At 67.4% G+C, this 110420-nt stretch carries 110 protein-coding genes, 3 tRNA genes, 1 pseudogene and 2 riboswitches (1 of these 116 running past the window's edge); of the genes and pseudogenes, 35 read left to right on the top strand and 79 right to left on the bottom strand.

Annotated features, from left to right (window positions below; translation table 11 throughout):
- Positions 1-1128 carry the 3' portion of a heparan-alpha-glucosaminide N-acetyltransferase domain-containing protein gene (locus AB4Y79_RS12295; RefSeq protein WP_441862051.1) on the top strand. 123 nt of this gene lie to the left of the window's left edge, so the window shows 1128 of its 1251 coding nt (coding positions 124-1251); its start codon lies off the left edge, out of view; it ends in the stop codon at positions 1126-1128.
- On the opposite strand, the gene AB4Y79_RS12290 is transcribed toward AB4Y79_RS12295, so the two are convergent.
- From AB4Y79_RS12290 to AB4Y79_RS12255, 8 genes are all read right to left on the bottom strand, one after another.
- The gene (locus AB4Y79_RS12290) at positions 1109-2056 is read right to left on the bottom strand and encodes a TM2 domain-containing protein (protein ID WP_441862049.1); all 948 of its coding nucleotides are present in this window, start codon (positions 2054-2056) and stop codon (positions 1109-1111) included. The genes AB4Y79_RS12295 and AB4Y79_RS12290 overlap by 20 nt on opposite strands.
- 211 nt (positions 2057-2267) lie before the next feature.
- Positions 2268-2741, bottom strand: a complete 474-nt coding sequence (locus AB4Y79_RS12285) for a hypothetical protein (protein WP_441862047.1) — start codon at positions 2739-2741, stop codon at positions 2268-2270.
- Positions 2742-2743: 2 nt separating this feature from the next.
- A complete protein-coding gene (dapB, locus tag AB4Y79_RS12280; protein ID WP_441862045.1) occupies positions 2744-3514 on the bottom strand; it encodes a 4-hydroxy-tetrahydrodipicolinate reductase in 771 nt (256 codons plus the stop codon).
- A 120-nt stretch (positions 3515-3634) separates the two neighbouring features.
- Positions 3635-4111 (bottom strand): molybdenum cofactor biosynthesis protein MoaE, encoded by a 477-nt coding sequence (locus tag AB4Y79_RS12275; RefSeq protein WP_308931442.1) that lies wholly within the window; start codon positions 4109-4111, stop codon positions 3635-3637.
- Positions 4101-4631 (bottom strand): MogA/MoaB family molybdenum cofactor biosynthesis protein, encoded by a 531-nt coding sequence (locus AB4Y79_RS12270; protein WP_441862042.1) that lies wholly within the window; start codon positions 4629-4631, stop codon positions 4101-4103. Before AB4Y79_RS12270 ends, AB4Y79_RS12275 begins: the two co-directional genes overlap by 11 nt.
- Positions 4628-5119: a cyclic pyranopterin monophosphate synthase MoaC gene (gene moaC, locus AB4Y79_RS12265; RefSeq protein ID WP_441862040.1), complete on the bottom strand. Its 492-nt coding sequence runs from the start codon at positions 5117-5119 to the stop codon at positions 4628-4630. The genes AB4Y79_RS12270 and moaC overlap by 4 nt, the downstream gene beginning before the upstream one ends.
- Positions 5107-6372, bottom strand: coding sequence for a molybdopterin molybdotransferase MoeA (locus tag AB4Y79_RS12260; protein WP_441862038.1), 1266 nt, complete (start codon positions 6370-6372; stop codon positions 5107-5109). Before AB4Y79_RS12260 ends, moaC begins: the two co-directional genes overlap by 13 nt.
- Positions 6373-6395: 23 nt before the next feature.
- A complete protein-coding gene (locus tag AB4Y79_RS12255) occupies positions 6396-7874 on the bottom strand; it encodes a molybdopterin-dependent oxidoreductase (RefSeq protein WP_441862175.1) in 1479 nt (492 codons plus the stop codon).
- A gap of 269 nt (positions 7875-8143) precedes the next feature.
- On the opposite strand from AB4Y79_RS12255, the gene moaA reads away from it, so the two are divergent.
- The 4 genes and pseudogenes from moaA to AB4Y79_RS12235 all read left to right on the top strand — a co-directional run.
- Entirely contained in the window at positions 8144-9271 is a 1128-nt protein-coding gene (gene moaA, locus AB4Y79_RS12250; RefSeq protein ID WP_441862036.1) for a GTP 3',8-cyclase MoaA, read from the top strand.
- Positions 9272-9275: 4 nt separating this feature from the next.
- Positions 9276-9542, top strand: coding sequence for a MoaD/ThiS family protein (locus tag AB4Y79_RS12245; protein WP_441862034.1), 267 nt, complete (start codon positions 9276-9278; stop codon positions 9540-9542).
- Between the two features lie 134 nt (positions 9543-9676).
- A complete protein-coding gene (locus AB4Y79_RS12240; protein ID WP_441862032.1) occupies positions 9677-10549 on the top strand; it encodes a hypothetical protein in 873 nt (290 codons plus the stop codon).
- Positions 10550-10800: 251 nt separating this feature from the next.
- Positions 10801-11664, top strand: a pseudogene (locus AB4Y79_RS12235) (HNH endonuclease signature motif containing protein); the annotation flags it as partial.
- An 81-nt stretch (positions 11665-11745) separates the two neighbouring features.
- Here AB4Y79_RS12235 and AB4Y79_RS12230 read toward each other — a convergent pair.
- Positions 11746-12609, bottom strand: a complete 864-nt coding sequence (locus AB4Y79_RS12230) for a helix-turn-helix transcriptional regulator (RefSeq protein ID WP_441862029.1) — start codon at positions 12607-12609, stop codon at positions 11746-11748.
- A 412-nt stretch (positions 12610-13021) separates the two neighbouring features.
- Here AB4Y79_RS12230 and AB4Y79_RS12225 point away from each other — a divergent pair, with 412 nt between their 5' ends.
- Positions 13022-13303, top strand: a complete 282-nt coding sequence (locus tag AB4Y79_RS12225) for a hypothetical protein (RefSeq protein ID WP_441862026.1) — start codon at positions 13022-13024, stop codon at positions 13301-13303.
- An 8-nt stretch (positions 13304-13311) separates the two neighbouring features.
- Here the strand turns inward: AB4Y79_RS12225 and AB4Y79_RS12220 are convergent, their stop codons facing one another.
- From AB4Y79_RS12220 to truB, 10 genes are all read right to left on the bottom strand, one after another.
- Positions 13312-13821, bottom strand: coding sequence for a DUF1579 family protein (locus tag AB4Y79_RS12220; protein ID WP_441862023.1), 510 nt, complete (start codon positions 13819-13821; stop codon positions 13312-13314).
- A 114-nt stretch (positions 13822-13935) separates the two neighbouring features.
- The gene (locus tag AB4Y79_RS12215) at positions 13936-15279 is read right to left on the bottom strand and encodes a M16 family metallopeptidase (protein WP_441862021.1); all 1344 of its coding nucleotides are present in this window, start codon (positions 15277-15279) and stop codon (positions 13936-13938) included.
- A 109-nt stretch (positions 15280-15388) separates the two neighbouring features.
- Positions 15389-17647 (bottom strand): polyribonucleotide nucleotidyltransferase, encoded by a 2259-nt coding sequence (locus AB4Y79_RS12210; protein WP_441862172.1) that lies wholly within the window; start codon positions 17645-17647, stop codon positions 15389-15391.
- A gap of 244 nt (positions 17648-17891) precedes the next feature.
- On the bottom strand, positions 17892-18161 hold the full coding sequence (gene rpsO / locus AB4Y79_RS12205; protein ID WP_163164502.1) for a 30S ribosomal protein S15: 270 nt from the start codon (positions 18159-18161) through the stop codon (positions 17892-17894).
- 211 nt (positions 18162-18372) lie between these two features.
- A complete protein-coding gene (locus tag AB4Y79_RS12200) occupies positions 18373-19632 on the bottom strand; it encodes a kynureninase (protein WP_441862018.1) in 1260 nt (419 codons plus the stop codon).
- Positions 19629-20483: a tryptophan 2,3-dioxygenase gene (kynA, locus tag AB4Y79_RS12195; protein WP_441862016.1), complete on the bottom strand. Its 855-nt coding sequence runs from the start codon at positions 20481-20483 to the stop codon at positions 19629-19631. The genes AB4Y79_RS12200 and kynA overlap by 4 nt, the downstream gene beginning before the upstream one ends.
- Before the next feature lie 36 nt (positions 20484-20519).
- Positions 20520-21503, bottom strand: a complete 984-nt coding sequence (locus tag AB4Y79_RS12190) for a bifunctional riboflavin kinase/FAD synthetase (RefSeq protein ID WP_441862013.1) — start codon at positions 21501-21503, stop codon at positions 20520-20522.
- 79 nt (positions 21504-21582) lie between these two features.
- Entirely contained in the window at positions 21583-22032 is a 450-nt protein-coding gene (locus AB4Y79_RS12185; RefSeq protein ID WP_441862011.1) for a hypothetical protein, read from the bottom strand.
- An 18-nt stretch (positions 22033-22050) separates the two neighbouring features.
- Positions 22051-22404, bottom strand: a complete 354-nt coding sequence (locus tag AB4Y79_RS12180) for a hypothetical protein (protein WP_441862008.1) — start codon at positions 22402-22404, stop codon at positions 22051-22053.
- A 2-nt stretch (positions 22405-22406) separates the two neighbouring features.
- The gene (gene truB / locus AB4Y79_RS12175; protein WP_441862006.1) at positions 22407-23330 is read right to left on the bottom strand and encodes a tRNA pseudouridine(55) synthase TruB; all 924 of its coding nucleotides are present in this window, start codon (positions 23328-23330) and stop codon (positions 22407-22409) included.
- A gap of 76 nt (positions 23331-23406) precedes the next feature.
- On the opposite strand from truB, the gene AB4Y79_RS12170 reads away from it, so the two are divergent.
- Entirely contained in the window at positions 23407-24564 is a 1158-nt protein-coding gene (locus tag AB4Y79_RS12170) for a pyridoxal phosphate-dependent aminotransferase (RefSeq protein WP_441862003.1), read from the top strand.
- A 28-nt stretch (positions 24565-24592) separates the two neighbouring features.
- Here AB4Y79_RS12170 and trxA read toward each other — a convergent pair whose 3' ends face one another.
- Complete coding sequence (gene trxA / locus AB4Y79_RS12165; protein WP_441862000.1) at positions 24593-25030, bottom strand: thioredoxin; 438 nt, start codon at positions 25028-25030, stop codon at positions 24593-24595.
- 2 nt (positions 25031-25032) lie between these two features.
- On the bottom strand, positions 25033-25518 hold the full coding sequence (locus AB4Y79_RS12160) for a nucleoside deaminase (protein ID WP_441861997.1): 486 nt from the start codon (positions 25516-25518) through the stop codon (positions 25033-25035).
- 175 nt (positions 25519-25693) lie between these two features.
- On the opposite strand from AB4Y79_RS12160, the gene AB4Y79_RS12155 reads away from it, so the two are divergent.
- Positions 25694-26821: a ScyD/ScyE family protein gene (locus AB4Y79_RS12155; RefSeq protein ID WP_441861995.1), complete on the top strand. Its 1128-nt coding sequence runs from the start codon at positions 25694-25696 to the stop codon at positions 26819-26821.
- A 65-nt stretch (positions 26822-26886) separates the two neighbouring features.
- On the opposite strand, the gene rbfA is transcribed toward AB4Y79_RS12155, so the two are convergent.
- The 5 genes from rbfA to rimP all read right to left on the bottom strand — a co-directional run bounded on the left by rbfA (position 26887) and on the right by rimP (position 32852).
- Positions 26887-27396, bottom strand: a complete 510-nt coding sequence (gene rbfA / locus AB4Y79_RS12150) for a 30S ribosome-binding factor RbfA (protein ID WP_308931463.1) — start codon at positions 27394-27396, stop codon at positions 26887-26889.
- Positions 27397-27688: 292 nt separating this feature from the next.
- Positions 27689-30577: a translation initiation factor IF-2 gene (gene infB, locus AB4Y79_RS12145; protein ID WP_441861993.1), complete on the bottom strand. Its 2889-nt coding sequence runs from the start codon at positions 30575-30577 to the stop codon at positions 27689-27691.
- A 152-nt stretch (positions 30578-30729) separates the two neighbouring features.
- The gene (locus AB4Y79_RS12140) at positions 30730-31077 is read right to left on the bottom strand and encodes a YlxR family protein (protein WP_441861990.1); all 348 of its coding nucleotides are present in this window, start codon (positions 31075-31077) and stop codon (positions 30730-30732) included.
- A gap of 180 nt (positions 31078-31257) precedes the next feature.
- On the bottom strand, positions 31258-32238 hold the full coding sequence (gene nusA / locus AB4Y79_RS12135) for a transcription termination factor NusA (protein ID WP_308931466.1): 981 nt from the start codon (positions 32236-32238) through the stop codon (positions 31258-31260).
- The gene (rimP, locus tag AB4Y79_RS12130) at positions 32238-32852 is read right to left on the bottom strand and encodes a ribosome maturation factor RimP (protein WP_441861986.1); all 615 of its coding nucleotides are present in this window, start codon (positions 32850-32852) and stop codon (positions 32238-32240) included. Before rimP ends, nusA begins: the two co-directional genes overlap by 1 nt.
- A gap of 107 nt (positions 32853-32959) precedes the next feature.
- Here rimP and AB4Y79_RS12125 point away from each other — a divergent pair, with 107 nt between their 5' ends.
- The 3 genes from AB4Y79_RS12125 to AB4Y79_RS12115 all read left to right on the top strand — a co-directional run bounded on the left by AB4Y79_RS12125 (position 32960) and on the right by AB4Y79_RS12115 (position 36001).
- Positions 32960-34096 (top strand): DUF4439 domain-containing protein, encoded by a 1137-nt coding sequence (locus AB4Y79_RS12125; protein WP_441861983.1) that lies wholly within the window; start codon positions 32960-32962, stop codon positions 34094-34096.
- A gap of 101 nt (positions 34097-34197) precedes the next feature.
- Positions 34198-34965, top strand: coding sequence for a VIT1/CCC1 transporter family protein (locus tag AB4Y79_RS12120; protein ID WP_441861981.1), 768 nt, complete (start codon positions 34198-34200; stop codon positions 34963-34965).
- Positions 34958-36001 (top strand): aminoglycoside phosphotransferase family protein, encoded by a 1044-nt coding sequence (locus AB4Y79_RS12115; protein ID WP_441861978.1) that lies wholly within the window; start codon positions 34958-34960, stop codon positions 35999-36001. Before AB4Y79_RS12120 ends, AB4Y79_RS12115 begins: the two co-directional genes overlap by 8 nt.
- A 39-nt stretch (positions 36002-36040) precedes the next feature.
- Here AB4Y79_RS12115 and AB4Y79_RS12110 read toward each other — a convergent pair whose 3' ends face one another.
- The 3 genes from AB4Y79_RS12110 to AB4Y79_RS12100 are packed head-to-tail and all read right to left on the bottom strand — an operon-like array spanning position 36041 to position 40090.
- On the bottom strand, positions 36041-37432 hold the full coding sequence (locus AB4Y79_RS12110; protein WP_441861975.1) for a pyridoxal phosphate-dependent decarboxylase family protein: 1392 nt from the start codon (positions 37430-37432) through the stop codon (positions 36041-36043).
- 55 nt (positions 37433-37487) lie between these two features.
- On the bottom strand, positions 37488-38282 hold the full coding sequence (locus tag AB4Y79_RS12105) for a sulfite exporter TauE/SafE family protein (protein WP_441861972.1): 795 nt from the start codon (positions 38280-38282) through the stop codon (positions 37488-37490).
- Positions 38279-40090, bottom strand: a complete 1812-nt coding sequence (locus AB4Y79_RS12100) for a proline--tRNA ligase (protein ID WP_441861969.1) — start codon at positions 40088-40090, stop codon at positions 38279-38281. Before AB4Y79_RS12100 ends, AB4Y79_RS12105 begins: the two co-directional genes overlap by 4 nt.
- Positions 40091-40527: 437 nt before the next feature.
- Here AB4Y79_RS12100 and AB4Y79_RS12095 point away from each other — a divergent pair, with 437 nt between their 5' ends.
- Genes AB4Y79_RS12095 through AB4Y79_RS12085 form a run of 3 tightly spaced genes read left to right on the top strand, consistent with a single transcriptional unit; the run spans position 40528 to position 42730 of the window.
- Complete coding sequence (locus tag AB4Y79_RS12095) at positions 40528-41343, top strand: ABC transporter ATP-binding protein (RefSeq protein WP_441861966.1); 816 nt, start codon at positions 40528-40530, stop codon at positions 41341-41343.
- Positions 41343-42098, top strand: coding sequence for an ABC transporter permease (locus AB4Y79_RS12090; protein WP_441861963.1), 756 nt, complete (start codon positions 41343-41345; stop codon positions 42096-42098). Before AB4Y79_RS12095 ends, AB4Y79_RS12090 begins: the two co-directional genes overlap by 1 nt.
- Positions 42095-42730, top strand: a complete 636-nt coding sequence (locus AB4Y79_RS12085; RefSeq protein WP_441861960.1) for a TetR/AcrR family transcriptional regulator — start codon at positions 42095-42097, stop codon at positions 42728-42730. The genes AB4Y79_RS12090 and AB4Y79_RS12085 overlap by 4 nt, the downstream gene beginning before the upstream one ends.
- On the opposite strand, the gene AB4Y79_RS12080 is transcribed toward AB4Y79_RS12085, so the two are convergent.
- From AB4Y79_RS12080 to dxr, 8 genes are all read right to left on the bottom strand, one after another.
- A complete protein-coding gene (locus tag AB4Y79_RS12080) occupies positions 42723-43481 on the bottom strand; it encodes a hypothetical protein (protein ID WP_441861957.1) in 759 nt (252 codons plus the stop codon). The two genes, AB4Y79_RS12085 and AB4Y79_RS12080, sit on opposite strands and share 8 nt — an antisense overlap.
- A gap of 38 nt (positions 43482-43519) precedes the next feature.
- Positions 43520-44410, bottom strand: a complete 891-nt coding sequence (locus tag AB4Y79_RS12075; RefSeq protein ID WP_441862169.1) for a GNAT family N-acetyltransferase — start codon at positions 44408-44410, stop codon at positions 43520-43522.
- Positions 44373-45539: a flavodoxin-dependent (E)-4-hydroxy-3-methylbut-2-enyl-diphosphate synthase gene (gene ispG / locus AB4Y79_RS12070; protein WP_441861954.1), complete on the bottom strand. Its 1167-nt coding sequence runs from the start codon at positions 45537-45539 to the stop codon at positions 44373-44375. Before ispG ends, AB4Y79_RS12075 begins: the two co-directional genes overlap by 38 nt.
- A 34-nt stretch (positions 45540-45573) precedes the next feature.
- Entirely contained in the window at positions 45574-45867 is a 294-nt protein-coding gene (locus AB4Y79_RS12065; RefSeq protein ID WP_441861951.1) for a YciI family protein, read from the bottom strand.
- 70 nt (positions 45868-45937) lie between these two features.
- Positions 45938-46513: a hypothetical protein gene (locus AB4Y79_RS12060; protein WP_441861948.1), complete on the bottom strand. Its 576-nt coding sequence runs from the start codon at positions 46511-46513 to the stop codon at positions 45938-45940.
- Positions 46510-47244 carry a MarR family transcriptional regulator gene (locus AB4Y79_RS12055; RefSeq protein ID WP_441861945.1) on the bottom strand — a complete coding sequence of 245 codons (735 nt, stop codon included), beginning with the start codon at positions 47242-47244 and terminating at the stop codon, positions 46510-46512. Before AB4Y79_RS12055 ends, AB4Y79_RS12060 begins: the two co-directional genes overlap by 4 nt.
- 80 nt (positions 47245-47324) lie before the next feature.
- Positions 47325-48653, bottom strand: coding sequence for a M50 family metallopeptidase (locus AB4Y79_RS12050; protein WP_441861942.1), 1329 nt, complete (start codon positions 48651-48653; stop codon positions 47325-47327).
- Positions 48654-48670: 17 nt separating this feature from the next.
- A complete protein-coding gene (gene dxr / locus AB4Y79_RS12045) occupies positions 48671-49855 on the bottom strand; it encodes a 1-deoxy-D-xylulose-5-phosphate reductoisomerase (RefSeq protein WP_441861940.1) in 1185 nt (394 codons plus the stop codon).
- A 73-nt stretch (positions 49856-49928) separates the two neighbouring features.
- On the opposite strand from dxr, the gene AB4Y79_RS12040 reads away from it, so the two are divergent.
- The gene (locus tag AB4Y79_RS12040) at positions 49929-51395 is read left to right on the top strand and encodes a lipase maturation factor family protein (RefSeq protein WP_441861937.1); all 1467 of its coding nucleotides are present in this window, start codon (positions 49929-49931) and stop codon (positions 51393-51395) included.
- Here the strand turns inward: AB4Y79_RS12040 and AB4Y79_RS12035 are convergent.
- The 7 genes from AB4Y79_RS12035 to AB4Y79_RS12005 are packed head-to-tail and all read right to left on the bottom strand — an operon-like array spanning position 51392 to position 59356.
- Positions 51392-52231: an HpcH/HpaI aldolase/citrate lyase family protein gene (locus tag AB4Y79_RS12035; protein WP_441861934.1), complete on the bottom strand. Its 840-nt coding sequence runs from the start codon at positions 52229-52231 to the stop codon at positions 51392-51394. The genes AB4Y79_RS12040 and AB4Y79_RS12035 overlap by 4 nt on opposite strands.
- Entirely contained in the window at positions 52228-52800 is a 573-nt protein-coding gene (locus AB4Y79_RS12030) for a MaoC family dehydratase (RefSeq protein ID WP_441861931.1), read from the bottom strand. Before AB4Y79_RS12030 ends, AB4Y79_RS12035 begins: the two co-directional genes overlap by 4 nt.
- The gene (locus AB4Y79_RS12025; RefSeq protein WP_441861929.1) at positions 52797-53570 is read right to left on the bottom strand and encodes a CoA transferase subunit B; all 774 of its coding nucleotides are present in this window, start codon (positions 53568-53570) and stop codon (positions 52797-52799) included. The genes AB4Y79_RS12030 and AB4Y79_RS12025 overlap by 4 nt, the downstream gene beginning before the upstream one ends.
- Positions 53571-53572: 2 nt before the next feature.
- Complete coding sequence (locus AB4Y79_RS12020) at positions 53573-54364, bottom strand: CoA transferase subunit A (RefSeq protein WP_441861927.1); 792 nt, start codon at positions 54362-54364, stop codon at positions 53573-53575.
- A 48-nt stretch (positions 54365-54412) separates the two neighbouring features.
- The gene (locus AB4Y79_RS12015; protein ID WP_441861925.1) at positions 54413-55576 is read right to left on the bottom strand and encodes an acyl-CoA dehydrogenase family protein; all 1164 of its coding nucleotides are present in this window, start codon (positions 55574-55576) and stop codon (positions 54413-54415) included.
- A 2-nt stretch (positions 55577-55578) separates the two neighbouring features.
- A complete protein-coding gene (locus AB4Y79_RS12010; protein ID WP_441861922.1) occupies positions 55579-57741 on the bottom strand; it encodes an acetyl/propionyl/methylcrotonyl-CoA carboxylase subunit alpha in 2163 nt (720 codons plus the stop codon).
- 7 nt (positions 57742-57748) lie between these two features.
- Positions 57749-59356, bottom strand: a complete 1608-nt coding sequence (locus AB4Y79_RS12005) for a carboxyl transferase domain-containing protein (RefSeq protein ID WP_441861920.1) — start codon at positions 59354-59356, stop codon at positions 57749-57751.
- A gap of 189 nt (positions 59357-59545) precedes the next feature.
- Between AB4Y79_RS12005 and AB4Y79_RS12000 the strand changes: the two genes are divergently transcribed.
- Positions 59546-60178 (top strand): SACE_7040 family transcriptional regulator, encoded by a 633-nt coding sequence (locus tag AB4Y79_RS12000; protein WP_441862166.1) that lies wholly within the window; start codon positions 59546-59548, stop codon positions 60176-60178.
- On the opposite strand, the gene AB4Y79_RS11995 is transcribed toward AB4Y79_RS12000, so the two are convergent.
- From AB4Y79_RS11995 to pdhA, 3 genes are read right to left on the bottom strand one after another with little or no spacing between them, the layout of a single operon-like run.
- Positions 60175-61557, bottom strand: coding sequence for a dihydrolipoamide acetyltransferase family protein (locus AB4Y79_RS11995; protein ID WP_441862164.1), 1383 nt, complete (start codon positions 61555-61557; stop codon positions 60175-60177). The two genes, AB4Y79_RS12000 and AB4Y79_RS11995, sit on opposite strands and share 4 nt — an antisense overlap.
- 8 nt (positions 61558-61565) lie before the next feature.
- On the bottom strand, positions 61566-62576 hold the full coding sequence (locus AB4Y79_RS11990) for an alpha-ketoacid dehydrogenase subunit beta (protein ID WP_441861918.1): 1011 nt from the start codon (positions 62574-62576) through the stop codon (positions 61566-61568).
- Positions 62576-63745, bottom strand: coding sequence for a pyruvate dehydrogenase (acetyl-transferring) E1 component subunit alpha (gene pdhA / locus AB4Y79_RS11985; RefSeq protein ID WP_441861915.1), 1170 nt, complete (start codon positions 63743-63745; stop codon positions 62576-62578). Before pdhA ends, AB4Y79_RS11990 begins: the two co-directional genes overlap by 1 nt.
- 193 nt (positions 63746-63938) lie before the next feature.
- Here pdhA and AB4Y79_RS11980 point away from each other — a divergent pair, with 193 nt between their 5' ends.
- The 4 genes from AB4Y79_RS11980 (at position 63939) to AB4Y79_RS11965 (ending at position 66274) form a co-directional block, all read left to right on the top strand.
- The gene (locus AB4Y79_RS11980) at positions 63939-64412 is read left to right on the top strand and encodes an Lrp/AsnC family transcriptional regulator (protein WP_441861913.1); all 474 of its coding nucleotides are present in this window, start codon (positions 63939-63941) and stop codon (positions 64410-64412) included.
- A gap of 123 nt (positions 64413-64535) precedes the next feature.
- A complete protein-coding gene (locus AB4Y79_RS11975) occupies positions 64536-65081 on the top strand; it encodes a hypothetical protein (protein ID WP_441861911.1) in 546 nt (181 codons plus the stop codon).
- Between the two features lie 159 nt (positions 65082-65240).
- The gene (locus AB4Y79_RS11970; RefSeq protein WP_441861908.1) at positions 65241-65645 is read left to right on the top strand and encodes a DUF4383 domain-containing protein; all 405 of its coding nucleotides are present in this window, start codon (positions 65241-65243) and stop codon (positions 65643-65645) included.
- Between the two features lie 2 nt (positions 65646-65647).
- Positions 65648-66274, top strand: coding sequence for a hypothetical protein (locus tag AB4Y79_RS11965; RefSeq protein ID WP_441861905.1), 627 nt, complete (start codon positions 65648-65650; stop codon positions 66272-66274).
- Positions 66275-66389: 115 nt separating this feature from the next.
- Here AB4Y79_RS11965 and AB4Y79_RS11960 read toward each other — a convergent pair whose 3' ends face one another.
- Positions 66390-68006, bottom strand: a complete 1617-nt coding sequence (locus AB4Y79_RS11960; protein ID WP_441861902.1) for a solute symporter family protein — start codon at positions 68004-68006, stop codon at positions 66390-66392.
- On the bottom strand, positions 68003-68383 hold the full coding sequence (locus AB4Y79_RS11955) for a DUF485 domain-containing protein (protein ID WP_441861899.1): 381 nt from the start codon (positions 68381-68383) through the stop codon (positions 68003-68005). Before AB4Y79_RS11955 ends, AB4Y79_RS11960 begins: the two co-directional genes overlap by 4 nt.
- A gap of 205 nt (positions 68384-68588) precedes the next feature.
- On the opposite strand from AB4Y79_RS11955, the gene AB4Y79_RS11950 reads away from it, so the two are divergent.
- Genes AB4Y79_RS11950 through AB4Y79_RS11930 form a run of 5 tightly spaced genes read left to right on the top strand, consistent with a single transcriptional unit; the run spans position 68589 to position 73104 of the window.
- Positions 68589-69770, top strand: coding sequence for a sensor histidine kinase (locus tag AB4Y79_RS11950; RefSeq protein ID WP_441862162.1), 1182 nt, complete (start codon positions 68589-68591; stop codon positions 69768-69770).
- Positions 69771-69803: 33 nt separating this feature from the next.
- On the top strand, positions 69804-70520 hold the full coding sequence (locus AB4Y79_RS11945; RefSeq protein WP_441861897.1) for a LytR/AlgR family response regulator transcription factor: 717 nt from the start codon (positions 69804-69806) through the stop codon (positions 70518-70520).
- Positions 70517-70888, top strand: a complete 372-nt coding sequence (locus AB4Y79_RS11940; protein WP_441861895.1) for a hypothetical protein — start codon at positions 70517-70519, stop codon at positions 70886-70888. The genes AB4Y79_RS11945 and AB4Y79_RS11940 overlap by 4 nt, the downstream gene beginning before the upstream one ends.
- 34 nt (positions 70889-70922) lie before the next feature.
- Positions 70923-72395, top strand: a complete 1473-nt coding sequence (locus tag AB4Y79_RS11935; RefSeq protein WP_441861892.1) for a sodium/solute symporter — start codon at positions 70923-70925, stop codon at positions 72393-72395.
- 19 nt (positions 72396-72414) lie between these two features.
- The gene (locus AB4Y79_RS11930; protein WP_441861890.1) at positions 72415-73104 is read left to right on the top strand and encodes a hypothetical protein; all 690 of its coding nucleotides are present in this window, start codon (positions 72415-72417) and stop codon (positions 73102-73104) included.
- Positions 73105-73125: 21 nt separating this feature from the next.
- On the opposite strand, the gene AB4Y79_RS11925 is transcribed toward AB4Y79_RS11930, so the two are convergent.
- The 6 genes from AB4Y79_RS11925 to rpsB all read right to left on the bottom strand — a co-directional run bounded on the left by AB4Y79_RS11925 (position 73126) and on the right by rpsB (position 78212).
- The gene (locus AB4Y79_RS11925) at positions 73126-73710 is read right to left on the bottom strand and encodes a DivIVA domain-containing protein (protein WP_441861887.1); all 585 of its coding nucleotides are present in this window, start codon (positions 73708-73710) and stop codon (positions 73126-73128) included.
- A 145-nt stretch (positions 73711-73855) separates the two neighbouring features.
- Positions 73856-74776 carry a phosphatidate cytidylyltransferase gene (locus tag AB4Y79_RS11920; protein WP_441861885.1) on the bottom strand — a complete coding sequence of 307 codons (921 nt, stop codon included), beginning with the start codon at positions 74774-74776 and terminating at the stop codon, positions 73856-73858.
- Positions 74776-75333 (bottom strand): ribosome recycling factor, encoded by a 558-nt coding sequence (gene frr, locus AB4Y79_RS11915; protein WP_308931505.1) that lies wholly within the window; start codon positions 75331-75333, stop codon positions 74776-74778. The genes AB4Y79_RS11920 and frr overlap by 1 nt, the downstream gene beginning before the upstream one ends.
- 126 nt (positions 75334-75459) lie before the next feature.
- Positions 75460-76197, bottom strand: a complete 738-nt coding sequence (gene pyrH / locus AB4Y79_RS11910) for a UMP kinase (RefSeq protein ID WP_441861882.1) — start codon at positions 76195-76197, stop codon at positions 75460-75462.
- Between the two features lie 145 nt (positions 76198-76342).
- The gene (gene tsf, locus AB4Y79_RS11905) at positions 76343-77179 is read right to left on the bottom strand and encodes a translation elongation factor Ts (protein WP_018763429.1); all 837 of its coding nucleotides are present in this window, start codon (positions 77177-77179) and stop codon (positions 76343-76345) included.
- A gap of 127 nt (positions 77180-77306) precedes the next feature.
- Entirely contained in the window at positions 77307-78212 is a 906-nt protein-coding gene (rpsB, locus tag AB4Y79_RS11900) for a 30S ribosomal protein S2 (protein WP_308931507.1), read from the bottom strand.
- 449 nt (positions 78213-78661) lie between these two features.
- Here rpsB and AB4Y79_RS11895 point away from each other — a divergent pair, with 449 nt between their 5' ends.
- Positions 78662-79249, top strand: a complete 588-nt coding sequence (locus AB4Y79_RS11895) for a murein hydrolase activator EnvC family protein (RefSeq protein ID WP_441861878.1) — start codon at positions 78662-78664, stop codon at positions 79247-79249.
- Between the two features lie 11 nt (positions 79250-79260).
- Here the strand turns inward: AB4Y79_RS11895 and AB4Y79_RS11890 are convergent, their stop codons facing one another.
- The 6 genes from AB4Y79_RS11890 to AB4Y79_RS11865 form a co-directional block, all read right to left on the bottom strand.
- Positions 79261-80451, bottom strand: a complete 1191-nt coding sequence (locus AB4Y79_RS11890; RefSeq protein WP_441861875.1) for an acyl-CoA dehydrogenase family protein — start codon at positions 80449-80451, stop codon at positions 79261-79263.
- Positions 80452-80594: 143 nt separating this feature from the next.
- A tRNA-Ile gene (locus tag AB4Y79_RS11885) sits at positions 80595-80668 on the bottom strand.
- 75 nt (positions 80669-80743) lie between these two features.
- Complete coding sequence (locus tag AB4Y79_RS11880; RefSeq protein WP_441861872.1) at positions 80744-81940, bottom strand: glycosyltransferase; 1197 nt, start codon at positions 81938-81940, stop codon at positions 80744-80746.
- Between the two features lie 113 nt (positions 81941-82053).
- Positions 82054-82962 carry a DMT family transporter gene (locus AB4Y79_RS11875; RefSeq protein WP_441861870.1) on the bottom strand — a complete coding sequence of 303 codons (909 nt, stop codon included), beginning with the start codon at positions 82960-82962 and terminating at the stop codon, positions 82054-82056.
- On the bottom strand, positions 82962-83585 hold the full coding sequence (locus tag AB4Y79_RS11870; RefSeq protein WP_441861867.1) for a CDP-alcohol phosphatidyltransferase family protein: 624 nt from the start codon (positions 83583-83585) through the stop codon (positions 82962-82964). The genes AB4Y79_RS11875 and AB4Y79_RS11870 overlap by 1 nt, the downstream gene beginning before the upstream one ends.
- Positions 83586-83648: 63 nt before the next feature.
- On the bottom strand, positions 83649-84506 hold the full coding sequence (locus tag AB4Y79_RS11865) for a phage holin family protein (RefSeq protein WP_441861865.1): 858 nt from the start codon (positions 84504-84506) through the stop codon (positions 83649-83651).
- A gap of 180 nt (positions 84507-84686) precedes the next feature.
- On the opposite strand from AB4Y79_RS11865, the gene AB4Y79_RS11860 reads away from it, so the two are divergent.
- The 3 genes from AB4Y79_RS11860 (at position 84687) to AB4Y79_RS11850 (ending at position 86583) form a co-directional block, all read left to right on the top strand.
- Complete coding sequence (locus tag AB4Y79_RS11860) at positions 84687-85910, top strand: multidrug effflux MFS transporter (protein WP_441861863.1); 1224 nt, start codon at positions 84687-84689, stop codon at positions 85908-85910.
- Between the two features lie 23 nt (positions 85911-85933).
- Entirely contained in the window at positions 85934-86113 is a 180-nt protein-coding gene (locus tag AB4Y79_RS11855) for a glycine zipper 2TM domain-containing protein (protein ID WP_308931515.1), read from the top strand.
- A 62-nt stretch (positions 86114-86175) separates the two neighbouring features.
- Positions 86176-86583, top strand: a complete 408-nt coding sequence (locus AB4Y79_RS11850) for a hypothetical protein (RefSeq protein ID WP_441861861.1) — start codon at positions 86176-86178, stop codon at positions 86581-86583.
- Between the two features lie 84 nt (positions 86584-86667).
- Here the strand turns inward: AB4Y79_RS11850 and AB4Y79_RS11845 are convergent.
- The 11 genes from AB4Y79_RS11845 to AB4Y79_RS11795 all read right to left on the bottom strand — a co-directional run bounded on the left by AB4Y79_RS11845 (position 86668) and on the right by AB4Y79_RS11795 (position 96691).
- Positions 86668-86740: transfer RNA gene (locus AB4Y79_RS11845), tRNA-Asn, on the bottom strand.
- Positions 86741-86862: 122 nt separating this feature from the next.
- Positions 86863-86935 (bottom strand) — tRNA-Asn (locus AB4Y79_RS11840).
- Between the two features lie 85 nt (positions 86936-87020).
- Positions 87021-88955: a DNA primase gene (gene dnaG / locus AB4Y79_RS11835; RefSeq protein WP_441861858.1), complete on the bottom strand. Its 1935-nt coding sequence runs from the start codon at positions 88953-88955 to the stop codon at positions 87021-87023.
- A gap of 29 nt (positions 88956-88984) precedes the next feature.
- A complete protein-coding gene (locus AB4Y79_RS11830) occupies positions 88985-89245 on the bottom strand; it encodes a ferredoxin (RefSeq protein ID WP_441861855.1) in 261 nt (86 codons plus the stop codon).
- Positions 89242-90498, bottom strand: coding sequence for an NADH-ubiquinone oxidoreductase-F iron-sulfur binding region domain-containing protein (locus tag AB4Y79_RS11825; RefSeq protein WP_441861852.1), 1257 nt, complete (start codon positions 90496-90498; stop codon positions 89242-89244). The genes AB4Y79_RS11830 and AB4Y79_RS11825 overlap by 4 nt, the downstream gene beginning before the upstream one ends.
- Positions 90495-91052: a ferric reductase-like transmembrane domain-containing protein gene (locus AB4Y79_RS11820; RefSeq protein WP_441861850.1), complete on the bottom strand. Its 558-nt coding sequence runs from the start codon at positions 91050-91052 to the stop codon at positions 90495-90497. Before AB4Y79_RS11820 ends, AB4Y79_RS11825 begins: the two co-directional genes overlap by 4 nt.
- Positions 91045-92181, bottom strand: coding sequence for an FAD:protein FMN transferase (locus tag AB4Y79_RS11815; protein ID WP_441861848.1), 1137 nt, complete (start codon positions 92179-92181; stop codon positions 91045-91047). Before AB4Y79_RS11815 ends, AB4Y79_RS11820 begins: the two co-directional genes overlap by 8 nt.
- A gap of 1 nt (position 92182) precedes the next feature.
- Entirely contained in the window at positions 92183-92497 is a 315-nt protein-coding gene (locus AB4Y79_RS11810; RefSeq protein ID WP_441861846.1) for a hypothetical protein, read from the bottom strand.
- Positions 92498-92637: 140 nt separating this feature from the next.
- Entirely contained in the window at positions 92638-93978 is a 1341-nt protein-coding gene (locus AB4Y79_RS11805) for a deoxyguanosinetriphosphate triphosphohydrolase (protein ID WP_441861844.1), read from the bottom strand.
- Complete coding sequence (gene dusB, locus AB4Y79_RS11800) at positions 93962-95140, bottom strand: tRNA dihydrouridine synthase DusB (protein ID WP_441861842.1); 1179 nt, start codon at positions 95138-95140, stop codon at positions 93962-93964. The genes AB4Y79_RS11805 and dusB overlap by 17 nt, the downstream gene beginning before the upstream one ends.
- A 111-nt stretch (positions 95141-95251) precedes the next feature.
- On the bottom strand, positions 95252-96691 hold the full coding sequence (locus AB4Y79_RS11795; protein WP_441861839.1) for a YibE/F family protein: 1440 nt from the start codon (positions 96689-96691) through the stop codon (positions 95252-95254).
- Positions 96692-96830: 139 nt separating this feature from the next.
- On the opposite strand from AB4Y79_RS11795, the gene AB4Y79_RS11790 reads away from it, so the two are divergent.
- Positions 96831-97613: an alpha/beta hydrolase gene (locus tag AB4Y79_RS11790; RefSeq protein WP_441861837.1), complete on the top strand. Its 783-nt coding sequence runs from the start codon at positions 96831-96833 to the stop codon at positions 97611-97613.
- An 11-nt stretch (positions 97614-97624) separates the two neighbouring features.
- Entirely contained in the window at positions 97625-98470 is an 846-nt protein-coding gene (locus AB4Y79_RS11785; protein ID WP_441861835.1) for a lysophospholipid acyltransferase family protein, read from the top strand.
- A gap of 56 nt (positions 98471-98526) precedes the next feature.
- On the opposite strand, the gene AB4Y79_RS11780 is transcribed toward AB4Y79_RS11785, so the two are convergent.
- The 3 genes from AB4Y79_RS11780 to AB4Y79_RS11770 form a co-directional block, all read right to left on the bottom strand.
- Positions 98527-99558, bottom strand: coding sequence for a GNAT family N-acetyltransferase (locus AB4Y79_RS11780; protein WP_441861833.1), 1032 nt, complete (start codon positions 99556-99558; stop codon positions 98527-98529).
- Positions 99559-99560: 2 nt separating this feature from the next.
- The gene (locus tag AB4Y79_RS11775) at positions 99561-100946 is read right to left on the bottom strand and encodes a glycine--tRNA ligase (protein ID WP_441861831.1); all 1386 of its coding nucleotides are present in this window, start codon (positions 100944-100946) and stop codon (positions 99561-99563) included.
- Positions 100947-101073: 127 nt separating this feature from the next.
- Positions 101074-102069 carry a DMT family transporter gene (locus tag AB4Y79_RS11770; protein WP_441861828.1) on the bottom strand — a complete coding sequence of 332 codons (996 nt, stop codon included), beginning with the start codon at positions 102067-102069 and terminating at the stop codon, positions 101074-101076.
- Between the two features lie 32 nt (positions 102070-102101).
- Between AB4Y79_RS11770 and AB4Y79_RS11765 the strand changes: the two genes are divergently transcribed.
- Positions 102102-102335, top strand: coding sequence for an RNA-binding S4 domain-containing protein (locus tag AB4Y79_RS11765; RefSeq protein ID WP_441861826.1), 234 nt, complete (start codon positions 102102-102104; stop codon positions 102333-102335).
- Between the two features lie 30 nt (positions 102336-102365).
- On the opposite strand, the gene AB4Y79_RS11760 is transcribed toward AB4Y79_RS11765, so the two are convergent.
- Complete coding sequence (locus tag AB4Y79_RS11760; protein ID WP_441861823.1) at positions 102366-103016, bottom strand: alpha/beta hydrolase; 651 nt, start codon at positions 103014-103016, stop codon at positions 102366-102368.
- 77 nt (positions 103017-103093) lie between these two features.
- Between AB4Y79_RS11760 and AB4Y79_RS11755 the strand changes: the two genes are divergently transcribed.
- The gene (locus AB4Y79_RS11755) at positions 103094-103963 is read left to right on the top strand and encodes an SGNH/GDSL hydrolase family protein (RefSeq protein ID WP_441861821.1); all 870 of its coding nucleotides are present in this window, start codon (positions 103094-103096) and stop codon (positions 103961-103963) included.
- Positions 103964-104012: 49 nt separating this feature from the next.
- Positions 104013-104570 (top strand): hypothetical protein, encoded by a 558-nt coding sequence (locus AB4Y79_RS11750; RefSeq protein WP_441861819.1) that lies wholly within the window; start codon positions 104013-104015, stop codon positions 104568-104570.
- A gap of 20 nt (positions 104571-104590) precedes the next feature.
- Here AB4Y79_RS11750 and AB4Y79_RS11745 read toward each other — a convergent pair whose 3' ends face one another.
- The 3 genes from AB4Y79_RS11745 to AB4Y79_RS11735 form a co-directional block, all read right to left on the bottom strand.
- Entirely contained in the window at positions 104591-105736 is a 1146-nt protein-coding gene (locus AB4Y79_RS11745; protein ID WP_441861816.1) for an alcohol dehydrogenase catalytic domain-containing protein, read from the bottom strand.
- A 122-nt stretch (positions 105737-105858) separates the two neighbouring features.
- Positions 105859-106974 (bottom strand): homoserine O-acetyltransferase MetX, encoded by a 1116-nt coding sequence (gene metX / locus AB4Y79_RS11740; RefSeq protein WP_441861815.1) that lies wholly within the window; start codon positions 106972-106974, stop codon positions 105859-105861.
- Between the two features lie 12 nt (positions 106975-106986).
- Positions 106987-107102, bottom strand: a riboswitch (SAM riboswitch).
- 99 nt (positions 107103-107201) lie between these two features.
- Positions 107202-108527, bottom strand: coding sequence for a bifunctional o-acetylhomoserine/o-acetylserine sulfhydrylase (locus AB4Y79_RS11735; RefSeq protein ID WP_441861812.1), 1326 nt, complete (start codon positions 108525-108527; stop codon positions 107202-107204).
- Between the two features lie 43 nt (positions 108528-108570).
- Positions 108571-108685, bottom strand: a riboswitch (SAM riboswitch).
- A 274-nt stretch (positions 108686-108959) separates the two neighbouring features.
- On the opposite strand from AB4Y79_RS11735, the gene AB4Y79_RS11730 reads away from it, so the two are divergent.
- Positions 108960-110054 (top strand): S8 family peptidase, encoded by a 1095-nt coding sequence (locus AB4Y79_RS11730; RefSeq protein ID WP_441861810.1) that lies wholly within the window; start codon positions 108960-108962, stop codon positions 110052-110054.
- Positions 110055-110420 lie beyond the last annotated feature (366 nt).

The following is a 110420-nucleotide window of genomic DNA, read 5'->3' as shown; positions in this document are numbered from 1 at the left end:
CTGCCAACTTTTGAATCGAACGCCAACCTCACCCCTACCTGGATCGGCCTCACGTTCTCCGGACGGGCCGCCGCCCTCTTCGCGGTGCTGGCGGGTGTGGGACTTGCCCTGTCCACCGGGAAGCACCAGCCTTTTGCCGGCCCCGAACTCGCCAAGGCCCGCCGCGGCGTGGCCCTGCGCGCCGTGGTGATTGCCGCCGTCGGACTTACCCTGGGTGGCCTGGAAGTGAACGTGGCCATCATCCTGGTCCATTACGCGGTGCTGTTCGTGTGCGTGCTGCCGTTCCTGGGCCTCGGTGTTAAGCGCCTGTGCGCCTGGGCGGCGGCGTGGATCCTGGCGTCCCCGGTGCTGGCATACCTGCTCCGCCCTTGGCTCCTTGCCGCGGAGCCGCCCCTGAGGCTGGGCCACAACCCGCGGTGGGAGGACCTGGGCACGCCGGCCCGGCTGCTGGGCGACGTCTTCCTGACCGGCTACTACCCGGTGGTGCAGTGGCTGTCCTACCTGCTGGTGGGGCTGGCCATCGGCCGCCTGGTCCTTACCAAAGCAGTGGTTCCTGCCCTGCTGCTGGTGGGTGGAACGGTGGTGGCCGTCGCCGCTAAGACCATCGGGGTTGCTGCGATGGCGGACTGGGGCGGCCTGGCTGCCCTGGAGAAAGTGCTCAACTCCCCCGGGTACCCGCTGGGCAGCGTGCTGCAGGTAAACCTTGCGGGCCTCCCCCAGGAGGGCTCGTGGTGGTGGCTGGCGTCGGCGGCGCCCCACTCGGGAACCCCTCTTGACCTGCTGCACACCTCGGCGGTGGCAGCAGCAGTTATCGGCGCATGCCTCCTGTTGGAGCGGCTCGCCGAATGGGTGGACCTGGACCTGCTGCTGCCACTGCGCGGAGCGGGAGCGATGACGCTGACCCTGTATACGGTCCACGTCTGGGTGCTCTCGAACTTCTACCTGAAGCCCCTGCCGGCCGGCTGGACCGAGGACGGAATGTACTTCGCCCATGCCGCTGCTGCCATCGCCGTTGGCGTCGTGTTTGCGCGGCTGGCTTGGCGCGGTCCGCTGGAATGGCTGGGCCACGCCGCGGGCCAGCTGGGTCGCGGCGCGCTCCCGTGGCCTGCTACTGGGGGGTCACGGTGAAGCTGGACGCCTGGTCACCATAGTCATCGTTGACCACCACCTTGACCGGGCCCTGTTTGACGTCGAAGGCGATGACCCCCTGGCGTGAATCGCCGGCGCCGACTTCTTCGGTCTGCAGGCCCCCTACTTCCTTGTCCAGGTAGACCAGCTCGCCCTCCTTGCCGTCCGCGTCATAGACGCTGAAGTTCGATGGCGTGGCAAAGCTGGTGCCGGTAACAGTTTCCCAGGAGACCTGTATCGCAAGGAAGCCGCCGTTCTTTGGCTCCAGGTAGGACATGCCGGGGATCTCGGCGGTGTAGATGGAATCCAGCACACCCACCCTGACGGTGTTGCCTTCGGACATGGTGACCACGAAGGAATTCGCGCCCGGGGAGGTGCCCGTGGACGTGCCAGATGACGGCGCAGGCGCGGCCTGGGAGGCTGACGGGAGTGGCGCCTGGGCCGGGACGTTGAAGCCGTCAACTGCAGCAGCAACCATCGCGATGGAGGCAATGGTCACCACGATCCCCGTAATGACGCCGACAAGCCATACGACGGCGGTGATGATCCAGGCCTTCTTCCTGTTCTCCGGGTAGCCAGCCAGCGGGCGGCCATGGATGTCCCTGGTGTTCCCAGTCAATGTCATGACCAGGTCCACGATGGCCCAGATACCCAGGCCGCCGGCTGTCAGCAACTTGGCCACCCCGGAACCGATCTTGCCAAGGTAGAAGCGGTCGGCGCCGAAGGTGCCCAGGAGCAGGGACAGGATCCAGGTGGCCACGAAGGACTTGCGCGGTTCGTCGGAGTAGGGAACCTCGGGGTAGGCACCCGGTTGGTAGTCCCCGTGCGGGCCTGTTGGGTACGGTCCTCCAAATGGGGACGGCGCCGGCGGAACCGGGGGCGCTGACGGTCCACTGTGGGGCGGCTGGGGGTACTGGGGCTGACTCATTGATCGTCCTTCGTGCGGGATGGGTGCGGGCAAGCGGGGTTCAAGGGACGATCGTGGCGGAGAAACCGCCAACCCCATCTCCGCCCCCCAAGCCGGAAATTATTGCCAAACGAACATACCGCGGGCGGCATGGAACTGCGATGGGCAGAAATGCCCATCGCAGGAGGTCAGCGGCGCCCCGGCCGTTGGACCGGCCGCTGCCAGGACGCCGCTAGGATGCCGCGGTGAACAACCGGACGGCGTCGCGCATGGAGGCCCTGGCCCGCTTGCGGTCCCCGGCGGCGTCGTAGGCGCAGCTCAACCGGAACCAGGAACGCCAGTCCTCGGGAGCGGACTCGGCTTCGGCACGGTATTTTTCGAACTCGGCATCTGCCGCTGCCCGGACGATCCTGCCGCCGGGCGTGCGCGGCAGTTCATCCACCGGCAGGCCGCCTTCGGCTTCCAGGACCTTGGCCATCTGCTCGGTGCGGGCACCGAACATGAGCTCGCGGACCAGCGCCCATGCACCCACGACGGGCAGCACCAGGTAGGCGGCACCGATGGCCTTCGCCGTCAGGTTGCTGTCCGCCAGAAGCAGGAGGGAGCGCTGGAAGGACACCACCAGGTAGAAAACCAGCAGCAGCGTCACCGCTCCCACCCAGATCTTGGTGCGGTTTTTCCGGAAGCCGGCAACAAGCCCGTTCATGGTCAGAGCCCCAGGTCCAGGTAACCGTCCAGGCCGACGGTCAGGCCGGGATGCGCGGCGACCTTCCGGACACCCAGGAGGACTCCGGGCATGAACGAGGCCCGGTCGAAGGAGTCGTGGCGGATGGTCAGCTGCTCTCCGGGACCACCCAGCAGGACTTCCTGATGCGCCACCAGGCCGCGGAGCCGGACACTGTGGACCCGCACGCCCTCCACCTCACAGCCGCGGGCGCCGGCACGTTCGCTGGTGGTGGCGTCCGGGCTGGGCGGCACCTGCGCGGCGTTGCGCGAGGCGGCGATGAGCTGCGCGGTCCGGACGGCGGTGCCGGACGGGGCGTCCACCTTGTCCGGGTGGTGCAGCTCGATGATTTCCACGGACTCGAAATACTGGGCGGCCTTCGCCGCGAAAGCTGAGGCCAGCACCGACCCCAGGGCAAAGTTCGGGGCGATGAGCACGCCGGTGTCCGGGTGCCCGGCCAGAAGGGCTTCGAGCGCGGACAGGCGGCCCGCGTCCCAGCCGGTGGTTCCCACCACGGCGTGCATGCCGTGCTCGACGGCGAAGCGGACGTTCGCTTCGGTGCTTTCGGGAACTGTGAGGTCCACCACGTACCGGGCGCCGGAGGAGGTCAACTGCTCCAGCGAGTCACCCCGCCCCAGGGCTGCGACGAGCTTCATGTCGGGCGCTGCGTCAATGGCCTTTACGGCCTCGGCGCCCATGCGTCCATTGGCGCCCAGGACGGCTACCAGCTTGGGAGCGGAGTGTTGTTCGGTCATGCCCTCAAGCCTACCGGCGGGACCGGTTGCTACAGGAACCGGCCCGGTGCGTTACCTCGCAGCCGAGCGCGGCCTCGGCACGCCTGCGCAGTCCGCCCTGGTTCTCGGACGCCGCGGGCATCAGCCGTCCGCGCCAACCCATTCGACGGTGCCGTCGGAAAAGAACTGTTCCTTCCAGATGGGAACCTGTTCCTTGATCCGGTCCACGAGTTCGGAGCAGACGGCGAAGGCCTGGCCACGGTGTGCCGCGGATACCGCGCACACCAGGGCGGGATCGCCGATTTCCAGCATGCCGATCCGGTGCGCCGCCCAGATCCGGACAGGCTGCCGGACGGCGTCGCCGCCCGTGTCCGCCGAAGCGTCCTGTTCGGCAACCAGGCGGGCAACGACGTCGGCCATCACCTGGTGTGCCGTGGGGTGCGCACTGTAGCTGAGCCGCTCAACTGACTTGCCGGCGTCGTGGTTGCGCACCACGCCGCTGAAACTGACCACGGCGCCCGCGGTGTCGCTTTCCACCGCGGCAATCGCCTGATCAACGGAAATGGGGTCCGCGCTCAGGACTGCCCGGACCACCTCGAATGCTGCGTCAGTGCCCATGTCCGCCTTCCAGCTGGTCGCAGAGATGCCCGATCACCGGGTCCAGGACGGTCAGTCCGTCCATGACCCCCTTCGGTGAACCGGGCAGGTTCACAATAAAGGTTTTCCCCGCCGCGCCGGCGTGGCCCCTGCTCAGGGCGGCCAGCGGTGTCTTGGCCGCACCGGCCCGCCTGATGGCCTCCATGATGCCCGGGATCTCCCGGTCCAGCAGGGGCAGGGTGACGTCCGGTGTGCGGTCGTCCGGACTCAAGCCGGTCCCGCCGCTGGTGATGACGACGGCGGGGTGCTGGGTCAGGAGTGCCCTGATGGCGGCACCGACGGGCTCGCCGTCCGGGACCACCATGGCCGGGAACACGTCGAAGCCGTGCTCGGTGAGCCAGTCAGTGATCACCGGGCCTGCCTCGTCGTCATAGATCCCGGCGGCGGCGCGGGTGGAGGCGATCACCACCCCGGCCTTCCGTCCCTGCACGTCGCCGTGCCGGTGCGGCTCGGGTGCTCCGAGCGTGTTGGGGGTGGTCACAGCGCCCAGTCTCCGCTCTTGCCGCCGCTCTTGGCCAGCACCTTGATGTCCGTCAGGACAGCGTGCTTGTCCACGGCCTTGATCATGTCGTACACGCTCAGGGCAGCTACGGATGCGGCCGTGAGTGCTTCCATTTCCACTCCGGTGACGCCGCGGGTCTTCACGGTGGAAGTGATGGTGACGGCATCGGGTCCAAGGTCAAAATCAATCGTGACCTTGGACAGCGGCAACGGATGGCAGAGCGGGATGAGGTCGGGGGTCTTCTTGGCGGCCATGATGCCGGCCACCCGGGCAACGGCCAGGGCGTCTCCCTTGGGGAGCCCGCCGGTGCCCAGGAGTTCCATCACCCCTGTGGTGGTCCGGACCGTGGCAGTGGCCGTGGCTTCCCTGGTTGTCTCGGCTTTGGCGGAGACGTCCACCATCTGGGCGCTGCCGTCCTGGCGCAGGTGCGTCAGTGCGGGGGTCTGTTCTGCGTTCACAGCATCCATACTTCCACCTCGGCGCCGGCGGCGAGCTCCGTTACGCCGGCGGGAACGTGGACCAGGACGTTCGAGCCCGCAAGCGCATGCATCAGGTGGGAGCTCTCGCCGCCCTCCAGGCGGACGGTGCCGCCGGGCTGCAGGCTGCCGCGCCGGACCTGGTGCTTGGGCCCGGGGGACGTGAGCGCGTGGGCAAGTCGTGCCCGCAGCGGCAGCCTGGCCGCCGGTGCGCCCAGGAGCCCGGACAGCGCCGGGCGGAGGAACATCTCGAAGGACACCAGGCAGCTGACCGGATTGCCGGGGAACCCAAGGAAGGGGACGTCGTCGAACGTTCCCAGGCCTTGGGGGCCGCCGGGCTGCATGGCCACGTGCAGGAAATCGACGGGCTGTCCGGCCATGGCCTGCCGCACCACTTCGTAAGCGCCTTTGCTGACCCCGCCGGTGGTGACGATGAGGTCGGCACCCCGGCCTTGGGCGCGCAGCAGCGTCCGCAGTTCTTCCGGATTGTCGGTGGAAATGCCGGCCCGCCGGACGGTGAGGCCCGCCTGCTTCATGGCGGCTTCGAGGAGGGTCCCGTTGGAATCGTAGATCTTGCCGGGCGGGAGCGGCCGGCCGGGTTCCACCACTTCGTCCCCGGTGGTGACCAGCAGGACAGTGGGGGCCCTGTAGACCGGCACCTCCGCCATGCCCAGCGCGGCGAGCAGCCCCAGTTGCGCCGGTCCCAGGCAAGTCCCGGCGGCCAAGGCCCGCTCCCCCGCGGCGATGTCACTGCCGGCGTACCGCACGTATGTTCCAGGCCCGGTGGCGGGCAGCGTCACGGTGCCGCCCTGGCCGGGCTGCAGGAAGTGGTCCGGCACGGCCCGTTCGATGGGGACGACGGCGTCAGCCCCCGCCGGGATCACCGCACCTGTCATGATGGGCGCCGCAGTCCCGGGCTTGAGCGCCGGCGGGGTGGATCCGGCGGGTACCGGGGTCACGACTCCGAGGTCGGCGCCGTCGCCCGGAATGTCACTGGAACGGACGGCGTAACCGTCCATTTGGGAATTGGCGAACGGAGGAAGGCTGACCGGTGCGGCCACATCTGCCGCCAGCCCCCGGCCCAGTGCCTGGCCGAGCGGCAGCATTTCGGTGCGTCCTGCCGTGCGGAGCCCCTGCAGGAGTGCTGCGACGGCGGCGGCATGGTCAGCGACGGAGCGTGCGGGTTCCCGTCCGTGCCGGGCGTGGACGTCCGGAGGGTGGCCGTGCGGGGGGTGGCTGGTCATGGGTACGCCTTCGGTCGCGGACTTCAGGATTTCACGTCCACTCTAACCGTGTGGAATCCGGTGGCCCCGTCCGGCGCCGGTGGCCGCTCGGTTTCCTCCTGGGGTCGGCCCGTGAGGTCGGTGGCGCGGACCTGGACCTCATACTGCCCGGGGGTGAGGTCCGCGGCCAGTTTCCACTGGTACCAGGTGTCCGCGGACAGGCCCGATGCGAGCTCGGCTTCCCGCCAGGGTCCCCGGTTGACCCTCAGTTCCACCTTTTGGATTCCGGTGTGCTGGGCCCAGGCGACGCCCGCGAAGACCACGGACCCTGCGCTGACCGGGCGTCCGCTGCGGGGCACATCGATGCGGGAGGACGTCTTGATGGGGCCGCGCTCGGACCAGCCCCGCGGGGTCCAGTACCCAGCGTCATCGGCGAACCTGGTGATCTTCAGTTCGGTGATCCACTTGGTGGCGGACACGTAGCCGTAGAGGCCCGGGACGATCATCCGGACGGGAAAGCCGTGCTCCAGCGGCAGCGGCTCTCCATTCATGCCGACTGCGAGCAGCGCGTCCCTGGTGTCGGTGAGGACCTCCAGGGGTGTCCCGGCCGTCCAACCGTCGGAGCTCCTGGAGAGCACCATGTCCGCTCCGGGGTGGGGCCCGGCCTGTGCGAGCAATTCGCGGACCGGCCAGCCCAGCCAGCGGGCGTTCCCGATCAGGTCGCCGCCCACGCCGTTGGAGACGCAGGCGATGGTGATGTGGCGTTCGGTCAGCGGTTTTGCCAGAAGGTCCGCGTAGGAGAGCTGGACCTCCCGGTCAACCATGCCGGTGACTTTGAGGACCCAGTTGTCCGGGTTGACCGCCGGGACGGACAGCGCGGTGTCGATCCGATAGAACTCGCGGTTTGGCGTGACCAGGGGCGTCATTCCCGCCACGCCGAGGTCCGCGGCGGCCGGAACCGGCGGCGCGGGTGACGCCGGGACGGGCAAGGCGATGCGTGCCCTGGCGTCGCTGACGGCGCTTGTCGCCCCGCGCCAGGCGCCGGCCAGCACGCCGACCACGGCAGACACCGCCGCGGTGCCGGCAAGGGCCTGGAGGAAGCTTCGCCGGGAGCCGCCGGACGCAGCCGTTCCAGGGCCGCCTGCGTCCCACTCCTGCAGCTTGCCGGCGAGGAAGCGCAGGAGGACCACCGCCACCACCGCAGCAACGACCGGCAACGCAACGGCTACCGGGGTCATTTGGGCCCGTGTGAGGATGGCGGCGGCTCCGACGGCTCCGAAGACCACCACCACGGCCACACCCCTGAAACGGCGGCGGAATTCCAGCACCCCTGCCACTGCGGCCAGGATGGCAATGACCAGGGCCATGCCCGCCAGGAGCGCAGCTTTGTCTGCCGTACCGAAGACGGAGACCGCCCAGTCCTTGACACCCGGCGGGACGGCGTCGATGACGGCACCGCCAACAGCCGTCAGTGGCGAGAGGGAAGGGCTGAGAAACCCTGCGAGCAACTCCCCCACGGCCACGCCGCCGCCAACGGCGGCCACCCCTGCGGCGGCCGCCCAACCGCCTTTGGCGCGCGGGGCAGCCTGTAGCCGGACGGGACGTTCCTGCAGCTCCCCAAGGCGCGCGGCGTCGTCGTCCGCGGCCTTCTGGTTCCGGGAACTCTTCACACCTCCAGCATAGGTTTGCCACCGCCCGCCGGCACCGGGCCGCACGACTTGTCTGGACCTTTAGTTGCACCTGGGCCCGTCACGGGTGTGATGCGCGGCTCAACGTGGCGTAGCCTGAATTCATGAGTGTCCAGCTAGGCATGCCGCAGCCGCGGGAGGAAGCAGCATCGGCGCTGCCGGGCGTCCCCGCACCCCGCCCCGCTGACGCACCGGCCGGGCTGGTGGACCGATATGGCCGCCGCGCCACGGACATGAGGCTGTCCCTGACGGACAAGTGCAACCTCCGCTGCACGTACTGCATGCCGGCGGAGGGCCTTGAGTGGCTCGCCAAGCAGGCCGTCATGTCGGGCGCGGAGATCGTCCGCATCGTCCGCGTCGGCGTGGAGCAGCTGGGCGTGCGGGAACTGCGGCTGACGGGCGGCGAGCCCCTTGTCCGGCACGACCTCGTTGAGATCATCTCGGCGCTGCGGACCAACCATCCGGACCTGCCGATCTCGATGACCACCAACGGCGTAGGCCTTGCCAAGAAGGCGGCGGCGCTCAAGGCAGCCGGGCTGACCCGCATCAACGTCTCGCTGGATTCCCTGCACGAGGAAACCTTTGCCAAACTGACCCGGCGGCCGTTCCTGGACCAGGTCCTGGCCGGAGTGGACGCCGCCTGGGACGCAGGCCTGGGCCCGGTGAAACTGAACGCTGTCCTCATGCGCGGCATCAACGATCTGGAGTCGCCGCAGCTGCTGGCTTGGGCCCTGGAGCGGGGATACGAACTGCGGTTTATCGAGCAGATGCCGCTCGACGCCGACCATGGCTGGACCCGCCGCAACATGATTACCGCAGCCGAGATCCGCCAGCTGCTGTCCAGGGATTTTGTCCTCAGCCCGGATTCACGGGCCCGTGACGGTGCCCCGGCAGAACGCTTTGACGTACGACGACGGGCGGCCGGTTCGTTGGAGGCGGACGGTCCGGTGCTGGGAACAGTGGGGATCATCGCCTCCGTCACCGAGCCGTTCTGCGCGGATTGCAGGCGCACCCGCATCACTGCCGAGGGCAAAATCATGAGCTGCCTGTTCTCGCGCGAGGAGTTCGATTTGCTCGGGTTGCTGCGTTCAGGCGCGACTGATGATGAACTGGCGCAGCGGTGGCAGGATGCCATGTGGCTCAAGCCAAAGGCCCACGGCATGGACCACGTGGGACTGGACGCTCCGGACTTCGTCCAGCCGGACCGCAGCATGAGCGCCATCGGGGGCTGACAGAATGCTTGTACGTTACTTCGCTGCCGCACGCGCTGCCGCCGGCTTTGAGGAAGAGAAGTTCGACCTGCCCGCGGGCTCCACCATGGCGGACCTGCTGCAGGCGGTGCTGGCGGTGCCCCGCGCGGAGCCGCCCGCGGGGACCCCGCCGCTTCCGCGGATCCTGTCCCGCAGCAGCTTCCTGCTCAACGAGGTGGCCGTGCGGGACCATGCCACCGTTCTCGGCCCCGATGACGTGATTGACGTGCTGCCCCCGTTCGCCGGCGGGTAGGGCCGGCCCCCCATTTTCGGCCGGCACCGGCGAGCTCTTACGTTGCCGCCAAGCCACCGCCCCTGGGTGCCTTTCTTGCTTGCCGTGGGTGCCCGGCTACCTAAAATGTCAGTGCGTGGTTGGATGATGTTTTTATGGGAATTGGTGCGGATTTGGCGGTGGTGATGGAGGGTGTTCGCGCCTCTGTTGCTGCGCTGGATGTGCTGGTTCTGGAGGATGCTGCGCTTGAGGGTGCGGCGCTGGATCCTGCGGGGGCTGCGGCTAATTTGGTGACCGTTGCTGGGGCGGGTTTTGGGCGCGACGCTGGGGCTGCTGGTGTTAGTTTTGAAGCCGGCGCCGGTGTTGATGTGTTGGCGCGGCGGTATGGGTTGTGCCTGGAACGGTTGGATGTCGTGGCGCGGTTGGAGGCGCAGCTTGCGGCGGTGAAGGCCCGGGACGTGGCGGAGTGTGTCGGGTTGCAGCTGGCCATGACCCCGCCCGAGGCCCCGGTGGATGAGCGCACGTTCGCGGAGATGTCAGTGGTGGAGGAGATTGCCGGGGTCCTGACCATCAGTTCCGGGGCGGCGGGGGCCTTGGTGGGGCAGGCACGGCGGGTGTGTTCGCTGCCGCCTTTGTTTGAGGCCCTGGCCGCAGGTGCAGTGTCTTGGCAGCACGCGAAGGTCATTACTGATGAGGCCGAGGGCCTCACGCCCTCGGGTGTTGCCGGGCTGGTGGCGCATTTCTTCGACCCCGACGCACCCAACCCCGCCCGGGGCGCCGCACCCGGTGAGCTCGTGCCGTCCAGGTTCCGGGCCAAGGTCCGCAGCTGGCGGGAACGCCACCACCCCGAAACCCTGGAGAAACGGCATGCGAAGGGGGTGGCGGACCGGCGGGTGGACTACGCCCGGACCGGGACGGCATGGGCTGGATCTTGCTCCACCTGCCCGGGGACACCGCCTGTGCCATCTGGAACCGGAGTACCGCCACCGCCCGCGGCCTCCAAAGCCCTACGGAAGAGCGGACCCTGACCCAGCTCCGCGCCGACGTCGCCGCGTCCCTGCTCCTCGGCGCCGGGCTCAGCATTGCGGCTGCTGGGAGCACCAGCATCGCCAGCCCGGCCCTCGGCGCCGGGAGCGCCGCGGACGCGAGCACCGAACACGCCAGCGCGGCTACAACTGTGGCCGGCCGCGACACGGCTCCGGTGCATGCCACCGGTATAGCCAGCACCGAGGGTACTGGGACCGACGGTGCGGGGACCGCTGCCGGGCTTGGCAAGGTTCCCGTTCCGCGGGCGGATGTCATGGTCATGGTGCCGGTGTTTTCCCTGCTTGGCCTCACCGATGAGCCCGCCGTGCTGGACGGGTCCGGGCCTATCCCGGCGTCGATGGCGCGGAGGCTGGTCGCGGGCGGGGCGGAATCGTTCTACCGGGTCCTGGTCGACCCCCGCGACGGGGCACCCCTGGACATCGGCCGAACCCGCTACCGGCTGCCCGAGACCATCAAGAAATGGATCCGGATGCGCGACGGTAAATGCACCTTCCCCGGCTGCACCAACCGCACCACTGACAACGACACCGACCACCTCACCGCCTGGGAACACGGCGGCACCACCGGGGCCAGCAACCTCGGCCAGCTCTGCCCCAAGCATCACCGGCTCAAACACGCCCGCCCCTGGATACCAACCCCCGGAACAACGAATGAGCCACCCGGCTGGACCTCACCCACCGGCCGCCACTACAAACCCGAACAACCAGACCGTGAACCAACCCACTGGCCACCAGCAACCCTGCCGGTGAAAGTTGACGCGCTGCTAAATGAGAGGGGCGCCCCGCCGAGCACCTCAACTTCACCGGAGGTGACGACCACGCCGAACACTTCAACACTGCCGGACCCGGAACAGCCAATGGAGGATCCGGCACGGCAACTGCCGGACGCGGAATGGCAGCTGGAGGAACTGCAGTTCCTCCAGCTCATCGCCGGGATGCCCGCCTGGCCCGACCCGCCACCCGAGGAACCACCCGGCGATGAAATGCTTTATCCGGATGAGCTCCCGCTGACGGATTCCCTGTGGGACGACTTCCGCGCTGCACCGTTCCTCGTGCCGCCGGACGCAGCGAAGGACTGGGATCTCCTTCCGTCATAGGCGATTTCGAGGGAGGCGGACAATGCCGGCCATTCTTCTCAAGCGGGCGTTTGCAAGTCGTCGGGCCCGAGGTGCTATGCCCTAAATCCCGTTCCCAAGAGCCATGGCCAGGAGTGAAGCACGGCTGTGGACTCCGCAGGTTTGGAAGACATGTTTGAACTGGTCCTGAACGGTGTACTGACTCACACCCTGGGCCTCAGCCATAGTTTCCGTATCCGCCCCCGTTGAAGCCAATCGCAACAGCTCACCTTGCCGGGGTGTCAGGCCAAAGGCCCGGACGAACATATCCAGCCGGGAAGAAGCGGAACAGCCCTGGATCGTCACCGCCAGCGGCAGACCTGCCGAATCAGGCGCTCCTGACGCCATTCGGGTGGCCCGCAGGGTGGCCCAACGTCCCGCACCAATGTGCACCCTGCCCTCCGCTTCGTGGCTATCCACGCCCGCCTCCCTGGCAAGAAGCTGGGCTGCAACATTCAACACCTCAGCAGGCACGTGATGGTGCGGGGACGGTCCTGGCTGCAGCAACCGCAGCCATTCGTCGACCGACTCAGTCTGTCCTGCTATGCACAGGTCGTCGTTCAATGTCAGGACTGCCTGCGCCGGCAACGGAGGCTCGCCGTTATGGACGGAGCCGTTGCCGGAAGAAGCAGTCCCGGGCGCCACGTACGCCCGGAACTCTCTGGCCGCGGCCCTTCGCAGGCCTGCAGCTACTACTTCTGCAAGCGCAGCCAAGTGGGAAGCCTCCTGGTCGGTGAATGCGCGCGAATCGCCCGTCCGCCACAGATCGAGCCAGGCCCAGCACCCGTACTTGTCGGAAAAGACCGTGGAAAGTACGTCCCGAACGCCATAGCGTTGCATCACACCGTTCCACACCGGGCTGCGGGCCAAGTCCCCTTCTGTTGCCTGCAGCAGGGTTACGGCCGGAGAAGGCGAGCCCATCAGCACCGTCCATCGCGCAGGCTTGGAGAGGTACTTGAGGCGGACGAGCCGGGGTAGCTCCTGCGGGCAGGGAATCCTGGCCTGCGGGGCCATTGCCACCGTAGAACGGGGATCACAGAGAGGCCAAACATAAGCATCAAAGGGCACCGTCCGGGCCACCTCTGCCAGCACTGCCCTGCGGAGGGCCTGGTGGTCCAGTCGGGAGTCGACAACAAGATGCCGAATACGCTCTTGGCTCCGACTCTCAGCCCGGCCCCTGGTCATGTCCCCAGTATGCTCCCGTCTGCTTCGCAGCCGGCACACCGCTGCCCACCCAGATTTCTGGGATACCGCCTGCTCACCGGACCATCTAGCTTTGGCAACATATCCAGCCACCACTCGGAGCCGCGAGTGGCGGGGAGAGTAAGGAGAGACAGGAATGTACACCCTGCAGATCGAACACAGCATTACCGATTTCAGCACTTGGAGGTCGGCCTTTGACCGCGACCCGGTAGACAGAATCGCGTCCGGGGTACTGGCGCACAGAATAGGCCGCCCGGTCGGCGACCCTCACTACATTGTGGTTGAGTTGGACTTTGCCGATTTGGACAAGGCGGAGCAATTGCTGGCCAACCTGCGGGAACATGTCTGGCAGTCCCCCGCCAACGCCCCGGCTCTTGCCGGAGCACCAAAGACCCGCATCATCGAAGCGACATCCTGAACGCTCAATCAGTCACGGCAAAAGACCGAGCGCATGAACGGCTTGTAGGCAGAACCTCTTCCGTCCGCTCCTGCTTCCGCGGCGTCGCCGGCGTCGTCCTTGGCCAGGGATTTGAGCTCTGTGACGTGAGTCAGGACGTCGCCTTCCACCCGGATGGAGTGACGTGTCCAGCCTCCCGCGCCACGGCGTTCAACACGGAGGACGGGATCGCGCCAGGTACAGCGTGCCGCGGTACCCGGCGGAACCCCCGAACTGTCGATGTAGTACCAGAGCACATCGTTATGGACGGGGTCGACCGTGAAGATGCCGTGGCCTTCGAAGTGGCTGCCGTCGGGTTCAACGTGCCGGTAGCTCTGGACCACCCCTTGGCCCCCGGCCACTTGGCTGTACGTCACTTCGGCATCCAGGCTGCGTTCCGGGCCCCAGGGACCTGCAGCCACAAGCGTGCTGCCACGCCAGTGGCCCAGCAGCGCCGACAACGCCGCATGTCCGCGCTGGAGTCCTGGACCCTGCACCATCGCGCCGCCTCCTGCCCAAGGACAAGATGCTCATGGCCACCTGCCATTGGCATCCTGTAACTCAGGATGGACCTTGCCGCGCCACGACACCAGTACCGCGTCCCAGCCAGCTGGTTACAACCCGAACGTCTCGTCTTCATCGAACGGGCCCACAACGGTGACAGTGCGCGGCGCTGCGGCGAGTTCGGCGGCCAATTCCTGGACCTGCTCTGCGGTGACGGCTTTGATCTGGCGCAGGGTTTCGTCGATGTCCTGGTATTCGCCGGAGACCAGTTCGGCACGGCCCAACCGGGACATCCGGGACCCGGTGTCCTCCAGTGCCAGGACGATCCCGCCCCCGAGCTGCCCTACGGCCTTACGGAGTTCGTCCTCCGAAATGCCGTGCTCCGCGAGTTTGTCCAGCTCCACGGCCAGCAGTTCCAGCACCTGCCGGACCTTCGATGGCGTACAGCCCGCATACATCCCGAAGTAGCCGGCGTCGGCGTAGGACGATGCGAAGGAGTAAGTGGAGTAGACCAGGCCGCGCTTCTCGCGGATCTCCTGGAACAGCCGGGAGGACATGCCGCCGCCCAGGACGGCGTTCAGGACACTCATCACGTAGCGGCGTTCGTCAGTGGCAACGATGGTGGGGCACCCCATGATGATGTTGGCCTGTTCCACCGCGCGCTTGACCACATGCAGGCCTGCCGTTCCGGTGATCAGGGCGCGGTCCGTGGGACGCCGGCTGACCGGGGCCGCATCCGGTTCAAGCGACCAACCGGCAGACTCAAGGGCGTCCACCACAAGTCCGCAGACAACCGCGTGGTCCAGCCCGCCAGCGGCCGTGATCACCAGTTCCTCGGGCTTGTAGTACCTCCGGTAGTGGTCCCACACCGAGTCGCGGGCCACGGCCTTGATCGCCGCGGGGGTACCGCCGATCGGCCGGCCCAGCGGGTGGCTGCCCAGCACAGCGGCAACAAAGTGTTCGTGCGCAACATCGGTGGGGTCATCGCTGTCCATGGCGATTTCCTCGAGGATGACGTCGCGTTCCTGCTCCATCTCATCCGGGTCCAGGACTGCGCCGGTGATCATGTCCGCGATGACGTCGATCGCCATGGGCAGGTCCGAATCCAGGACACGGGCAAAGTAGCAGGTGCTTTCCTTGGCCGTGGCGGCGTTCGATTCGCCGCCCACCTCGTCAAACGCCGAAGCGATCTCCAGGGCGGTGCGCCGCCTGGTGCCCTTGAACAGCAGGTGCTCAAGGAAGTGCGTGGAGCCGTGCTGGCCGGGCGCCTCGTCACGGGACCCGACGCCTACCCAGAACCCGATCGTGGCCGACCGTTGGCCCGGCATCGCTTCGGTCAGTACCCGCACTCCCCCCGGCAGCACGGAACGGCGGACCTCGGACCCGCCGTCGGAGCCATGGACCAGGGTGTCGCCGGCGTGGTTCTGCTCAAGCGGCAGGGGTACAACAGTCATTGAAGCCTTTCAGGACGGGCAGCCGGATCTGGCTGCCATCGTAACAGCGGCGGGACCGGTGGATCATCCACCGGTCCCGCCGATTCATGCGTGTGCCCAGCGAGGGCTGTTAGACGTCAGCGCCTTCAGCGGGCTCCGAAGCGTGGGCGCGCTCGGTGTCGGCCGGAGCCTCTTCCTCGGCGACCACCGGGGCGAGCGAGAGCTTGCCGCGGTCATCGATCTTGGTGATTTCCACCTGGACCTTCTGGCCCACGGAGACGACATCTTCCACGTTGTCAACGCGCTTGCCGTTGGCCAGCTTGCGGAGCTCGGAGATGTGCAGGAGGCCGTCCTTGCCCGGGGTCAGCGATACGAAGGCACCGAAGGTGGTGGTCTTGACGACCGTACCCAGGTAACGCTCGCCGATTTCCGGGACCTGCGGGTTGGCGATGGCGTTGATGGCGGAGCGTGCTGCGTCTGCAGACGGGCCGTTGGTGGCGCCAATGTAGACGGTGCCGTCGTCCTCGATGGAGATGTCGGCGCCGGTGTCTTCCTGGATCTGGTTGATCATCTTGCCCTTGGGGCCGATGACCTCGCCGATCTTGTCCACGGGGATCTTGACGGCGATGACGCGCGGTGCGAACTCGGAGAGCTCGTCCGGGGTGTCAATGGCCGAGTTGATGACCTCGAGGATGTGCAGGCGTGCTTCGCGGGCCTGCTTCAGCGCTGCCGCCAGCACCGAGGCGGGGATGCCGTCGAGCTTGGTGTCCAGCTGGATCGCCGTGACGAACTCGGAAGTACCGGCAACCTTGAAGTCCATGTCACCAAAGGCGTCTTCGGCACCGAGGATGTCAGTGAGGGCTGCGTAGCGGGTCTGGCCGTCCACCTGGTCGGAGACCAGGCCCATGGCGATACCGGCAACTGCCGCCTTCAGCGGCACACCGGCGTTCAGCAGGGACAGGGTTGAGGCGCAAACGGAACCCATCGACGTCGAACCGTTGGAGCTGAGAGCCTCGGACACCTGGCGGATGGCGTACGGGAACTCCTCGCGGGACGGCAGCACCGGAACAATGGCGCGCTCTGCAAGGGCACCATGGCCGATTTCGCGGCGCTTGGGCGAACCCACACGGCCGGTCTCGCCGGTGGAGTACGGCGGGAAGTTGTAGTTGTGCATGTAGCGCTTGCGCGTCACCGGCGACAACGAATCGATCTGCTGCTCCATCTTGAGCATGTTCAGCGTGGTGACACCCATGATCTGGGTCTCGCCGCGCTCGAAGATGGCGGAACCGTGAACGCGGGGCAGGACCTCGACCTCGGCGGTGAGCTGGCGGATATCCGTCAGGCCGCGGCCATCGATGCGGACCTGGTCCTTGAGGATGCGCTGGCGCACCACGTGCTTGGTGACCGAGCGGAACGCTGCGGACAGTTCCTTTTCGCGGCCTTCGAACTGGCCGGACAGCCCAGCGATGACCTCGTCCTTGAGTGCGTCGGAAGCGTTGTCGCGTTCCTGCTTGTCGGCGATCTGGAAGACGGCGGCAAGCTTGTCGGCTGCAGCGGATTCGACGGCGGCGTACGCGTCATCCTCGTAGTCCAGGAAGACCGGGAACTCGACGGTGGGCTTCGCAGCGCGGGCGGCGAGATCGGCCTGGGCGTCGCAGAGAGCCTTGATGAACGGCTTGGCGGCCTCGAGGCCCTCGGCTACAACCTCTTCGGTGGGGGCGGTGGCGCCCTGTTCCTTGATGAGGTTCCAGGAGTTGTCGGTGGCTTCGGCTTCAACCATCATGATGGCGACGTCGTCACCGGCAACGCGGCCGGCGACCACCATGTTGAAGACCGAGTTCTCCAGCTGGGAGTGCTTGGGGAACGCGACCCACTGGGAGCCGTTTTCGTCGTTCACCAGGGCCACGCGGACGCCGCCGATGGGGCCGGAGAACGGGAGGCCGGACAGCTGGGTGGACATCGAGGAGGCGTTGATGGCCACGACGTCGTAAAGCTCGTCAGGGTTGATCGCCAGGACGGTCACCACGATCTGGACCTCGTTGCGCAGGCCCTTGATGAAGGCGGGGCGCAGCGGGCGGTCCATCAGGCGGCAGGCCAGGATGGCTTCGGTGGAGGGGCGGCCTTCGCGGCGGAAGAACGAACCCGGGATGCGGCCGGCAGCGTACATGCGCTCTTCGACGTCGACCGTGAGCGGGAAGAAGTCGAAGCCTTCGCGTGGGTGCTTGCCTGCGGTGGTGGCGGACAGCAGCGCGGTGTCATCGTCGATGTACACCATGGCTGCGCCGGCGGCCTGCTTGGCGAGGCGGCCGGTTTCGAAGCGGATTACACGCTTGCCGAAGCGGCCATTGTCAATGACAGCCTCTGAGAACTGGATTTCGGGACCCTCCAAGAGAGTCACCTCCGTTTCTGTTTCACGGAAGTCCAGCCGCATCAACCCAGCCCAGCATCTGTCTACTGGCCCTTGCACCCGGTCATCGATCGAGACCCACGGGCCGCCGGCTTCAGTCGACGAAGCCGTTCCCGGGGATCACTACCGAGGACCGCGAATGCGTGATGCGGTTGATCCTCCTGTTTAGTTTTTCATTTGAAGAAGGCGGCCCGTTCCGGAGGGAAGGGGCCGCCCCAAAGCCAGACTAGCGGCGCAGGCCGAGGCGCTCGATGAGCGAACGGTAGCGGGCGATGTCAGTCTTCTTGAGGTAGCTCAGCATGCGCTTGCGACGACCAACCATGGCCAGCAGACCGCGCTGGGTGTGGTAGTCGTGCTTGTGCTCCTTCATGTGCTCAGTCAGATCCTTGATCCGCTGGGTCAGGACCGCAACCTGGACCTCGGGTGAACCGGTGTCGCCTTCGGCGGTTGCGTATTCCTTGATGATGGACTGCTTTACAGCGGCTTCAAGTGCCACAATAACTCCTTGGGAATGTGCCGTGAGGGCCCAGGTCAGAAGTTCACTGCCGGGTCTGCCGTGCACGTCCTGCTCCGGAAACCGGGGAAAGCGTCAACGACAGGACCCAGCCGCCACGGACTGCAGCCGGATCCATCGTCCAGTTTACCGGCCCGGGCCTAACCTTGTCGAAACAGTGCCGGCGGAGCCGCCGCCCCGTCCGGTCCCGGCGTCAGCCCTGCAGCCGGTCCCTGATCGCCGCCATGCCGTGGAGCACTTCGGCGAAGCTGGTACTCAGCGGCGACAGGCCCACCCGGATGCCATGCGGTGAGCGGAAGTCCGGGATGACATCACCATCCCAGAGACCTTCCACTGTGGCTTTGCTGAAGGCCGGATGGTCCACGGTGATGTGGCCGCCCCGCTCCCCCGAATCCCTGGGCGAGGCCAGTTCGGCACCCAGCGGGGCCAGCCAGGCGTCGAAAACGTCGATGGCGAAGGCCGTCAGGGCCACGGACTTTTCCCGAATCGCGGCCATCGAGGCTTCCTCGATGAGGTCAAGGGTGCCCTGCATGGCGATCATGCCGAAGATGGCGGGGGTGCCGCTAAGGAAGCCGCGGATGCCTGCGGCCGGTGCATAGCCGGCGGCCATCTCGAAGGCGTCCTTGCGGCCCATCCAGCCCCAGATGGGCTGGTTGAGCGCCGGCAGGTGCCGGGCATTGACGTACGCGAAGGCGGGTGAGCCGGGCCCGCCGTTGAGGTACTTGTAGGTGCACCCGGCGGCGAAGTCGACGTCCGCGGCGTCCAGGCCGATCTCCACCGACCCGGCGGAATGGCAAAGATCCCACACCACCAGCGCGCCGGCGTCGTGCACTGCCGCGGTGATCCCCGGCAGGTCCGCCAGGTGGCCTGAGCGGTAGGCGATCTGGCTGAGGAGGACGACGGCGGTGCGCGGCCCGGTGGCTTGGCGCACCTGGTCAAGGGTCACGCCGGCGGCCGGGTCGGGATCGATCCAGCGGAGGGTCAAGCCTTCTTCGAGGGCGATGCCTTCCACCAGGTACCGGTCCGTGGGAAAGTTCCCGGTATCCAGCACGAGCTCGTCGCGGTCCGGGTCCTGCACGGCCGCGAGGGCGGCGCGGAGCAGCTTGTAGAGCACCACAGTGGTGGAATCGGCGATGATCGTTTGTCCGGGAGCGGCTCCCAGGACAGCGCGGCCCAGCTGGTCCCCAATGGCCTCCGGCATGGTCAGCCATTGTTCGTCCCAGCCGCGGATGAGCCGCCCGCCCCACTCGTTCCGGACGAAGGCGGCGACGTCGTCGGCGGTCCTCTTCAGGGGCCTGCCCAGGGAGTTGCCGTCAAGGTAGGACAGCGGGGTGTCCGTTCCGATGAAGTGGTCCCGGTAGTGCGCCAGCGGGTCCTGGCGGTCCAGTTCCCGGGCCCGCTCGCGGAGCGCTTGCAGGGGAACGCCGGTGGGGGTTTCCTGGTGGGTGCTCATTGTCCGATCTCCGTCCTGACAGCGAATAGTTCCGGGAAGAACGTCAGCTCCAGGGCCTTCTGCAGGAAGGTGACCCCACTGGAGCCGCCGGTGCCTGTCTTCATGCCGATGGTCCGCTGGACGGTGCGCAGGTGCCTGAAGCGCCAGAGCTGGAAGTTGTCCTCCAGGTCCACCAGTTCCTCGCATGCCTCGTAGGCCGCCCAGTTCTCTGCGGCGTTTTCGTAGATGTGCTTGAAGAGCGGCACCAGGTCCGGGGTGAACTCGTGGGCCCGGGTTACGTCCCGGTCCAGGACGGCGGCGGGCACGTCGAATCCGTGTCGGGAGAGGTAAGCCAGGAATTCGTCGTAGATGCTGGGGGCGGCGAGCAATTCCGCCAGCATGGCGTGTGCCTCGGGATCGGATTCGAAGACCGGAAGCATCTTGCGGTTCTTGTTTCCCAGCACGAACTCGACGGCCCGGTACTGGGCGGACTGGAAGCCCGACGAGTTGCCCAGGAAGCCGCGGAACTGTGAATACTCGGTGGGTGTCAGGGTGGCCAGCACGGACCATTGTTCGGTGAGGGTCTTCTGGATGTGCTTGACCCGGGCAATGCCCTTCAGTGCCGACCCAAGGTCGTCTGTCCGGAGCCAGGCGGCAGCGCTTCGCAGCTCGTGCAGGACCAGCTTCAGCCACAGCTCCGTGGTCTGGTGCTGGATGATGAACAGCAGCTCATCGTGGTGTTCGGGCTCGCTGACAGGTTTCTGGGCACTGAGCAGCGTGGGCAGCTGCAGGTAGGAGGCGTAGCTCATCCGCGAACTGAAGTCACGGACGATCCCTTCGTCGAGCTTGCGGGTGTTCTTTTGGACGGACACGCACTGCCTTTCGTTGTTGTGGCCCGGGCAGTGCTGTCAGCGGCCGCCCAGGAGCTGATGGGCCTCGGCCACATCGAGCCGCATCTGGTCCACCAGTGCCTCAGGGCCACGATAGGCCACCATGCCCCGCAGCCGTTCGACGAATTCCACGATTACTGTCTGGCCATACAGATCGAAGTCCTCCACGGCTTCCTTGGGCCTGTCGATGACGTGCGCCTCGACTTGCCGGCTGACGCCGTCGAACGTGGGATTGGAACCCACCGAGATCGCCGCCGGCCACCGCGTTCCGGCCTGGTCAACCAGCCAGCCTGCGTAGATGCCGTCGGCCGGGATCAGTCCAGTGGCATTGGGAGCGAGGTTTGCGGTGGGGAAGCCGAGCGCCCTGCCGCGGGCGGCACCGTGGACCACTTCGCCGCGCATCCGGTGGGGCCGGCCCAGCACGGCGGCGGCGGTGGCGACGTCGCCCTCCTGCAAGGCCTCACGCACCCAGGTGGACGAGCAGCGCCGGTCGGTGGCGTCATCCTCATGCAGCGGGTAGCCCTCGGAGCCGAATTCGCTGATCACCTGGACGTCGAAGCCGAACTTTTCGCCCAGCGCCTTCATGGTCTCCAGGTCTCCGGAGTTGCCCCGGCCGAAGCGGGCGTCGTGGCCGATCACCACGTGGCTGGCGTGCAGGCAGTCCACCAGATACTGCTCCACGAACTCCTCCGCGGTCAGGCTGGCAAGGTCCAGTGAGTATTTGACCACCAGGACGGCGTCAAGGCCGAGCTCGCCCAGGGCCTCCAGCTTGTCCTCCAGGCCCATGATCAGCTCCGGCGCGGTTTCGGGGCGGTGGATCAGCGCCGGGTGGGGATCGAAGGTGACGGCCACAGCCTTGGCGTGCGCGAGGCGGGCCGAGCGGATCAGCTGGGACAGCACCTGCTGGTGGCCGCGGTGAACGCCATCGAAGTTGCCGAAAGTGACAACGGATGGGCCGAAGTCCGCCGGGACATCGGACGGATCGTTCCAGATGTAGACCATCACCCTCGCCTTAAGCTGCCTGCAAAAATCGGTGTTCCGGAGCCATGCCGGCGGCGGAACTCTTCAAGGTTACCCGGATTCACTGCGCCGCTTTGGCCTGCGACGGGCGGCGGCGGTACAGCCACACCAGACCAAGGATGGGCAGCAGCAGGGGGATGAAGCCGTAGCCCCGTCCAAACAGGGACCAGACGGTCTCATGCGGGAACTGCACGGAGTCCAGGACACTCAAGGTCCCCACCACCAGGACACCGGCCAGTTCCACGAGTACCGCCGCGACGGAGACCTTGAACCAGGTGGTGCCTGCCTTGGCCAGGGAAACCGTGGCCACCACGTACACCAGCGCGGCGAAGGCCGAGAGCAGGTATGCCAGCGGGGCCTCAGAGAATTTGGTGAGGATCTGGTAGCCGGCGCGTGCGGTGGCGGAGATGGCGAAAACCCCGTACACCGCGATCAGCAACCTGCCGGGCCCGGTGTTGCGGGTGTTGCGGGCGGGTGCGTTGGCGGCCGGGCCGGCCTGCTGGTCTTTCATTTTGATGCTTCTTCCACTTCAGTACCAGATCTGGTTCATTCGTGCGGCCATCACCAATGCGGTGACGCCGACGGCGGCCAGGACAAAGTTGCTCCATCGGGTCCGTTCCAGGATGGACCAGTAAACCGCTGCCGGGGGCAGGAGCATGGCGGTGGCCATGTAGCCCCAGAATTCCCAGGCTTCACCCGCGATGTGTTCGCCGGCGATGACCCGCACGATTGAACCCACCAGGTAGACCACGAGGGCCACTTCAACGACGGCAACGGAAAGGATGGTGACGTCGTTCGGCGCCTTCTTGAGGATTCCCGCGCCCAGGCAGGCCACCGTGGACACCAGGCCGACGACCAGGATGATCCAAAAATATGCGTCCACGCTTACGCCTCCGCGGCGGTGCCGTTACCGGGCGCAAAGACCAGCACCGGTTTAGCGTAGCTGCCGGCGTCGGCGAGCAAAGCCACCAGGGAGCCGTCGGGGGCGAAGGCAGCGGCCGGGTGCTCCGCCGTGGCGGTGCCGGGACTGCCGGGGGCCGCCCCGGCAGCGATGCGCCGGCCGAAGGAAATCTCCGTGGTTTCCTCAGGGCTCAGTTCACGGTTGGGCATGAGGGCCCGGGCGGCCTGCGACATTTCCAGGATGTTGAGTTCTTCGGCGAGTTCTTCGAGGGTGCGCGCCTGGTCAAGGGTGTAGGGGCCCACCTGGGTCCTGCGGAGGGCGGTGAGGTGCCCGCCGACGCCGAGGGCATTGCCGAGGTCCCGGGCGAGGGCCCGGATGTACGTGCCGGAGGAGCATTCAACGGTGACATCGAGGTCAATCACATCCGCCTCCGGATCCCGCCGGACAGCATGGACCTCAAACCGGTGGATGGTGACGGGCCGCGCCGCGAGCTTGACGTCCTCGCCGGAGCGCACCCGTGCGTAGGCGCGTTCGCCGTTGACCTTGATCGCGCTGACGCTGCTGGGCACCTGCTCGATCCCGCCGGTGAGGGCTGCGACGCCGTCGTAAATTGCCTGCTCACCCACGCCGGACGTGCCGGACGTGGCGGTGACCTCGCCCTCGGCGTCGTCCGTTACGGTCGACTGGCCCAAGCGGATGGTGGCCGTGTAGGTCTTGGAGGTGCCCACGATGTAGGTCAGGAGCCGGGTGGCTTTGTTGATGCCAAGGACCAGCACGCCGGTGGCCATGGGATCCAGGGTTCCTGCGTGCCCCACTTTCCGGGTACCTGCGAGGCGCCGCATCCGGCCAACCACATCATGGCTGGTCCATCCCTGCGGCTTGTCCACTATCACCAGTCCAGAAAGCACGCCTCCCAGTATATCGGCGCAGGTTGGGGCCGCCGCACGCCAAGCGGCAGCCGGCCGGGAGGCTAGGATGGCTGGCATGCCCGAGCTTGCCGCCCATGTCCGCGACGTGCCTGTCAACCAGATCCGCGAGATCACCGAGGCCGCCTGGCGCACCCCGGGCGCCCTGGTGCTAAGCATCGGAGAGCCAGGCTTTCCGCTCCCCCGCCACGTCCTGGACGCCGGCATTGCCTGCTTGGACAGGGACGAGACCAACTACACGCCGAACGCCGGGATCCCGGCCCTGCGTGAGGCGTTCGCTGCCAGGTTCCGCCAGGAGCAGGGCGTGGACGTCGGAGCGGACCGGGTCTACGTGGTGGCCGGCGCGCAGCAGGGCCTGCACTTCGCCATGAGCCTGCTGCTCTCCCCCGGCGACGAGATCCTGATCCCCAACCCGGGCTACCCCACCTTCGCCATGACCAGCCGGTTGCTCAATGCCGTGCCCGTGGAGTACCCGCTGCACCCGGACCATGACTTCCAGCCCCGGGTGGCCGACGTCGAGGCCCTCATCACCAGCCGCACCCGGGTGCTGGTGCTGAACTCCCCTTCCAACCCGCTGGGCGCCGTGCTGGGCGAAGACCTGGTGCGGGACCTGATGGACCTGGCCCGCCGGCACGACCTCTGGGTCATCTCCGACGAGTGCTACGAGGCTTTCACGTACGATGTGCCGCACGTGAGCCCGGCACGGTTCGACGACGGCGCCCCGGGAGGGGCGCGCGTGTTCACCTCCCTGACACTGTCCAAGACGTACGGCCTCACGGGGCTGAGGATTGGCGCACTCATCTGCCCGCCGGGCCTCAAACAGAAAATGGACAACGTCATGGAGTCGATCGTTTCCTGCGTGGCTTCAGCCCCGCAGTACGCGGCGCTCGCAGCCCTGAGCGGGCCGCAGGACTACGTCCGGCACGCCCACCAGCACTACCGGGAGAACCGGGACGCCGCCTCGGCGGTCCTGGCAGCCAAGGGGATCCGCTTCCTCCCAGCGCAGGGTGCGTTCTACCTGTGGGCTGACATGTCCCATGTGACCGGCGGCGATGTGCGTGCCTGGGTGCACGGTTTCCTGGCGGACTCAGGGGTGGCGCTGGCTCCGGGGACGGCCTTCGGCTCCATTGGTGAAGGCTGGGTGCGGATCGCGTTGTGCGGCCGGAAACAGGAGCTCGTTGACGGGGCGTCGCGGCTTCCCTCCGCCTTGCGGTAGCTGCGGACGCAGGACCTGGCGGCGGAGATCAGTTGCCGGCGCCGGCGAGTGCCCGGTCCAGCCAGGAACGCAGGGCGTCCGCCGGCGCCGCTCCGGCCTGGCGCGCTGCGACCTTGCCGTCAACGATCACCATCAGCGTGGGAATGGCCTGGATGTCGAAACGCCGCGACAAGCCGGGCGACGTGTCCACATCCACCTTGACCAGTTTGATCTTTCCGGGCCGTTCCCGGGCCAGCTTGTCCAGGACCGGGCTGACCATCCGGCAGGGGCCGCACCATGCGGCCCAGAAGTCCACCAGCACCGGAACGGCCGATTGCTCGGCGACGGCGGCGAAATCTCCGTCACCCGCGGACACGATCCACGGAAGGTCCGCTTTGCAGTTGCCGCAGCGCGGATGCCCGGATGCCCGGGCGGGCACCCGGTTGGTCTTTCTGCAGGCGGGGCAGGCGATGAGCGCAGGTTCCATGGCTAGTAGTCCTTCCTGCCGGCAAAGGCGCCCCACGCCTGGAAGGGGAGGTCCGACGTCGGGACCTCCCCCCGGGTGACCGGCATCAGGTCCGGCCTGGCGCCGTTGAAGTACTCGTAGAAGAGGGCATCATCGAAGCCTGCAGCCGCAGCCCCGTGCCGGTCCGCGGCAAAGTACACGTGGCCGATCCTGGCCCATAAAGCTGAGGCCAAGCACATGGGGCACGGCTCGCAGCTTGCGTAGAGTACCGCTCCGGTGAGGTCGAAGTTGGCCGTTGCTGAGGCCGCTGCGCGGATGGCCACCACCTCCGCGTGGGCAGTGGGATCGTTGTCCCGGGTGACGCGGTTGACACCGGCGTGGACGTGCCCGTCAGCGGTGACCACCACAGCTGCGAACGGCCCGCCGCCACGTGCGACGTTCTGCGTGGCCAGGTCCACTGCCTGCTCGAGGTACGTGGAGGGGCCGTTTTCGTGGTCTGCAGAGGTCATAGCACGATCCTAGCCACCGGGGCCCTGCAGGGGGATGAAAAGGGGGCAAAGAAGGGGAGATTCCCCCAGCGACTACCCGCTGGTAGGAGCCTACGCTTGCGCGCGGGGGAAACAATTTGCCTCTGCCGAGGCTTTCCTATCCAGCCCGTCAAGGGCCTCGCACCCGGAGAACCCAATGAAGAAACGACTCGCATTCTTAGCCTGTATCGCGGCCACCGCCGCTGCCGTGGCGTCCGCTGCCCCCGCCTCCGCATCCTCCCGCACACCTGACTACGATGTCCTTGCGGATGGACTCGTCTCACCGCTGCACGTCTCGGCGGGGACCGGTAAATCGGTCCTGGTGTCCCAGGACTTTGCCGGGAAACTCACCCGCATCAACCGGGACGGATCCGCCGGGGACCTGGCCACGCAGACGCCCAAGGGTTGGGAGGTGGCCGGCTCCGACACCCGCGGCAGCACCACCTATTACCTGGAAAGTGTGGGCGCCGGCGAGGGAGACCCCGCTGCACTGCACGGATACCTCAAGTCCATCGACTCCAGGGGCGACGTGGACACCATCGCCAACTTTGCCGACTACGAGCGGCGCCATAACCCGGACGGGTCCCAGCACTACGGGTTTGGCAAAGACGTCAGCGATCAGTGCCTTGCGGGTTGGCCTGCTTTCCCGCCGGCCAGCTACAAGGGCCTTGTGGACTCCCACCCTTACGCCCTGGCGGTGAAGGATGACACTGCCTATGTGGCCGACGCCGGCATGAACGCCGTCCTCAAGGTCAACCTGAAGAATGGTGACATCGATACGGTCGCTGTCCTGCCGCCACGTCCGGCCACCATTCCAGCGGGCTTCAAGGTCCCGGTGGACATGCAGGGGAACACCATGACGGTTCCGGACTGCGTGGTGGGGCATAAGTACGCGTTCGAGCCCGTACCTACCGACGTGGGGATCGGCCCGGACGGGATGCTGTACGTGACGTCCCTGCCCGGCGGACCGGAAGGTCCCGAACTGGGTGCCCGCGGTGCGGTTTTCAAAATCAACCCGTGGAACGGTGACACCGACCTCTGGGCTGATCACATTCTCAGTCCCACGGGCCTGGCAGTGGCCGGCAATGGTGACGTGTTTGTCGCCTCGTTGTTCGGCGGCGAGATCCTGAAGTTCACGTGTGAGGGCAGCCGTTCCCGGTTCCTGGCGGTGAACATGCCGGCCGATGTCGACATCAGCGGCCATACGCTTTACGCCACGGCGGACGCGCTCGGGGATCCCTCGCAGCCGCCGTCCGGAAAGGTCATCAAGGCCGATCTGCACTAGGGGATGCAGCACTGCTGGGTTAAAACAGCAGGGCCCGGGATCAACTCCCGGGCCCTGTGTGCGTTCTACTTGTTGCTGTCCTCTTCGACGTCGCCGTCGTCGCTGAGGTCGGTGTCCTCTTCGTCGAAGTCGTCTTCGTCGATATCGACGTCGTCGGACGCGTCTGACTTGTAGGGGTCGGCGTCGCCGGCGTGCCGGGCGTTGGCAGCAAGTGCTGCCACCTCGGCGTCACGCTTGCGGGCCTCCCGCAGCAGTTCCTCGAGGTTGGAGGCGTTCACCGGAATCTGGTCGGCCACGAACTCAAGGGTGGGGGTCAGGCGGACGGTGATGTTCCGGCCAACTTCCTGCCGAAGGACACCCTTGGCTTTTTCGAGCCCCTTGGCGGCATCAGCCTGGACAGTCTCGTCGCCAAAGACGGTGTAGTAAACGGTGGCGTGCTGCAGATCATTGGTCACCCGGGCATCGGTAACAGTAATGCCCTCAAGCCGGGGATCCTTGGCCTTCCGGCCCAGAGCCTCAGCAACAACAACCTTAATCCGCTGCGCCAACTTAGCAGCACGTGCCGGATCAGCCATGAACAACTCCTATAAGAAGAAAAAATTGGGGACGTACGACGGCGGCAGTGGGCCTGCGCCGAACGCTTCAGTTAAGTGCCGCGCACTAAAGGCGGGCCAACGACGACGCCGTCGAAATTTTCCGGCGGCGCTTTGGAGCCGTGAAGGGGGCCCGGGAGTGGCATCGGGCCTGCCGGAGACGGGTGGCTGGCGATCGTAGATCGTCAGCCACCCGTCGTAGGGGCGGGGCCCCCTTCACGGCGGAAAAGCGCGGGGCCGCCGGAACAATTCCGACGACCCCACAACAGACAGCCTAGACGCGCGGCTTCTCGCGCATCTCGAAGGTCTCGATGATGTCGCCTTCGGTGATGTCGTTGTACGAGCCAAGACCGATACCACACTCGAAGTCCGTGCGGACCTCGGTTGCATCGTCCTTGAAGCGCTTGAGCGTCTCAACGGTGAGGTTGTCACCGATGATCTTGCCGTCGCGGGAGACGCGTGCCTTGGCGTTGCGCCGGATAACACCGGAGCGGACGATCGAGCCGGCGATGTTTCCGAACTTGGAGGAGCGGAACACTTCGCGGACCTCGGCGGTGCCAAGCTGGACTTCCTCGTACTCCGGCTTGAGCATGCCCTTGAGGGCTGCTTCGATGTCATCGATTGCTGCGTAGATGACGGAGTAGAAGCGCATGTCCACGCCTTCGCGGTCTGCCAGTTCGGCAACACGCTCGGCGGGCTTGACGTTGAAGCCGATGATGACGGCGGAGTCGACCGTTGCCAGGTTGACGTCGTTCTGGGTGATGGCACCCACACCGCGGTGGATGACGCGCAGCTGCACGCCTTCGCCGACGTCGATCTTGAGCAATGCGTCTTCGAGGGCTTCCACGGCACCGGACACGTCACCCTTGAGGATGAGGTTGAGGGTGTCGATCTTGCCTTCGGCGACGGCCTGGTCGAAGTCTTCCAGGCTGATGCGCTTGCGGCGCTTGGCCAGGGCGGCGTTGCGGTCGGCAGCTTCACGCTTCTCGGCGATCTGGCGGGCGGTGCGCTCGTCAGCGGTCACGAAGAAGGTGTCGCCTGCGCGCGGGACGTTTGACAGACCCAGCACCTGCACGGGGCGGGACGGGCCTGCCTCGGTCAGGGCGCTGCCGTCGTCGTCGAACATCGCACGGACGCGGCCATGGGCCGTGCCTGCCACGATGGTGTCGCCGACGCGCAGGGTGCCGGACTGGACCAGGACGGTGGCAACCGCACCGCGGCCCTTGTCCAGGTTGGCTTCGATTGCGATACCGCGGGCGTCCTTGTTCGGGTTGGCGCGCATGTCCAGGGCGGCGTCCGCGGTGAGCAGGACCGCCTCAAGCAGCTCGTCGATGTGGAGGTTCTGGCGGGCAGAAACTTCCACGAACATGGTGTCGCCACCGTATTCTTCGGGAACCAGGCCGTACTCGGTCAGCTGGCCGCGGACCTTTTCCGGGTTGGCGCCTTCCTTGTCGATCTTGTTCACTGCCACGACGATCGGCACGTTGGCCGCCTGGGCGTGGTTGAGGGCTTCAACGGTCTGCGGCATCACGCCGTCGTCCGCTGCGACCACCAGGATGGCGATGTCGGTGACCTTCGCACCACGGGCACGCATGGCGGTGAACGCCTCGTGGCCCGGGGTGTCGATGAAGGTGATCTTCCGGTCTTCGCCTTCGTGGTTGTGCGCGACCTGGTAGGCACCGATGTGCTGGGTGATGCCGCCGTGTTCGCCCGCCATGACGTCGGACTTGCGGATGGCATCCAGCAGCCGGGTCTTACCGTGGTCAACGTGACCCATGACGGTGACAACCGGAGGACGTGCCTCGAGTTCCTCGTCGCCTTCGGCTTCCAGCTCGGCGTCGAAGTCGATGTCGAACGTGGAGAGCAGCTCGCGCTCCTCGTCCTCCGGGGAGACGACCTGGAGCTTGTAACCAAGCTCCTCGCCCAGCAGCGCAAAGGTCTCTTCATCCAGCGACTGCGTGGCGGTAGCCATTTCGCCGAGGTGGAAGAGGACGGTCACCAGTGCCGCGGGGTTCGCCTCGATCTTGTCGGCGAAGTCAGTGATGGATGAGCCGCGGCGCAGGCGGATGACGGTGTTGCCGTCGCCGCGGGGTACGCTCACGCCACCCAGCGACGGGGCACTCATCTGCTCGAGTTCCTGGCGCTTGGCACGCTTCGACTTGCGCTGCTTGCCTCGGCCTGCACCGCCCTTGCCGAAGGCACCCTGGGTGCCACCGCGACCGCGGCCACCCTTGCCGAAGCCACCGCCGGCCGGGGCGCCGCCACCTGCGCCGGGACCACCGGTGCCTGGAGCGCCACCCGGACGGCCCGGACCGCGGCCGCCGCCACCCGGACGGCCTGCACCAGCGGGCGCGGGACGTTCGGTGCGGTTGGGCATCATTCCGGGAGTAGGACGGGGACCGCCGGGACGGGGTGCGCCCGGACGGGGTCCGCCTGCGCCGGCTGCGGGACGGGGCCCACCGGCACCGGCTGCGGGACGCGGCCCACCGGGACGGGGACCACCAGCGCCGGCTGCGGGACGGGGACCACCGGGGCGGTCGCCGTCGCGGCCGCCGCCGGGACGGGGCATGCCCTGGGACGTGGCGAACGGGTTGTTGCCCGGACGCGGAGGGCGCTCACCGTCTCCGCCACGGCCACGGGGCATGCCCTGTGAGGTGGCGAAGGGGTTGTTGCCCGGACGGGGACCACCGGGACGGGGACCGGACCCACCCGGCGTGGAACCGCCCGGACGGGCGGAAGGAGCCGGGGTCTCTGCCTTGGGGGCAGGGCGTGCGCCGGGCTTGGCACCCGAGGACGGAGCCGCGGGAGCGGCAGGCGCCGGAGTTGCAGCTGCGGGAGCCGCCGGGGCAGCCTGGGCAGGTGCAGCCGGTGCTTGTGCCGCAGGGGCCGGAGCCTTGGGCGCAGCCGGGCCCGGAGCCGGTGCTGAAGGACGTGATCCTGCTGCGGGCGCGGCGGCCTTGGGGGCGGCAGCGGGCGTCGCGGCCGGGGCCGCTGACTTGGCGGCGGCGTCGGGGAAGGCGTTGCGCAGTTTCCGCACAACGGGGGCCTCAATGGTGGATGAGGCGGAGCGAACGAATTCGCCCAGTTCCTGCAGTTTTGTCACTGCATCTTTGGAAGTTATACCGAGCTCTTTGGCGAGCTCATGTACGCGAACCTTGGCCACATTTCTCCTGTCTCGGTCCGCACCGAGCCAGGCACGAACCGTCTACTTCTTACTGCGGGCCTCCGCCGCGAACGCAGCTGAAAGGCCCATTGCAGAGCGCAACAAAGTTGTCATCGTTACGCACTCATCGCTGGGAACTCATCGGGTTTCCATCAGTTTTCTGACCCGCTTTCAGGTTGGACGGTTGGTGTTGCAGCCGCCGCGGCGACGTCAACGTTCGGACCTGACATGATCCGGTGTTCAACTGCGGCGGTACCGGTTGCGCCCGGAAGGGCACGTCCGAATGCTCGCCGTTTGATCGCCAGAGCCAGGCACGATTGGCTGGGGTGCAGCCAAGCACCCCGGCCAGCCATCCGGCGTCGTTCATCCACCAGGACAGCGGATGATCCGCTGCCTTCGGCGACGAGCCGGAGCAACTGCGACCGCAAGCCCTTCTTCCGGCATCCGATGCAGGTACGTTCGGGGTGACTTCCGGTGGAAAGCACTTCTGCCACGGTCATCGTCCTGACGTTCATTCTGCTGGCCCTGGCGTAACCACCTCCGGGGTTCCGGAAAATTGGCATACACAGGGCACACGGCTGCCGGCCGTTAGGCGCGGTCTTATCTATTCTAGCCCCTTTGGGCCGTTCTGCCCGAAACCGGGCGGCTGCCCGGGTACGGCAACCACCCGGTCCTGAACCTCATTTGTCGCGGGGCGCCGCGGCGTCCGAGACGATGTCGATGCGCCAGCCGGTCAGCTTCGCCGCCAGCCGGGCGTTCTGGCCTTCCTTGCCGATGGCCAGGGACAGCTGGTAGTCGGGAACCACCACCCGGGCGGACCGGGTAGCCTCATCGGTGATAGTGACCGAATTCACACGCGACGGCGAGAGGGCGCTGGCGATGAAGGTCGCCGGGTTCTCACTGAAATCGACGATGTCGATCTTTTCGTCGTTGAGTTCGGTCATGACCGCCCGGACCCGCGAGCCCATTTCCCCGATGCAGGCGCCCTTGGCGTTGATCCCGGGAGTGTTCGCCTTCACGGCGATCTTGGTGCGGTGTCCGGCTTCGCGTGCCAGCGCAACGATTTCCACGGAGTGATCGGCGATTTCGGGCACTTCGAGTTCGAAGAGCTTCCGGACGAGGCCCGGGTGCGAGCGGGACAGCGTAACCGAGGGCCCCTTGTTGCCGCGGTGGACATCAATGACCAGGGCGCGCAGGCGGTTGCCGTGGATGTACTTTTCCCCGGGAACCTGCTCGGGCGGCGGGAGCAGCGCCTCCAGCGATCCGAGGTTGACCTGGATCATGTGCGGGTTGTTGCCCTGCTGGATGGTGCCGGACACCAGTTCGCCTTCGCGGCCCTTGAATTCACCCAGGACGTTGTCATCCTCGACGTCGCGGAGCCGCTGCAGGATGATCTGGCGCGCGGTGCTGGCAGCGATGCGGCCAAACCCTTCGGGGGTGTGCTCGAATTCGCCGATTGGAGCGCCGTCGTCGTCAATCTCGACAGCCCAGATGGTCACATGGCCGCTCTTGCGGTCCAGCTCGGCACGCGCTTTCTCGAAGGCGCCGGGCGACTTGTGGTAGGCCACCAGGAGCGCCTGCTCGATGGTGGGGATCAGGAGGTCCAGCGGGATTTCACGCTCACGCTCCAAAAGTCTCAGTGCGCTCATGTCAATATCCATCAGGCCTCCTCGGAAGGTCCATTGTGTTCAGGTTCCAGACCATCCTCGGGGAGGTGGCTGAATTCGATCTCGACTTTTCCATTGCGGATCCTGTCGAAAGGAAGCTTTACGGCGTCGCCCTGCCGGGGCTTCATGCCCTTCTTGACGGCGACCTCGGGCACGAGGGTCACTCCGCCGTCGTCCACCGACTGGATGCGCCCGGTGACGTTCTCACCCTGGAGCACGTTGACCTTGACCATCCGGCCCCGGGCGCGGTGCCAGTGACGGGGTTCGGTCAGCGGACGCCCGACGCCGGGCGAGGACACCTCAAGGTCATACGGGCGGGTATCTGCGTTGGGGTCGCTGTCCAGGACATCGGAGAGCACCTTGGAGATATCGGCAATGACGTCCAGGCTGACGCCGCCCGTTTCCTCCTGCGGCAGGTCCACCACGACGTTGACCACCCGGTGCGAACCGGCGATGTTGATGACCACGTCCTCAAGGTAGAGCCGGTTGGCCTGGATGGCGGGCTCCAGGAGAGCCCGGAGCCGGGCGGCTTCGGGGTTGTGGGCCGGTGCGGATCCGCTTCCCGTACCCGTGTGGTCTGGTGAAGCCGTGGCTTCTGCATTGCTCACGATGCCGGCCGCCCTCCCTATAGATGATGTGGTGTTTACTAGCGTAGCTATTTTACCGGCCCAGCGGTGCACCGGGGTGCCGCCGCAGCGTGACACCATGGTCTGTTGTGAAAGACCGCCGCCACGACAGCCGCCCGCGCCTGCGCCCGCTCCGCTATGCCGTCTTCGCACTGGCGGCACTGGTTGTCCTGAGCCTCGGTTTCGCCCTGATTCCCGCGGAAAAACCCGCCCCGGCCCAGCCATCCTTTTCGGAGCGGGCCAGGGCGGCGGCCTTCAGTGACGCTATGGACCTGCGGGCTGCGGGACAGGGCCTGGCTGCCAACGGTGCAGTGGATTCCACCACGGTGGACGGTGTTGTGACGTTGCTGACCATCCAGGCCAAGGCACTCCAGTCCCCCGCCCCCGCACCTGCTGCGCAGGGGTCAGCTTCCCCGTCGCCGGCACCGACGACGCCTGCCAGGGGCGCAGCAGAGCTGGTCCAGGCGCTCGCTGCCAGCGGCGCTGCCCGCGTCAAGGACGCAGAAGCGGCCGACGGCGGCATGGCACGGCTTCTCGCCGGCACCGGCACCGCACAACTGCTCGCCGCCGGGAGGCTCGCTGCGGCCGCCGGAGTGCCCTTGCCGCCTGGCACGGCTGCAGGACCGGGCGGGGACGTGTCCGGGGCTGGCTCCAGCGTGTCCCCTTGCGTGGCGCCGTCGGCCGTGGCGGCCGCGCCGGAGGCCACCCAGCAGGGTCCCGGGACTGGTGCTCCTGCAAACACCCGCCAGGCACTGGCCGCGGTTACTGCCGCCGCATTGGCCGCGGTTACTGCCGCCGAGCAGCAGGCCGTCTACGCCTACCAGGCGGCCCTCCCCCGCCTCGCTGCGGCGGAGGCGGCCCCGGCGTCGGAATTCCTGGGTCAGCACAAGGGCCTCACCGCGTCCGCGGAAGCGCGCCTTCGGGTTGCCTGCGGCGCGTCCGTGCCGCAACAGCCGGGGTACATCCTTGACAGCGGCTTCCTGGCCGCACCGGCGGCGGGGTTGGGCCGGATCGAAGCGTCAACCCTTGCGCCCTACGGCGATGTGGTGGCGTTATCCCAGGGCCAGGACCGGGCATGGGCGCTGTCAGCACTGCAGTCCGCGGCCGCCCGGGCTGCGCGGTGGGGCGCGGACCCTGGACCTGTTCCAGGCCTGATCCTGGACGTGGGCCAACTGCCGGCACTTCGTGCCGGCGACGCTGCCACGGCGTCGCCCGCAGCGTCCTGAACGCCAACCGCGCCACCCCCCTCCGAATTCCAGGGCACGCGCCCGCAATGAAGCATGGTGGAAGGGTGGCACCGGAGCATCCGGGGTGGTTTGCTGAAGGCATGAACGCGGACGAACCTGCCGATTCCCGGGGAATCAATCCGGAAACCCCGGAACTGCACCGCCATCTTAAAACTGAACCCCACGGCAACGATATTGCCCACCGGCTGAACTGGCTGCGTGCCGGCGTGCTGGGGGCCAACGATGGCATCGTCTCCGTGGCGGCGATCGTGGTGGGCGTGGCCGGGGCCACCGCAGAATCGGGCCCCATCCTCACGGCGGGCGTCGCCGGAGTGGTGGGCGGCGCGGTGTCGATGGCGTTAGGCGAATACGTTTCCGTCAGCAGCCAAAGCGACAGCCAGCGGGCCCTCATCGAGAAGGAACGCCGGGAACTGGCGGAAGAACCGGACGCGGAACTGGCGGAGTTGACCGCCATCTACCAGGCCAAGGGCCTGGCCCCGGAAACAGCGGCCAAGGTGGCCGAGGAACTCACGGCGCATGATGTCCTGGCCGCGCACTTGTCCGCCGAACTGAACATCGACGAAACGGACATCGTCAGTCCCTGGCACGCGGCGTTCGCTTCGGCGCTCGCCTTTACGATCGGCGCTGTCCTGCCCATGCTGGCGATCCTCCTGCCGCCGCCGGAGATCCGTATCCCGCTGACCTTCGTGTCGGTTTTGGTGGCCTTGGCGTTGACGGGGGCCCTGGGTGCCTGGATTGGTGGCGGCTCAAGAACCAAGGCGGCCGTCAGGGTAGTGCTGGGCGGTGCACTGGCACTGGCGGCAACCTTCCTGATTGGCAACCTGCTCGGCGCCTCGGGGGTTGTCTGATCCGGTGGTCAAGGCAGCGGCAGTACCCATCCCTCCGGACCTTGCGGCCCGCTACGCACGCACCAGTGCAGGCCGGGCCTGGATTGCCGGCTTGCCGCGTTTGCTGCAGGAACGCCTGGAGCAGTGGCGGCTCGACGTTGACCTGGCACCAGGCAGTCTCCCCTGGAACGGGCACGGCGGTGTGGTGGTCCCGGTGCTGCAGGACGACGGGTCCCCGGCGGCCCTCAAGATCGCCTTCCCCCACGACGAGGCCCAGGTGGAGCGCCATGCGCTGGCCTTGTGGGGCGGCCAGGGGGCCGTGGCCCTGCTGGCCTCGGATGCCGGCTCATGCGCCATGCTCCTGGAACGCCTCGACGCGGGCAGGTCGTTGGCTGCCCTGTCAATGGACGACGCCGTCCCGGTGTGGGGCGGCCTGGTCCGGCAGTTGGGACTTTCCCCGGATCCACGCGCCGAGTGGCAGGAGTTCGGCCACATCGCTGCGCGGGCCGAGCAGTGGAGCGACGACTTTCCCGCGGACTGGGAGCAGTTGGGCCGGCCTTTTCCCCGCTGGCTGCTGGAGGCAGCCCTTGAGGTGTGCCAGACCCGCGGCGCAGTGGGCCGCCGGTTCGCCCGGGACCTGCTGGTCCACACGGACCTGCATTTCCTCAATGTCCTCGCCCGTCCGGGGACCGCGGCGCCGGACGGGCGACACCCGCTGGACGGTTACGCGGCCATCGATCCGCAGCCAATGATCGGCGAGCCCGAGTTCGCCGTCGCCCCCTTGCTGTGGAACCGCCTGACGGACCTGCCGGCGAACGACGCCGGTGGCGGCCTGCTGCGGCGCTGCCACGACTTCAGCAGGGCCGCCGGCCTCGACCCTGACGTTGCCCGGCAATGGGGTATCGCCAGGGAAGTGGAGAACGCATTGTGGTATGCCGCGCATGGGCACCACGGTGACCTGGCCCGGTCGCTGTGGGTGGCCAGCACCCTGGCCGGCAGCACGCTGGACAGCCTGCCGCATCCCCATGACCTGCCGGAGCCCGGCCAGGGTGGATAGGAGCGGGCAGCCGGGCCGGCGCGTCAGACCCGCGAACGGTCAGGAATTCCGCACGGCGGCCAGGGCTGAGCGGACAGCTTCCACGGCGGTGGCAACGTCGGCTCCGGCGGTATGCCAGTTGCTCACGGAGACCCGGAGGATCTCGCGGTCCTGCCAGTGCGAACCGGACATCCATACTTTTCCGTCCTCGATGATGCGGGCGGTCACCGCACGGGTGGTGTCGTCGTCGCCGAATGCGATGCACACCTGGGTGTAGCCGACGTCGTTGAGGACCTCCACGCCATCCAGCGCAGCCAGGCCTCCGGCAATCGCGGCGGCGGCAGCCGCGAGCCCGGCCACCTGGGCTGCCACCCCGTCACGGCCCAGGCTTTTCAGCGCCGCCCAGACCGGGACTCCGCGTGCGCGCCGCGACAGTTCGGGAACTTTCTCGAACGGGTCCCCCGGCCCTTCGGCATCGTGCACGAGATAGCTGGCGTGCAGGCCCATGGCGGACCGGAGCGCCGCGGCGTCCCGGACGATCGCAATGCCGCAGTCATAGGGCACGTTCAGGGTCTTGTGGGCGTCGGTGCCCCACGAGTCTGCTTCTTCGAAGCCTGCAGTGAGGTGCCGCAGTTCCGGCGCGGCGGCCGCCCACAATCCGAACGCGCCGTCCACGTGTACCCAGGCCCCGTGCCTGCGTGCGACGGCGATGGCCTCGGCGAAGGGGTCAAAGGCGCCGGAGTGCAGGTTGCCCGCTTGCAGGCACACCAGGGCGGGTCCGGTGCCGGCGGCGAGGGCGGCATCCAGCGCGGCGGGAACCACACGGCCCTGCCCGTCGGCGTCGACCGCCGTCGGCTGTCCCAGCCCGAGGTACCGCAGGCCAAGGTCCACGGTGTCGTGCCGCTCCCTGCCCACGAAGCAACGGATCCGGGGCGCACCGGACAGGCCGTCCCGGTCCAGATCCCAGCCCGCGTCGGAAAGCAACCGCCAGCGCGCGGCAGCCATTCCGGTGAAGTTTGCCATGGTGGCGCCGGTGACGAACCCGACGTCGGCGGCGGCCGGCAACCCCAGCAAGTCCAGCAGCCAGGCGCCGGCGGCTTCCTCAATGGCAGCCGTTGCCGGGGTGGCGTACCGCAGGCCTGCATTCTGGTCCCAAGCGCTGACCAGCCAGTCCGAGGCAAGGGCAGCGGGAAGGGTACCGCCGATCACCCAGCCGAAGAACCGGCCGGCGGGCATGGCCATGAGCCCGGGTTCGGCCGCGGTGGCAAGCAGGTCGATGACCTCTGCGGCAGGCATGCCCGCTGCCGGCAGCGGGCCGCCAAACGCTGCCGCGAGCTCGGACGCGTGCAGGCTGGGTCCCACCGGGCGGTCGGGAAGGCTGGCCAGCCAGGCCTGCGAATGCCTCGCCGCCGCCGCCAGTGCCGGTGCATACTCGTCGTCGCCGGGTGCCATACCTGCATGCTACGCCCGGCGGGTCCAGGCGACGAGGGCCCGTTCCGGGGAGGGATCAGCCGAAGTTGTCCTGCCAGACGTCGTAGCCCAGCTTGACGATCAGCGCGCCAACAACCACCAGGAAGACCACGCGGACGAACTTGCTTCCCTGGTTCACGGCGGTGCGGGCGCCCAGGTAGCCGCCGGCCATGTTGGCTGCCCCGAGCAGCAGGCCAATGCCCCACAGGATGGACCCGTGCGGCAGGAAGAACAACAGCGCACCGGCGTTGGTTGCCATGTTCACGATCTTGGCTTTGGCGCTGGCTTCGAGGAAGGCGTAGCCCATGGCGGACACCAGGGCGATCACCAGGAAGGATCCTGTCCCGGGGCCGATGAGTCCGTCGTAGAAGCCGATCACGGCACCGATGAGGCAGGCGACGACGTAGTGCTTGTGGCCATCGTGCCGCAGCGCCGTCAGCTCACCCACGTTGGGCTTCAGCGCGGTGAAGAGCGCGACGGCGACCAGCGCCACCACGATGATCGGCTTGAAGACCCCGGCGGGCAGGGAGGCGGCCAGGGTGGCGCCGCCGAAACTGCCTGCCAGGGCTATGACGGCCATGGGGACGGCCGTCCGGAGGTCCGGCCCCACCCGCCGGTAGTACGTGGCGGCACTGGTGGCGGTTCCGAAAATGGAGCCCATCTTGTTGGTAGCCAGGGCCTGGACGGGCGCGATGCCGGGAACCAGGAGCAGCGCGGGAAGCTGGATGAGGCCTCCCCCGCCAACTACCGCGTCGACCCAGCCGGCTGCGAACCCAGCCACCACGATCAGGATGATGGTGGTGAGCTGGATCGATTCGAAGCCGGATATCACTGGTTGCGGACGGCGTTGACCACGTAGTCGACGGCCTTGTCCACTGCAACGTTCTCGGCTTCGCCGCTGCGGCGGTCCTTGATCTCTACCACGCCGTCCACCAGGCCCCGGCCCACGGCCAGGATGGTGGGTACGCCCACGAGCTCGGCGTCGCCGAACTTCACGCCAGGCGAGACCTTGGGGCGGTCGTCGTAGATGACGGACAGGCCGGCCTCTTCGAGTTCTGCAGAGAGCTTTTCGGCGGCCTGGAAGATGTCCTCGCCGCGGCCCACGGCCACGACGTGGACGTCGGCCGGAGCCACCGTGCGGGGCCAGACCAGGCCGCGGTCATCGTGGTTGGCTTCGGCCAGCGCGGCAACGGCGCGGGTCACGCCGACGCCGTAGGAGCCCATGGTGACCACCACCTGCTTGCCGTTCTGGTCAAGGACCTTGAGGTCCAGAGCTTCGGCGTACTTGCGGCCGAGCTGGAAGATGTGTCCCATCTCGATGCCGCGGGCAGTTTCCAGGGGGCCGGAACCGTCAGGTGAGGGGTCGCCGGCGCGGACTTCGGTGCACTCGATGACGCCGTCCCAGGTGAAATCGCGGCCGGCCACCAGGCCGAAGACGTGCTTGCCTGCCTGGTTGGCGCCGGTGATCCACGCCGTTCCGCTGACCACCCGCGGGTCCACCAGGTAGAGCATCTTCGTTGTGCTCCCGGCGCCAAGGAACGGCTGGTCCCGGGTAAGGCCGGGGCCCAGGTAGCCCTTGACGATCAGCGGCTGTTTCTTGAGGTCTTCCTCACCGGCCTGCTCGAGGCCGATTTCGCCGGCGATCGGCAGGAACGCGCCGATGTTGGCTTCCACGCGCTTGAGGTCCACGGCGCGGTCGCCGGGAACTCCGATGACCACCAGCTGCCGCTCACCGGTGGGCAGGGTGACGGCGAGGACCACGTTCTTGAGCGTGTCCGCGGCGGTCCAGGCACCGCCGTCGGCCTCTGACCGCGGGGCGATCTGGTTCGAAGCGGCAACCAGGGTCTCGATGGTGGGCGTATCCGGGGTGTCCAGGACCTTGGCGGCCGGGGCGTTGCTGAAGTCGATCTCGTCGGGGACCACGGTTGTGACGGCCTCAACGTTGGCTGCATAGCCGCCGGCGGAGCGGACAAAAGTGTCCTCGCCGATCTCTGTCGGGAACAGGAATTCCTCGCTCTTGGAGCCGCCCATGGCCCCGGCGGTGGCTGCCACCGGAACGACCTCCAGCCCCAGGCGTTCAAAGATCTTCAGGTAGGCGCCGCGGTGGGCCGCGTAGCTGGCATCCAGGCCGGCGTCGTCGACGTCGAAGGAGTAGGAGTCCTTCATGATGAACTCGCGGCCGCGCAGGAGGCCTGCCCGCGGGCGTGCCTCGTCACGGTACTTGTTCTGGATCTGGTACAGGCTCAGCGGCAGGTCCTTATAGGAGGAGTACAGGTCCTTGACCAGGAGCGTGAACATTTCCTCGTGCGTGGGGGCCAGCAGGTAGTCGGCGCCCTTGCGGTCCTGGAGCCGGAACAGGCCCTCACCGTATTCGGTCCACCGGTTGGTGGCCTCGTACGGCTCGCGCGGGAGCAGGGCCGGGAAGTGCACTTCCTGGGCGCCGATGGCAGCCATTTCCTGGCGGATGATCTCCTCGACCTTACGCAGGACGCTCAGCCCCAGCGGAAGCCACGTGTAGATTCCGGGAGCCGCGCGGCGGATGTAGCCGGCGCGGACCAGCAGTTTGTGGCTGGCAACCTCGGCGTCGACGGGGTCTTCGCGCAACGTGCGCAGGAAAAGCTGGGAGAGTCGTAGGACCACGGGTGGAATCCGTTTCTGGGGAGGTGCTGGGTCAGCAGTGCCGGACAATTCGTCTGGATACTAATCTACCGGCACTCAACCTGCGGTACGGACTGGCCGGGCGCGGCGGCCGGCCCGGGCATCCCGCCACGCCGGAAACAGTAGGGCCACGCCCGGAAAATACAAAGCCCCTGGCCCCCCAGTGAGGCTGGTCATCGCATCCGGGCGTGGCCCAACGCCGTTATCGCCTTAGTACTGGTGAGGACTGGTGAGACCGCCCACCCCACTTCCAGCGCAGCTAGATTGAACCTATGTGATGGTGCACACGTTTGACAAGTGTTTTTGCATCGCGGGATCCCCTTGTCCCTTGTTCCGCCCAGGCCTACATTTAATTCACCAGGTGATGAATTCCCCGGGCTGATCCGTCCGGCCAGGCCTGAGGCAGCGACGGAGGCGGCATGTCCCACTCGGCAGCACCCTTGGCACCGGCCCGCGGCCAGGACGCCGCGGCCATCGTGGCCTCAGCTCTGACCGTGAAACTGGCCCGGCGTCCCGTGTTGCTTGGAGTGGACTTCAGCATTCCCGCCGGACGCATCACCGGCCTGCTGGGACCCTCCGGAAGCGGCAAGACCACCCTGATGCGCACCATCGTGGGTGTTCAGCGCATCGCCGGCGGGACGGTCGAGGTCCTGGGTATGCCCGCTGGAAGTTCAGCGCTGCGGCGGCAGGTTGGTTACGTCACCCAGTCCCCCAGTGTCTACCCGGACCTGACCGTCGAGGCGAACGTCCGCTACTTCGGTGCCATGCACCGGAAACGGAAAGCCGACGTGGCCGAGGCGATTGCGGCCGTCGGCCTCGAAGCGCTGGCACGCCGCAAAACCGCCGACCTGTCCGGCGGCCAGGTCAACCGCGTTTCCCTGGCCTGCGCCCTGGTGGCGCACCCCCGCCTGTTGGTGTTGGACGAGCCCACGGTCGGCCTGGATCCTGTCCTCCGGGCCGATCTTTGGGAACGGTTCAGGGCCATGGCACGGGCCGGAACGACGCTCCTGGTCTCCAGCCACGTCATGGAGGAGGCCAGCCGCTGCGACACGCTGCTGCTGTTGCGGGAGGGCCGGCTCCTCGCACAGCTGACGCCCGGCGAGCTCAGCAGGAGGGGGCACAGCAGCAACCTGGAACAGGCCTTCCTGGCCATCATCCGGGACGCCGACCACGCCGGGACAGGGCTTGACCCTGCAGCCGTGGAAGCCGCCGGGCCGGACGGGAGGGTGCTCTGATGGACGCCCTGATGATGCTTGCCACCACCCGCCGGGTGCTCAGCCAGCTCCGCCACGACCACCGCAGCATCGCCATGATCCTGGTGGTGCCGGCCCTGCTGCTCACGGCGGTGTACTTCCTCTACGAGAACGAGACGCTGCCGCCAGGTGCTCCCCGGACGTTCGACCGCGTGGGACTGATGATGCTGGCCATCTTTCCGTTCGTGGTGATGTTCCTGGTCACCTCCATCACCATGCTGCGGGAACGGACGTCCGGGACGCTGGAACGGCTGCTCACCACGCCGGTACACAAGGCCGACCTGCTGTTCGGGTACGGCGTGGCTTTCTCCCTGATGGCAGCCCTGCAGTCGCTGGTGGCCACGGCGGTGGCCTATTGGATTTTTGGCCTGGACATCGCCGGTGCTCCGGGCTTCGTGGTGTTGATCGCGGTGATCAACGCCGTCCTGGGCGTAGCGCTGGGCTTGTTCTGTTCGGCATTCGCCAGGACCGAATTCCAGGCAGTCCAGTTCATGCCGGTAGTAGTGGTGCCACAGATCCTGCTGTGCGGCCTTTTCGTTGCCCGCGATCGGATGAATGACGTCCTGGAGGCAATCTCCAACGTGCTTCCCCTGACCTATTCCGTGGACGCCCTCCAGGAGGTTGCCGCCCATGCGGAGGCCACCGACCGGTTGTGGCAGGACGCCGCGGCCATGGCCGCCATCGCCCTCGGTGTCCTGGTGCTCGCCGCGTTGACGCTCCGCCGGCGGACGGCGTGACCCTCCCCGGACCGGACACTCCTGCAGCCCGCCCGGTGGGGTCCGCCGGCCGCCGCGGACGCCGTGGCGGTGCCACCGGGTCCCGGGACCACATCCTCGAGGCCGCCCGGAGGCTCTTCGCCGAGCACGGCTTCGACGGGACCAGCCTGCGCCAGGTGGCCCGCGCCGCGGGAGTGGATCCGGCTATGATCCACCACTTCTTCAACGGCAAGGACGAACTGTTCGCCCTTAGCGTGGAACTGCCTGCCGATCCGGAGCAGGTGCTGGCCGGCATGGCGGAATCAAACCCTGACCAGCGGGGGGAATTGATCGTCCGCACGGTGCTCCGGCTCTGGGAAAGCCCTGCCCAGGCCGGCCTCCTGGCCTTCCTGCGCGGAACCATCGGGTCCACAGCCAAAACGTCGCTGCTGCGGGAGGCAGTGGCACGCCGGGTGATCAGCAGGATCACGGTGTCGGTTCCCGGGCCGTCCGAGGAGGTGGCGCTGCGCGGAAACCTCGTGGCAACCCAGATCGTGGGTTTGATGATGGTCCGCTACGTGGTGCGGCTGGAACCGCTGGCGTCAGCGCCGCCGGAGGACGTTGTGCGGCTGGTCGCGCCGACCGTGCAGCGCTACCTGACCGGCCCTATTTGACCAGGGCGGCAGCCGCGTCGAGGAGCGCACCCGCCCGCTTGACGGCGTCGGCCTCGCTCGCGCCGCCGGACGCGACCGAGGTGAGCACCACGCCCTGGTGGACCACCTGGGCCGTGACCGTGGACTGCGTGCGGCCGTCCGGCAGCGAGCTGTCCGTACGGTACGCGACCGCGCCGGGAACCGAACTGACTCCCGGCACTGCTTTCACTGTGACCGCAATCTCCATTCCCGAGGCAGTCATGGTCATGGACGAGCACTTCGCCAGCTGCTCCGATGAGTCCGCGACCTTGGCGAGGAAGCTCTGGTCCAGGCCCGCTATCAGGGACAGTGCCGTGGCTGCCCCGGTGCCGGTATCGGTGCTCATGCCGATCGCCATGGCGGCGCCGTCAACGGACGGCACGGTGCTGGCGGCAGCGAGTTCCTTGCACTCAGCAGGCTTGACATCAATGGAGGCGAGCATGGTTTTGGTTTGTTCCAGCGTGGTGGCGATGTCGCCTGTGGGCAGGACGGTCAGCCGCCGGTCCGCCGCATCCCTGACCTGTGCCACGATGGCGGCCAGCTGTTCGGCTGTATAGGCCTTGGCCGTGGGTGTGGGCGTTGCCGTGGGGGTCGGGGGCGCCGTCGTTTGGGACGCCGCGGGCGCTGCCGTGGAGGAATCTGCTGCCTGCGGGGATGCCGGTCCGCCGCATCCGGATACCGCAATGGCCAGAAGGGCAGAAGCCCCGAATATTCCCAGCACGGACTTCTTCATTTTTCCCCCAATTTTCAGTTCACCTCCGGCGGACGCCGCTAGAAAAGAACTGTAGCGAACGTACCCACCTGCCGGAAGCCGACACGTTCGTAGGTGGACCTGGCCTTGGTGTTGAAACCGTTGACGTACAGGCTTGTCACCGGCGCGATCTTCTGCGCTTTTTCCACCACTGCCGACATGTAGCCGGAGCTCAGGCCCCGGCCGCGGTACCGGGGATTCATCCACACACCCTGGACCTGGGTGACATCCGCGGTCACGGCCCCGAGCTCGGCCTTGAAAACCACTTCGTGGGCCTCGTTGAGGTGGACCAGGGAGTGGCCCTGCCGGATGAGGCCTTCCACCCTGCGGCTGTAGAACTCCCTGCCGCCCAGGTAGGGCGAGTACCCCACCTCTTCCTCGAACATGGCGGCACAGGCGGGAAGGATGCGGTCAAAGTCGGCGAGGTTGCCCTGGGCCAGGCCGGGGTGGGGTTGGACGCGGGGCGGATCCTGGATGACCATCAGCGGCTGGTCTGCCCGGACTTCATGGGCACGGTGCCCCCGCTGGGCGAGTTCTGTATTGAGGGCAAGGACGGCCTCGGCCGGGCCAAAGGCGGACGCATACCGGCGGCCGGAGCTGTTCGCCGCCTCTGCCACGAGGGGCGCCAGTGCGGGGTCCAGCTGGACCGGGACCAGGTTGGCCCCGGCCCAGCAGGCGCCGGTCAGGACGCCGTTGTCGAAGACGCCAATAACGCCGGCTCCGCCGGCGGTGGGGGCCGCGGTGCCCGTGGCGCGCAAATGCGCCAGGATGAACACGTTGGTCACGGGATCCTGCTGCGCCAGAAGGCTCAGCGAGGCGGTGTCCTGGCCGTCAAGCGTACGGACGGAAATACCCGCAGGGTCTGGAACGTCCCTACGAGACGCTAACCACGGGGCTACCCTTGACAGCATCTTCGCCATCGGCCTCCCCCATCTCTTCCGCGATACGCATGGCCTCTTCGATCAGTGTCTCAACAATTGCGCTCTCAGGGACAGTCTTGATGACCTCGCCCTTCACAAAGATCTGGCCCTTGCCGTTTCCGGAGGCAACGCCGAGATCGGCCTCGCGGGCCTCGCCCGGACCGTTCACGACGCAGCCCATGACGGCGACACGCAGCGGGATCTCCATTCCTTCCAACCCTGCGGTGACCTGTTCGGCCAGGGTGTAGACGTCCACCTGTGCCCGGCCGCAGGAGGGGCAGGAGACGATTTCCAGCTTGCGGGGGCGAAGGTTCAGGGACTGGAGGATCTGGTTGCCTACCTTGATCTCCTCCACCGGCGGGGCAGAGAGGGACACGCGGATGGTGTCACCGATCCCGCGGGACAGGAGCGCCCCGAACGCGGTGGCGGACTTGATGGTGCCCTGGAATGCGGGGCCGGCCTCGGTGACGCCGAGGTGCAGCGGCCAGTCGCCCTTTTCGGCGAGCATTTCGTAGGCGGCCACCATGACCACGGGGTCGTTGTGCTTGACCGAGATCTTGAAGTCGTGGAAGCCGTGCTCCTCGAAGAGGGACGCTTCCCAGACAGCGGACTCGACCAGGGCTTCGGGCGTGGCCTTGCCGTACTTCTTGAGGATGCCCGGTTCCAGGGAGCCGGCGTTGACGCCGATGCGGATCGAGGTGCCGTGGTCCTTCGCCGCGGCCGCGATTTCCTTGATCTGGTCATCGAACTTCCGGATGTTGCCGGGGTTCACGCGCACTGCCGCGCACCCGGCTTCAATGGCCGCGAACACGTACTTGGGCTGGAAGTGGATGTCCGCGATCACCGGGATCTGGGACTTGCGGGCGATGATGGGCAGCGCCTCGGCATCGTCGGCAGACGGACACGCGACGCGCACGATGTCGCAGCCGGACGCGGTCAGTTCAGCGATCTGCTGGAGGGTGGCATTGATGTCCGTGGTGGGCGTGGTGGTCATGGACTGCACGCTGATGGGGAAATCGGATCCTACGCCTACCGAGCCGACTTTGATCTGGCGCGTCTTGCGTCGGGGCGCAAGGACGGGCGGCGGTGCTGACGGCATTCCCAGGCTGACCGAGGTCACGTGGACTCCTTGAGTTGAAAGGGTAGGGAGGCGGCTACGCGGCGAGCCCGGCGAGCATGCCGGTGACCGGTGACCATTCGGTGATACGGGTTCCGGCGACGACGCCGGCTGCGGCAAACGGGTCCTGCTTGAGGATCGCGTTCAGGGCTGCTTCGTCTGCCGCCGTGAAGATCAAGAGGGCGCCGGCGCCGTCGCCGTAGGGGCCGCTGGCCACGATGACGCCGTCCTCTGCCAGGCCGCCGGCCCATTCCCGGTGGGCGGGCCGGACCTCGTTGCGGGTTTCGGTGGAGTTGGCGGCGTAAACGTACTCAACGGCAAAAACTGTCATACGGCTACCCTATCGCCATGGCTGCCTTCGCACCCATCCGGACCGTCCCGGCACGGAGCCCGGTGCGCGTTTACTGCAGGAAGAGGACCCTGACGGCGGCGGCGGTCCCGGCCGCCCAAAGCATGGAGGTGAGGGTTCCGATGATGAAGCGTTCCGCGGCCACCGGGGTCTCTTTGAGTTCGGCGAACCTGCCAAGGCCCTTGATGGCGACGATGTAGGCGATCGCGACCGGCTGGCCGGCCAGGATGGCAAGGCACACCCCCAGCCGTTCCAGCACGCCAATGATGGCGCCGCCGCGCAGGATGCGCTGGCTGGGTGCTGAGGCTTCGGCGGCAGTCCCGTCCGGCGACGGCGGGCCGGTATGCGCCGTCAACTCACCGTCAACTGCCTGGCCTCCCGCCGTTCCCGCCGCTCCACGGAGCGCGTCCGCGTCCGGGGCGGCGTCCTGGCCGCCGGGAGACGGGGATGGCTCGTCCACGGTGACGTCTGCGGACGGGTCCTGGGCAGCGGGACGGGCTTCCCCTGCCGTTCTGGCGGCGTCGGCTTTGTCATCAATGGTCCTGGCAAGCTTGAACACCAGGGCCGTGACCGGCCATCCCGCGAAGCCTGCCACCACCAGGGCAACGGCCACCCAGAGTGCGGTCACTTGTCTCCTCCATTGCCGGTGACTGTTTCTTCGGCCGGGACCACCTGTGCCTGGGCGACATCAAGCAGCATGGACGCAGCCGGCCGTGCTGCCCATTCTTCCTGCCACCCGGAGCGAAGCACGGTGCGGCTCACGGACTGCTCCGAAATTCCGAGTTTCCTGGCCACCTGTTTCTGGCTGCCGTGCCGGGCCGGACCGTGCCGCTCTGCCCCGTCCGCGCCGGCATCAAGGTCCCGCAGTGCATCAACCACCCGCCACTGGGCGTCCGTCCGCTCCTGGACCAGGCGGCCCAGCAGCCTCAGCACTGCTTCCGCGTTGGCGCATGTCCGCTCCCCTTCCCCGGCAGGGACACTCCCGCCTGCCTCCCCTGCCATGATGCCGGCCACCACTGACAACGGCACTTGGGAACCGGCGGCCTTGGCACGTTCAACGGCCTTGCGGGCGGCAACAAACGCGGATCCGGCACCTTCCCGCGGGCTGGCGCCTGCCGGCAGGGACACGGTTCCGACGCCGATGCCGACGTACCAGCGCCCTTCGCGCAGCGCGTACAGGGCGATGTCCACCACGGCATCAGCGTCCCGAACCACCCCCTGGACTTCGTCGCCGACCGAGCGCTCGAAGACCGGCCCGTCCGTCGCGGCAGATGCGAGGCGCGCGAGTTGTGCAATGAACTCCGGGACCCGGTCCAGGTCTCCGGTGCTGCCGCGCTGGTCGATGGTCATCACGAACATAGCTCAACCATAGATGGTTGATTCACGATAATCAATCAAATCTGACTGATTTATTGAAGTCAGCCTAACGCGGCTGATTATCAGAAGAGGTTGACGGGTTTGACGATGTCTGCGTAGATCAACAGGGCGCTCATGCCCATCAACAAAGCCGCCACCACGTAGGTCACGGGCAGCAGTTTGGCGATGTCGAAGGCTCCCGGGTCCGGCCGTCCGCGCAGCCTGGCGACGGTGCGGCGTGCGCCTTCGTACAGCGCTCCGGCCACGTGGCCGCCGTCAAGGGGCAGCAGCGGGATGAGGTTGAACACCGCCAGGGCGAAGTTCAGGCCCGCCAGCAGGCCGACAAGGGTGGCAAGGCGGGACTGCAGCGGAACAGCTTCCATGGCGGCCACCTCGCCGGCCACCCTGCCCACGCCCACCACGCTGATGGGGCCGTTGGGGTCCCGCGGTTCTTCGCTGAACGCAGCCTTGGCCACGCCCACCACACGGGCGGGGAGGTTGAACACGACGCCGGCCACCTGCCGGATGTTCTCTCCGGCCATGGGCAGGACGGACGACGCCGGCTGGGGCACCAGCGCCGTTTGCGCGCCGATGCCAAGGAATCCGACGTCCTGGTACTGGAGGGTGCCGGCAGCATCGGTGGCCTGGCGTCCGTCGGCGCCGATCACCGGCCTGGACGACAGGACCGGCGTGACGGTGGTGGACACGGCAGTGCCGTCCCGCTGCACCGTGATGGCCACTTCCCTGCCGGCCGAGGCGCGGATCCACTCCGTCAGCTGGTCCCAGCTGGTGACGGCCTTGCCGTCGAAGGAGGTGATGGTGTCATTGGGTTTCAGCCCCGCCGCGGCGGCGGGGGTCAGCTGGCAGTCGGCAGAGTCCGGGTCGACGGTTTGCCCCGCGGCCACCTGGCATTTGGAGACGTCGGAGATGGTGGTGGTAGCGGTGGCAACACCAAATCCCATCAGCAGAACGGCCGTCAGCAGCACCCCGAGGATCATGTTCATGGCCGGCCCGCCCAGCATCACGATCACTTTCTTCCAGACCGGCAGCCGGTAGAAGACCCGGTCGTGATCGGCGGGGCCTACCTCTTCGTGGGCCATGGACCGGGCTTCCGTCGCCAGCGTCTGGAACATGCCGGTACTGGAGGGCCGGACCGAGCCGTCCTCCTTGTTGGGCGGGTACATGCCGATCATCGAGACGTAGCCGCCCAGCGGAACGGCTTTCACGCCGTATTCGGTTTCGCCCTTGCGGCGTGACCAGAGCGTGGGCCCGAAGCCGATCATGTACTTGGTGACACGCACTTTGAAGAGCTTGGCCGGCACCAGGTGGCCCACCTCGTGGAGGGCAATGGACACGGCGATGCCGACGGCCACGAAGACGACGCCGAGGATGAAAAGTAGGACAGGGGTCATGGAGGTACTGCTGCTTCCTAGAGACTGCTGACTGCTAAACGTTCGTGGGCGCGGGCGCGTGCCCAGCTTTCAGCATCCAGCACCGACTCCACCGTCAGCCCGGAGGAACCTGAATGTTCGCTGAGCACCCTGTCCACGGTATCGACGATGTCGGTGAACCGGATCCGGCCCGCGTGGAACGCCGTGACGGCCTCTTCATTGGCCGCGTTGAAGACTGCAGGGAAGGTACTGCCCTGCTTGGCGGCGTCCTTGGCGAGGTCCACGGCCGGGAAGGCACCCACATCCAGGGGTTCAAAAGTCCAGGTGGCGGCCTGGGTCCAGTCGCAGGCGGGCGCTGCCTTGGGCACCCGGGCGGGCCAGCCAAGGCCAAGGGCAATGGGAAGCCGCATATCCGGCGGGGATGCCTGGGCGATGGTGGATCCGTCAACGAACTGGACCATCGAGTGGACGATGGATTGCGGGTGCACCACCACCTCGATCCGGTCCAGCGGAATATCGAACAACAGGTGGGCCTCGATGACTTCCAGGCCCTTGTTGACCAGCGTGGCCGAGTTGGTGGTGACCATGACGCCCATGTCCCACGTGGGGTGCGCCAGAGCCTGCCGGGGCGTGACGGAGTGCAGTTGCTCCCGGCTCTTGCCGCGGAACGGACCCCCGGAGGCGGTCAGGATGAGCCGGTCCACCTCCGCTGCCGTACCCGAGCGCAGGCACTGGGCGATCGCCGAGTGCTCCGAGTCCACGGGCACGATCTGGCCGTCCCTGGCCGCCGCCTTGACCAGGCTGCCGCCAACGATCAGTGATTCCTTGTTGGCCAGGGCCAGGATGGCCCCGGAGCGGAGTGCCGCCAGCGTTGGCGCCAGGCCAATGGACCCGGTGATACCGTTCAGCACCACATCCGCCTCCACGGCGGCAATCCGGGCTGAGGCGTCAGGTCCGGCCACGATCTCCGGGCGGTACCCGGGGCGGCCCGCGACGGCGGCGGCTTCCCGGATCAGCGATTCCAGCCGGCCGGGGTCCCCGGTGGCGATGCCCACCGCGGCGGCGCCGGTGTGGACCGCCTGGCGGGCCAGCAGTTCAAGGTTGCCGCCGCCGGCACTGAGTGCCACCACTTCGAACAGGTGCGGGGCGCCGTCGACGACGTCGATCGCCTGGGTGCCGATGGAACCGGTGGATCCGAGGAGGACGATTCTGCGTGGCTGCATCCGTTAAGTATCCCGCACGCCGCCTGCCCTGCTGCGCCTTGACCGCCGGACGGCCGGGCGTAACGTGGAATCCGTGGAGTGGCTCACCTGGTTCGATGCGCCGGAGTATGAATTTGCCCGGCAGGTGCTGCAACGGGGCGTCGCAGCGTTGTATTTCGTTGCGTTCCTGTCCACGCTGAACCAGTTTCCGGCGTTGCTCGGTGAGCGCGGCCTCCTTCCGGTGCCGGATTTCCTGGCAGCCTTTTCCCGGTTGTCCCGGCCCACCCTGTTCCGTTGGCGGTACTCGGACCGGCTGCTGCGGAGTGTTTGTGCCGTGGGCCTGGCGGTGTCGGCGTTGCTCGTGGCGGGGCTCCCGCAGGCCGGGCCGCCCTGGGTTCCGTTGCTGGCGTTCCTTGCCCTGTGGCTTTTGTACATGTCCATCGTGAACGTGGGGCAGACGTTCTACGGGTTCGGCTGGGAGATGCTGCTGCTGGAGGCCGGTTTCACCGTGGCCTTCCTGGGGTCGGACCAGACGGAACCGCCGCGCACCATCCTCATCCTGGTGGTGTGGCTGGTGTTCCGGTTGGAATTCGGGGCCGGGATGATCAAGATCCGCGGGGGCCGGGAGTGGCGGGACCTGACGGCGCTGTACTACCACCATGAGACGCAGCCCATGCCGGGGCCCCTCAGCCGGCAGGCGCACCTGTTGCCGAAGCCGCTGCACCGGATCGAGGTGGTGGGCAACCACATCGCCCAGCTGGTGGTGCCGTTCCTGCTGTTCGCGCCGCAGCCGGTGGCGGGAGTGGCGGCGGCCGTCGTCGTCGCCACCCAACTGTGGCTGGTGGCGAGCGGCAACTTTGCGTGGCTGAACTGGATGGCGATCGTGCTGGCGTTTGCCGCGGTCAGCGATCCCGTGGCCCATGCCGTGATACCGGCCGTCCCGGCGGACTGGCACGCGGGTGCCGCACGGGACACTCCCCTGTGGTGGCTGGCCATAACGCTGGCGGCGTCCCTCCTGCTGCTGGTCCTGAGCTACTGGCCGCTGCGGAACCTCTTCTCCCGCCGGCAGCTGATGAATGCCAGCTTCAACCGGTGGCAGCTGGTCAATGCCTATGGCGCATTCGGCACGGTGACCAGGCAGCGCATCGAGATCGTGGTGGAAGGCACCCTGGACGGGAACCCCGGGGACGCCTCGGACTGGCGCGAGTACGGTTTCAAGGGCAAACCCGGCGATGTCCGGCGGATTCCGCGGCAGTGGGCCCCGTACCATCTGCGCCTGGACTGGCTCATGTGGTTCCTGCCGCTGCGGAGCGTGCACGAGGAATGGTTCTACGCCTTCCTGGGCAAGCTGCTCTCGGCGGACCGGCAGGTGCTGCGGCTGCTGCGGCATGACCCGTTCGACGGCGCCGCACCGCGGCTGGTGCGCGTGCGCAGTTTCCATTACCGCTTCGCCAGCCGGAAAGAGTTCCGGGAGACCGGGAACCGCTGGGTGCGGACCCTGCTCTACGAGCCCATCCCGCCAACGTCCCTGCGCCGGCCGTCGGGGCGGAAGGGCACCTAGGCGTCCCTGCCGGCACGGCGCAGGATGCCTTGGGCGTGCTTGAGGATTGGCCCGTCAATCATCTTTCCGTGGTGCTGGAAGACCCCGCTGCCGGCCGCCGTGGCGGCGTCCAGCAGCTCATGCGCCGCGGCCACCTCCTCCTCGGAGGGCGCGTAGGCCTTGCGGACGACGGCGGCCTGGCCGGGATGGATGCACGCCTTGGAGCCGAACCCGGAGGCCACGGCGTCGGCGGTTTCGTCCGCCAGCCCGTCGAGGTCGGGGATGTTGGTGTAGACGGCGTCGATGGCTTCCTTGCCGAATGCCCTGGCGGCCAGCAACACCGAGGAGCGGGCGTGCAGCGCCACCGCCCGGTAGCCGCCGTCGTCCTTCCTGCTGGAGGTGCCGCCCAACGTGGCCAGGAGGTCCTCGGCCCCCCACATCAGGGCCACCACGTTGGGGGCGGCGGCGATGGCGGGGGCGTTCAGCACGCCCAGGGCTGTTTCGCACAGCGCGATGACCTGGTAGCCTTCCAGCGCCTTGAGCTGTTCAGCCGATTCCGCTTTGGCCAGCATGACCGTGCGGTATGGCGTGTGCGCCAGGCAGTGCAGGTCCTTTGCGAAGTCCTCCGTGGTGACCGGGTTGACCCTGACGATGGTCCGGCTGGGGTCCAGTTCGGGGTCGTCGCCGGCTGCACCCACCTGGGCAAGGATTGCACCGCGCGCCCGCTGCTTGTCCGGCGGCGCCACGGCGTCTTCAAGGTCCAGGATCACGGCGTCGGCCCGCGACGCAGCTTTGAGGTAACGCTCCGGGCGGTCAGCGGGGCAAAAGAGCAGGGAGGGGCCCATCGAAAATGTCATACGGGCATTCTCCCCTGCGCGCCGGGCTGGTCCTGGTGCGCGTCCCGGGTCCACATCAGGCAGCTCCTCGTGGCTCGTGCCACCACGGCTCCGTCCTGGTTGCGTCCGGTGTGCTCCATGGTAACGATGCCCTGCCCCGGCCGTGAGGCCGAAAGCCGCTTGCCGGTGATCACCGTCTCGGTGTAGAGCGTGTCCCCATGGTAGAGCGGGTGCGGAAAGGTGACGTCGGTCAGGCCCAGCTGCGCAATGATGGTCCCTTGGGTCAACTGGGTGACGGACTGGCCCACCATGGTGGCGAGGGTGAACATGGAGTTCATCAGCCGCTGGCCAAAGGGCTGCCCCGCGCTCCAGGCCGCATCCAGGTGCAGCGCCTGCGTGTTCATGGTGAGGGTGGTGAAGAGGACGTTGTCCGTTTCCGTCACGGTGCGTCCGGGCCGGTGGGCATACAGCACGCCTTCCTCCAGCTCGTCGAAGTAGAGCCCGCGCTGCTCGATGACGCGCCGGCCGCCGTCGCCACCTCCTGCCGTTGAGCCTGCCGGGACCGTGTCCGGGGGGTTGTTGCCGGTCATACGGTGAGTTCCTGGTCTTCCTCGTACAGCTCCGCGCCGGTGGCGGCCACCACGTCCTCGACGGAGACGTTGGGGGCCAGTTCGCGCAGGACCAGCCGGGACGGCCCGCCGTCCCGGACGACGTCGATCACGGCGAGGTCGGTAATGATCCGGTCCACGCATCCCTTGCCGGTCAACGGGAGCGAGCACTCCCGGACGATCTTGGGATTGCCGTTGCGGTCCACGTGCTCCATCATCACAATCACCCGTTTGGCGCCGAACACCAGGTCCATGGCGCCGCCCATTCCCTTGACCATCTTTCCCGGGACCATCCAGTTGGCGAGGTCTCCGTTGGCGGCGACCTCCATCGCGCCCAGGACAGCGAGGTCCACATGGCCGCCGCGGATCATGCCAAAGGATGTTGCCGAGTCGAAGAACGCCGCTCCCCGGTTGACTGTCACGGTCTCCTTGCCGGCGTTGATCAGGTCCGGATCCACCGCATCCTCAGCAGGGTAGGGGCCAACACCCAATATTCCGTTCTCCGAGTGCAGCACCACTTCCACCCCGGCCGGGATGTAGTTGGGAATCAGGGTGGGCATCCCGATACCCAGGTTGACGTACTGGCCGTTGCGGAGCTCGCGCGCCACCCGGGCGGCCAGTTCGTTCCGCGTCCAGCCTTTGCTTCCTGCAGCGGCGGCCGCGTCGCCGCGCCCGGGCTGGTGCTCCCCGGCACGCCGGTATTCCGGCCGGACGGCTTCCGGGCGGGGCGCCTCAGTGCTGTTGGGATCCATGGTCATGCTCCTGCCTGCTGGCCGCTGCCAGGTGTTCGTCCGCCCGCCAGGGCCACCGTCCGCTTTTCGATGCGCTTTTCCCCACCGGCCGCCAGGACCACCCGCTGGACGAAAATCCCGGGGGTGTGGATGTGTTCGGGGTCCAGTTCGCCAGGTTCGACGAGTTCCTCCACCTCGGCGATGGTGATGCGTCCGGCCATGGCGCATAACGGGTTGAAGTTCATGGCCGTGGCGTGGAACACCAGGTTGCCGTGCCGGTCGCCCTTCCAGGCGTGCACCAGCCCGAAATCGGGGGTGAGGGATTCTTCCAGGACGTAGTCCACTCCGCCAAAGGAACGCACTTCCTTGGCGGCGGAGGCGATGGCGATGCCGCCGTTGGCGTCGTACTTTTGCGGCAGGCCGCCGTCGGACACCTGCGTCCCCACGCCCGCCTTGGTGTAGAACGCGGGGATGCCGGCGCCGCCGGCGCGCAGCTTCTCGGCCAGGGTGCCCTGCGGGGTCAGCACCACCTCGAGTTCACCGGCAAGGTACTGGCGGGCGAACTCCTTGTTTTCACCCACGTAGGAGCTGATGGTGCGGCGGATGCGGCCGTCGCGGAGCAAGATGCCCAAGCCCCAGTCGTCCACGCCGCAGTTATTGCTGACCGTTTCCAGGCCTGAGGTGCCGGCGCGGTGCAGGGCGTCGATCAGGGCCACCGGGATTCCGCAGAGCCCGAACCCGCCCACCGCCAGGGAAGCCCCGTCCGGGATGTCGGCCACGGCGGCGTCGGCACTGGCTACAACCTTGTCAATCATCGGTGATCCTCTCAGGCCGGCTGCGTCCGGTGCTGCTGGCGCAGGCGCTTACAGTCCCAGTTCGCGGGCGATCAGCATCAGCTGGACTTCCGTGGTGCCCTCCCCCACTTCCAGGATCTTGGAGTCGCGGTAGTGGCGCGCCACGGTGAACTCGTTGATGAAGCCATAGCCGCCGAATACCTGGGTGGCATCCCGCGCGTTGTCCATGGCCGCCTCGCCTGCGACCATCTTAGCGATGGCCGCCTGGGTCTTGAACGGCTTACCGGCAAGCATCCTGGCAGCCGCATCGTAGTAGGCCAGGCGGGCAGTATGGGCTCGGGCTTCCATCCTTGCGATCTTGAAGGAGATGGCCTGGTACTTGCCGATTTCGCTCCCGAACGCCCTGCGTTCCTGGGCGTACTTGACCGACAGGTCCACGCAGCCCTGGGCGGCACCGGTAGCAAGCGCGGCGATGGCGATCCGGCCTTCGTCCAGGATGGACAGGAAATTCGCGTAGCCGCGCCCCTCCTGGCCCAACAGGTTCGCCTCCGGGACGCGGACGTCCTTGAGGGTCAGCGGGTGGGTGTCCGAGGCGTTCCAGCCCACCTTGTTGTACGGCTTTTCGGCCTTGAAGCCCGGCGTGTCGGTGGGCACCAGGATGGTGGAGATTTCCTTCCGGACGCTGCCGTCCGCGGCTTCCTTCCGGCCGGTGACGGCGGTGACGGTGACCAGCCGGGTGATGGCCGTTCCGGAGTTGGTGATGAACTCCTTGTTGCCGTTAATCACCCAGTTGCCCTCCTCGCGGCGGGCGGTGGTCTTGGTGCCGCCGGCGTCGGAGCCTGCCTCGGGTTCGGTGAGGCCGAAGCCTGCGAGCGCCTGGCCTGATGCCAGGAGCGGCAGCCATTCCTGCTTCTGCGCGTCGGTTCCGAAGCGGTACACCGGCATGGCGCCCAGGGAAACGCCGGCCTCCAGTGTGATGGCCACCGACTGGTCCACGCGGCCGAGCTGTTCCAGGGCCAGGGCGAGCGCGAAGTAGTCCCCGCCCATCCCGCCGAATTCCTCCGGGAACGGGAGGCCGAACAGGCCCATTTCGGCCATCTGCTTCACCACTTCATAGGGGAAGCTGTGTTCTTCATCGTGTTTGGCGGAGACCGGGGCCACCACGTTGTCCGCGAAGTCGCGGACTGTGTCGCTGAGGTCCTGGTATTCCTCGCTGAGTTCGAATCCGGTCATGGTCAGGCTCCTTCGCCTTGGATGGTGGCTGTGTCTGTGTCTGCGGACGCTGGCTCTGCGTCCGCAGGGTGGGGGTGGATGGTGGCCAGGACCTGGTCGGCCTTCACAAGGTCACCGGTGCGGGCACTGAGGTGCACGGTCCCGGCCAGCGGGGCAACGAGGTGGTGTTCCATCTTCATGGCTTCCACTGACACCAGGACCTCCCCGGCCTTTACGGTGTCCCCGTCGCGGACCGGGACTGCCACCACGGTTCCGGGCATTGGTGAACGCACCTCGGGGTCGGCCGAGCCTTCTTCGCGCTCCATGGCGGCCAGCACCCGGTCCAGCCTCGCCTCGCGGGTGAGGACCTCAAGCCGGCAGGACCAGCCATCACTGCCCAGGAAGATCCGGGTGGGATGGCCGGGGGCCACGCCCACGGCGTAGCTCCGGGTTTCATCACCGAGCCTGATGACGGCGCGCCGCGGGTCCTGGAGGGACAGGCCGGCACTGTGCTGCGGGCCCCCGTCAACGGCTGCCGTGACGGGGGCGCCCCCTGCGGGGCTGCCGGTTACCGCCACGGTTGCCACGCCGTCGTCGGCCGTTCCGAGGCTGATCCGGCGCGGCGCCGGGGTTCCAAGCCGCCAGCCGCTCCTGCTGTCCCACGGCCCGCCCGCCGGTCCGGGGCTGTCCCGGTCCTCGACTGTGGCGGTGTACAGCGCAGCGGCCACCAGGTCCGCGTCCCCGACCTTCCGGAATTCCATGCCTGGCAGCTTGCGTTCGATCAGGCCGGTGTCCAGGTGCCCCGCCTGGACGTCGGGGTCGTTCAGGAGGAGCCGGAGGTACTCCACGTTCGTGTCGATTCCCAGTGCGGTGTAGCCGGCCAGGGCACCGTCCAGGGTTTCCAGCGCGGCCGCACGGTCCGCGCCCCAGGCAATCACCTTGGAAATCATGGGGTCATAGTGGGCCGGGAGCTCCAGCCCCTCCAGCAGGGAGGAATCCACCCGGATCCGGCCTTCGGTTGGTGACGGGAGTTCATCCAGCACCAGCACGGTTCCGGTGGACGGGAGGAAGTTCTTCTCCGGAACCTCGGCGTAGACGCGCGCCTCCACCGCATGGCCGGAGAGTTCGACGTCGGCCTGCCGGAGCGTCAGCTCGGCACCGGCGGCGATCCGTACCTGCCATTCCACCAGGTCGGTGCCGGTGACCATCTCCGTCACCGGGTGCTCCACCTGCAGCCTGGTGTTCATCTCCATGAAGAAAAACTCGTCCGGTGCGTCGTCGGACACCAGGAATTCCACCGTTCCTGCACCCTGGTAGTTCACGCTGCGGGCGGCGTTGCAGGCGGCTTCCCCGATCCGTGCGCGGATGGCCGCCCCGTCCGGAAGGCCTTCCAGCAGGGGCGACGGTGCTTCCTCAATGACTTTCTGGTGCCGCCGCTGCAGCGAGCATTCGCGCTCGCCGAGGTGGATGACGTTGCCGTGGCCGTCGGCCAGCACCTGCACTTCGATGTGCCGCGGCGTGGTCACCAGGCGTTCCAGGAACAGGGTGTCGTCACCGAACGCGGCCGCGGCTACGCGCCTCGCCGTTGCCAGGGCAGCGGGCAGGTCCTCCGGCCTTTCCACGGCCTGCATCCCCTTGCCGCCACCGCCGGCGGAGGGCTTGATCAGGATCGGAAAGCCGACCCCGCCGGCGGCCTCCACCAGTTCACTGTCCGTCATGCCGGGCCTGGCAATGCCGGGCACCACGGGCACCCCGTAGCCGGCCACATGGTTCTTGGCCCGGATCTTGTCCCCCATGACGTTCAGTGCCTCCACGCCGGGGCCGATGAAGGTGATGCCGGCTTTTTCCAGGGCGCGGGCAAAGTCCACGTTCTCACTGAGGAAGCCGTACCCCGGGTGGACTGCCTCGGCGCCGGACTGCCGGCACGCATCGATGATCGCGTCGGCGCTCAGGTAGCTTTCGACGGCGGGTGCCGGGCCGATGCGCACGGCCGCGTCAGCTTCGCGGACGTGGCGGGCACCGGCGTCGGCATCGCTGTAGACGGCCACCGACCGGATTCCCAGGTGGCGCAGGGTGCGAATGATGCGGCAGGCGATTTCACCGCGGTTGGCCACCAGGACGGTGCCAAACAGGCGCGGGGTGGAGGTGCCGCCGGGGGCTGGTTCTGATCGGGTTTGCATGGTCATTGCCGGCTCACATCCGGAAGAGGCCGAAGGAGGTCTCCGGCAAGGGGGTGCGGGAGACGACGTCGAGCGCCAGTCCCAGGACGGTGCGGGTGTCTGCGGGGTCGATCACGGCGTCATCCCAGAGCCGGGCCGTGGAATAGTAAGGGCTGCCCTGGTCCTCGTACTGGCGGCGGATGGGTGCCTTGAAAGCCTCTTCGTCGTCAGCCGGCCATTGTTCCCCGGCTGCCTCGTACTGGTCGCGCTTCACGGTGGCCAGGACGCTGGCGGCCTGGTTACCGCCCATGACCGAGATCCGCGCGGCGGGCCACATCCAGAGGAACCGCGGCGAGTAGGCGCGGCCGCACATCGAATAGTTGCCTGCGCCGAAGGAGCCGCCGATGACCACGGTCAGCTTGGGAACCCGGGCAGTGGCGACGGCGGTCACCATCTTGGCGCCGTTCTTGGCGATGCCGCCTTGTTCGGCGTCCTTGCCCACCATGAAGCCGGAGATGTTCTGCAGGAACAGCAGCGGGATGCCGCGCTGGTCGCAGAGCTCAATGAAATGGGCGCCCTTGAGCGATGATTCGCTGAACAGCACGCCGTTGTTGGCCACGATTCCGACGGGGTGTCCGCAGATCCGGGCGAATCCCGTGACGAGGGTGGTGGCGTACTCCCTTTTGAACTCGTGGAACCTGCTGCCGTCCACCAGCCGGGCGATCACCTCGTGGACGTCGTAGGGGGCGTTGACGTCCGTGGGCACGGCACCGTAGAGCCCGTCCGGGTCCGCGGCAGGTTCGACGATGGGTTCCACCTCCCAGGCCGGCGCGGCCGGCGGCGGCAGGGTGGCAACTATGTCCCTGATGATCTGCAGTGCATGCTCATCGTTTTCGGCCAGGTGGTCGGTCACCCCGGAAATCCGGGCGTGAACCTCACCGCCGCCGAGTTCCTCGGCGGTCACGATCTCCCCGATCGCGGCCTTCACCAGAGGGGGGCCGCCCAGGAAAATGGTTCCCTGGTTCCGGACGATCACCGTTTCATCGCTCATGGCGGGAACGTAGGCGCCGCCGGCGGTGCAGGACCCCATGACGGCCGCGATCTGCGGGATTTTGGCGGCGGAGAGCCGGGCCTGGTTGTAGAAGATGCGGCCGAAGTGGTCCTTGTCCGGGAAGACCTCATCCTGCTTGGGGAGGAATGCCCCGCCCGAATCCACCAGGTAGATGCAGGGCAGCCGGTTTTCCAGCGCAACCTCCTGGGCGCGCAGGTGCTTCTTCACCGTCATGGGGTAGTAGGTGCCGCCCTTGACCGTGGCGTCGTTGGAAATCACCAGGACCTGCCGTCCGTGCACCAGCCCGATCCCGGCAATGACGCCGGCGCCTGGCGCTTCGTCGCCGTACATCCCGTTGGCGGCCAGGGGCGCGATCTCCAGGAACGGGCTGCCGTCGTCCAGCAACTGGTCGATCCTGTCCCGCGGCAGGAGCTTTCCCCGGGCCACGTGCCGGTCCCGCGATTTCTGCGGGCCGCCCAGCGCGGCATCTGCCAGCCTTTTCCGCAGGTCTCCGGCGAGCACCAGTTGCGCTTCCCGGTTGGCGCGGAAGGACTCGCTTGCGGGGTCGAGCCGGCTGGCCAGGGTCTCCATTGACGATCCGTTCCTGTCTGGACCGGGCGGCTGCATGCCAACTCGGTTAGTGACTAATAACTGAAATTCAGGTTAGTCTCGATTAACTGTGATGTCCAACACATGGCGGCCTTGGTAGAATCTGCGTCGGTCCGAGGAGGAAAAGTGCCCAGCACGGGAACACACCCCAACAATGCAACGCAGCCAGCCATGCCGCAGCCGGCTCCCACCACCCAGCGAGGCAAGGCCAAGGAGAACCGGCGGCAGGCGCTGCTGACAGCGGCGGCGTCACTCTTCGCGCTCAACGGGTTCAACCGGGTATCGCTCGAAGACCTGGGCGCGGCTGCGGGTGTAAGCGGCCCCGCGGTTTACCGCCACTTCCCGGGCAAGCAGGCAGTCCTCGCCGACCTCCTGGTGACCGTGAGCCAGGAGCTGCTGGACGGCGGACGCCAGGTGGTGGAAAGCACCGCCGATCCGGCAGCCGCGCTGCGGCAGTTGGTGGAATTCCAGGTGGACTTTGCGCTCGGCAAGCCCGACGTGATCCGCGTCCAGGACCGGGACCTCAGCAACTTGTCCGAGCAGGACCAGTCCGCAGTACGCACCCTGCAGCGCAGCTACGTGGAGTTATGGGTGGACGTCCTCGCCAAGGTCCACCCGGGCACAGACGCCGCCGAACTCCGGATGCGGGCCCACGCGACGTTTGGCCTCATCAACTCCACGCCGCACTCCGTTCGCAGCCATGGCAGGCGGATCGCGGCGGGCGTGGCCCGCCCCCTGCTGGAGCGCATGGCATTGGCTGCCCTGCTGGTGGACAGCGCAGGGGGCGTCCAGTCCCCCCGTTAGACCATGGTCAGCACCATTCCCGGCTCGGCCAGGATGGCGCCGACGTCGGCGAGGAACCGCGAGCCCTGCTCGCCGTCCACCAGGCGGTGGTCGAAGGACAGGCTCAACGTGATCACCTGGCGCAAGGCCACCTCACCCCGCCACTCCCACGGCAGGGTCCGGACGGCGCCCAGCCCCAGGATGGCCGCCTCGCCCGGGTTGAGGATGGGGGTACCGGCGTCAATGCCGAAAACGCCGATGTTGGTGATCGAAATGGTGCCGCCGGACAGCTCGGCAGGAGTGGTCTTGCCGGCGCGGGCCGTTTCGGCGAGCGCCGTCAAGGCCTGGGCCAGCTGCGGAAGCGGCATGGTGTCCGCATCTTTGATGTTGGGAACGGTGAGGCCCCGGGGCGTGGCCGCCGCGATGCCCAGGTTCACGTAGTTGTAGGTGACGATTTCCTGGTGTTCCTCATCCCAGTGGGAGTTCAGCGCAGGGTTCCTGCGCAGGGCGACGAGCACTGCCTTGGCGGCGAGCGTCAGCGGGGTGAGCTTGAGCCCGGTGAACTCCCTCCTGCTCTTGAGCCTTGCCAGCAGTTCAAGGCTTGGCGTGACATCCACGGTGAGGAATTCGGTGGCGTGCGGGGCGGTGAAGGCACTCTGCACCATCGCGGCTGCGGTGTATTTGCGGACTCCCTTGATGGGAGTCCTGGTTTCCCGCTCCCCCTGCCGCGTTCCGGACACCGCCGGTGCCCCATGCTGCGCCGCGGCCGGTTCCTCGTGGTGCCGGGCAAATCCGAGCACGTCCTCGCGCGTAATCAGCCCGCCGGGGCCGCTGCCCGGTACCTGGGTGAGGTCCAGGCTGAGATCCTTGGCCAGCTTGCGGACCGGCGGCGTGGAACGTGGCCGGTCTGCAGGCGCGGACTCGGCAGGCGCTGATTCAACAGGCCTGGTTTCGACAGGCCTTGTTTGGACCGGCCTTGTTTGGACCGGCTCAACCACCGGGGCAGCAAAGTTTCGTGGCCTGCGCGTTGGCCGGCCGGACCCTTCGACGACGGCGCCGTAGCCCACCAGGTTCGGTTCCCGTTTCTGGGTTTCCACCCCATGCTCCCCCGGCCCCGCAGGCAACGCGCCGGCCGGGTCCGAAGGTGCAGTCCCGGCGTCGTCCGGAACCTCGAACGAGACGATGGGCTTCCCCACCTCAACCACGGACCCGGGCTGCTCGTGGAGCTCCTTGATGACCCCGGCAAACGGGGAGGGAAGCTCCACCACGGCTTTGGCTGTCTCTACCTCGGCAATGACCTGGTTCAGGCTGACAGTATCGCCAACGTCCACTTTCCAGCTGAGGATTTCGGACTCTGTGAGCCCTTCGCCCAGGTCCGGGAGACGGAATTCCTTGATCATGGTGGCGCTCACCCTTCCAGCCCGCTCAGGGAATTCGGGCGGCCCAGGGCACGGTCAACGCCGTCGAGGATACGGTCCAGGCCGGGCAGGTGGTGCATTTCCAGCTTGGAGTACGGGTACGGAATGTCGAACCCGGTGACCCGGACCGGAGCAGCCTCGAGGTGGTAGAAGCACCGCTCGGTGATGCTGGCCGCCACCTCCGCTCCCAGGCCGCCGGATTGTCCCGCCTCGTGCGTGACCACCAGGCGCCCGGTCTTCCGAACGGAGGCCACCACGGCGTCGTAGTCCACCGGAGACAGCGAGCGCAGGTCGATCACTTCCAGGGAGATTCCCTCGTCCGCTGCGGCCGTGGCGGCATCCAGTGCGGTTTTGACCAAGGGGCCGTAGGCCACCAGGGTGACATCGGTGCCCTCGGTCAGCACGCGGGCCTTGTCCATGGGCAGGGCGGATGAAAGGGCAGCCGACTCATCCACTTCGCCTTTGTCGTGGTAGCGGCGTTTGGGTTCGAAATACAAGACGGGATCGTCGCAGGAAATGGCCTGCTGGATAACCGTGTAGGCGTCCTGGGGGTTGGAAACCGCCACCACGCGCAGTCCGGAGGTGTGCGTAAAGTACGCCTCCGGGGACTCCGAGTGGTGCTCGGGCGAACCGATCCCGCCGCCGAAGGGGACCCTGATGGTGATGGGCATCTTCACCGCGCCGCGCGTGCGGTAATGCAGCTTCGCCACCTGGCTGACGATCTGGTCGAACGCCGGATAGATGAATCCGTCGAACTGGATCTCCACCACCGGGCGGTAGCCGCGGTAGGCCAGGCCGACGGCGGTCCCCACGATGGCGGATTCCGCCAGCGGCGTGTCCACCACCCGGTGCGTGCCGAAGTCCTTCTGCAGGCCGTCCGTCACACGGAACACCCCGCCGAGGGCGCCGATGTCCTCGCCGAGGAGGACCACCTTGGAGTCGTTTTCCAGCGACTTCCGCAGGCCGGCGTTGATGGCGCGGGCAAAGGTCAACTGGGTCATCAGCGTGCACCTTCCTCTGGAACTGCTCCTGCGGGATCGCCGAATGAAGCAAGGTAGCGGGCGTAGTGGTCCTGCTGGCGTTCCAGCCAGGAGTTGGGGGTGCTGTAGACGTGCTTGAAGACGTCCATCGGCTGGGGGTCCGGCATGGTGGTGCAGCCGCGGCGCATTTCCGCTGAGACGGAATCGGCCTTGGCCCGGACATGCTCCTGCAACTGCGCGGTCAGGAGTCCCTTCCGGTCCAGGAGCGAAGCCAACCTGGAGATGGGGTCCTTCGCGGCCCAGTCCTCCAGTTCGTTGGCGTCCCGGTAACGCGTGGGATCATCGGCCGTGGTGTGCGGTCCCATCCGGTAGGTGACGGCTTCAATGAACGTGGGGCCGCCGCCGCGCCGGGCCCGGTCCAACGCGAGCCGGGTGGCGGCCATGACAGCCAGGACGTCGTTGCCGTCCACCCGCAGGCTCGGGATGCCGAAGCCGGTGGCCCGCTCTGCGAGCTGGATGTGCGACTGGAGCCGGACGGGCTCCGAGATGGCCCAATGGTTGTTCGTGCAGAAAAACACCACAGGGGCCTGGAAGCTGGCGGCGAACACCATGGCCTCGTTGACGTCGCCTTCGCTGGTGGCGCCGTCGCCGAAGTAGGTAACGGCCACGGCATCGGCGCCGTCGTTCTGGATCCCCATGGCATATCCGGTGGCATGCAGGGTCTGGGCGCCAATGATGATCTGCGGAGTGGCCATGTTGATGGCGTACGGGTCCCAACCGCCGGAGGCGTTGCCGCGCCAGACCCGGAGCAGGTCCGTCAGGTCCACGCCGCGGCAATAGGCCACACCGTTCTCGCGGTAGCTGGAGAAGACAAAGTCGTCCGCCCGCATGGCCCGCCCCGAACCGATCTGGGCCGCCTCCTGCCCCAGCAGCGGCGGCCAGAGCGCCAGTTCCCCCTGCCGCTGGAGGGCGGTGGCCTCTACGTCGATCCGCCGGATGACTGTCATGTCCTCGAACAGGGAACACAACTGCTCATCGGTGATGTCCCTGACCCAAAAATCGAACTCCGGGTGGCTGATTCGCTCGCCCGCCGGGGTGATCAACTGGAGAAGTTCCTGCCCGGCCCCGGTGGGGTCCCCTGCGTTTTCGGGGGTTATTGCACCGCCATGGCCCGTTTCGTCTGTAGACACGATTGCCGCAACCTTCGTACGTCGTTGACCTGTGGTTTTCGGGCTTTTGGCACCAGCCGCCACCGGCCTTCCGGGCGCCATTGCCCCAGATACTGTGACCCTACTCACAATGCTCAGGGGGTACAACCACCACGGCAGTTTCTGAGCATAATGCCCTGTCTGGCGTGCTTATACCGTGCTAGCGTTGCGCATTATGCAAGCTTTGGATGGCACTGACACCCGCCTGCTGTCGGCACTGTCGCAGGACCCGCGCCGCACCGTGGTGGCACTGGCGCAAAAGCTCGGCCTGTCCCGGAACACCGTCCAGGCGCGGATGGCCCAGCTCGACAAGAAGCACGTCTTCCTGTCCTTTGAACGGCGCATCAATCCGGTGGCGCTGGGGTATCCGCTGATGGCCTTCATCTCCGTGCATGTCCAGCAGCAGAAACTCGGGCGGTTGGCCGGGGAAATGGCGGCGATTCCCGAGATCCTGGAGGGGTACGGGCTCACGGGGTCGGCAGACCTGCTGCTGCGCGTGGTGGCCAGGGATGCCGAGGACCTGTTCCGGATCAACGGAAAGATCCTGGCGTGCGACGGCGTGGAGCGGGCAGACACGGCACTGGCCATGGGCGAGTTGATCCCCTTCCGGGTGCAACCACTGCTGGAACGGGGCTCGGAGGGCGGGTAACGGCGCCACGGGAGGCACGACGCCGGCGGGCAGGGTTATAGGCTGGTTCCAGTTATGTGCCGGGCCGGGAGGGCCCGGGCAGTCCGCCGGTGCCACCGCGCCCGTCCCCGAAAGGCTCACCCCTTGAGCAGTCCCCAGGATTCGTACCGGCAAGGCCACGCGGAACCGGCGCCGCCGGAGCTGCCCTCGATGCCTGGGCAGCCGGCCCCGTTCGGCCTGCCCGGGGAACGTCCGCGGGTGCAGAGCCGGCGGAAGCTGGGGATCGTCCTTGGCAGCATCGGCGGGGTGCTGCTGCTGGTGATCCTCGGCGTCGTGATCCTGGTGAACGTGGTGAACAGCGCCACCAACCAGGCCAGGGGCCTTGCCGACGACTTCACCAAGAAGGTGATCGCCGGGGAAGTATCCACCGCGTATGACGACTACCTTGACCCCTTGCTTAAGGAGCAGCTTTCCAAGGAGGCGTTCATCTCCGGCGTGAAAAGCCTGGAACTGGATGACTCGTGCAAGCCCGCCTACACCGAGCTCAAGGTGGCAACCGAGAACGGCATGAAATCAGCCGACGTGGCGGGCCAGATCAGCTGTTCCGGCAAGAAGGTCGACCTCGCCTACCGCTTCGAGGGAGCCAACGACCTCAAAATGACCAACATCAAGCTGCGGCCCGCCGCCTGACCCGCCGGCCCGCGCGGCCCCGTGGAGGCCGCACAGTGAAAAGGGCGCTGATCTTTTCACCCATCCTTCTCCCGGGATGATGCGAACTGCTTCCGAGGGTCCCGCCCGGGGACCCTGCGTTCGGGGAACAGTCCCCGCACTTCAGGAAGGAATCGGGCCATGCGCAACTCACCCAACCGCCTCGTCGCCACCATTTTCGGAGCCGTCTACCTGCTGGTGGGCCTCCTGGGCTTCGCCGTCACGTCCGGCGTAGGATTCGTCGCCACCGAGGGCGCGAACCTGATCATCTTCGAGGTCAACCCCCTGCATAACGTCATCCACCTGGCCATTGGCGCCGCGCTGCTGTTCGCCGGACTGCGCGGGACGGATACGGCGCGTACGCTCAACGCCACCGTGGGCGCCGTCTACCTCCTGGTGGGCATCGTGGGACTGTTGCTGCTGGACTCCGCGCTGAACATCATCGCCCTGAACGGTGCCGACAACGTCCTGCACCTCGCCAGCGCCGTCCTGCTCCTGGGCGTGGGCCTGTCCCTGGACAAGTCCCCGGCCGCTGCCCGGGCATAGTCATGGCGGCATCCGGCATGACGGGTCCCGCGCCCGTTGCCGACGGGCCGGCGTCCCACGCGATTCCTGCGGTGCGGCTTGTTGCCGGGTTCGCGGGATTCGGTGCGGGTTCGGTCAACCTGGCCATTGCATCGAGCATCTTCGCGGCAGCAACCCGGCCCCCGGAACCGGTTGAGCTCCTTGCCGGCGCGGCGGCCGGGCTCTGGGGCACCGCACTGCTGGCCGGAGCCATCGTATTCCTGGCCAAGGACCGGCCGCCCGGCGGACGGCGGGAAGGATATGTCCTGGCCGCCGCGGCCGCGGTCCATCTGGCCGCCATCGCATTCGCCGTCCCGCGGACGTCCAGCCTCAACCTGACGCAACTCTCGGCTTTCCTGCTCACGTTGATGATCCTTGCGTCGTTCGGCTGGCTCCGGCGGGCCGAGGCGCGCAAGGAAAGTGGCCGGCAGGGAAGCCGCGCCACGGCAGCATCGGGCCGGCCCGGGCAGCTGCTGCTGGGAGCCTTCGCCGGCGCCCTCCTGGTGGCGGGAATAGCGACGCCGGGACTCGCCGCGTCAACAGCCGGCCAGTACGCCGTCCCGCACGGTGAGCACGGGAACCTGGCCCCCGCCGGACACCACCAGCGCTGAAGCTCCGAGGGGAACCCCACCGCGCCGTAGCCCACCAACAATCCGGCAACCAAAAGAGCCTCCACACCGCACCCAGCGGCATGGAGGCTCGTCCGGTTTCCGGTCGGCGCGGCGGTTAGTGGTCCACTGCCTTCTCGGCGCCGATACCCGTCAGCGAGCGCACTTCCACATCGGCCTGCTTGGCCGGATCCTCCCGCCGCTTGTCCAGTGTGGTGCCCAGCCAGCCCAGCAGGAACGCCAGGGGGATGGACACGATGCCCGGGTTGCTGAGCGGGAAGAGGGCGAAGTTGGCGCCCGGGATCATCGAGGTCTTAGCCCCGGAAACCACCGGGGAGAACACGATGAGCAGGATCGCCGAGGCCAGGCCGCCATACATGCTCCAGATAGCGCCCTGGGTGGTGAACTTCCGCCAGAACAGCGAGTAGATGATGGTGGGAAGGTTCGCCGATGCTGCGACGGCGAACGCCAGCGCCACCAGGAAGGCCACGTTCTGGCCGTTGGCGAAGATGCCGCCCAGGATGGCCAGGATGCCGATCACCACCACGGTGCGCCGGGCCACCCGGACTTCGGTGGCGGCGTCGGCCTTGCCCTTGGCGATGACGTTGGCGTAGATGTCATGGGCGAACGATGCCGCCGCCGTGATGGTCAGGCCGGCCACCACCGCCAGGATGGTGGCGAAGGCCACCGCGGAGATGAAGCCCAACAGCAGCGGTCCGCCCAGGTAAAACGCCAGCAGGGGTGCGGCGGAATTGACGCCGCCGGGAGCGGACTTGATGGTGTCCGCGCCAACCAGCGCCGCTGCACCGTAGCCCAGGACCAGGGTGAAGAGGTAGAAGATGCCGATGAGCCAGATGGACCACACCACTGACTTGCGGGCTTCCTTGGCCGTGGGAACCGTGTAGAAACGCATGAGGACGTGCGGCAGCGCTGCCGTGCCCAGGACAAGGGCCAGGCCCAGGGACATGAAGTCCAGTTTGGAGGTGTCGCTCTTGCCGTACTGCAGTCCCGGGTTGAGGACGGCCGGGTTGTTGGCCGTCTCCACGGCGCCGCCCAGCAGGGCGGAGAGGTTGAAGCCGTAGATGGCCAGGACCCACAGCGTCATGACGGCGGCGCCTGCGATCAGCAGCATGGCCTTGATGATCTGGACCCAGGTGGTGCCCTTCATGCCGCCGATCAGGACATACATGATCATGAGGGCGCCGACGACGATGATCACCAGGGCCTGTCCGCCCCAGTCGCTGATGCCCAGCAGGAGGGAGATCAGGCTTCCCGCGCCGGCCATCTGGGCGAGCAGGTAGAAGAAGCAGACGGCGAGCGTGGAGATGGCGGCGGCGATCCGGACCGGGCGCTGCTTTAGCCGGAAGGACAGCACGTCCGCCATGGTGAACTTGCCGGTGTTGCGCAGCAGTTCAGCCACCAGCAGCAGCGCCACGAGCCAGGCCACCAGGAAGCCGATGGAGTACATGAACCCGTCGTAGCCGTTGATGGCGATGGCCCCGGTGATACCCAGGAAGGATGCTGCCGACAGGTAGTCACCGGCGATGGCGGTGCCGTTCTGCGAACCGGTAAACGAGCGCCCTGCGGCGTAGTAGTCGGCGGCGGTCTTGTTGTTCCGGCTGGCTCGGAACACGATCACCATGGTCACGGCCACGAACAGGCCGAAGATGCCCATGTTCAAGAGGGTGGTGTCCTTGAGGGCGGCGACGTCCACCGCAGCTGGGATTGCGATCATTTGTTGGCTCCGCCCACTCGGTTTCCGTCCTTATCGAATTCGTGCCCCTCGATTTCGTGCCTGATTTCCGAGGCGATGGGGTCCAGCCGTTTGTTGGAGTAGTGCACGTACCAGCCGGTGATGGCGAACGTCGAGACGAACTGGAGCAGGCCCAGGATCAGGCCGACGTTGATGTTGCCCCATACCTTGGTGGACATGAATCCCACCGCGTAATCGGCGAGCAGGACGTAGGCGAAGTACCACAGCAGGAAGGCCACTGCCATGGGGAAGACAAAGCTGCGGTGACGCTTGCGCAGTTCCTGGAACTGCCCGGTCGACTGGACTTGTTCAAAGTCCACGGACGCCGCTGCGTCCGGAGTGTGGGCCTCGTTACCCATCGTTCCTCCTCATTGAGTCGTGCGGTACACACCGGGCGGCAGGGCCTTCGGCAGGAAGACCGCCGGGGACACTGCCAGGGAAACCGCGGATGTGACTGCAATCACTCTGCGGCCTGTCCGGTCCGCATTCCAGAACTTCACCGCGCGGGCTCGCTCAACGGCGGCGATGCTGCGGCAAACGGCACCCGCCGCTACGCTGGGCACCATGCCGGACTCCCCCCTCCTGACCGCCGCGGCGGTGGCGGTGATCGCCATGGCCATTGCCGTCGTCGTCGGCGTGGGCCTGAAGGTGCTCCGTTCCTTCCGGGAGCTGGGCACCGACGCCGAACGCGCCACCTACCAGACGCTGCACGCCGCCTCCCAGGCCGGCCAGCACCTGCGCCGCGGGCTGAACCCGGCAGGCGCGGCGAAAGCCAGCCGCCAGCTCCGCTCCCTGCTGGGCTGTGACTCCCTGGCCATCACGGACACATCCGGCGTCCTGGCATGGGACGGCGGAGCCGAGGACATCAGGCCGCGGCTGATGGAGCTCGCCGCCGGGGTACTGGAATCGGGCCGGGCCGCCGTGCTCCCGGCAGGCACGGAAGGAACCGGAGGCCACCTTGCCGGCGTCATCGCACCGGTGCGGGCCGGCGCCCGGGTGGTGGGGGCGGTGGCGGCGTTCGCGCCGGCGGCCGGCGCGGGCCTGGTCCGGGCCACAGGGGAAGTGGCCGACTGGGTGGCGGTGCAGGTGGAACTGGCGGAGCTGGACGCGTCCCGCACGTTGCTGATGGAGGCGGAAGTGCGGGCGCTGCGCGCGCAGATCAGCCCGCATTTCATCTACAACTCGCTCAACGCCATCGCATCCTTTATCAACACGGACCCGGAGCGGGCCAGGGAGCTGGTGGTGGAGTTCGCGGACTTTACCCGGTACTCCTTCCGCCGGCACGGGGACTTCACTACCCTTGCCGAGGAGCTCCGCTGCATCGACCGATACCTGCTGCTGGAGCGGGCCCGGTTCGGCGAACGTGTCCAGGTCAGCCTGCGCATTGCCCCCGAGGTCCTCAGTACCGTCATCCCCTTCCTGAGCCTCCAGCCGTTGGTGGAAAATGCCGTCCGGCACGGGCTCGAGGCCAAGGAGGGGCCAGGACACATCAGCATCACTGCCGAGGACGCCGGGGCCTTCGCCGAGGTAACCATCGAAGACGACGGCGTGGGAATGGATCCCGAACAGCTCAGGTCCGTGCTGGCGGGCCACACCGACGGGGACCATGTGGGGCTGCGGAACGTGGACGCCCGGCTCCGGCAGGTGTACGGCAACGATCACGGGCTGGTGGTGGAAACGGCGCCGGGTGAGGGAACACTGATCACCATGCGGGTGCCGAAGTCCCAGCCCGGCCACGATGCGTGAGGCGGCCCCCGCCCCTGGAAGTACCCTAGGAGCATGATTAACGTCCTCGTCGTTGACGATGAGTTGCCCGCCGTTGAGGAACTGGCCTTCCTGCTCGGCAGGGATGAGCGCATCGGCAAGGTGCTGCGGGCAACGTCCGGTACGGAAGCCCTTGCAGCCCTGGCCGCCGGCGGCGTCGATGCCGTCTTCCTGGACATCCACATGCCCGCCGTGTCCGGCCTGGACATCGCCGGTTTCATTGCCCGGAGCAGCAATCCGCCGGCAGTTGTCTTCGTCACCGCCGACGAGGACCACGCCCTGGCCGCCTTTGAACTGGCCGCCGTCGACTACCTGCTCAAACCCGTCCGCACCGAGCGCCTGGCCCGCTCCGTCGGGCGGATCAGCGAACTGCGCGACGGCGGCAGCGCACCGGAGATGATCACGGTGGACCAGGGCGGGACCACCAGGATGATCCGGCGCGACGACGTCACGTACGTGCAGGCGCAGGGCGACTATGCCCGCCTGCACACCGCCGACGCCAGCTACCTCATCCGGGTTCCGCTGGCCGACCTTGAACAGCAGTGGGCGGATGCCGGTTTCATCCGGACACACCGTTCCTACCTGGTGGCGCTGAAGCACGTGTCCTCGATGAAGCTGGCTGCCGACGGTCCCCGGGTGACCGTCGCCGGGGCAGGACTGCCCATCAGCCGGCGCCACCTGCCGCTCGTGCGCGAGAAGCTCGAAGCCACCCGGATCAGGCCGCACGCATGACCAGGGTCCGGGTCACTGCCCCGCACGCCTCCCCGGGCAACGCGGGGCGGGGCGGACCCCGCCCGCTGGAATCGCGCGAAGCCGCCCAGGACTCCGAGGTGGGCCAGGTATTCGTCCGGTCGCTGATCAGGTCGCAGCTGCGGCTGGCCTTGGTGGTGGCCGGCGGCTTCCTGCTGATCCTGGCCGCGTTCCCGTTGATCCTGATTGCAGTTCCCGGCCTGGCCGACACGCGGATCGCCGGCATCCCCTTCGACTGGCTACTGCTGGGCATTGGGATCTACCCGGTGATCGGGTTGAGCGCCTGGCTGTACGTCAGGACGGCGGCCCGCAACGAAGCGCGCTACCGCGACCTGGCCGGCGAACAGTGAACACGGCTGCAGAGGACGGCCCGGTGGGGCAGCAGTGAACGCCGGCGTCGCCGTCGCAGCGGTCACGGTGGTGTCCCTCGCCACGGCCATCATCGGGTTCTACGGGCTGCGGATCTCGCGCACCACCGGGGATTTCTACGTCGCCTCCCGGACGGTCCGGCCCTGGTGGAACGCGTCGGCGATCGGCGGCGAATACCTGTCCGCTGCCAGCTTCCTTGGCGTGGCCGGACTCATCCTGCTGTCCGGGACCGACGCCTTATGGTTCCCGGTGGGCTATACCGCCGGCTACCTGATGCTGCTGCTCTTCGTCGCCGCGCCGCTGCGCCGGTCCGGGGCCTACACCATCCCGGACTTCACCGAGTCCAGGCTGGCGTCACGGACCGTCCGAAGGGTCACCAGCCTGGTGGTGGTGATGGTCGGATGGCTGTACATCGTGCCCCAGTTGCATGGAGCGGCGCTGACTATCCGCATCACCACGGGCCTGCCGTCCTGGGTGGGCTCGGTGGCTGTCGTGGTGGTGGTGTGCCTCACCGTGGTGGCCGGCGGCATGCGGTCCATCACGTTCGTCCAGGCGTTCCAGTACTGGCTCAAGCTGACCGCCCTTGCCGTGCCCTTCCTGTTCATCGCCTTCGTGCTGGCCGGGCACGGGACGGAACCGCTGGCCCTGGCCGCCACCAACCCCACGGGGGCGCCCCCCGCCGGCCCCTACCAAAACATTTCCCTGCTGGTGGCATTGCTCTTCGGCACGCTGGGACTGCCGCATGTGCTGGTGCGTTTCTACACCAATCCGGACGGGCACACGGCCAGGCGTACCACGCTGATCGTCCTGGGACTGTTGTCGGTGTTCTACCTGTTCCCCACCGCGTACGGCCTGGTGGCGCGGATGTTCGCCCCGGACCTGGCCCGTTCGGGCCAGCCGGACGCCATGGTCCTGCGGCTGCCCGGCGAATTCGTTGGCGGTACGGCCGGCAGCCTGCTCTCCGCCCTGGTGGTGGCGGGGGCCTTCGCGGCGTTCCTCTCCACAACCTCCGGCCTGGTGGTCTCCCTGGCCGGCGTCATCAGCCAGGACGTCCTGGGTGGAAGCGTGCGGGGATTCCGGCTCGCCGCCGTCGTGTCCGCCGTCGTTCCGCTGGGCTTTGCCCTCATGACCGATTCCCTTGCCCTGGCCGGAAGCGTGGGACTGGTGTTCGCGTTCACCGCCTCGACGGTCTGCCCCGTGCTGCTGCTGGGCATCTGGTGGCGCGGGCTGACGGACACCGGAGCCATCGCGGGCATGGTGACGGGCGGGGTGCTGTGTGGCGGGGCGATGATCGCCGGCTCGCTGGCGTTGGCCGGTTCGGGGCAGACGCCGGCGTGGCTCGCCCAGCCTGCGGCCTGGAGCGTGCCCACGGCCTTCGCCGTCATGGTCCTCGTTTCCCGGGCCACGGCCAACCGTGTTCCCGCCACAATGCCGCGGACCATGACCCGCCTCCACACCCCGGAACGGCCGCTGGCAACCGGACGGTGATCGGGAGGACAATAACGCCATGTCCATCGAGGACGGCGGCCCGGGCCGCCGGCAAGGCGCAGTCCCCGCGTCCGTGCGGGCGCAGCTGCTGGCCACCGAGCACTGGGGCCTGCTGGCGTCGCGGAGCACCGCCCAAAGCGAGGTGCTGACACGGATCAGCATGTTCCTGACCTTCACCTCCGCGAGCGTGGTCAGTGTTGCCCTGGTGGGCCAGGCGACGGGGTTCTCGGACGCCTTTGTGCTGCTGGCCGTGGTGGTCCTGTTCATCGATACCGCGATTGGCCTGCTGACCCAGCTGCGGGTCATGAACGTGGCCCATGAGGACCTCATGTACGTGACGGCCATGAACCGGCTGCGCGCCGCGTACGTTGACCTTGACCCCGGCGTGGCCCAGTACTTGATGGCGTCCCACCACGACGACGAGGCCGGCTCCGTCCAAACGTACTATTTCTTCGGGAACCGGGGCACTTTCAGCCACGTGGCCGGGAGCAGCATGATTTTCATGACGACGGCGAACGCTGCCTTGATTGCCATCCTTGCCGGCCTGCTGGTGACACTCGCGGGTGCAGGTATCGGAGCGGCGTCGGTAACGGGAGCGGTATGCGGGGCCGGGTTCCTGGCGGTGTCCGCGGTGCGTGGCAACCGCAGCTACCGCGACGTGTGGCGGCGGTTCAGGCCGCTCTCCCCCACCCCGCCGGAAGGGGATTGACCGGCCCGCTGCACCTGACGGTCAGTCGATGGCCGCCATCAGCTCGACCACGCGGTCCAGGAAGGCGTCCACCTGGGATTCCTCGTAACCGTCGTGGCCCACGGCCGGACGGAATACCGCGCGCCGGACGCTGTCCACGCTCAGGGGTTTGTCCTGCTCCAGGTAGGCGACGAGTTCGCGGCACAACCGGTCGACGTCGGCCGTGTTGTAGCTGCGGGCCTTCTTCTTGGTGGGCCGGCGGAACCGCTCACCGTCCGGCCGGTGCAGCCGTCCCCTGAGGATGCCGGAGAGGCTTCCGATTTCGCGCAGCCAGGCTTCCTCGCCGCGGGCCGCAATCAGCTCATCCCGCTCGCGGCGGGCGAAAGCGTCCTCAAGCCGGTCCAACGCGGCGTCCACCACGGCGGCGGAGTAGCCGCCCTTGACGGGGTCGAAGGACACGGACCTGACGTCGGAGCTCTTGACGGGGTCCCCGGCGGTTTCGGGGGTTTCCAGCGAGACCCGCGCCCGCTGCAGGAACTGGTCCACCTGCTTGGCGTTGTAGCCGTACTCACTGCGCTGCACGCGCTCAAAGGACGCAGGGATCTGCCGATGAATGTCCAATGCCACTTCGATTCCTTCAATGCTCTTCAGCCGGAGTGCTTCCGCACCAGTTTAAGGTGCCGGAGAGGGTGAAACCGTCCGGACCCGTTGTGTGTGTCATGTGGGCCCGGGCAGGGGCCGTTCCTTCGCAGCCCCGTGCCACGTGCCTCAATCAGGCGCCGGCCACGAGTCCGTACAGGATAAAGGCCACGGGTGAGGCGAAAACAATGGAGTCCAGCCTGTCCATCACTCCGCCGTGGCCGGGCAGGATGCTGCTCATGTCCTTGACCCCAAGTTCACGCTTGACCATGGACTCGGCCAGGTCCCCGGCGGTGGAGGCGGCCACGGTTCCCACCGCGAGGACCACACCTACCCACCACGGCTTGTCCAGCACGAAGATGGCAGCCAGGACGCCGATCAGCATGGCGCCAGCGGCCGACCCGGCAAAGCCCTCCCAGGACTTCTTGGGGCTGATCTTCGGCGCCATGGGGTGCTTCCCGATGGAGGCTCCCACGAGGTAGCCGAAGGTGTCGTTGGAGACCACCAACAGCAGCATGACCGCAATCTCCCAGGCGCCGATGGGCGCGAGGCCGCCTGGCCACAGCCCCAGGGGTATGGTCCCGGCCGCGTGCAGCGGCAGTGTCGCGAAGCTGATGAAGAACGGAACCCAGCCCAGCGTGAAAACGCCGGCGAAAATGCTGTTGGCCGAACCCGCGGCGCTTTCGATCGAACGCCACAGCAGGACGGCCACGGCGCTGAGCAGCAGGGCGAACAGTTGGCTCTCAATGCCACCGAAGTAAGCCGCGAACGGAAGGGCCACGGTGCCGGTCATCACCGGCACGATGGGCATCCTGGTCCCGTTGGCCTCCAGCGCCCGGTAGATTTCCCAGACACCGAAGACGGCGAAGGCCGTCACGATGGCTACGAATGCCAGCGGGAGGAACAGCAGGCCGCCCAGGACGCCCAGCAGCATGGCCAGGCCCACCACGACGGCAGCGGGCAGGTTCCGCCCGGCCTTAGGCGTCGGGTTGCTCCTGGGCGGCTTCCCCCGTGTGCGGGCCCGTGAAGCGGGGGCCTGATCTGCCTGGCCCATCAGACTTCGAGCAGCTCTGCTTCCTTGCGCTTGAGCAGCTCGTCAATGCCGTCCACGTGGGCCTTGGTGAGGCCGTCCAGTTCCTTCTCGGCCCGGCTGCCTTCGTCCTCGCCGGCTTCGCCGTCCTTGACCAGGCGGTCCAGGGTTTCCTTGGCCTTGCGGCGGATGTTGCGGATGGAGACCTTCGCATCCTCGCCCTTGGTCTTGACGATCTTGACGTATTCCTTGCGGCGTTCCTTGGTCAGTTCAGGAATGGTGATCCGGATGACGTTGCCGTCGTTGGACGGGTTGGCGCCAACCTCGGAATCGCTCAAGGCGCGTTCGATGTCCCGCAGGGCGGTCTTGTCGAACGGGGTGATCAGGATGGTGCGGGCGTCCGGGATGGCGAACGATGCCAGCTGCTGCAGCGGTGTGGGCGAGCCGTAGTACTCCACCAGGACCTTGTTGTAGAGGCCGGGGTTGGCGCGGCCGGTGCGGATGGAAGCGAAGTCTTCCTTGGCTACCTCTACGGCCTTGTCCATCTTTTCTTCGGCTTCGAGCAAGGTTTCTTCGATCACGGTCTCTCCTGACGGTTCTGGTGCAGTCCGGTGGCGCCGGTTGCACTCACGTGGTTCTGTGTTGCCGCTTCCGTCCCCGCCGTCGCGGGCGGGGACGGAACTGTCCTGAAATCATCCTAGCCGGAGCTAGGCGCTGACCAGCGTGCCCAGCTTTTCGCCAAGGATGGCGCGGGTGACGTTGCCTTCACCCTCCATGCCGAAGACCACCATCGACAGATCGTTGTCCTTGCACATGGTCATGGCTGTCTGGTCCATGACCCGGATGTCGCGGCGCAGCGCATCGTCGTAGCTAAGAGTCTCCAGGCGCTCGGCGTTGGGGTCCTTCTTGGGGTCTGCCGTGTAGACGGCGTCCACCCCGCTCTTGGCCATCAGGACGACGTCGGCGTGGACTTCCAGGGCCCGCTGGGCGGCTACGGTGTCCGTGGAGAAGTAGGGCAGGCCGGCGCCGGCTCCGAAGATGACCACACGCCCCTTTTCCATGTGCCGGATGGCGCGGCGCGGAATGTAGGCCTCGGCCACCTGGCCCATGGTGATGGCGCTCTGGACCCGGGTTTCCACTCCTGCCTGCTCCAGGAAGTCCTGCAAGGCGAGGCAGTTCATGACAGTTCCCAGCATGCCCATGTAGTCGGCGCGCGAGCGGTCCATGCCGCTCTGGGACAGTTCGGCGCCGCGGAAGAAGTTGCCGCCACCCACCACGATGGCCACTTCAACCTGCGGAACCGCCGCCGCGATCTGCTTGGCGACGTCGCGGACGGTCTCAGGGTCGACACCCAGTTTCCCGCCGCCGAAGACCTCGCCGGAGAGCTTCAGGAGGACCCGCCGCTTGCTCTTCTCTGAATGCATGTCAGTGTTGACGGCTTCCATGATGCCTTCCCGTTGGTGATTCTGAAAAAAGGGTATCCTGCCGGGTCCACTGCTCGGAACCGGCCGCGCTTGCCGCTGCGATTCCAGCGGATTGGGCGCATGCAAAAGGGGCGGCCACCGAAGTGGCCACCCCTTGCAGTTTCGACTAGGAGCCGACGCGGAAACGCGTGAACGCAGTTCCCTTGACACCGGCCTCTTCGAGGATCTGTGCCACGGACTTCTTGGCGTCCTTGGCGAATGCCTGGTCTACCAGGACCTCGCCCTTGTAGAAGCCCGTCACGCGGCCTTCGACGATCTTGGTGAGGGCTGCCTCGGGCTTGCCTTCAGCCTTGGCGGTCTCCTCGGCGATGCGGCGCTCGGACTCAACGAGATCGGCGGGAACGTCCTCACGGGTGAGGTAGTTCGGAGCCATTGCTGCGATGTGGACGGCGACGTCGTGGGCAGCGGTGGCTGCGGCTTCGCCTTCACCGTCAACGGCGAACAGCACGCCGACCTGGGCCGGGAGGTCCTTGGAGGTCTTGTGCAGGTAAGCATCCACCGTTGCACCCTCGATGCGGGAGATGCGGCGGACCACAACCTTCTCGCCCAGGATGGCGCCCTCTTCGACGACGACCTCGGACAGCGGCTTGCCGTCGACATCGGTGGCGAGCAGGGTTTCGAGGTCGGCAGCGCCGGACTCGACAGCGACGGCCAGGACCTTGTCGGCCAGCTGGATGAACTTGTCAGCCTTGGCAACGAAGTCGGTCTCGCAGTTGACCTCGATCATGACGCCGACGCCGTTGCTGACCTTTGCGGCCACCAGGCCTTCGGCGGTGGAGCGGCCTTCACGCTTGGTAGCGCCCTTCAGGCCCTTGATGCGGATGATCTCGATGGCCTTCTCGGCGTCACCGTTGGCTTCGTCAAGAGCCTTCTTGACGTCCATCATGCCGGCGCCGGTGCGCTCGCGCAGGGCCTTGATGTCCGCGGCAGTGTAGTTCGCCATGTGAACCCCTCTGTCTAGAAATGTTTGGTGGTGTACGGACCGACAGGACGGCAGCCCACGGGTGTGGGCTGCCATCCTGTCAGCAGCTCCGGCTGCGGACAGCGCGGAGAATCCGGATTGACGTGTCTTACTTGGCGTCTTCGGCGGGAGCCTCAGCAGCGGGAGCCTCAGCAGCAGCGGGAGCTTCTTCGGCCGGAGCCTCAGCAGCGGGTGCTTCTGCGGCCGGAGCCTCGGCGTTCTCGGCCGGAGCAGCAGCGGCTTCTGCCTTGTTGCCTTCGAGGAGCTCGCGCTCCCACTCGGCCAGGGGCTCTTCCGGAGCTTCGGTGGTGCCGGTGCCGCGGTTGTTGCGGGCGATGAGGCCCTCGGCGACGGCGTCGGCGACAACGCGGGTCAGGAGGTTCACGGAGCGGATGGCGTCGTCGTTGCCCGGGATCGGGAAGTCGACTTCGTCGGGATCGCAGTTGGTGTCCAGGATGGCAACAACCGGGATGTTCAGCTTCTTGGCCTCGTCAACGGCGAGGTGTTCCTTCTTGGTGTCGACAACCCAGAGCACGGACGGAGCCTTGGTCAGGTTGCGGATACCGCCGAGGTTGGACTCGAGCTTGGTCAGTTCACGCTTGAGGAGCAGCAGCTCCTTCTTGGTGTACGCGGAACCGGCGACGTCGTCGAAGTCGATCTCTTCGAGTTCCTTCATGCGCTGGATGCGCTTGGCGACGGTCTGGAAGTTGGTCAGCATACCGCCGAGCCACCGCTGGTTCACGTAGGGCTGGCCCACGCGGGTTGCCTGCTCTGCGATCGCTTCCTGGGCCTGCTTCTTGGTGCCGACGAACAGCACGGTGCCGCCGTGGGCAACAGTGGCCTTGACGAACTCGTAAGCGCGGTCGATGTAGGACAGCGACTGCTGCAGGTCGATGATGTAGATGCCGTTGCGCTCGGTGAAGATGAAACGCTTCATCTTCGGGTTCCAACGGCGGGTCTGGTGTCCAAAGTGGACGCCGCTGTCAAGCAGCTGGCGCATGGTTACGACGGGCATTCCGACGCTCCTTATTTTCCGGCAGGTCATTCATGAGAAACCCCTGGGGTTTCTTACCCTGCCAATAGTTGACGGTTGATCAGCGTGGCCCGGACGGGCCGTGCTCCTGGCATCCTCCGGTTTTCCCATCAGGGCCAAAGCCCTGACCGCAGGAACCCCGGACCTCCATGGGCAACGCCGTGGCGTTGGCTCCCGGAGGGCTGGATGCGCGTAGTCAGCCGCTGCTCCCCCACACTCCTGAATGAGATGTGCCGACGCAATCCGGACAGGGGCATGTACCGCGAAGGTGAACCACTGGGACGGGAAGCGTTGAGGGCGCAGCAAACTGCTCCATCAAGTGTACTACAGGCGCCCCTGCGCGCCGGACAGTCCAGGCACCCCCGGGCAGCTTATCCACATAGCCGTTTTGTGCCCTGCCGGCATGTCTTACCCCCGGGCAGGCTGGTCGCATGAAACCACCAGTCCTCCTGGCCGCCCTCCTGCTGCTGCCGGCGTCCCTGGCTTCGGCCGGGCAGCCTCCGCCGGTCAGGTCCGTTCCGGCCGTCGCCTCAGACGCCGGCATCCCGGGAGTACACCAACAGGGAAGCACGACGACGGCTGCCGAGGCAGGTGCCAGGCCTTCCTGGCGCTGGCCGCTGGCTCCCCGGCCGCCCGTGCTCCGGAGCTTCGATCCGCCGCCAAAACCCTGGCTCAGCGGGCACCGCGGCGTGGACCTGGGGTTCACGGCGGGCGGCACCGGCGTCCTCTCCCCTGCGCCGGGAACGGTGAGTTTCGTGGGCGTCGTGGTGGACCGGCCCGTGATCACCATCGACCACGGGGACGGCCTGCGGAGCAGCTTCGAACCGGTGGAAAGCACACTGGCAGTGGGGGCTGCGGTGGGCGCCGGCGAGGTGATCGGCACGGCGCTGCCTGGACATTGCCGTGCTGCACAGTGCCTGCACTGGGGCGTCAGGGACGGGGATGAGTACGTCAATCCGCTGCAGTTCATCCTGGACCTGCGCCCGTCCATCCTGCTCCCGCTGGCCGGAGGACCGTAGCCGGCAGCAGATCACACGATGGCTGAGATACCCGTGACAGCGCGGCCCGTCACCAAGGTGTTGATCTCGGCCGTGCCCTCGTAGGAGTAAATGGCCTCGGCGTCGGCGAAGATCTTGGCCATCTCGAAGTCGGTCACGATCCCGTTGCCGCCAAGAATTCCGCGCCCCAAAGCCACGCTTTCCCGCATGCGGGCCGTGGTGAAGGCCTTGGCCAGCGCGGATTGCTCATCCTTGGCCACGCCGGCATCCTCCAGCTGCGACAAGCGGACCATCATGCCCATGGAGCTGACCGCGTTGCCGAGGATCCGTACCAGCTGGTCCTGGATGAGCTGGAAGGAGGCCAGCGGACGTCCGAACTGCTGACGCTCCACCGCATAGCGGCGGGCCACGTCGAACGCCGCCAGTTGAAGTCCCACGGCCTGCCAGGCGACGGCCAGGCGGGTAACCTTCAGGACTTTGTTGACGTCGCGAAAGCTGTTGGCGTTCGCGAGTTTGAAGTGCTCCGGGACCGCCACGTTATCCAGGACGATGTCGGCGTTCTGGACGGTTCGGAGGGATATCTTGTTCTCGATTTTTGTCGCGCTGAAGCCGGCCAGCGCGGTGTCCACCATGAAGCCCTTGACCTGGTTGTCCGCCTCGTCGCGGGCGTACACCACCACCCAGTCAGAGAAGGTGGCGTTGCCGATCCACCGCTTGGCGCCATTGAGGATCCAGTGGCCGCCGTCCTTGCGTGCCGTGGTGCGCGTCCCGCCGGCGACGTCGCTGCCGCCCAGCGGTTCAGTCAGGCCGAAGGCCCCGATCTTCTTCAGTGCGTAAATGTCGGGCAGCCACTCGTCCTGCTGCTCCCGGGACGCCAGCAATTCGATGGAACCGGTGAACAGCCCGTCATGCACGCCCAGGAACGTGGCGATGGAGGCGTCGGCCCGCGTGGCTTCGGCGTGCAGCAAGCCGGCGAACAGGTTGGAGTAGCCCTGCCGCCGGACGGGGCTGACCAGGTCCACGGTGGCGAGCTTGGGCACCAGGTCCATCGGAAACTCCCCGCGGTTCCAGCAGTCCACGGCGATCGGACGGACCTCGCGTGCCAGGAAGTCCCGGACTTCGGCCAGCCGGTCCCGTTCCTTGTCGGAGAGGAGTTGCTCGAAGGCGAAGAAGTCGCCGTCGGCGTAGGGAAGCTCGTGGGGATCAACGGCCGAGGTGGGCATCAGTACCTTCTTTGGTGATCAGTGGTAACCAGGCCGCGGTGGCCGGCAGGTATGTTACTGACCAGTAACATACCTGAGAGTACCCCGTTAACCAAGAAGGCCGCGGCCGACAAGGATTGTCGGCCGCGGCTTTTCCACGGCGGTAGGGCTACTCGGACTTGAACCGAGGACCTTAGGATTATGAGTCCCGCGCTCTAACCAGCTGAGCTATAGCCCCCAGCGGCCCTTGGGAGCTGGAGCGTACGCCACGCTCCAGCAGGGCAAAAACACTCTAGCAAACCCGGGAAAGGGTTCAGACCACTTTGTCCTCGTAGGTGGCGCCGCGGTAGAGGTCCTCGAAGGTCTGCAGCGTGCCCTGGATGCTGTGGGGCTCTACCATCTGTCGGCTGGCCCGGCCCATGGCGCGCCGCTCGTCCTCGGGCAGTTCCAGGACCTGGGTGATCTTCTTGGCGAGGTCGTCACTGTCACCCGGCGTGAAGAGGTAGCCGTTCTCGCCATCGCGCACCAGGTGCGGCAGCGCCATGGCGTCGGCAAGGACCACGGGGGTGGAGGCAGACATGGCCTCGAGGGTCACCAGCGACTGCAGTTCGGCGGTTCCGGGCATGCAGAAGAGGTCGGCCGCGATGTATGCCCTGCGGAGTTCGTCGTCGCTGGCGAGCCCCAGGAACTTCACCCTGCCGCCAAGGCCCAGCCGCCGCACCAGGTCCTCAAGGGCGGTCCGCACTTCGCCGCCGCCCACGATCTCCAGATGGACATTCAGCTCCGCCGGAGTCTTGCCGATTGCCTCGATGAGCACGTCGACGTGTTTTTCCTCGGCGAGGCGTCCGGCGAAGAGCACCGTGGGGTTGGCATGCGGTTCGATGTGCTCGCCGGGCTGCAGCTCGTAGGCGGCGGAGTCGATGCCATTGGACAGCGGCAGGACCTTGCGCAGGAACGCGTGCTCGTGCATGGCCTTGGCGGCCAGCGGCGTGGGCGTGGTGACGACGTCCGCCTGGCCCATGACCTTGCCCATGTCCTTCCAGGAGACCCGCCCGATGATGTCCTTTAACCACTGCGGGAACGGCAGGAACGGGTTGAGGTTCTCCGGCATGAAGTGGTTGGTGGCCACTACCCGGATGCCGCGTTTCACGGCCTCATAGAGGACGTGCTCGCCGATCATGTAGTGGCTTTGGATGTGCACCACGTCCGGCTTGACCCGGTCGAAAAGCAGGCTGATTTCTCCCTTGATTTCCCAGGGGAAACAGAGGCGGAAGGTCTCGTGGGTGAACGCCTTGTGCGAGCGGAGCCGGTGCACGGTCGCTTCGCCCCGGAATTCGGTGAAGCTCTTTCCCTTGGTGTCGCGGGAGGCCAGGACATGGACGTTGTGTCCCCGGGCAGTCATTCCCTTGGCCAGCCGGTATCCGAACTGGGCCGCGCCGTTGACGTCCGGCGGATAGGTGTCCGCCGCGATCAGGATGGTCAGGGGGCGCTGGTCGGCTGGCGTGGTCATGTGGAGTACTCCTGATGGTCACGGTGCGGGCAGCGTGGAACTGACTGCACGGTTGGCCGCCGGCGCAGTTGGCTCACGGCCTCGTGGGATTGCTTGGGATGTGCGGGAATGGGCTATTGGGTCGTTTTGCCGGCGGCCTTCCGCGCGTCCTTCTTGCGCTTGGTGACCTCCGGGTGGTGCCGGGAGAGGGCGATAACCCCAACGATAGCAAGGCACGCCGCCGTTCCCATCGCGATGGCCATGACCGCGTGGACGTCGGGGCGGAGTTCGCCCAGGATGATGATGCCGATGGCTATGCCCACCATGGGGTCGACCACCGTGAGTCCGGCAATCACCAGGTCCGGGGGGCCGGTGGAGTACGCGCTCTGGACAAACCAGGAGCCCAGGCCGCCCGCAGCGATGATGGCCACCACCGAGTACCACTGCACGTTCAGCAGGAACAGCCCGTTGGGGTCCAGCAGGTGCTTGCCGATGATCCGGGTGAGGACCGCCACGAAGCCGAACAGGATACCGGCGCCAAGGATGTAGACGAAAGCGTTCATGCGGTGCTTGAACGTTACCGCCAGCGTGCCGAACAGGCCCACCGCGAGGGCAAGCAGCAGCACGATGGTCAGCTCGTCTGCGAGGCTGACGTGGTGGCTTTCCTGGGTGACGTTGACCGCAAGGAGGACAAAGAGCGCCGACCCCGTGACGCAGGCCGCTATGGACACCGCGGTGGCACGGTTGATGGTGAGGTCCTGGTCCCGGGCATTGACCACCGTGGTGATCACCAGGGCAATGGCGCCAATGGGCTGCACCACGGTCAGCGGGGCTGACACCAGGGCGACGGCGTTCATGGCCATGCCCAGGCACAACAACAGGAGCCCGAAAATCCAGCGGGGGTTGCGCAGCAGGCGGAGGAAACCGTTGGAGCTCAGCGCGAGGCCGCCGGTATCGGCTTTGACGGCGCTCCCCTGCCGTTGGGCACCGAGGGCCAGGCAGAAGGCGCCAAGGACCGCCAGGGCGACGGCGATCCACACCATCAGCCGTTACCGCCGTTGTGTTGCTCCACTTCACGGCCTTTGCGCAGCATGGCCCAAAAATAGTTGTAGGCGGCAATCCAGTGGCCCACCAGGCCCAGGCCCAGCACCACCCAGGCGGCGGCCAGGAGTTGGCCGGCGAAACCGGTGTCCAGGCGGGACAGGAGCAGCAGCGGCGTTCCCAGGAGGAGGAGCCCGGTCCTGACCTTTCCCACGACGCTGACCGGGAGGTCGGGATGGCCGTGGAAGAGGGAAAGCGTCAGGACCAGCAGGATCGCGTCAGGGACCACCAGCGCGGCGAGGTAGAGCCAGTGCACGACGCCGGCGATCACCAGGGTGACGGCCACGGCAAGCAGTGCCAGCCGGTCCGCAATGGGATCGAGGACGCGGCCGAGCTTGGAGGCTTGGTCAAAACGGCGGGCAATGTAGCCGTCAATCCAGTCCGTTCCGGCCATGACCGCCAGGACGATCACCCCGGCTCCGTACTCCCTTTGGGCCAGGACAAGCCAGATGAAGAGCGGAACGCCCATGAACCGCACCACGGTGAGCAGGTTGGGGATGGTGAACACGCGGTCGTGGTCCACCAGGGGGTGGCCGGGGCGGGCGCCTGCACCAATGAACCTCACCCGTCCCCCTCTCCTTGCTGTTGCGCCGCAGCGCGGTCTTTCGGTTGTGCGTTCCAGGCCTGTTCAGGCCTGGTTGGAGCGGAGAAGCCTCCGGAGCAGGACCACCAGGACGGTGCCGGCGGCTGCGAGGGCGGCCAACGGCCTCCAGCGCCGGGCCAGGTCAGCGGATTCTGCCACGGCTGCAAACCGCTGTCCTGCCGTGTCCGCGGCGCGGGCGGCGAGCACCTGGCCTTCCCGGGCTTTGACCTGGGCGGCGGCCAGCAGGTACCGGGCCTGCGTCTTGAGGTCCAATTCCGTGCCGAGTTCATCCCGGACCTCGGTGAGGTGGTGGCGGCGCTGGCTGAGCCGGCGCACCAGCTCCGGTTCGGAAGCGTGCGGGAACTCCTGGTCGTGCTGGGCGGCCTTGGCTTCCTTCCCGGCCTTCGCCTTGGCGGCGGCCTCGGCCTTGGCAGCCTTCGCGGCCTTTGCTTCCGGGCTGTCCGGATCCAGGACGGCGGGGTTGAAGGCGGATCCTTCGCGGGCGACGCCGAGATCGTACTTGATGCCGCGGATAGTTTCTTCCGGCATCAGCGGCATGGCTTTCTTGAACCTGGCAAGGCCCACCAGGCCGCCAACCAGGGCGATGACCAGGAAGGCGGCGGACACCAGGAGCGCTGCCAGCCAGGCGGGCATGATGGTGGCCAGGCCCATGATGGCGGCGACAATCAGGCCCACCACCAGGAACGCCACGAAGACCAGGGCGATGGCGAAGAAGGCTGCCGCCACCCCCACCTGGATGCCCTTGCGCTTGAGTTCGATCTTGGCGAAGGCGATCTCGTCATTGAGCTGGCGGGGGGCCAACCGGAATAGGAGTCTTGCCGTCCCGGGCAGCGCGGTGATGCGCAATCCGGGACTGGTGCGCCCGCTGTGACGTCCACTCATCGGTTCCGCCTTACTGGTCGTCTGGGTCGATAATGCTTCCGTTGTGCTATGGAAATGTGCAGCCGCACAGTCCACGCCACCCAAACTATCATTCAGGTTCAGGGCGAACTCCGGGGCTTGCCGGGCGGCGCGGCCTACAACGCTGAAAATCCTTCCCGGCCGGGCCTAGGATTGGTGACCGTGACCAATGCCCCCAATCCAGGCGACCTGCTGACCCGCCGCCGGAAGCTTCTGTACATCCTCCTCCTGGGCGCCCTGACTGCCTTGGGTCCATTTACGATCGACCTTTACCTGCCGGCCTTTCCGGCGCTGGAGGCAAGCCTTGGCGTGACAGAGGCGCAGGTGCAGCTGACCCTGGCCGGAACCACCGTGGGCTTTGCGTTCGGGCAGCTCGTGGTGGGGCCTTTCAGCGACAAGTTTGGCCGCAGGATCCCCCTGATCCTTGCCACCGCCCTGCATATCGCCGCATCAGTGGGTGCGGCCCTGTCCGCGGACATCACCACACTGGGGATCTTCCGGGTGTTGATGGGGGTCGGCGCCGCCGGGGGCGGCGTGGTGGCCATGGCCATGGTGCGTGACCTTTTCTCCGGGTACGCCATGGTGCGGATGTTCTCCCGGATGGCCCTGGTCAACGGCCTGGCGCCCATCCTGGCACCCGTGATCGGCTCCCAGCTGCTGCTGGTGATGCCTTGGCCGGGGATCTTCGTGTTCCTGGCCAGCTACGGAACCCTGGTCATCGTTGCCGCGCGGCTCCTGGTGCGCGAGACCCTTCCGCCGGAGAAGCGGGGCCAAAGCGGCATGACGGCCCGGCAGCGGTACAAAGCGCTCTTCAGCGACCGGATCTTCGTGGGCCTTCTCATGGTGGCCGGGTTCAATTTCGGCGGCCTCTTCACCTACTTGTCGGCTTCGCCCTTCCTGTTCCAGGACGTGTTCGGGTTCTCCGCCCAGCAGTACGGGCTGCTCTTCGGCATCAACTCCCTGGGCATCGTGGCCGGTGTGCAAACCAGTTCGCGCCTGATCCGAATTGTCCCGCCCCAGTGGATCCTGGCCTGCGCCACGGCCTGGATGTTCCTGATGGCCCTGCTGATCGTCGTATTCGACCGCTTGGGGCTGGGGCTGTGGGGGGTGATGATCCCGCTGTGGTTCTACATCATGGGTACGGGTTTCATGTTCCCCTGCGTCCAGGTGCTGGCACTGGCCGGGCATGCGGCCCAGGCGGGGACGGCGGCGTCACTGCTGGGGGCGGCCACGTTCCTCATGGCCGGACTGATCTCCCCCGTGGTGGGCTGGCTCGGCATTACCAGCGCGGCACCCATGGGTTCGGTCCAGGCCGCGTGCATCCTGCTGGCCATCGCGGCACTGTGGCTGGTTGTCCGCCCGCGCACGGTCCCGTCCATCCACTAAAAGTCGACCAGGAAAGGCGCCCGATGAGCCGGAAACCGCACCGCAACGGACGGGGACTCTTCCTGGGAGCCGTGCTGGGCGCCGTCGTCGGCTATTTTGCCGGCCGGGCCCTGGGCAACCCCGCCTGGGGCATCATCCTGGGGACGCTGGCCGGTGCCGCGCTGCTGTACCGGATCAACCCGGGTTCCCGGAAACGGCGCTGACCGGGCCCGGCGGGGGCCGCGGCTCCCTGCCCTAGGGTGCCTTCACGCGATAAAATGTTGCCGTGCCCAACTGGCAGAACCAACCGCCACTTCCGGCCACATGGCAACGGTGCGACGCCCGGATCCTGCCATTGTGGTGGGAGCGTCTGTGTGCCCAGGCCGGGCAGCAGTCAGCGGCGCTCTACGCCGCGGGGCTGTTCACCGAGGACCGCCGCCGGCCCATCGCCCAGTGGTTCAATCCCGCCTTCAACGCGGCCCTGCTGGTGGCTCCGGAGACCTCGCCGGAGTGGCCGGTGCAGCGGTTCGGGATTTTCTACGCCCCGCCGGATGCCGGCTTTGTCCGCATCCACTCGGCGCCGCACGAATGGAACCCGCGCCAGCCCCGGAGGTCGCCTACGGAAAAAGAGGCCTTCAACGCGGCGATCGCGGAGGCCGAAAGATTCCTGCAGGTGGAAATGGACTTCGTCTAAACCTGCGACTGCGTTTGAACATGTGCCCGCGGAAAGAAAAAATCCCTGTTCCTCCAGCTGGAGGAACAGGGATTTTCCGTTGCGCTCCTCCTGCTGGACTTGAACCAGCAACCCTTCGATTAACAGTCGAATGCTCTGCCAATTGAGCTAAGGAGGAATGAAGCAGGTATGACATTAGCAAAGGATTCCGGCCCAAGGGAAATCGGCGGTATCCCGGGCCCAAACAGCCCCTCCGGCAAAGAAAAGTCCCCGTTCCGGAGGCCGGAACGGGGACGGGCGCTCCTCCTGCTGGACTTGAACCAGCAACCCTTCGATTAACAGTCGAATGCTCTGCCAATTGAGCTAAGGAGGAATGAAGCGGGTATTAGCCTAGCAAACACCTGCGGCGGAAACGAAATCGGGGCGCTCCCCGGCCCGGCCGCCGGCTTTCGGTGCCGCTACGCCTCGGCGCGCAGGGCCCGGCGTTCCATTTCCAACATCATCAGTTCACGGTTGAGCCGCTGGTAGGTTTCCGGATCCGCAGCCGGATCGAGCCGCTGCAGCTGCCCCATCTTCTCTGCCTTGACCCGGGTGATCTGCAGTTCGAACAGGCGGGACAGGATGTCGCGGCAGTACTTGAGCACGGCTTCCTCCGTATGGGCGGGCAGCGGCACCACGGCCAGCTCCGAGACCAGCGGCCGCAGGGGTTCCGGAACTTCATGCATCACGTGTTCCACCCAGCGCACCGGATCACCGGCCGCCTGCCCCGGGCCCGTGGCGCGCATGGCGTCGTGGACGGCCTGGAAGGCGGGCGTGGCGAACCGTGCGTCAGCGAAGCGGTCCCAGACTGCGCCGGCCAGCAACGCCGGCTGCTGGAGCGCCACCTCCAGGGCCTGGCGTTCCATCGAGGCCACGGGATCCCGCGGGTCCGGCCGGTGGAAGGAAGGGACAGCGCCCGACGACGGCCCGGCAGCAACGCCGGGGCCGCCGGGCCGGGCGGCACCCGGCTGGGCGGGGTTGCCGGCATGCTGCTGGCCCGGGGCGGCCGGACGGCCCGTGTCTCCCCGTTTCACGGCCGCGGTGACCAGGCGAAGCACCTCGTTGGGGTCCGGCATTCCCAGCCAGCCGGTCAGCGCCTGGCAGTAGCCCGTCCGGGTGGAGGCGTCCCGGATGGCGGCCACCACGGGCACGGACGCTTTCAGGCCCTGCACCCGGCCCTCCACGGTGTCCAGGTTGAATTGCTTCAACGTGGTGCGGATGGCGAATTCGAACAGCGGCCGGCGGGACTGGATGAGGGCATGCACGGCTTCGTCGCCGCGGCTCAGGCGCAGGTCGCAGGGATCGGCTCCGGTGGGTTCAACGGCCACATAGGTCTGGGCCGTGAAGCGCTGGTCTTCCTCGAACGCCCGCAGGGCCGCTTTCTGCCCCGCGGCGTCCCCGTCGAAGGTGAACACCACTTCTCCCCCGGTGCCGTCGTCGGACAACAGCCGGCGGGCGATCTTGATGTGCTCGGTGCCGAACGCCGTGCCACAGGTGGCCACCGCCGTCGTAATTCCGGCCAAGTGGCAGGCCATCACGTCCGTGTAGCCCTCCACCACCACCAGCTGGCGGTCCTTGGCGATGCTGCGTTTGGCGAGGTCGATTCCATACAGGACCTGGGACTTCTTGTAGAGCGTGGTTTCGGGGGTGTTGAGGTATTTGGGGCCTTGGTCGTCGTCGTAAAGCTTGCGGGCCCCGAAGCCGATGGTGTCGCCGGCGATGTCCTTGATGGGCCAGATGAGGCGGCCCCGGAAGCGGTCGTAGATGCCGCGGTTGCCCTCCGAGAAGATGCCGGTGAGCTTCAGCTCGGCGTCGGTGAAGCCGCGGCCCCGGAGGTGCTTCAGGAGCGCGTCCCAGCCTTGGGGGGCGTATCCGCAGCCGAAGTGTTCGGCTGCGGCCCGGTCGAAGCCCCTGCCGTGCAGGAAGTTCCGGGCCTCGGCGGCGCCGGGCGTGAGCAGCTGGGCGCGGAAGAACTCGTCGGCGATCTTGTGGGCGTCCAGCAGCCGCTGCCGCCGCCCCACTTCTTCCCGGTTGGGGCCGGTTCCACCGTCCTCGTAGCGCAGCTCATAGCCGATCCGGGCGGCAAGCTTTTCCACCGCTTCATGGAAGGAGCTGTGGTCCTGCTTTTGGACGAAGGCGATGACGTCGCCGTCCTCGCCGCAGCCAAAGCAGTGGTAGCGGCCTACCTGGGGGCGGACGGTGAAGGACGGCGAGCGTTCGTCGTGGAAGGGGCACAGGCCCTTCCAGGTTCCCAGCCCGGCGCCTTTGAGCGTGACGTAGCCGTCAACAACTTCCTTGATGTCCGTGCGCTGGCGTACTTCGTCGATATCTTCACGTTTAATCAGCCCAGCCACACAGCAATCCTAGTGTCACCGGCCGGGCTTTAACGGCCAGGCTTCCGGCTTTCGCGTGGGGACCCCGTCCGTTCCTGGAGGCTCAGGGCCAGCTTGGGGCAGAGGAACACCGCCTCCTGCGCGGCTTCCCGGTCGGCGTCCCGCAGCGGAACATCCGTCCGGTCGCGGCCCGCCTTCCCGCGCGCCACCGGGTAGCCCCAGTCATCCCGGTCCAGTACGCCGGGAAGCAGTTCCGTACAGAGGCCGCGGCCGTCACAGCTGGTCCAGTCGATGTGAAGGATGGTGGTCATGCCGCCACCCCTCCCGGGGCTGCGCAGTAGCCGGCGAGGTGTGCACGGAAGTCCGCCGCGAAGACCTCAAGGGCGCTGCTGACCAGCCCGGTGGTCCCCTCCGGATGCCGGCACGCTCCGCGTCCGGAGACCAGCCTCCCCAGGCGGTCCAGTTCGGAGGCGAGGCGGGGATTGCGTTCCCCTCCGGCGATCCGGTTGAGGACGGACGACATGGCCGGCAGGCCGAACATGCAGGGTCCGCATTGCCTGGCGGATTCGTTGGTGAGGTAGGTGAGGATCCGGGCAGTCGCCTGGATGCCGCAGGAGTTCGGATCCAGGGCATGGATCACGCCTGCCCCGGGCCGCGCCGTCCCGGCCACCGGCCCCGCCGGTGAGAGCACATGGGCAGCGGGTCGTACCCAGCGGCCGTGATAGCCGCCCACCAGGACGGCGGACAAGGGAGCCGGATCCATCCCCGCTTCCTTGAGGACGGCGGACAGCTCCACCCCGCCCGGCACCTCCAGCACCACGTCCCTGACCGGGGCGGGGCCGGAGACGGACACCAGCCGGGTCCCCGGATCCGCGGCTGTCCCCGCTTCGCGGAACCAGTGCGCCCCGTAGCGGGCGATCAGGGCAACCTGGGCCAGGGTTTCGACGTTGACCACCAGCGTGGGGCGGCCATTCAGGCCCGACTCGCTGAGACGCCGGCGTTGGTCAAGGGGCACCGCCGTTCCGGTGGCAATCATGTTGACGACGGCGCTCGACTCGCCGGAGATGAACGTTTCCGGTGCCTCCACGACGCGGACCCGCTTGGTGCCGGGACGCCCGGCGAGGGCCTGCCGGACGCGGGGAAGTCCGGCTGCCGGCGCGTACACGTACATGCTTGCCCCGCCCAGGGCTGATGCCAGGGTGAGCAGCCCGTCGATGACCAGGTGCGGTGCATGGGTGAGGAGGGTCCGGTCCTTGAAGCTGAGTGGTTCGCCTTCGGCGCCGTTGGCGATCAGCACCGGCCGGGACGCAAACAGGCCCTTCCGGCCCGATTCCGCCGTCGCGGTCACCTTGCGCCACGTTTCGAAAGCGGCCCCGCCCCGGCCGGTCAGCCCCGACGCCGCGAGTGCGTCAAGCAACCCTGGTGCGGCGGCGTCCGCGTCCAAGGGCCCGAAAGTGGCCAGGTGCTGGTCCCAGCCGGCATCCGGGCCGGCCGCGAGGAGGCGCGGTTCCTGCCGTGCCGCGGTCGGCGGCGTCGGCTGGTAGGTGTCTCGGGCTTGGCTCACGGGAGGTTTCCTTGCCTGGCAGTCGAGGTTTCAAGAAATGTCGGGGACAGCCGCCACAGCAGCGCTGCGGCCACGGCCACTGCTGATGCCGCGGCAAGCAGCAGGAACCAGCCGCTGGAGGCGTCGGTGCCGTTTCCGAGGGCGTGCGCCATGGCCACCGGCCAGATGCCATAGCTGAGCCAATGGACTGCCTTGAAGGTCCGCTGCCCGATCCTGTGCCGCAGCAACCCAGTCACCACCACGGCCAGGACCAGGTCCAGGGCCACTGTGCCGAGCCCCTGCCAGAACGGCTGGAAGGAGCCCAGGAAGGGAACGACGATGTCCACCGGGTTGAGCTTGGCAAAGGAGTCCAGCAGCAGGGAGCCCACGTGGAGACCCAGGAAGACGGCTGCGAGCAGGGCGATGTTCCGGTGCAGGAGGCTGATGGAGAACCGCGGCAGTACCATCAACGGGCGTCCGGACCTGTTGAGGATTCCCAGCAGCACGGACGCGGTGAACAGGGCCAGGGAGATGAAGCCGCTGACCCGGCCGAAGGCCCACATTGCCTCATCCATGGCGGGCACCCCCTGCGGCGCCGGGGCCGGCTGCCCGGTTTTGCGCGTCCGCTGGGGTGGAACCGGTGCCGGTGGGGCGGGGGCTTTCAGCCGGCCAGCCGCCGGTGGTGACAATCCGGCCGCGGCTGTCCACGAGGCGGGCCGCGGTGTCTTCGGCCCGGAACCAGTCCACGGCTGCGTGGCCGCGGACAATGGCGGCCGTGCTGTAGGCGTTGGCTTCCAGGCACGTGGGCGCGGCAACTGTCACAGAACGCCAGACGGGCTCGGCCGGGAGCCCGAAGCGCGGGTCAAGGATGTGGTGGACGTCGGCTCCCTGGTGCTTCCAGCGGCGCTTTTGGGTGCTGGAGGTGGCCAGGGCGTATCCGGGCGCCAGGGAGATGTGTTGGGCGGGGTCGACGGGAAGGTCCTGCACCAGGATCTGCCACTGGCCGGGTTTGCCGTCCGCCTGCGGCGCCTGTCCTGCGCTGGCCAGGTCTCCTCCCAGCCCCACCAGTACCCCGCAGCCAAGCCGCTGGTGCACTTCGGCGGCAGCGAGGTCCGCCGCCACCGCCTTGGCTGTGGCGCCCAGGTCCAGCCGGAGTTCGGCCGGCACGGTCAAGGTCATGGAGTCCAGGCCCAGCCTGGTCCAGCCGGGTGCCCGGGGCACCGGATGTTCCGGGGTGGCAGCCGACGGCGGTGCGGGAGTTCGCGCCGGTGCGTTCGCCAGTGCCTGCACCGGCACGCTGTGGATCCCTGCCGTGCCGTTCCCCTTCGGGCCGTGGCCCAGGGCGGCCAGGTCCGCTCCGAGGGTGGGGTCGACGTCGCCGCCGGTCATCGCCGCGGCGTCCAGGGCCCGCTGCAGGAGCAGCCGGAACATCGGGCTGACCGTGACGCCGTGCGCCATCCGGGGCTGAAGGCTCATGAGTTCCGAGTCGCTGCGGAATCGGCTGCAGGCGGCGTCTACGGCGGCCAACACGTTGCGGACGATCTCTTCCGCGTCCGCCAGGAAACCGGCGTCGGTGACGGTGACGAAAGCCTCAAGCTCCCAGACCGTCCAGCTGGATTGCGCCGCCGTCCCGCGTTCCGCCGTCGAGCTGCCGGTCATGCCGGAACCGTTCATGCCGGAACCGAGCGTGTCAGGAGCGTTCATCTCAGGACCCCGAGGACCTGCCGTGGACCTTGCTGCCGTTTCCGGGTTGGACCGGTGTGGTGCTGCCGTAGCTCTTGGAACGGCGCGTGCCGTCCTGCCGGCTTCCGGAGCCGTCGCTGCCGGAACTGGTGGACCCGCCCGATTTCGGCGTGGTGCCCTGGGTGCCGGTGTTAGTTGCGGGTGTGGTCCTGGCGATCACGGAAGGCGTGGCGGCGTACACGGCGGCCGCGCTGGCGCCGGCAACTGCGACGCTGCCCACGCCCACCGCCACGGTAATCCCGGTGGCGAGGCGCTTGCCCCTGCTGCGAGTACTCATGACCTGCTCCCGTGCTTTTAACGGCCTGCCTTTTCTCCCATCTTGCCCCTCGTTCCTGTGGAAACTCTTTGAGCAAGCTGTTGATCGGGCGGGAGTTCCCAGGGTCCGCGTGTTCCCAGGGGCCACCAAGGCCGTCACGGCTACCAGAGCGAAGGCAAACTTCCCACCAGGCGCTCGTACATGGCCAGCGCCGAGCCGTCCGTGAGGGACGCCACCTGGTCGATGACCACCCTGAGCCGTGCCCCGTCGTCGGCCGCATCCCGCCAGTCCGCGGCGAACATCGGTTCCAGGTGCCGGTCCCCCGTGGCGCTGAGGGCTGTGACCAGGGCGTGGAGCACTTCGCGCTGGCGTTCGTAGATGGGCTGCCGGTGTTCGGTGGTCATCACGAACGTGGTGGCGAGGCCCTTCATGACCGCGATCTCCATGACGGTTTCATCGGGCACCATGAGTTCGGCGCTGTAGCGGGTCAGGTTTTCCGGCCCGTAGACGGCGCGGGTGGTTTCCAGGGCGCTCTGGCAGAACCTGCCGATCAACTGGCTGGTCATGTTCTTCAGGGCGCCCATCGACTTGCGGCTGCCGTCCGCCTCGCGCACCCACACGTCCGTGGCCTCGAGCCGGGCCAGCGCGGCGTCGATCGCGGCGGGATCGTTGTGCGGCAGGTACCACTGCTTGGCGTACCCCACTACGCGGGCGCGGTGGTCCGGGTTGTCCAGCCAGCGCAGCTGGAAATGGCCGGCAACGATCGCGTCTTCCACGTCGTGCACCGAGTAGGAGATGTCGTCCGCAAGGTCCATTACCTGGGCTTCCAGGCACGACCGTCGCTCCGGGGCACCTTCGCGGATCCAGTTGAAGATGGGCAGATCGTCCTCGTAGGCGCCGAACTTGCTGGTCCGTTGGCCGTGGATCACCGGGGCGTCCAAGGCAGACCACGGGTATTTCGACGCCGCGTCGAGGCTCGCGCGGGTGAGGTTCAGTCCGGCCGGATGGCCGTCAGCCGTGAGCACCTTCGGTTCGAGCCGGGTGAGCAGGCGGAGCGTCTGGGCGTTGCCTTCGAACCCGCCGATCGCGTGCGCCACCTCGTTCAGGGCCGATTCGCCGTTGTGGCCGAACGGCGGGTGGCCGAGGTCGTGGCTCAGGCAGGCCGTGTCCACCACATCGGGGTCGCAGCCAAGGGCCCTGCCCAGCTCTCGGCCCACCTGCGCAACCTCCAGGCTGTGCGTGAGCCGGGTGCGGACGAAGTCGTCCGTGTCCGGGGCCACCACCTGGGTCTTGGCGCCCAGCCGGCGCAGCGCCGAGGAGTGCAGCACCCGGGCGCGGTCCCGCTCGAAGTCGGAACGGTACGTGTTCTTGGGCGGCTCCTCCACCCAGCGGGCGGAATCGTGCAGGTCGTAGCCGGGCAACGCGAGGGCCGCGGTGGGAGTGCCGGGCGCCGGTGTTTCGGCGACAGGGGTGCTCAAAGGAGCCTCAGCCACCGGAAACATCCAGTTCGGCAGCGGCGATGTCCCGGGACTGGTGCTCGTTCAGGGCGCGGGACTCAAGCCAGTCCTTGGGCAAGGCAGGCCGTTTCGGGGAACCGGCGCGGCCGCGCGGGCCTTCTGCATCCACCCCGGGGTACGGCGAGTCCAGGTCAAGCTCCGCGAGGGTGTCCCGCAGCACCTCCAGGCTGGTCACCAGGGCCAGCCGGGTGCGCAGTTCGCCCCCCACCACGTAGCCCTTGAAGTACCACGCGACATGCTTGCGGATTTCACGCAGCGCCTTGCCCTCGTCACCGAAGGTCTCCACCATCAGTTCGGCGTGCCGGTAGACGCCCTCCGCCACCTGCCGCAGGTTGGGCCGGTGCCGGATGTCGCTGCCTTCGAACGCGGCCTGCAGGTCCCCGAAAAGCCACGGGCGCCCCTGGCAGCCGCGGCCCACCACCACGCCATCCACGCCGGTTTCGCGGACCATCCGGACGGCGTCCTCTGCTGACCAGATATCGCCGTTGCCCAGCACCGGGATGTCCGGCAGGGCTTCGCGGAGGCGGGCGATGGCGGACCAGTCCGCTTTGCCGGAGTAGAACTGGGCGGCCGTGCGGCCGTGCAGCGCGACGGCGGCCACGCCGGAGTCGCGGGCGATGCGGCCGGCGTCGAGGTACGTCAGGTGGTCATCATCGATGCCTTTGCGCATCTTGATGGTCAACGGGATGTTGCCTTTGGAGGCTTCTTTGACGGCGGTCTGCACGATCGCGGTGAAGAGGTCGGTCTTCCACGGCAGGGCGGACCCGCCGCCGCGGCGGGTGACCTTGGGGACCGGGCAGCCGAAGTTGAGGTCGATGTGGTCCGCCCGGTCTTCCTCCACCAGCATCCGCACGGCGGCGCCGACCGTGCCCGGATCCACGCCGTACAGCTGGACGGAACGGACCTTCTCGTCGTCGTCGTGCGAAATGATGCGCAGTGATTCAGGGGTCCGCTCCACCAGCGCGCGGGACGTGACCATCTCCGCCACATACATGCCGCCGCCGTATTCACGGCAGAGCCTGCGGAAGGCGGAGTTGGTGATGCCGGCCATGGGGGCCAGGATCACGGGGGTGTCAACGGTGATGGGTCCCAGCTTCAGGGGCGGGAGTTCCAGCTTGGGGGCGGGAGGAGTTGCTGCAACAGTCACCTGTCCATTGTTGCAAAGCCGGGCAAATCGGGGGTTTCCAGCCGTGCCGCAGGGAGGTTTGAAGGGTTCCCGCGCGCCACGGGGCGGTTTGCCGGGTTGCCGGGGTTCCGGTCAGCCGCGCTCTGCCCGCCGGCCCCGGCGGGTGGTGGGTTCGGGCACGGGTTCGACGCCGGCTCGTCGGCTGCGTTCCCCCAGCGCGGCTGCGGCGAGCGCCCCGGTGTCCGCCACGTCCTCGGTGTGGACGTGGCCGTCGTCGTGCGGCACGCCCCCGGCACGGCCCTCCGCTGCCTTGATGCCTGTGGCCTTGACCACGAGCACGGCGATCAGGGTGGTGACCGGGATGGCCAGGACCAGGCCGATGGAGCCCACCAGCGTGCGGATGACTTCTTCGGACAGTTCCGAACTGGTGAGCGTATCCATCAGGGGCCGGTCGTAGAGCATCACGATGATCAGGATGGGAAGCGCGGCCCCCGCGTAGGCGAAGGCGATGGTGTAGACGGTGGAGGCGATGTGGTCGCGGCCGATCCGCATGGCGGAGGTGAACAGCTTCCGGGCGCTGCTGGCCGGTGCCAGTTCGTAGAGTTCCCACACGGCCGAGGACTGGGTGATGGTGACGTCGTTCAGGACGCCCAGCCCGGAAATGATGAGCCCGCACAGGATGACGCCGGAGATGGAGATGTTTGCCGAGGTGTTCACCAGGGTTGCGGCGTCGTGGCTGCCGACGCCGGCGAGGTTGGCGGCGTCGGTGGCCCAGGCGGCCAAGAGCGACGTGATGCCCAGACCGAAGATGGTGCCCAACAATGCCGTGGACGTCCTCGCCGAGAATCCGTGGGCGAAATAGAGGACCCCGATCATGATCACGGTGGAGCCCACGAGGGTCAGCAGCAGGGGTGGTTTGCCCTCCACCAGGCCGGGGAGGAGGAAGTTGGCCAGGACGAAGTAGGCACCGACGAGTCCGATCAGGGCGCGCAGCCCGCGCCACCGGGCGACGGCGATGACCACTGCGGCGTAGAGCACGGCGAGCAGGACAATCGGCAGGGTGCGGACGAAGTCCACGAAGATGTAGGCCGGCGAGCCCTGTGCCCCGGCGGCCCCCTGGGCGCTTGAGAGGTTCAGGTACCGGATCTGGTCCCCTGGCTTGACCCCGTGCGAGGAGGCCACATCCGGGTTGATGACCACCTTGACCGGGCTGCCGCCCTTGTCCGGCTCCGTGAAGGCGAATGTGCAGTCCGAGCCCTGCCGGGGAGCCTGCCCGGCGGAATCCTGGCCGCTGCCCTGCTGGCTGGATTGCTGACCGGGTGGGGTTTGCTGGCCGGTTCCCTGCTGGCCGCTGCCTTGCTGGTTTGTCTCCTGCATGCAGTTCCCGTTGACCACGCTTTGGATGGTTCCCGTATCGAATGTCACGCCGGGAGCGGTGGAGTACGGGTTGGCGAGCGTGATTCCGTCCTTGCTGCCGGAGGGCCACAGGGCGGCCATCCCGGCCAGGGTGAGCAGCGCCAACGGGATGAGGACCGCCGCCAGGATGCGGTTCGCCTTGCTGCGGGCAGCCATCGCTTGGGGCGTCGGCTCCGAATGGCTCCCGGAAGTGTGGGAGTGACCGGCGCCCATCAGCAGTACAACCTCATGGCTTGTACTCTACGTGCGGCGCCATAGGGTTTATAAATGGACCATCGGATGGGGAGGAACCAGCATGGACAACGGTGGGACACATGGAACCGATACCCGCGGGACGGGGAACAGCGGCGGAGAACAGGCCGGACAGGTTCGTGCGGCTTCCCTGCACCAGCCAGCACTGAGCATCCTTGAGGCATCCGGCGCAACCAAGGGCGTTGTCCTGGTCCTGCACGGGGGGCGGGCCCACAGCCGCGCCCCGGTGGAGGCCCGGCACCTGAGCCCGGCCAGGATGGTCCCGTTCGCCCGTAACCTGCACCGTGCCGGCAGGAAACACGGGCTGGCGGTCTGGTCGCTGCGCAACAGCGTCCGCGGCTGGAACGGCCCGGACATGACCCCGCTGCAGGATGCACGGTGGGCGCTCCGGCAGATCGAAGAACGCCACCCCGGCGTCCCGATCTTCCTGCTGGGCCACTCGATGGGCGGGCTGACCGCCGTCTGCGCCGCCGACCACCCCCAGGTGGAGGCGGTGGTGGCCCTTGCTCCGTGGCTGAGCCCGGAAACCCCGTCGGCCCCGGTGGCCGGAAGGAAAGTGCTGATCGTGCACGGAACCACTGACCACATGACCAGCCCCAAGCAGTCACTGGCGTTTGCCCGCCGCGCCACCGCGGAGGCGGCAAGCATGCAGTATGTGTCCCTTAAGGGCGTCGGGCATTTCATGCTCCGCAAGGTCAGGGTGTGGCAGACGCTGGCCTCCGGGTTTGTCATCAAGTCATTCGCCGAGAGCACGGGCGCCACGGTGCGGCCGTCCAGGGCCTTCACGCAGTTGCTGCCGGAATCGTCCGTGCACGTCACCCTCTAGGCGCGGTCCCGATGCCTTGGCGTCCCCCGCCCAACGACCGCTTCTACCGGGTCATCGTCCGCACCGGGCAGTTCCTGCGTTGGGCCTTCCGGCTGGACATCGTGGCCACGGGCTTGGAACACCTGCCCGCGAAGGAACCCGGCGCCGGCCCCTCGCGCCAGGCGTCCCCCGGAAAGGGAGCCGTGTTCGCCGTCACGCACTTCGGCTACGTGGACTTTGCGGTGGTCGAACTGCTCCTGTGGCGGCACACCCGTGCCAAGTTGCGGTTCCTGGTCCATCAGGGCGCCGCGGACCACTGGCTGGCCGGCCCCGCCATCAGCGCCAGCGGCCATGTGGTGGTGGGCTATACGGACCGTTCAGACGCCTACGATGCCGCGGTGGCCAAGTTGCAGGCCGGCGAGTACCTCGCGGTCTTTCCCGAGGCCGGGGTGAGCCGCAGCTTCACGGTCCGCGAATGCAGGACCGGTGCCGTCCGGATGGCGGCTGAGGCCGGAGTCCCGGTCATTCCGGTTTCGGTCTGGGGCGCGCACCGGGTGTTGACCCGCGGCCACGGATTCTCGCCTCGCCGCAGCTGGCGGGCGCCGGTCCGTCTGGAAGTGGGAGAGCCCATCGTCTTTCCGCGTGACGTTGACGTTGAGGAAGCCACGGAGTGGCTGCGCCGCACGCTCCAGGCCGGGATCGATCGGTGCACCGCAAGCTTTCCGCTTCGGCCGGAACCCGGGACGTGGTGGATGCCGGCGCACCTGGGCGGCGGCGCTCCCTCGGACGCCGAGCGGCAACTCCTGGACGCCGCGGACGCCGCCGCGGGCCGCCGTCGTCGTTCCCGCCAACCAGGTAAGCGCCAGGTCTCGCCGTGATGGTCACGACGACACCTGGCGCTGTCTTGGCTGCCGGATGGGCGGCACACCCTTAATTAGTCGGAGACCACCAGGGTTTCCGCCGCCGCGAGGCGGGCCTTGCCGGACTCCAGGAGGGGTTCGACGGCGGCGCGCAGGGCGGTCATGGAGTCGTCCAGTTCCAGCATCACCGGGTGCTGGTACGCGATGAGGGCGAGCATGTCCCGCACGGCCTCGGCAGCGTCTCCGGCGGACAATGCCGGCTCATGCCCCACGAAAACGTCCGTCGGCGTCTCCGGCCCCGCGGCCTCGGACCCCGGCGCAGCATCGGGGTCGGCCGGGGCCGCGTAACTGACGGCGAAAGCCCGGATGCGGCCCCTCTTGCTTGGCGCCACTCCGGCTCCGAAGGCCGAATCCGGCTCGGCCCGCAGCACAATGGCGCCGTGGGCGCCGGTGAGCTCGTCCAGGAACAGCTTCTGCACCTGCCCCACGGACAGGACCCCTGGTGAGTCCCAGCCGTGAATGGAGGTGTAGTAGCGGCCCACCACATCGGTCAGCTCCACGGAGCCGGTGGCCAGGTCCATCACGACGTCGGAACCGGCGTCCTCGCCGCCGGCCGCACCGTCGCCGTCCTTGGCCGGGAACACGGGCAGCCGGAGGGCGCCCGGCTCCACGACCACCAGGCGCGAACGCTGGATGGGTTCCAGCCCGAACGCTTCGGCGAAAGCGGCGCCGGCGGTGCCGGGCTCCACCTTGGCGCGCAGCTTGGTGACGCCCGACGGCGCGTTTTCGGCCTCGCGGCGCAGCATGGTCAGGAGGCTGGCCCCGATGCCGGCGCGGCGGTGGTCCCGGGCCACCTCGATGTAGGTCCAGAGGCGTTCCGGGTGCAGGGATGCCTCGTAGACGACGCCGGCCGCCACCGGGATGCCGACGCCGTCAATGACGTCCTCGGCCACGATGCAGCGGCGCCACGGCGTGCCGTCCCGGCCGTTGGAGGACAGGGTGAGGGCGCCGCGGAACTGGCGGGCCTCGCCGGTGTCCGGGTCACCCCAGATTTCCAGGAGCGCCAGGTCATCGCCGTCGCGCCATGGGCGGTATTCGATGGCCATGCTCAGGCGCCGATCAGCCGAGCCGCCAGGTAACCCTCCACCTTGTCCAGGGAAACACGTTCCTGGCTCATGGTGTCCCGCTCGCGGATGGTGACGGCCTGGTCCTCGAGGGTGTCGAAGTCCACGGTGATGCAGAACGGGGTGCCGATCTCATCCTGGCGGCGGTAGCGGCGGCCGATTGCGCCGGCGTCGTCGAAATCGATGTTCCAGTTCTTGCGCAGCTGGGCGCCGAGGTCCTTGGCCTTCGGGGACAGGTCCTCGTTGCGGCTCAGCGGCAGCACCGCGGCCTTGACCGGGGCCAGGCGCGGGTCCAGCTTCAGCACGGTGCGGATGTCCACGCCGCCCTTGGCGTTGGGGGCCTCGTCCTCGGTGTAGGCGTCCACCAGGAACGCCATGAAGGAGCGGGTCAGGCCGGCCGCGGGCTCGATCACGTACGGGGTGTAGCGCTCATTGGTGGCTTGGTTGAAGTAGCTCAGGTCCGTGCCGGAGGCCTTCGCGTGGGTGGAGAGGTCAAAGTCGGTCCGGTTGGCGATGCCTTCCAGCTCGCCCCACTCCGAGCCCTGGAAACCGAAGCGGTACTCGATGTCCGTGGTGCCCTTGGAGTAGTGGCTGAGCTTCTCCTTGGGGTGCTCAAAGAAGCGCAGGTTCTCCTCGCGGATGCCCAGGCCCGTGTACCAGGCCATGCGCTCGTTCATCCAGTACTCGTGCCACTGCTCGTCCGTGCCGGGCTCGACGAAGAACTCCATTTCCATCTGCTCGAACTCGCGGGTGCGGAAGATGAAGTTGCCGGGGGTTATCTCGTTGCGGAACGACTTGCCGATCTGGCCGATGCCGAACGGCGGCTTCTTCCGCGACGTGGTGAGGACGTTGTTGAAGTTCACGAAGATGCCCTGGGCGGTTTCGGGACGCAGGTAGTGCAGGCCTTCCTCACTGGCCACCGGTCCCAGATACGTCTTGAGCAGGCCGGAGAACTCCTGCGGCTCGGTCCACTGGCCGCGGGTGCCGCAGTTGGCGCAGACGATGTCCTTCAGGCCGTTTTCCGCCGGGCGGCCCTTCTTTTCCTCGTACTCTTCCTCAAGGTGGTCTGCGCGGTAGCGCTTGTGGCAGGAGAGGCACTCCACCAGGGGGTCGGAGAAGACCTCCACGTGGCCGGAGGCTTCCCATACCTGGCGGGGCAGGATCACGGAGGAGTCAAGGCCCACCACGTCCTCGCGGCCGCGGACCATGGACTGCCACCACTGGCGTTTGATGTTTTCCTTCAGTTCCGCGCCCAGGGGCCCGTAGTCCCAGGCAGAACGCGAGCCTCCGTAGATCTCACCGGCCTGGAACACGAAGCCCCTCCGCTTGGAGAGGGAAATGACCTGGTCGAGGACGGATTTTGCTGCCATGGGGTAACTCCAATTTCTACAGGGCCGCTGGGTGCGGTCCGCGGTTTTTAAAACCCCGGCTGCCGCATGCAGAGCACGCCGGCACCGGGTGGGCGGATGGGGGAAGATGCGTCGAAAGCTGCGTGTACTAGCCTACCGGCCGGCGCCCCCGGAGCGCGCCCCGCGGCCAGGGCAACGTGGCGAGGATGATGGCACCGAGCGTGAGCAGGGTCCCCAAGACGGTGGCCGGGGCCACGATGGAGCCCGGGGCGGGCAGCACCAGGTCCAGTGCCAGGGATCCCAGGAGTTGGCCCGCGATCATGCCAAGCCCGGTGACCAGCACGCCGAGGCTGCGGACCAGCAGGGCGCCCAGGCCGATAAACACGCAGCCCATGGGACCGCCCAGGTAATACCACCAGTCGGCGGGCAACGGATTGCCCGGGCCGGCCACCGCGAGCTTCACGGCGAACGCTGCCCACAGCACGATTGTGCCGGCCACGAAGTTGACCAGCGTTGCCGCGATGGGGGTGCCGTAGTGGACCGTGGCGGTGCCGTTCATGGCCTGCTGGAAGCTCATGAGGAACCCTGCCGCCACCGGCAGCAGCAGCGGAACGAGCAACGCGCCCGGCCCGGCATCGCCGCCGGCCCCTGCTCCGCTGAACCGTGGCGACACTGCCCAGGCGACGGCGGCGATGGTCAGGACGCAACCGATGATGCGGATTCCCGTGACGGATTTCTTCCCGGCCGGGCCGATCCCCAACCGGTCCACAAGCAGCCCGCTCACGGTCTGCCCCGTGACGGTGGCGACGGTAAAGAGGGCCACCCCGAGGAGGCCGACGGTGAAGGACTGGGCGAAGACGAACAGCGCGCCGATGGCTCCGGCCAGCACATAGATGCGCGGAAAAGCGCGGGTACGGACGGCCGGGAGGATGCTGGCCAGACCGGCACGGCCGCGCGGCAGGACCAGCGAGATCAGGATCATCAGCAGCAGGCCTGTGCTGAAACTCACCACGGCTGCGGCGATTCCGTCGTTGAGGCGGGCGCCGAGGGCCCCGTTGATGCGCCCCTGGACGGGGATGGCAAGGCCGGAACCTACGGCCAGCGGCAGGCCTGCGAGCACCGGCAGGCGGGGACGGGAGGTCATTGAATCCACCTTAGTTCAGGCATTATTGCTGTATGAGCAACCCCATTGACGACGTCCCCATCCGCGACAGCATGATCCGGCTGGGCCAGCTGTTGAAGCTTGCCAACCTGGTGGAGGACGGTGTGGAGGCAACGGAGCTCATCAAGAACGGGCTGGTCAAGGTCAACGGCGAAATCGACGACCGCCGCGGACGCCAGCTGCACAATGGCGACACCGTCACCGTCAACGGCCAGACCGTCCGAGTGGTGGCGCCAAAGGCGGACTAGCCACGCAGCCGGCCGCCCGCCGTCGTACTTCTACTTGTTCAGCACCTCATGGGTGAGGAACTCCCCCACGTGCCCGATCTCCTGCTGGTTGATGCCGTGCCACATGCCGGTGTAGAGCACCTTGGTGAGCTTGACGTGCTTGCGCACCCAGCCCATGGTGAACTCGATCTTGTCCTCGGTGATCACCGGGTCCTGCTGGTCCCGGCCCCAGAACATGGGGACGTTTCCGTCCAGTTCGGCGTCCCTGAAGGCGGGGTCGCCGGCGGCGTCCACCACGAAGCCTGAGAGTCCGACGACGGCTGCGAAGTCCGTGGGGCGCTGGCGCAGGAGGGTGGTGGCCATGGCCATGCCCATGGAGAAGCCCAGCAGTGAGACGGAGGGGTGGCCTTCCCTGATGGTGTCGATCCATTCCAGGACGTACGCCGAAGCCGCCTTGACCCGGTCCAGGGAGTAGTCGATGGAGGCCGTGAGGGGGAACCAGGTGAAGCCGGGTCCCATGGCGATCGGCGCCCGGACGGATGCCACCGCGAAGTCCCCGGGAAGCATATCGGCCAGGCTGAACAGGTCCTGCTCGTTCGCACCGTAGCCGTGCAGCAGCACCAGCAGCGGCTTGCCGGCACGCTGGTCTTCGGGATGGGACCACAGGACAACGGGAGCGGGAAATACTTCGGCGTCAGTCATGGTTTCCATTCTTACAGTTACCGGAAAGTAACAACCTACGTTGGCGTAGCCAGTGAAGCGGAAGGCAGGATAGGACAGTGACTGACGCAAGTGCCATCCAGACCCCGTCCGCGCACCCCGGTTCCCACCCCTGGAACCGGTACGTGGCGATGGGCGATTCCTTTACCGAGGGCATCGGCGACCCCGAGCCCGCAAGCCCCGGCGGCCACCGCGGCTGGGCCGACAGGGTGGCCGAAGAACTGGGCCGCACCAAGCCGGACTTCGCCTACGCCAACCTGGCCGTCCGCGGCCGGCTCCTGCAGCAGATCGTGGACCAGCAACTGGCTCCGGCCCTGGCGCTGAAGCCGGACCTGGTCACCCTGTCCGCCGGCGGCAACGACCTGATCCGTCCGGGCGGGGACCCCGACGCACTGGCCGAGAAACTCGATTCCGTGGTCCAGATCCTGTCCATGGGCGGCGCCACCGTGGTCCTGTTCAACGGGCCGGACACCGGTTCCTCGGTCCTGGGCAGGATCCGGAGCAAGGTGGCCATCTACAACGAGAACCTGCGGACCGTCGCGGCCCGGCACGACGCCGTCATTGCTGACATGTGGTCCCTCCGGCAGCTGAGCGATCCACAAATGTGGGACCAGGACAGGCTGCATTTCTCACCCCTGGGCCACCACACCATCGCGGCCATGGTGCTGGACTCGCTGAACGTGGAGCACTCGCTGGAACCGCTCCAGCCCAAGGCGCTGCCGCCGCGGACCTGGCGCGAGGCAAGGACCGGGGACCTGGTGTGGGCGCGCGAATATTTCGTGCCCTGGGTACTGCGCCGGCTGCGGCACCAGTCCTCCGGTGACGGCATCACGGCAAAACGGCCGACGCCGGGTCCCGCCTTCGGCCCGGGCGTTCCGTTGGGATCCGGTGAAGGTCCGCTGGGAACCTCGGAGCCCAGCCGCCGGTAGCACCGCCCGGGGTTAGGCTGGAAGGACAACCTTCGAGAGGCGCGGCACCGTGAGCAGCTTGTTTTTGTGGATCATCATCCTGTCCTTCGTTGTCCCCATGGCCATGCGGATGTACCGGCGATCCATGGCGCGGCGGGACCGGGACCAAGGCTTGCCGGGGCCCGGGCAGTACGGGCCCGGCGGCTTCCCGGGGCCCGGGCAGTACCCGGGCCAGTTTCCCGGGTCCGCAGGGCCGCAGAGCAACCAGCCCCGCGACGGCTATACCCAGCAGGACTACTTGTCCGGCGGTTTCCGCCAGCCCCGGCCTGCCGATGATTCCCAGCCACTGCCCTACCAGTATGGGCAGCCGCCCATGCCGGACCCCCGGTACGGCGCTCCGCAGGAACCGCCCTTCCAGCAGTTCCCCGGCCAGCAGCAAGGCTTTGGCCAGCCGCAGGGTCCCGGCCAGCCGCCGGCCGGCCCGCCGTCGGGTCCGGCCACTCCCCCGCCGGGAGCGCCCCAGGGATTCCGTGCCCGGAAGCTCGCAGAACTGGACCAGCAGTACAGCAACGGCGAACTGTCCATGGAGGACTACATGAAGCGCCGCGGCGAGATCATGAACGGCTGAGAGCCGGGCTCCGCCCAGCCTCAGGCACGGAAGAGCCGCCTGACCACCTGCCCGGATGCCAGCGCATCCAGTCCCTCGTTGATTTCGGTCAGCGGCCGGGTGTCGGTATGCAGCAGTCCGACCGGAAGCCTGCCTTCGCGCCAGTAGCCAAGGTATTTCGGGATGTCGCGGCCGGGCACTGCGTCACCCATGTAGGAGCCCAGGAGTCGCTTGCCCGCCCCTGCGAACTGCAGCGCGGGAACCGTCAGTTCGGCGGACGGATGCGGCAGGCCCACCGAGACAACCGCACCGCCCCGCGTCACCAGTTCCAGGCACGTGGCGATCACGCCGGTCGAGCCGACCGCCTCAACGGCAACGTCCACACCGTCCCCGGCGGCCTCTTCAACCAGCCGGGCCGCGTCCGCGGGTGTTCCCACCGCTGTGGCGCCGGCATCCAGGGCCAACTGGTGCTTGCCCGGATTCGGATCGATGGCGATCACGCCGGCTGCCCCGGCGAGCCGGCCCGCCATGACTGCGGACAAGCCCACTGCTCCGAGGCCGAAGACTGCCACGGACTGTCCGGGATTGACGCCCGCGGTATTAAGCACAGCCCCCATTCCGGTGAGCACGGCGCAACCAAACATCGCCGCAACTGTGTCCGGGACGTCGTCGTCAATTACCACCACCGATTCCCGCGCAACCACCGCATAATCGGCAAAGGCCGAGACGCCCAGGTGATGGTTGATGCGCTCCCCCGCGGGCGTGCGCAGCAGGGCCGGCCCGTGCAGCAGGTCACCGGAACTGTTGGTCTCCGCTGCGCGGTGGCAGAGCGCGGGCCTTTCGGACCGACAGGCCCGGCAGTGGCCGCAGCTGGGCACGAAGACCAGCACAACGTGGTCTCCGACAGACACGTCCGCCACGCCGCCGCCCACGGATACCACCCGCCCCACGGCCTCGTGGCCCAGGGCCATCGGAAGCGGCCGGACCCGGGAGCCGTCCACCACGGACAGGTCCGAATGGCACAGGCTGGAGTACGTGATGGCAACCCCAAGCTCCCCGGCGCGCGGCTGCGGCTGGTCCAGTTCCTGCACCACCAGGGGCTTGGCGTCGGCGTAGCGGCGCTTCCCCGGTGCACTTCCGGGGGCGGGAACAGCGGGAACGGTGGAGTAAAGGACGGCGGCTTTCATGGCACGATCATGCCGTACTTCGCGTCCGGGGCGCCTGCACTGCGGCACCGCCGCGTCGGCAGCCCCGTGGTGGGTACCGAATGGTGGCGCCGCCGCCCGCAGCCGGGATGCGGCGAGCGCTGCTAGACCAGGAACGCGGTCCGGAGCTGGTGTCCCAGCTGCCCGATCTCGGTCAGGAAGCCATCGTGGCCTATTGGTGCCTGGATCATATGTACGTCGACCTCGCCGGGCAGCGCCTGCGCCAATTCGCGGGACTGGGACGGGAAATAGAGCCTGTCGGAGTCCACGGCGGCGACGAAGAACCGGGCGGTGGAGGATGCCAGCGTTTCGGCCAGTGGCCCCCGTCCCCGGCAGATGTCGTGGCTCATCAGCGCCTCGGTGAGGGCGATGTAGCTGTTTGCGTCGAAGCGTCGGACGAGCTTGCTGCCTTGGTGATCCAGGTAGCTTTCCACCTGGTAGCGGCCGCGGTTTGCCAGTAATCCGCCGCGCAGGGGCGACTCCGGCGCCTGGGGTTCCCGGCCGAACCGCCCTTCCAGTTCCGCGGCGGACCGGTATGTGATGTGGGCGATGCGCCGGGCCAGGGCCAGTCCGTCTTCCGGGCACGGGCCGCCGTAGTAGTCGCCGCCGTTGAAATTCGGGTCCTGGCGGATGGCCAGGGTCTGGGCCTGGGCGAAAGCGATCTGTTCGGCCGTGCTGGCAGCCCCGACGGAGATGACGGCGCAGCGCTGCACGCGGTCGGGGTAGGTCACGGCCCACTCAAGGGCGCGGGCGCCGCCCATGGAACCGCCAAGGACGGCGTACCAGCTCCCGATGCCCAGCTGATCCGCCAGCCGGGCCTCCGCAACAGTGCTGTCCCGCAGCGTGACCAGCGGGAACCGCGACCCCCACGGCGCTCCGTCCGGGGCTGGCGAGGACGGGCCCGTGGATCCGTAGCAACCGCCCACGATGTTGATGGACACCACGAAGAAACGGTCGGTATCCACGGGAGCGCCGGGACCGGCCAACTGTTCCCACCAGCCCTCTTCGTCCGTGTCGCCGCGAGTCACGTGGGTGCTGCCGGTCAGGGCATGCTCGATCAGGATGGCGTTGCTGCCGTCCGCATTCAGCGTGCCCCAGGTTTCGTAAGCCAAGGTGACATCCGGCAGGTAGCCGCCGCCCTCCAGCTCGAGTCCTCCAATGGAGGCGTAGCGGACAACTCCGTGTTCGGGAATGGTGGTTCGGGCGACGGTAACCGTCATGGCAAGACCTCTTCTACGCGCTTGCCTGCCGTCATTTGACCGGCAGGCCAGGTCTTCACCCGGGGCACCCCACCGCGGAAGGAGGGTTGCCGGCCAGCAAGCCGGGGCTGTCACTGGCACTCATGACCTGGTTCGAGTGTACGAAACACCCCCCACCCCAGGCCAAGAGTGTGACTGGTTGTGACTTCCCGGCGTTGCCGGCCGCCCGTGCCGCCGCGTGCTGCCAATCAGGCGTCAGCGGCGCCCTTGGCCGCGCGGAAACCGGCTTCAAGGTCAGCCAGGATGTCGTCGATGTGCTCCAGGCCGACCGACAACCTGACCAGCCCGGGATTGACCCCGGCCACCACCTGCTGCTCGGGCGAGAGCTGGCTGTGGGTGGTCGACGCCGGGTGGATGACAAGGGAGCGCACGTCACCGATGTTGGCCACGTGGGAGTGCAGTTCAAGGGCGTCGACGAAGCGCTTGCCCGCCTCCGCGCCACCGGCCAGGTTGAAGGCGACGACGGCGCCGGTCCCCTTGGGGCCGTACGTGCGGCCACGCTCATACCAGGGGCTGGACGGAAGCCCCGCGTAGGCGACCGATTCGACGTCGTCCCTTGCCTCCAGCCAACGCGCCACTTCCGTGGCGTTGGAAACATGCCGTTCCACCCGCAGGCTCAACGTTTCCAGGCCTTGCGAAATCAGGAAGGCGTTGAACGGGGAGACCGCCGAGCCGAGGTCGCGCAGCAGCTGGACACGGGCTTTGAGGATGTAGGAAAGGTTGGCACCCAGTGCACCATTGGCGCCGAGGTCGCGGGCGTAGACCAGGCCGTTGTAGGTGGGGTCCGGGGTATTGAAGCCGGGGAACCGCTCGGGCTCTTTGCCGAAGTCGAACTTGCCGGAGTCGACAATGACGCCGGCGATGGCTGAGCCGTGGCCGCCCAGGTACTTGGTGGCGGAGTGGATCACGATGTCCGCACCCCATTCCAGCGGCCGGATCAGGTAGGGAGTGGAAAGGGTGTTGTCCACGATCAGGGGAACGCCTGCCTGGTGTGCCACCTCGGAAATGCCTTCGATATCCAGGACGTCCTGGCGCGGGTTGGAAACCACCTCGCCAAAGAACAGCTTGGTGTTGGGCTGCACAGCCCCGCGCCACTGGTCCAGGTTGTCCGGATCGTCCACGAAGGTGACCGAAATGCCGAACTTCTTCAGGGTGTGGGCGAACAGGTTGTACGTGCCGCCGTACAGGCTGGGGCTGGCCACGATGTGGTCCCCGGCCTCTGCGATATTCAGGACCGCGAAGGTCTCCGCGGCTTGGCCGGAGCTCAGCAGCAAAGCGGCGAGGCCACCTTCGAGGCTGGCGATCCGCTGCTCCACAGCATCCTGGGTGGGGTTGCCAATGCGGGTGTAGATCGGCGCCAGTTCAGCCAGGGCAAAACGGTTGGCTGCGCTCTCGGCGCTCGGGAACACGAAGGACGTGGTCTGGTAGATGGGCAGTGCGCGGGCTCCGGTGGCACTGTCAGGCTCCTGGCCTGCATGGATCTGGCGGGTTTCGAAGGACCATCCGTTGGACATCTCAGTCTCCTATGACATGGGCCCGGCATGCTGGGAGCACTACGGGCCGCGCTTGCTTCCGGCTCTTGCCGGACAGCCTGGTCCTCACCCGGGGCACCCCACCGCGGATGGAGGGTTGCCGGCCAGCGAGCCGGGGCTTGTCGCTGGTACTCATGACCTGCGCCCAGTGTAGGAACATCGCTCCGGCCGGGGACAGCATTGTGACGAACATGGTCTTCCGTTGTTGGCGACCCGCGGGCCGCGCGGCCTTCGGTACACGGGCTGGATCCGGGGCGAATGGAAGTGTCATGCGGAGGTTTTCCAAGGTTCCACAAGTAATGCGCAGGATCGCCCGAGGTTCGGCCGCCAGCCTCCGTGGCTCAGATACCTTGGAAGCCGGAAAGCATCATCCGGTCTCTTCCCCGGACCAACCACAATTGGAACACGATTCCGTTGTCCCAGCCTCTACGCCTGGCCCTTGGCGCCGCACTGTTGTCCGTCGTCGTCCTCTGCTCAAGCGGTGCCCCGGCGCAGGCATCGGCGCTGGCTGCGGCACCGGCGTCGCCCTCTGCCGCTCCTGAAAGCGCGAATGGCCGCTACCTCGTCCAGTTCCCGGCGGGGACCGACGTGACAGCTGAGGCACGGGATTTGCGTGCGCAGGGCATTGGGGTCAACCACACGTTTTCGACGGCGCTCCGAGGGGCGGCGATCAAGGCCACGGCGGCGCAAGCGACCGCACTGCTCCGTTCGGGCAGGGCCACGGCGGTGGAGGCAGACGCGGTATCGACGATTTCAGACACCGAAAAGCCGGCTCCTTGGGGACTCGACCGGCTCGACCAGCAGGCGTTGCCATTGTCCGGTTCCTACACGCACGACAGTTCCGGCCTTGGCGTCCGCGCATACGTCGTCGACACCGGGGTCCTTGCCTCGAACGTGGACTTCGGCGGCCGGGTTGCAGCGGGCTGGACAGCGCTGTCCGACGGCGGAGGGACAAGTGACTGCAACGGACATGGGACCCACGTCTCCGGGATCATCGCGGGAACCGTCAACGGGGTGGCAAAGTCCGCCACCATCGTTCCGGTGAGGGCCTTGGCTTGCGACGGCACGGGCTACTACTCCGACATCATTGCCGGACTGGACTGGATTGCCGGTGACCACGCGCCCGGCACACCGGCTGTGGTCAATATGAGCCTGGGCGGACCGGGCAGCAGCCTCCTTGACACGGCAGTCCAAAACGTCATCAACGACGGTATCCCTGTCATCGTCGCAGCAGGGAATTCAGCCGCAGATGCCTGCACCGCCTCGCCTGCCCGCGCCCCGTCCGCCATGACTGTGGCGGCCAGCGACTCGTCGGACCGGCAGGCATCCTTCTCCAACTTCGGCCAGTGCGTGGATCTTTACGCCCCGGGGGTAGGCATCACCTCCACCTGGAATACGTCGTCGACGGCCACCGCATCCCTGAGCGGAACATCCATGGCCGCGCCCCACGTCGCCGGCGCCGCAGCCCTCATTCTTTCCCAGCACCGCTGTTTACGCCTGACCAGGTAACGGATGCGGTCCTTTCAACGGCCGTTCCCGGAACGATCACAGGTACTGGCGCCGGCACGCCAAACAAGCTGCTCCACGTACCGACGAATCCACGGCAGCCGGGGGCCTTTTCGTCCCAGGCCCCGTTCCGGCAACTGGACACCCGCAACGGCACAGGCGGCATCAGCGGTCCGGTCGCACCCGGAGCCACCATCCGCGTCCCCGTCACCGGCCGCGGGGCATCCCCACCACCGGAGTATCCGCCGTCGCCGTCAACGTCACCGTCACCGCACCCACCAGCTTCGGCAACATCACCGTCCACGCCGGCGGCACCCCCACCCCAGGAACCTCCAACCTCAACTTCAGCACCGACCAAACCACCCCCAA

It is taken from the genome of Pseudarthrobacter sp. YAF2 (assembly GCF_052113345.1).
Taxonomy (GTDB): domain Bacteria; phylum Actinomycetota; class Actinomycetes; order Actinomycetales; family Micrococcaceae; genus Arthrobacter.
This window is presented reverse-complemented; position numbering and strand designations above follow the sequence as displayed.

What these genes read in the sequence shown, in the direction of transcription:
- AB4Y79_RS12245 (WP_441862034.1), top strand. Translation starts at nt 9,276, where the DNA reads ATGCTTGTACGTTACTTCGCTGCCGCACGCGCTGCCGCCGGCTTTGAG.
- rbfA (WP_308931463.1), bottom strand. Translation starts at nt 27,396, where the DNA reads ATGGCTGATCCGGCACGTGCTGCTAAGTTGGCGCAGCGGATTAAGGTT.
- AB4Y79_RS11805 (WP_441861844.1), bottom strand. Translation starts at nt 93,978, where the DNA reads ATGTTTCCGGTGGCTGAGGCTCCTTTGAGCACCCCTGTCGCCGAAACA.
- AB4Y79_RS12000 (WP_441862166.1), top strand. Translation starts at nt 59,546, where the DNA reads ATGCCGCAGCCGGCTCCCACCACCCAGCGAGGCAAGGCCAAGGAGAAC.
- AB4Y79_RS12275 (WP_308931442.1), bottom strand. Translation starts at nt 4,111, where the DNA reads ATGGGCACTGACGCAGCATTCGAGGTGGTCCGGGCAGTCCTGAGCGCG.
- AB4Y79_RS12160 (WP_441861997.1), bottom strand. Translation starts at nt 25,518, where the DNA reads ATGACCTCTGCAGACCACGAAAACGGCCCCTCCACGTACCTCGAGCAG.
- AB4Y79_RS11970 (WP_441861908.1), top strand. Translation starts at nt 65,241, where the DNA reads ATGCGCAACTCACCCAACCGCCTCGTCGCCACCATTTTCGGAGCCGTC.
- AB4Y79_RS11855 (WP_308931515.1), top strand. Translation starts at nt 85,934, where the DNA reads ATGAGCCGGAAACCGCACCGCAACGGACGGGGACTCTTCCTGGGAGCC.
- AB4Y79_RS11875 (WP_441861870.1), bottom strand. Translation starts at nt 82,962, where the DNA reads ATGGTGTGGATCGCCGTCGCCCTGGCGGTCCTTGGCGCCTTCTGCCTG.
- AB4Y79_RS11735 (WP_441861812.1), bottom strand. Translation starts at nt 108,527, where the DNA reads ATGTCCAACGGATGGTCCTTCGAAACCCGCCAGATCCATGCAGGCCAG.
- AB4Y79_RS12155 (WP_441861995.1), top strand. Translation starts at nt 25,694, where the DNA reads ATGAAGAAACGACTCGCATTCTTAGCCTGTATCGCGGCCACCGCCGCT.
- AB4Y79_RS11790 (WP_441861837.1), top strand. Translation starts at nt 96,831, where the DNA reads ATGGACAACGGTGGGACACATGGAACCGATACCCGCGGGACGGGGAAC.
- AB4Y79_RS12260 (WP_441862038.1), bottom strand. Translation starts at nt 6,372, where the DNA reads ATGACCAGCCACCCCCCGCACGGCCACCCTCCGGACGTCCACGCCCGG.
- AB4Y79_RS12120 (WP_441861981.1), top strand. Translation starts at nt 34,198, where the DNA reads ATGAACGCGGACGAACCTGCCGATTCCCGGGGAATCAATCCGGAAACC.
- moaA (WP_441862036.1), top strand. Translation starts at nt 8,144, where the DNA reads ATGAGTGTCCAGCTAGGCATGCCGCAGCCGCGGGAGGAAGCAGCATCG.
- AB4Y79_RS12110 (WP_441861975.1), bottom strand. Translation starts at nt 37,432, where the DNA reads ATGGCACCCGGCGACGACGAGTATGCACCGGCACTGGCGGCGGCGGCG.
- AB4Y79_RS11995 (WP_441862164.1), bottom strand. Translation starts at nt 61,557, where the DNA reads ATGATCAAGGAATTCCGTCTCCCGGACCTGGGCGAAGGGCTCACAGAG.
- AB4Y79_RS11815 (WP_441861848.1), bottom strand. Translation starts at nt 92,181, where the DNA reads ATGAACGCTCCTGACACGCTCGGTTCCGGCATGAACGGTTCCGGCATG.
- AB4Y79_RS11960 (WP_441861902.1), bottom strand. Translation starts at nt 68,006, where the DNA reads ATGATCGCAATCCCAGCTGCGGTGGACGTCGCCGCCCTCAAGGACACC.
- AB4Y79_RS12055 (WP_441861945.1), bottom strand. Translation starts at nt 47,244, where the DNA reads ATGTTCGTGATGACCATCGACCAGCGCGGCAGCACCGGAGACCTGGAC.
- AB4Y79_RS12010 (WP_441861922.1), bottom strand. Translation starts at nt 57,741, where the DNA reads ATGACCATGCAAACCCGATCAGAACCAGCCCCCGGCGGCACCTCCACC.
- AB4Y79_RS12075 (WP_441862169.1), bottom strand. Translation starts at nt 44,410, where the DNA reads ATGCTGTCAAGGGTAGCCCCGTGGTTAGCGTCTCGTAGGGACGTTCCA.
- nusA (WP_308931466.1), bottom strand. Translation starts at nt 32,238, where the DNA reads ATGGATATTGACATGAGCGCACTGAGACTTTTGGAGCGTGAGCGTGAA.
- AB4Y79_RS11940 (WP_441861895.1), top strand. Translation starts at nt 70,517, where the DNA reads ATGACCAGGGTCCGGGTCACTGCCCCGCACGCCTCCCCGGGCAACGCG.
- AB4Y79_RS12050 (WP_441861942.1), bottom strand. Translation starts at nt 48,653, where the DNA reads ATGACCCCTGTCCTACTTTTCATCCTCGGCGTCGTCTTCGTGGCCGTC.
- AB4Y79_RS11810 (WP_441861846.1), bottom strand. Translation starts at nt 92,497, where the DNA reads ATGAGTACTCGCAGCAGGGGCAAGCGCCTCGCCACCGGGATTACCGTG.
- AB4Y79_RS12290 (WP_441862049.1), bottom strand. Translation starts at nt 2,056, where the DNA reads ATGAGTCAGCCCCAGTACCCCCAGCCGCCCCACAGTGGACCGTCAGCG.
- AB4Y79_RS11965 (WP_441861905.1), top strand. Translation starts at nt 65,648, where the DNA reads ATGGCGGCATCCGGCATGACGGGTCCCGCGCCCGTTGCCGACGGGCCG.
- AB4Y79_RS11990 (WP_441861918.1), bottom strand. Translation starts at nt 62,576, where the DNA reads ATGACCCAGTTGACCTTTGCCCGCGCCATCAACGCCGGCCTGCGGAAG.
- AB4Y79_RS11780 (WP_441861833.1), bottom strand. Translation starts at nt 99,558, where the DNA reads ATGGCCATCGAATACCGCCCATGGCGCGACGGCGATGACCTGGCGCTC.
- AB4Y79_RS12170 (WP_441862003.1), top strand. Translation starts at nt 23,407, where the DNA reads ATGCCCGAGCTTGCCGCCCATGTCCGCGACGTGCCTGTCAACCAGATC.
- AB4Y79_RS12080 (WP_441861957.1), bottom strand. Translation starts at nt 43,481, where the DNA reads ATGAAGAAGTCCGTGCTGGGAATATTCGGGGCTTCTGCCCTTCTGGCC.
- AB4Y79_RS11765 (WP_441861826.1), top strand. Translation starts at nt 102,102, where the DNA reads ATGAGCAACCCCATTGACGACGTCCCCATCCGCGACAGCATGATCCGG.
- AB4Y79_RS12035 (WP_441861934.1), bottom strand. Translation starts at nt 52,231, where the DNA reads ATGACATTTTCGATGGGCCCCTCCCTGCTCTTTTGCCCCGCTGACCGC.
- AB4Y79_RS12220 (WP_441862023.1), bottom strand. Translation starts at nt 13,821, where the DNA reads ATGGTGCAGGGTCCAGGACTCCAGCGCGGACATGCGGCGTTGTCGGCG.
- trxA (WP_441862000.1), bottom strand. Translation starts at nt 25,030, where the DNA reads ATGGAACCTGCGCTCATCGCCTGCCCCGCCTGCAGAAAGACCAACCGG.
- AB4Y79_RS11795 (WP_441861839.1), bottom strand. Translation starts at nt 96,691, where the DNA reads ATGGCTGCCCGCAGCAAGGCGAACCGCATCCTGGCGGCGGTCCTCATC.
- AB4Y79_RS12005 (WP_441861920.1), bottom strand. Translation starts at nt 59,356, where the DNA reads ATGGAGACCCTGGCCAGCCGGCTCGACCCCGCAAGCGAGTCCTTCCGC.
- AB4Y79_RS12240 (WP_441862032.1), top strand. Translation starts at nt 9,677, where the DNA reads ATGGGAATTGGTGCGGATTTGGCGGTGGTGATGGAGGGTGTTCGCGCC.
- AB4Y79_RS12095 (WP_441861966.1), top strand. Translation starts at nt 40,528, where the DNA reads ATGTCCCACTCGGCAGCACCCTTGGCACCGGCCCGCGGCCAGGACGCC.
- dxr (WP_441861940.1), bottom strand. Translation starts at nt 49,855, where the DNA reads ATGCAGCCACGCAGAATCGTCCTCCTCGGATCCACCGGTTCCATCGGC.
- AB4Y79_RS11945 (WP_441861897.1), top strand. Translation starts at nt 69,804, where the DNA reads ATGATTAACGTCCTCGTCGTTGACGATGAGTTGCCCGCCGTTGAGGAA.
- AB4Y79_RS11880 (WP_441861872.1), bottom strand. Translation starts at nt 81,940, where the DNA reads ATGACCACGCCAGCCGACCAGCGCCCCCTGACCATCCTGATCGCGGCG.
- AB4Y79_RS11955 (WP_441861899.1), bottom strand. Translation starts at nt 68,383, where the DNA reads ATGGGTAACGAGGCCCACACTCCGGACGCAGCGGCGTCCGTGGACTTT.
- metX (WP_441861815.1), bottom strand. Translation starts at nt 106,974, where the DNA reads ATGACGGTTACCGTCGCCCGAACCACCATTCCCGAACACGGAGTTGTC.
- AB4Y79_RS11830 (WP_441861855.1), bottom strand. Translation starts at nt 89,245, where the DNA reads ATGACCACCATCCTTCACATCGACTGGACCAGCTGTGACGGCCGCGGC.
- AB4Y79_RS11820 (WP_441861850.1), bottom strand. Translation starts at nt 91,052, where the DNA reads ATGGATGAGGCAATGTGGGCCTTCGGCCGGGTCAGCGGCTTCATCTCC.
- AB4Y79_RS12225 (WP_441862026.1), top strand. Translation starts at nt 13,022, where the DNA reads ATGTACACCCTGCAGATCGAACACAGCATTACCGATTTCAGCACTTGG.
- AB4Y79_RS11930 (WP_441861890.1), top strand. Translation starts at nt 72,415, where the DNA reads ATGTCCATCGAGGACGGCGGCCCGGGCCGCCGGCAAGGCGCAGTCCCC.
- AB4Y79_RS11745 (WP_441861816.1), bottom strand. Translation starts at nt 105,736, where the DNA reads ATGAAAGCCGCCGTCCTTTACTCCACCGTTCCCGCTGTTCCCGCCCCC.
- AB4Y79_RS12025 (WP_441861929.1), bottom strand. Translation starts at nt 53,570, where the DNA reads ATGGATCCCAACAGCACTGAGGCGCCCCGCCCGGAAGCCGTCCGGCCG.
- AB4Y79_RS11920 (WP_441861885.1), bottom strand. Translation starts at nt 74,776, where the DNA reads ATGGGCCAGGCAGATCAGGCCCCCGCTTCACGGGCCCGCACACGGGGG.
- AB4Y79_RS11980 (WP_441861913.1), top strand. Translation starts at nt 63,939, where the DNA reads ATGCAAGCTTTGGATGGCACTGACACCCGCCTGCTGTCGGCACTGTCG.
- AB4Y79_RS12020 (WP_441861927.1), bottom strand. Translation starts at nt 54,364, where the DNA reads ATGATTGACAAGGTTGTAGCCAGTGCCGACGCCGCCGTGGCCGACATC.
- rpsB (WP_308931507.1), bottom strand. Translation starts at nt 78,212, where the DNA reads ATGCCCGTCGTAACCATGCGCCAGCTGCTTGACAGCGGCGTCCACTTT.
- AB4Y79_RS12215 (WP_441862021.1), bottom strand. Translation starts at nt 15,279, where the DNA reads ATGACTGTTGTACCCCTGCCGCTTGAGCAGAACCACGCCGGCGACACC.
- moaC (WP_441862040.1), bottom strand. Translation starts at nt 5,119, where the DNA reads ATGGATGCTGTGAACGCAGAACAGACCCCCGCACTGACGCACCTGCGC.
- AB4Y79_RS11950 (WP_441862162.1), top strand. Translation starts at nt 68,589, where the DNA reads ATGCCGGACTCCCCCCTCCTGACCGCCGCGGCGGTGGCGGTGATCGCC.
- AB4Y79_RS12090 (WP_441861963.1), top strand. Translation starts at nt 41,343, where the DNA reads ATGGACGCCCTGATGATGCTTGCCACCACCCGCCGGGTGCTCAGCCAG.
- pyrH (WP_441861882.1), bottom strand. Translation starts at nt 76,197, where the DNA reads ATGGAAGCCGTCAACACTGACATGCATTCAGAGAAGAGCAAGCGGCGG.
- AB4Y79_RS11775 (WP_441861831.1), bottom strand. Translation starts at nt 100,946, where the DNA reads ATGGCAGCAAAATCCGTCCTCGACCAGGTCATTTCCCTCTCCAAGCGG.
- AB4Y79_RS11760 (WP_441861823.1), bottom strand. Translation starts at nt 103,016, where the DNA reads ATGACTGACGCCGAAGTATTTCCCGCTCCCGTTGTCCTGTGGTCCCAT.
- AB4Y79_RS11770 (WP_441861828.1), bottom strand. Translation starts at nt 102,069, where the DNA reads ATGACCTCCCGTCCCCGCCTGCCGGTGCTCGCAGGCCTGCCGCTGGCC.
- AB4Y79_RS11890 (WP_441861875.1), bottom strand. Translation starts at nt 80,451, where the DNA reads ATGCCCACCTCGGCCGTTGATCCCCACGAGCTTCCCTACGCCGACGGC.
- AB4Y79_RS12030 (WP_441861931.1), bottom strand. Translation starts at nt 52,800, where the DNA reads ATGACCGGCAACAACCCCCCGGACACGGTCCCGGCAGGCTCAACGGCA.
- AB4Y79_RS11785 (WP_441861835.1), top strand. Translation starts at nt 97,625, where the DNA reads ATGCCTTGGCGTCCCCCGCCCAACGACCGCTTCTACCGGGTCATCGTC.
- AB4Y79_RS12065 (WP_441861951.1), bottom strand. Translation starts at nt 45,867, where the DNA reads ATGACAGTTTTTGCCGTTGAGTACGTTTACGCCGCCAACTCCACCGAA.
- tsf (WP_018763429.1), bottom strand. Translation starts at nt 77,179, where the DNA reads ATGGCGAACTACACTGCCGCGGACATCAAGGCCCTGCGCGAGCGCACC.
- AB4Y79_RS12015 (WP_441861925.1), bottom strand. Translation starts at nt 55,576, where the DNA reads ATGACCGGATTCGAACTCAGCGAGGAATACCAGGACCTCAGCGACACA.
- AB4Y79_RS12140 (WP_441861990.1), bottom strand. Translation starts at nt 31,077, where the DNA reads ATGACCGTGGCAGAAGTGCTTTCCACCGGAAGTCACCCCGAACGTACC.
- AB4Y79_RS12200 (WP_441862018.1), bottom strand. Translation starts at nt 19,632, where the DNA reads ATGAGCACCCACCAGGAAACCCCCACCGGCGTTCCCCTGCAAGCGCTC.
- AB4Y79_RS11895 (WP_441861878.1), top strand. Translation starts at nt 78,662, where the DNA reads ATGAAACCACCAGTCCTCCTGGCCGCCCTCCTGCTGCTGCCGGCGTCC.
- AB4Y79_RS12285 (WP_441862047.1), bottom strand. Translation starts at nt 2,741, where the DNA reads ATGAACGGGCTTGTTGCCGGCTTCCGGAAAAACCGCACCAAGATCTGG.
- dapB (WP_441862045.1), bottom strand. Translation starts at nt 3,514, where the DNA reads ATGACCGAACAACACTCCGCTCCCAAGCTGGTAGCCGTCCTGGGCGCC.
- AB4Y79_RS12185 (WP_441862011.1), bottom strand. Translation starts at nt 22,032, where the DNA reads ATGAAAGACCAGCAGGCCGGCCCGGCCGCCAACGCACCCGCCCGCAAC.
- AB4Y79_RS12190 (WP_441862013.1), bottom strand. Translation starts at nt 21,503, where the DNA reads ATGGTCTACATCTGGAACGATCCGTCCGATGTCCCGGCGGACTTCGGC.
- AB4Y79_RS11865 (WP_441861865.1), bottom strand. Translation starts at nt 84,506, where the DNA reads ATGAGTGGACGTCACAGCGGGCGCACCAGTCCCGGATTGCGCATCACC.